This is a genomic window from Paenibacillus sp. J22P277 (assembly GCF_059383675.1).
The window spans coordinates 1-115,343 of the sequence record NZ_JBXENS010000014.1; the positions used below are offsets into that span (position 1 = coordinate 1).

The 115,343-nt window shown below is 45.4% G+C and carries 111 protein-coding genes, 1 rRNA gene, 4 pseudogenes and 1 riboswitch; of the genes and pseudogenes, 29 read left to right on the top strand and 87 right to left on the bottom strand.

Features of this window, described 5'->3' with window-relative positions; genetic code table 11:
• From AC50YL_RS34200 to AC50YL_RS34250, 11 genes are all read right to left on the bottom strand, one after another.
• A 16S ribosomal RNA gene (locus AC50YL_RS34200) occupies positions 1-60 on the bottom strand; the annotation flags it as partial.
• Between the two features lie 462 nt (positions 61-522).
• On the bottom strand, positions 523-840 hold the full coding sequence (locus tag AC50YL_RS34205; RefSeq protein WP_494837850.1) for a helix-turn-helix domain-containing protein: 318 nt from the start codon (positions 838-840) through the stop codon (positions 523-525).
• A 14-nt stretch (positions 841-854) separates the two neighbouring features.
• Positions 855-1,328: a hypothetical protein gene (locus tag AC50YL_RS34210; protein WP_494837851.1), complete on the bottom strand. Its 474-nt coding sequence runs from the start codon at positions 1,326-1,328 to the stop codon at positions 855-857.
• A gap of 71 nt (positions 1,329-1,399) precedes the next feature.
• Positions 1,400-1,522, bottom strand: coding sequence for a hypothetical protein (locus AC50YL_RS34215; protein WP_494837852.1), 123 nt, complete (start codon positions 1,520-1,522; stop codon positions 1,400-1,402).
• A 16-nt stretch (positions 1,523-1,538) separates the two neighbouring features.
• Positions 1,539-3,155: a zeta toxin family protein gene (locus AC50YL_RS34220; RefSeq protein WP_494837853.1), complete on the bottom strand. Its 1,617-nt coding sequence runs from the start codon at positions 3,153-3,155 to the stop codon at positions 1,539-1,541.
• Positions 3,148-3,327, bottom strand: a complete 180-nt coding sequence (locus AC50YL_RS34225) for an antitoxin VbhA family protein (RefSeq protein ID WP_494837854.1) — start codon at positions 3,325-3,327, stop codon at positions 3,148-3,150. Before AC50YL_RS34225 ends, AC50YL_RS34220 begins: the two co-directional genes overlap by 8 nt.
• Positions 3,328-3,672: 345 nt before the next feature.
• A complete protein-coding gene (locus AC50YL_RS34230) occupies positions 3,673-3,861 on the bottom strand; it encodes a Spo0E family sporulation regulatory protein-aspartic acid phosphatase (RefSeq protein ID WP_494837855.1) in 189 nt (62 codons plus the stop codon).
• A gap of 166 nt (positions 3,862-4,027) precedes the next feature.
• Positions 4,028-4,180, bottom strand: a complete 153-nt coding sequence (locus AC50YL_RS34235) for a hypothetical protein (RefSeq protein ID WP_494837856.1) — start codon at positions 4,178-4,180, stop codon at positions 4,028-4,030.
• Between the two features lie 48 nt (positions 4,181-4,228).
• Positions 4,229-4,972, bottom strand: coding sequence for an LPD29 domain-containing protein (locus AC50YL_RS34240; RefSeq protein ID WP_494837857.1), 744 nt, complete (start codon positions 4,970-4,972; stop codon positions 4,229-4,231).
• The gene (locus AC50YL_RS34245) at positions 4,969-5,238 is read right to left on the bottom strand and encodes a hypothetical protein (protein ID WP_494837858.1); all 270 of its coding nucleotides are present in this window, start codon (positions 5,236-5,238) and stop codon (positions 4,969-4,971) included. The genes AC50YL_RS34240 and AC50YL_RS34245 overlap by 4 nt, the downstream gene beginning before the upstream one ends.
• Positions 5,239-5,314: 76 nt before the next feature.
• Positions 5,315-5,509: a hypothetical protein gene (locus tag AC50YL_RS34250; protein ID WP_494837859.1), complete on the bottom strand. Its 195-nt coding sequence runs from the start codon at positions 5,507-5,509 to the stop codon at positions 5,315-5,317.
• A gap of 1,413 nt (positions 5,510-6,922) precedes the next feature.
• Between AC50YL_RS34250 and AC50YL_RS34255 the strand changes: the two are divergent.
• Positions 6,923-7,540: pseudogene (locus AC50YL_RS34255) on the top strand (glycosyltransferase).
• Between the two features lie 323 nt (positions 7,541-7,863).
• Here the strand turns inward: AC50YL_RS34255 and AC50YL_RS34260 are convergent.
• The 3 genes from AC50YL_RS34260 to AC50YL_RS34270 are packed head-to-tail and all read right to left on the bottom strand — an operon-like array spanning position 7,864 to position 9,620.
• Positions 7,864-8,565 (bottom strand): hypothetical protein, encoded by a 702-nt coding sequence (locus tag AC50YL_RS34260; protein ID WP_494837860.1) that lies wholly within the window; start codon positions 8,563-8,565, stop codon positions 7,864-7,866.
• Positions 8,550-8,876, bottom strand: a complete 327-nt coding sequence (locus tag AC50YL_RS34265) for a hypothetical protein (RefSeq protein ID WP_494837861.1) — start codon at positions 8,874-8,876, stop codon at positions 8,550-8,552. Before AC50YL_RS34265 ends, AC50YL_RS34260 begins: the two co-directional genes overlap by 16 nt.
• Positions 8,877-8,894: 18 nt before the next feature.
• A complete protein-coding gene (locus AC50YL_RS34270; protein WP_494837862.1) occupies positions 8,895-9,620 on the bottom strand; it encodes a restriction endonuclease in 726 nt (241 codons plus the stop codon).
• Between the two features lie 808 nt (positions 9,621-10,428).
• On the opposite strand from AC50YL_RS34270, the gene AC50YL_RS34275 reads away from it, so the two are divergent.
• The gene (locus tag AC50YL_RS34275; protein WP_494837863.1) at positions 10,429-10,923 is read left to right on the top strand and encodes a hypothetical protein; all 495 of its coding nucleotides are present in this window, start codon (positions 10,429-10,431) and stop codon (positions 10,921-10,923) included.
• Positions 10,924-11,300: 377 nt separating this feature from the next.
• Here AC50YL_RS34275 and AC50YL_RS34280 read toward each other — a convergent pair whose 3' ends face one another.
• The 4 genes and pseudogenes from AC50YL_RS34280 to AC50YL_RS34295 form a co-directional block, all read right to left on the bottom strand.
• Positions 11,301-11,573, bottom strand: coding sequence for a DUF7674 family protein (locus AC50YL_RS34280; protein WP_494837864.1), 273 nt, complete (start codon positions 11,571-11,573; stop codon positions 11,301-11,303).
• A gap of 85 nt (positions 11,574-11,658) precedes the next feature.
• Positions 11,659-11,806 (bottom strand): annotated as a pseudogene (locus AC50YL_RS34285) (DUF2199 domain-containing protein); the annotation flags it as partial.
• A 255-nt stretch (positions 11,807-12,061) separates the two neighbouring features.
• Positions 12,062-12,349 carry a hypothetical protein gene (locus AC50YL_RS34290; protein WP_494837865.1) on the bottom strand — a complete coding sequence of 96 codons (288 nt, stop codon included), beginning with the start codon at positions 12,347-12,349 and terminating at the stop codon, positions 12,062-12,064.
• Positions 12,350-12,425: 76 nt separating this feature from the next.
• Positions 12,426-12,668 carry a hypothetical protein gene (locus AC50YL_RS34295; RefSeq protein ID WP_494837866.1) on the bottom strand — a complete coding sequence of 81 codons (243 nt, stop codon included), beginning with the start codon at positions 12,666-12,668 and terminating at the stop codon, positions 12,426-12,428.
• A 42-nt stretch (positions 12,669-12,710) separates the two neighbouring features.
• Between AC50YL_RS34295 and AC50YL_RS34300 the strand changes: the two are divergent.
• A pseudogene (locus tag AC50YL_RS34300) lies at positions 12,711-12,911 on the top strand (IS110 family transposase); the annotation flags it as partial.
• A gap of 228 nt (positions 12,912-13,139) precedes the next feature.
• Here AC50YL_RS34300 and AC50YL_RS34305 read toward each other — a convergent pair.
• From AC50YL_RS34305 to AC50YL_RS34360, 12 genes are all read right to left on the bottom strand, one after another.
• The gene (locus AC50YL_RS34305; protein ID WP_494837867.1) at positions 13,140-13,544 is read right to left on the bottom strand and encodes a hypothetical protein; all 405 of its coding nucleotides are present in this window, start codon (positions 13,542-13,544) and stop codon (positions 13,140-13,142) included.
• Positions 13,545-13,790: 246 nt separating this feature from the next.
• Entirely contained in the window at positions 13,791-14,600 is an 810-nt protein-coding gene (locus AC50YL_RS34310) for a hypothetical protein (RefSeq protein ID WP_494837868.1), read from the bottom strand.
• Positions 14,578-15,138 (bottom strand): RNA polymerase sigma factor, encoded by a 561-nt coding sequence (locus tag AC50YL_RS34315; protein ID WP_494837869.1) that lies wholly within the window; start codon positions 15,136-15,138, stop codon positions 14,578-14,580. The genes AC50YL_RS34310 and AC50YL_RS34315 overlap by 23 nt, the downstream gene beginning before the upstream one ends.
• Positions 15,139-15,314: 176 nt before the next feature.
• The gene (locus AC50YL_RS34320; protein WP_494837870.1) at positions 15,315-15,866 is read right to left on the bottom strand and encodes a hypothetical protein; all 552 of its coding nucleotides are present in this window, start codon (positions 15,864-15,866) and stop codon (positions 15,315-15,317) included.
• 236 nt (positions 15,867-16,102) lie between these two features.
• Positions 16,103-16,867: a methyltransferase domain-containing protein gene (locus tag AC50YL_RS34325; RefSeq protein WP_494837871.1), complete on the bottom strand. Its 765-nt coding sequence runs from the start codon at positions 16,865-16,867 to the stop codon at positions 16,103-16,105.
• Between the two features lie 302 nt (positions 16,868-17,169).
• Positions 17,170-17,877, bottom strand: coding sequence for a hypothetical protein (locus tag AC50YL_RS34330; protein ID WP_494837872.1), 708 nt, complete (start codon positions 17,875-17,877; stop codon positions 17,170-17,172).
• Entirely contained in the window at positions 17,819-18,658 is an 840-nt protein-coding gene (locus AC50YL_RS34335; RefSeq protein ID WP_494837873.1) for a GNAT family N-acetyltransferase, read from the bottom strand. Before AC50YL_RS34335 ends, AC50YL_RS34330 begins: the two co-directional genes overlap by 59 nt.
• A gap of 125 nt (positions 18,659-18,783) precedes the next feature.
• Positions 18,784-19,209, bottom strand: coding sequence for a hypothetical protein (locus AC50YL_RS34340; protein ID WP_494837874.1), 426 nt, complete (start codon positions 19,207-19,209; stop codon positions 18,784-18,786).
• Positions 19,210-19,412: 203 nt separating this feature from the next.
• Positions 19,413-19,919 carry a GNAT family N-acetyltransferase gene (locus AC50YL_RS34345; RefSeq protein ID WP_494837875.1) on the bottom strand — a complete coding sequence of 169 codons (507 nt, stop codon included), beginning with the start codon at positions 19,917-19,919 and terminating at the stop codon, positions 19,413-19,415.
• A gap of 463 nt (positions 19,920-20,382) precedes the next feature.
• Positions 20,383-21,633: a DnaJ domain-containing protein gene (locus AC50YL_RS34350; protein ID WP_494837876.1), complete on the bottom strand. Its 1,251-nt coding sequence runs from the start codon at positions 21,631-21,633 to the stop codon at positions 20,383-20,385.
• 332 nt (positions 21,634-21,965) lie between these two features.
• Positions 21,966-22,529, bottom strand: coding sequence for a hypothetical protein (locus tag AC50YL_RS34355; protein ID WP_494837877.1), 564 nt, complete (start codon positions 22,527-22,529; stop codon positions 21,966-21,968).
• Positions 22,530-22,611: 82 nt separating this feature from the next.
• Complete coding sequence (locus AC50YL_RS34360) at positions 22,612-22,947, bottom strand: hypothetical protein (protein ID WP_494837878.1); 336 nt, start codon at positions 22,945-22,947, stop codon at positions 22,612-22,614.
• 617 nt (positions 22,948-23,564) lie between these two features.
• On the opposite strand from AC50YL_RS34360, the gene AC50YL_RS34365 reads away from it, so the two are divergent.
• Positions 23,565-24,089 (top strand): hypothetical protein, encoded by a 525-nt coding sequence (locus tag AC50YL_RS34365; protein ID WP_494837879.1) that lies wholly within the window; start codon positions 23,565-23,567, stop codon positions 24,087-24,089.
• An 87-nt stretch (positions 24,090-24,176) separates the two neighbouring features.
• Entirely contained in the window at positions 24,177-24,692 is a 516-nt protein-coding gene (locus AC50YL_RS34370) for a hypothetical protein (protein ID WP_494837880.1), read from the top strand.
• Between the two features lie 75 nt (positions 24,693-24,767).
• Here AC50YL_RS34370 and AC50YL_RS34375 read toward each other — a convergent pair whose 3' ends face one another.
• The gene (locus AC50YL_RS34375; RefSeq protein WP_494837881.1) at positions 24,768-26,291 is read right to left on the bottom strand and encodes a DNA cytosine methyltransferase; all 1,524 of its coding nucleotides are present in this window, start codon (positions 26,289-26,291) and stop codon (positions 24,768-24,770) included.
• A 23-nt stretch (positions 26,292-26,314) separates the two neighbouring features.
• Positions 26,315-26,527, bottom strand: a complete 213-nt coding sequence (locus AC50YL_RS34380; RefSeq protein WP_494837882.1) for a hypothetical protein — start codon at positions 26,525-26,527, stop codon at positions 26,315-26,317.
• Between the two features lie 841 nt (positions 26,528-27,368).
• Between AC50YL_RS34380 and AC50YL_RS34385 the strand changes: the two genes are divergently transcribed.
• The 4 genes from AC50YL_RS34385 (at position 27,369) to AC50YL_RS34400 (ending at position 33,183) form a co-directional block, all read left to right on the top strand.
• Positions 27,369-27,833 (top strand): DUF3888 domain-containing protein, encoded by a 465-nt coding sequence (locus tag AC50YL_RS34385; protein ID WP_494837883.1) that lies wholly within the window; start codon positions 27,369-27,371, stop codon positions 27,831-27,833.
• Between the two features lie 660 nt (positions 27,834-28,493).
• The gene (locus tag AC50YL_RS34390; protein WP_494837884.1) at positions 28,494-30,356 is read left to right on the top strand and encodes an RCC1 domain-containing protein; all 1,863 of its coding nucleotides are present in this window, start codon (positions 28,494-28,496) and stop codon (positions 30,354-30,356) included.
• 317 nt (positions 30,357-30,673) lie between these two features.
• Complete coding sequence (locus tag AC50YL_RS34395; protein ID WP_494837885.1) at positions 30,674-32,536, top strand: RCC1 domain-containing protein; 1,863 nt, start codon at positions 30,674-30,676, stop codon at positions 32,534-32,536.
• A gap of 314 nt (positions 32,537-32,850) precedes the next feature.
• Positions 32,851-33,183, top strand: coding sequence for a tetratricopeptide repeat protein (locus tag AC50YL_RS34400; protein WP_494837886.1), 333 nt, complete (start codon positions 32,851-32,853; stop codon positions 33,181-33,183).
• 407 nt (positions 33,184-33,590) lie between these two features.
• On the opposite strand, the gene AC50YL_RS34405 is transcribed toward AC50YL_RS34400, so the two are convergent.
• Positions 33,591-34,076: a hypothetical protein gene (locus AC50YL_RS34405; RefSeq protein WP_494837887.1), complete on the bottom strand. Its 486-nt coding sequence runs from the start codon at positions 34,074-34,076 to the stop codon at positions 33,591-33,593.
• A gap of 222 nt (positions 34,077-34,298) precedes the next feature.
• Between AC50YL_RS34405 and AC50YL_RS34410 the strand changes: the two genes are divergently transcribed.
• Entirely contained in the window at positions 34,299-34,595 is a 297-nt protein-coding gene (locus tag AC50YL_RS34410) for a hypothetical protein (RefSeq protein ID WP_494837888.1), read from the top strand.
• A 749-nt stretch (positions 34,596-35,344) separates the two neighbouring features.
• Here the strand turns inward: AC50YL_RS34410 and AC50YL_RS34415 are convergent.
• The 10 genes from AC50YL_RS34415 to AC50YL_RS34460 all read right to left on the bottom strand — a co-directional run bounded on the left by AC50YL_RS34415 (position 35,345) and on the right by AC50YL_RS34460 (position 43,610).
• On the bottom strand, positions 35,345-35,875 hold the full coding sequence (locus AC50YL_RS34415) for a hypothetical protein (RefSeq protein ID WP_494837889.1): 531 nt from the start codon (positions 35,873-35,875) through the stop codon (positions 35,345-35,347).
• Positions 35,876-36,041: 166 nt separating this feature from the next.
• Entirely contained in the window at positions 36,042-36,485 is a 444-nt protein-coding gene (locus AC50YL_RS34420) for a hypothetical protein (protein ID WP_494837890.1), read from the bottom strand.
• Between the two features lie 151 nt (positions 36,486-36,636).
• The gene (locus AC50YL_RS34425) at positions 36,637-36,957 is read right to left on the bottom strand and encodes a hypothetical protein (protein WP_494837891.1); all 321 of its coding nucleotides are present in this window, start codon (positions 36,955-36,957) and stop codon (positions 36,637-36,639) included.
• A gap of 88 nt (positions 36,958-37,045) precedes the next feature.
• The gene (locus tag AC50YL_RS34430) at positions 37,046-37,339 is read right to left on the bottom strand and encodes a barstar family protein (protein WP_494837892.1); all 294 of its coding nucleotides are present in this window, start codon (positions 37,337-37,339) and stop codon (positions 37,046-37,048) included.
• A gap of 155 nt (positions 37,340-37,494) precedes the next feature.
• Positions 37,495-38,274 (bottom strand): (S)-benzoin forming benzil reductase, encoded by a 780-nt coding sequence (locus AC50YL_RS34435; RefSeq protein WP_494837893.1) that lies wholly within the window; start codon positions 38,272-38,274, stop codon positions 37,495-37,497.
• Between the two features lie 953 nt (positions 38,275-39,227).
• The gene (locus AC50YL_RS34440) at positions 39,228-40,451 is read right to left on the bottom strand and encodes a S41 family peptidase (protein ID WP_494837894.1); all 1,224 of its coding nucleotides are present in this window, start codon (positions 40,449-40,451) and stop codon (positions 39,228-39,230) included.
• Positions 40,452-40,617: 166 nt separating this feature from the next.
• Positions 40,618-40,845 carry a DUF7660 family protein gene (locus AC50YL_RS34445; RefSeq protein ID WP_494837963.1) on the bottom strand — a complete coding sequence of 76 codons (228 nt, stop codon included), beginning with the start codon at positions 40,843-40,845 and terminating at the stop codon, positions 40,618-40,620.
• Between the two features lie 46 nt (positions 40,846-40,891).
• Positions 40,892-41,149 carry a CPCC family cysteine-rich protein gene (locus tag AC50YL_RS34450; protein WP_494837895.1) on the bottom strand — a complete coding sequence of 86 codons (258 nt, stop codon included), beginning with the start codon at positions 41,147-41,149 and terminating at the stop codon, positions 40,892-40,894.
• Between the two features lie 127 nt (positions 41,150-41,276).
• Positions 41,277-41,903, bottom strand: a complete 627-nt coding sequence (locus AC50YL_RS34455) for a hypothetical protein (protein ID WP_494837896.1) — start codon at positions 41,901-41,903, stop codon at positions 41,277-41,279.
• 1,191 nt (positions 41,904-43,094) lie between these two features.
• Positions 43,095-43,610, bottom strand: a complete 516-nt coding sequence (locus AC50YL_RS34460; RefSeq protein WP_494837897.1) for a GNAT family N-acetyltransferase — start codon at positions 43,608-43,610, stop codon at positions 43,095-43,097.
• 775 nt (positions 43,611-44,385) lie between these two features.
• Here AC50YL_RS34460 and AC50YL_RS34465 point away from each other — a divergent pair.
• Entirely contained in the window at positions 44,386-44,787 is a 402-nt protein-coding gene (locus AC50YL_RS34465; protein ID WP_494837898.1) for a hypothetical protein, read from the top strand.
• 153 nt (positions 44,788-44,940) lie between these two features.
• On the opposite strand, the gene AC50YL_RS34470 is transcribed toward AC50YL_RS34465, so the two are convergent.
• Positions 44,941-46,176, bottom strand: coding sequence for a hypothetical protein (locus tag AC50YL_RS34470; RefSeq protein WP_494837899.1), 1,236 nt, complete (start codon positions 46,174-46,176; stop codon positions 44,941-44,943).
• 988 nt (positions 46,177-47,164) lie between these two features.
• Here AC50YL_RS34470 and AC50YL_RS34475 point away from each other — a divergent pair.
• A complete protein-coding gene (locus AC50YL_RS34475; RefSeq protein WP_494837900.1) occupies positions 47,165-48,358 on the top strand; it encodes an RCC1 domain-containing protein in 1,194 nt (397 codons plus the stop codon).
• Between the two features lie 290 nt (positions 48,359-48,648).
• Here the strand turns inward: AC50YL_RS34475 and AC50YL_RS34480 are convergent, their stop codons facing one another.
• Together AC50YL_RS34480 and AC50YL_RS34485 are read right to left on the bottom strand one after the other, a co-directional pair.
• The gene (locus AC50YL_RS34480; protein ID WP_494837901.1) at positions 48,649-49,869 is read right to left on the bottom strand and encodes a DUF4179 domain-containing protein; all 1,221 of its coding nucleotides are present in this window, start codon (positions 49,867-49,869) and stop codon (positions 48,649-48,651) included.
• Complete coding sequence (locus tag AC50YL_RS34485) at positions 49,841-50,407, bottom strand: RNA polymerase sigma factor (RefSeq protein ID WP_494837902.1); 567 nt, start codon at positions 50,405-50,407, stop codon at positions 49,841-49,843. Before AC50YL_RS34485 ends, AC50YL_RS34480 begins: the two co-directional genes overlap by 29 nt.
• A gap of 431 nt (positions 50,408-50,838) precedes the next feature.
• On the opposite strand from AC50YL_RS34485, the gene AC50YL_RS34490 reads away from it, so the two are divergent.
• Both AC50YL_RS34490 and AC50YL_RS34495 read left to right on the top strand, forming a co-directional pair.
• Positions 50,839-51,630, top strand: coding sequence for a copper amine oxidase N-terminal domain-containing protein (locus AC50YL_RS34490; RefSeq protein ID WP_494837903.1), 792 nt, complete (start codon positions 50,839-50,841; stop codon positions 51,628-51,630).
• A gap of 173 nt (positions 51,631-51,803) precedes the next feature.
• On the top strand, positions 51,804-52,235 hold the full coding sequence (locus tag AC50YL_RS34495; protein WP_494837904.1) for a hypothetical protein: 432 nt from the start codon (positions 51,804-51,806) through the stop codon (positions 52,233-52,235).
• Positions 52,236-52,801: 566 nt separating this feature from the next.
• On the opposite strand, the gene AC50YL_RS34500 is transcribed toward AC50YL_RS34495, so the two are convergent.
• From AC50YL_RS34500 to AC50YL_RS34525, 6 genes are all read right to left on the bottom strand, one after another.
• Entirely contained in the window at positions 52,802-53,059 is a 258-nt protein-coding gene (locus tag AC50YL_RS34500) for a hypothetical protein (RefSeq protein ID WP_494837905.1), read from the bottom strand.
• 219 nt (positions 53,060-53,278) lie between these two features.
• Positions 53,279-53,530 carry a hypothetical protein gene (locus tag AC50YL_RS34505; RefSeq protein ID WP_494837906.1) on the bottom strand — a complete coding sequence of 84 codons (252 nt, stop codon included), beginning with the start codon at positions 53,528-53,530 and terminating at the stop codon, positions 53,279-53,281.
• Positions 53,531-53,619: 89 nt separating this feature from the next.
• Positions 53,620-53,820, bottom strand: a complete 201-nt coding sequence (locus tag AC50YL_RS34510; protein WP_494837907.1) for a hypothetical protein — start codon at positions 53,818-53,820, stop codon at positions 53,620-53,622.
• A gap of 91 nt (positions 53,821-53,911) precedes the next feature.
• On the bottom strand, positions 53,912-54,271 hold the full coding sequence (locus tag AC50YL_RS34515) for a hypothetical protein (protein ID WP_494837908.1): 360 nt from the start codon (positions 54,269-54,271) through the stop codon (positions 53,912-53,914).
• A gap of 1,261 nt (positions 54,272-55,532) precedes the next feature.
• Positions 55,533-56,234: a VanZ family protein gene (locus AC50YL_RS34520; protein WP_494837909.1), complete on the bottom strand. Its 702-nt coding sequence runs from the start codon at positions 56,232-56,234 to the stop codon at positions 55,533-55,535.
• Positions 56,231-56,560: a PadR family transcriptional regulator gene (locus AC50YL_RS34525; protein WP_494837910.1), complete on the bottom strand. Its 330-nt coding sequence runs from the start codon at positions 56,558-56,560 to the stop codon at positions 56,231-56,233. The genes AC50YL_RS34520 and AC50YL_RS34525 overlap by 4 nt, the downstream gene beginning before the upstream one ends.
• Positions 56,561-56,711: 151 nt before the next feature.
• Here AC50YL_RS34525 and AC50YL_RS34530 point away from each other — a divergent pair, with 151 nt between their 5' ends.
• The gene (locus tag AC50YL_RS34530) at positions 56,712-57,767 is read left to right on the top strand and encodes a DUF1835 domain-containing protein (RefSeq protein WP_494837911.1); all 1,056 of its coding nucleotides are present in this window, start codon (positions 56,712-56,714) and stop codon (positions 57,765-57,767) included.
• A gap of 183 nt (positions 57,768-57,950) precedes the next feature.
• On the opposite strand, the gene AC50YL_RS34535 is transcribed toward AC50YL_RS34530, so the two are convergent.
• Positions 57,951-58,724: a glycosyltransferase gene (locus AC50YL_RS34535; RefSeq protein ID WP_494837964.1), complete on the bottom strand. Its 774-nt coding sequence runs from the start codon at positions 58,722-58,724 to the stop codon at positions 57,951-57,953.
• A complete protein-coding gene (locus tag AC50YL_RS34540) occupies positions 58,714-58,875 on the bottom strand; it encodes a glycosyltransferase family 2 protein (protein WP_494837912.1) in 162 nt (53 codons plus the stop codon). The genes AC50YL_RS34535 and AC50YL_RS34540 overlap by 11 nt, the downstream gene beginning before the upstream one ends.
• A gap of 175 nt (positions 58,876-59,050) precedes the next feature.
• Between AC50YL_RS34540 and AC50YL_RS34545 the strand changes: the two genes are divergently transcribed.
• Both AC50YL_RS34545 and AC50YL_RS34550 read left to right on the top strand, forming a co-directional pair.
• Positions 59,051-59,485: a TlpA disulfide reductase family protein gene (locus tag AC50YL_RS34545; protein ID WP_494837913.1), complete on the top strand. Its 435-nt coding sequence runs from the start codon at positions 59,051-59,053 to the stop codon at positions 59,483-59,485.
• A 355-nt stretch (positions 59,486-59,840) separates the two neighbouring features.
• Positions 59,841-60,254 carry a hypothetical protein gene (locus AC50YL_RS34550; protein ID WP_494837914.1) on the top strand — a complete coding sequence of 138 codons (414 nt, stop codon included), beginning with the start codon at positions 59,841-59,843 and terminating at the stop codon, positions 60,252-60,254.
• Between the two features lie 342 nt (positions 60,255-60,596).
• Here AC50YL_RS34550 and AC50YL_RS34555 read toward each other — a convergent pair whose 3' ends face one another.
• The 28 genes from AC50YL_RS34555 to AC50YL_RS34690 form a co-directional block, all read right to left on the bottom strand.
• On the bottom strand, positions 60,597-62,123 hold the full coding sequence (locus AC50YL_RS34555) for a DNA cytosine methyltransferase (protein ID WP_494837915.1): 1,527 nt from the start codon (positions 62,121-62,123) through the stop codon (positions 60,597-60,599).
• A 24-nt stretch (positions 62,124-62,147) separates the two neighbouring features.
• A complete protein-coding gene (locus tag AC50YL_RS34560; RefSeq protein WP_494837916.1) occupies positions 62,148-62,363 on the bottom strand; it encodes a hypothetical protein in 216 nt (71 codons plus the stop codon).
• A 1,430-nt stretch (positions 62,364-63,793) separates the two neighbouring features.
• Positions 63,794-65,041: an exo-alpha-sialidase gene (locus tag AC50YL_RS34565; RefSeq protein ID WP_494837917.1), complete on the bottom strand. Its 1,248-nt coding sequence runs from the start codon at positions 65,039-65,041 to the stop codon at positions 63,794-63,796.
• 208 nt (positions 65,042-65,249) lie between these two features.
• Entirely contained in the window at positions 65,250-66,401 is a 1,152-nt protein-coding gene (locus tag AC50YL_RS34570; protein ID WP_494837918.1) for a glycosyltransferase family 2 protein, read from the bottom strand.
• A gap of 304 nt (positions 66,402-66,705) precedes the next feature.
• The gene (locus tag AC50YL_RS34575; RefSeq protein WP_494837965.1) at positions 66,706-67,206 is read right to left on the bottom strand and encodes a DoxX family membrane protein; all 501 of its coding nucleotides are present in this window, start codon (positions 67,204-67,206) and stop codon (positions 66,706-66,708) included.
• 1,288 nt (positions 67,207-68,494) lie between these two features.
• Positions 68,495-75,376, bottom strand: a complete 6,882-nt coding sequence (locus AC50YL_RS34580) for a hypothetical protein (RefSeq protein WP_494837919.1) — start codon at positions 75,374-75,376, stop codon at positions 68,495-68,497.
• Positions 75,377-75,378: 2 nt separating this feature from the next.
• Complete coding sequence (locus AC50YL_RS34585) at positions 75,379-76,320, bottom strand: copper amine oxidase N-terminal domain-containing protein (protein ID WP_494837920.1); 942 nt, start codon at positions 76,318-76,320, stop codon at positions 75,379-75,381.
• Positions 76,321-76,473: 153 nt separating this feature from the next.
• The gene (locus tag AC50YL_RS34590) at positions 76,474-76,968 is read right to left on the bottom strand and encodes a hypothetical protein (RefSeq protein WP_494837921.1); all 495 of its coding nucleotides are present in this window, start codon (positions 76,966-76,968) and stop codon (positions 76,474-76,476) included.
• A gap of 14 nt (positions 76,969-76,982) precedes the next feature.
• Positions 76,983-77,363, bottom strand: coding sequence for a hypothetical protein (locus AC50YL_RS34595; RefSeq protein WP_494837922.1), 381 nt, complete (start codon positions 77,361-77,363; stop codon positions 76,983-76,985).
• A 46-nt stretch (positions 77,364-77,409) separates the two neighbouring features.
• Positions 77,410-77,553, bottom strand: a complete 144-nt coding sequence (locus AC50YL_RS34600) for a hypothetical protein (RefSeq protein WP_494837923.1) — start codon at positions 77,551-77,553, stop codon at positions 77,410-77,412.
• Between the two features lie 16 nt (positions 77,554-77,569).
• Positions 77,570-77,767 (bottom strand): hypothetical protein, encoded by a 198-nt coding sequence (locus AC50YL_RS34605; protein ID WP_494837924.1) that lies wholly within the window; start codon positions 77,765-77,767, stop codon positions 77,570-77,572.
• Positions 77,768-77,782: 15 nt separating this feature from the next.
• Positions 77,783-78,631, bottom strand: coding sequence for a hypothetical protein (locus AC50YL_RS34610; RefSeq protein ID WP_494837925.1), 849 nt, complete (start codon positions 78,629-78,631; stop codon positions 77,783-77,785).
• A 16-nt stretch (positions 78,632-78,647) separates the two neighbouring features.
• Positions 78,648-79,688, bottom strand: a complete 1,041-nt coding sequence (locus tag AC50YL_RS34615; protein ID WP_494837926.1) for a hypothetical protein — start codon at positions 79,686-79,688, stop codon at positions 78,648-78,650.
• Positions 79,681-81,099 (bottom strand): ATPase, T2SS/T4P/T4SS family, encoded by a 1,419-nt coding sequence (locus AC50YL_RS34620; protein ID WP_494837927.1) that lies wholly within the window; start codon positions 81,097-81,099, stop codon positions 79,681-79,683. Before AC50YL_RS34620 ends, AC50YL_RS34615 begins: the two co-directional genes overlap by 8 nt.
• Positions 81,100-81,103: 4 nt before the next feature.
• Positions 81,104-82,168: a hypothetical protein gene (locus tag AC50YL_RS34625; protein ID WP_494837928.1), complete on the bottom strand. Its 1,065-nt coding sequence runs from the start codon at positions 82,166-82,168 to the stop codon at positions 81,104-81,106.
• 11 nt (positions 82,169-82,179) lie between these two features.
• Entirely contained in the window at positions 82,180-82,857 is a 678-nt protein-coding gene (locus AC50YL_RS34630; RefSeq protein WP_494837929.1) for an SAF domain-containing protein, read from the bottom strand.
• Positions 82,858-82,859: 2 nt separating this feature from the next.
• Positions 82,860-84,098, bottom strand: a complete 1,239-nt coding sequence (locus AC50YL_RS34635) for a hypothetical protein (protein WP_494837930.1) — start codon at positions 84,096-84,098, stop codon at positions 82,860-82,862.
• A 243-nt stretch (positions 84,099-84,341) separates the two neighbouring features.
• Positions 84,342-85,763 (bottom strand): bifunctional lytic transglycosylase/C40 family peptidase, encoded by a 1,422-nt coding sequence (locus tag AC50YL_RS34640; protein WP_494837931.1) that lies wholly within the window; start codon positions 85,761-85,763, stop codon positions 84,342-84,344.
• Positions 85,763-87,640, bottom strand: coding sequence for a VirB4 family type IV secretion system protein (locus AC50YL_RS34645; RefSeq protein WP_494837932.1), 1,878 nt, complete (start codon positions 87,638-87,640; stop codon positions 85,763-85,765). The genes AC50YL_RS34640 and AC50YL_RS34645 overlap by 1 nt, the downstream gene beginning before the upstream one ends.
• Positions 87,633-88,370 carry a TraC-like domain-containing protein gene (locus AC50YL_RS34650; protein WP_494837933.1) on the bottom strand — a complete coding sequence of 246 codons (738 nt, stop codon included), beginning with the start codon at positions 88,368-88,370 and terminating at the stop codon, positions 87,633-87,635. Before AC50YL_RS34650 ends, AC50YL_RS34645 begins: the two co-directional genes overlap by 8 nt.
• Positions 88,371-88,395: 25 nt before the next feature.
• Positions 88,396-88,695 (bottom strand): hypothetical protein, encoded by a 300-nt coding sequence (locus AC50YL_RS34655; protein WP_494837934.1) that lies wholly within the window; start codon positions 88,693-88,695, stop codon positions 88,396-88,398.
• Between the two features lie 5 nt (positions 88,696-88,700).
• The gene (locus AC50YL_RS34660) at positions 88,701-89,570 is read right to left on the bottom strand and encodes a conjugal transfer protein TrbL family protein (RefSeq protein ID WP_494837935.1); all 870 of its coding nucleotides are present in this window, start codon (positions 89,568-89,570) and stop codon (positions 88,701-88,703) included.
• A gap of 29 nt (positions 89,571-89,599) precedes the next feature.
• Entirely contained in the window at positions 89,600-89,941 is a 342-nt protein-coding gene (locus AC50YL_RS34665; RefSeq protein ID WP_494837936.1) for a hypothetical protein, read from the bottom strand.
• A gap of 27 nt (positions 89,942-89,968) precedes the next feature.
• The gene (locus tag AC50YL_RS34670; RefSeq protein WP_494837937.1) at positions 89,969-91,963 is read right to left on the bottom strand and encodes a VirD4-like conjugal transfer protein, CD1115 family; all 1,995 of its coding nucleotides are present in this window, start codon (positions 91,961-91,963) and stop codon (positions 89,969-89,971) included.
• A 32-nt stretch (positions 91,964-91,995) separates the two neighbouring features.
• Positions 91,996-92,358: a hypothetical protein gene (locus AC50YL_RS34675; RefSeq protein ID WP_494837938.1), complete on the bottom strand. Its 363-nt coding sequence runs from the start codon at positions 92,356-92,358 to the stop codon at positions 91,996-91,998.
• Positions 92,355-93,419: a ParM/StbA family protein gene (locus AC50YL_RS34680; protein ID WP_494837939.1), complete on the bottom strand. Its 1,065-nt coding sequence runs from the start codon at positions 93,417-93,419 to the stop codon at positions 92,355-92,357. Before AC50YL_RS34680 ends, AC50YL_RS34675 begins: the two co-directional genes overlap by 4 nt.
• Positions 93,420-93,439: 20 nt before the next feature.
• Positions 93,440-94,765 (bottom strand): MobP3 family relaxase, encoded by a 1,326-nt coding sequence (mobP3, locus tag AC50YL_RS34685; RefSeq protein ID WP_494837940.1) that lies wholly within the window; start codon positions 94,763-94,765, stop codon positions 93,440-93,442.
• The gene (locus AC50YL_RS34690; RefSeq protein ID WP_494837941.1) at positions 94,758-95,162 is read right to left on the bottom strand and encodes a hypothetical protein; all 405 of its coding nucleotides are present in this window, start codon (positions 95,160-95,162) and stop codon (positions 94,758-94,760) included. The genes mobP3 and AC50YL_RS34690 overlap by 8 nt, the downstream gene beginning before the upstream one ends.
• A 354-nt stretch (positions 95,163-95,516) precedes the next feature.
• Positions 95,517-95,610, bottom strand: a riboswitch (cyclic di-GMP riboswitch).
• 907 nt (positions 95,611-96,517) lie between these two features.
• Between AC50YL_RS34690 and AC50YL_RS34695 the strand changes: the two genes are divergently transcribed.
• The gene (locus tag AC50YL_RS34695; RefSeq protein ID WP_494837942.1) at positions 96,518-96,901 is read left to right on the top strand and encodes a DUF2750 domain-containing protein; all 384 of its coding nucleotides are present in this window, start codon (positions 96,518-96,520) and stop codon (positions 96,899-96,901) included.
• A gap of 1,683 nt (positions 96,902-98,584) precedes the next feature.
• On the opposite strand, the gene AC50YL_RS34700 is transcribed toward AC50YL_RS34695, so the two are convergent.
• The 4 genes from AC50YL_RS34700 to AC50YL_RS34715 form a co-directional block, all read right to left on the bottom strand.
• Entirely contained in the window at positions 98,585-99,925 is a 1,341-nt protein-coding gene (locus tag AC50YL_RS34700) for a hypothetical protein (RefSeq protein WP_494837943.1), read from the bottom strand.
• A 311-nt stretch (positions 99,926-100,236) separates the two neighbouring features.
• Positions 100,237-100,560: a hypothetical protein gene (locus AC50YL_RS34705; RefSeq protein WP_494837944.1), complete on the bottom strand. Its 324-nt coding sequence runs from the start codon at positions 100,558-100,560 to the stop codon at positions 100,237-100,239.
• Between the two features lie 195 nt (positions 100,561-100,755).
• Entirely contained in the window at positions 100,756-101,454 is a 699-nt protein-coding gene (locus AC50YL_RS34710; RefSeq protein WP_494837945.1) for a hypothetical protein, read from the bottom strand.
• Between the two features lies 1 nt (position 101,455).
• Positions 101,456-102,256, bottom strand: coding sequence for a ParA family protein (locus tag AC50YL_RS34715; protein ID WP_494837946.1), 801 nt, complete (start codon positions 102,254-102,256; stop codon positions 101,456-101,458).
• 2,463 nt (positions 102,257-104,719) lie between these two features.
• On the opposite strand from AC50YL_RS34715, the gene AC50YL_RS34720 reads away from it, so the two are divergent.
• From AC50YL_RS34720 to AC50YL_RS34745, 6 genes and pseudogenes are all read left to right on the top strand, one after another.
• On the top strand, positions 104,720-105,784 hold the full coding sequence (locus AC50YL_RS34720; protein ID WP_494837947.1) for a DUF4037 domain-containing protein: 1,065 nt from the start codon (positions 104,720-104,722) through the stop codon (positions 105,782-105,784).
• Between the two features lie 152 nt (positions 105,785-105,936).
• Positions 105,937-106,302: a hypothetical protein gene (locus tag AC50YL_RS34725; RefSeq protein WP_494837948.1), complete on the top strand. Its 366-nt coding sequence runs from the start codon at positions 105,937-105,939 to the stop codon at positions 106,300-106,302.
• A gap of 318 nt (positions 106,303-106,620) precedes the next feature.
• Positions 106,621-107,529, top strand: coding sequence for an SDR family NAD(P)-dependent oxidoreductase (locus AC50YL_RS34730; RefSeq protein ID WP_494837949.1), 909 nt, complete (start codon positions 106,621-106,623; stop codon positions 107,527-107,529).
• Between the two features lie 37 nt (positions 107,530-107,566).
• Positions 107,567-108,154: a TetR/AcrR family transcriptional regulator gene (locus tag AC50YL_RS34735; protein WP_494837950.1), complete on the top strand. Its 588-nt coding sequence runs from the start codon at positions 107,567-107,569 to the stop codon at positions 108,152-108,154.
• Positions 108,155-108,261: 107 nt separating this feature from the next.
• Complete coding sequence (locus tag AC50YL_RS34740; RefSeq protein ID WP_494837951.1) at positions 108,262-108,591, top strand: DUF4267 domain-containing protein; 330 nt, start codon at positions 108,262-108,264, stop codon at positions 108,589-108,591.
• Positions 108,592-108,711: 120 nt separating this feature from the next.
• A pseudogene (locus AC50YL_RS34745) lies at positions 108,712-109,020 on the top strand (phosphotransferase); the annotation flags it as partial.
• 216 nt (positions 109,021-109,236) lie between these two features.
• On the opposite strand, the gene AC50YL_RS34750 reads toward AC50YL_RS34745, so the two are convergent.
• Complete coding sequence (locus AC50YL_RS34750) at positions 109,237-110,952, bottom strand: ABC transporter ATP-binding protein (RefSeq protein ID WP_494837952.1); 1,716 nt, start codon at positions 110,950-110,952, stop codon at positions 109,237-109,239.
• Positions 110,953-111,417: 465 nt separating this feature from the next.
• Here AC50YL_RS34750 and AC50YL_RS34755 point away from each other — a divergent pair, with 465 nt between their 5' ends.
• From AC50YL_RS34755 to AC50YL_RS34775, 5 genes are all read left to right on the top strand, one after another.
• Positions 111,418-111,843: a hypothetical protein gene (locus tag AC50YL_RS34755; RefSeq protein WP_494837953.1), complete on the top strand. Its 426-nt coding sequence runs from the start codon at positions 111,418-111,420 to the stop codon at positions 111,841-111,843.
• Between the two features lie 216 nt (positions 111,844-112,059).
• Positions 112,060-112,869, top strand: a complete 810-nt coding sequence (locus tag AC50YL_RS34760) for a copper amine oxidase N-terminal domain-containing protein (RefSeq protein WP_494837954.1) — start codon at positions 112,060-112,062, stop codon at positions 112,867-112,869.
• Positions 112,870-113,039: 170 nt separating this feature from the next.
• Positions 113,040-113,426 (top strand): DUF6756 family protein, encoded by a 387-nt coding sequence (locus AC50YL_RS34765; RefSeq protein WP_494837955.1) that lies wholly within the window; start codon positions 113,040-113,042, stop codon positions 113,424-113,426.
• Between the two features lie 269 nt (positions 113,427-113,695).
• Positions 113,696-113,857: a hypothetical protein gene (locus AC50YL_RS34770; protein WP_494837956.1), complete on the top strand. Its 162-nt coding sequence runs from the start codon at positions 113,696-113,698 to the stop codon at positions 113,855-113,857.
• Between the two features lie 156 nt (positions 113,858-114,013).
• Complete coding sequence (locus tag AC50YL_RS34775) at positions 114,014-114,604, top strand: GNAT family N-acetyltransferase (RefSeq protein ID WP_494837957.1); 591 nt, start codon at positions 114,014-114,016, stop codon at positions 114,602-114,604.
• Positions 114,605-115,343: the final 739 nt, after the last annotated feature.

Sequence of the window (115,343 nt, forward strand, 5' to 3'; positions counted from 1 at the left end):
TTGCATGTATTAGGCACGCCGCCAGCGTTCGTCCTGAGCCAGGATCAAACTCTCCATAAAAGTGGCCGAAGCCATTTTCAGGATGTGCTTGTTAGCTCATCGCTGACTTACATTTATAACCTTTTGACAGGTCGCTCATTGTTCAGTTTTCAAGGAACAAATTTTTCTCTTTTTCTTCCGGCTCATGACCGGAACTGTATCTTATCACGATTATTTAATCGATTGCAAGCATTATTATAAAATATTTTTCGTTTTAATCGTCATACTCCGTTTATTATTGATTTATTAGCTTATTTTTTCTATTGATATTATAAATTACGAATAAAAAATCGCCATTTTATTTCGCGATTTTGAAAGCGGTCCTATAATGAATTTATAAGGCGATCCCAATAGAATAGATTACAATGGATGCATTTTTGAGTGCTTGTGGACTCAAGGTTCTGTTCGTGATGTGACGGTTTATGCATGCAGAAAGGGAAGAAGCGCGCTTTCTCGCTTCTTCCCTTTTATTATTATATGAGTTTAAACGAAACTCAGTTCGTGACCTGCAGCCTCTTCCCGGTAATCCGGCGTAAAGCCGGCCAAGCCAAGCGCATGAAACACTTTGCCGATCGTACCCAGCTTGACGCCATCATCGCCGGCTTCAATTTTCGAAATACGGGCTTGAATGGTTCCGGCTTTATCCGCAAGCTCTTGCTGGGTCCACCCCAATTGTAGACGTCGAGCCAGTACAAGGTCGCCAATGATAACGGGGAAGGAATTAAGATATTCCCGCACTTCTGGAATCTGATTCGACGCCTCCATGAAATCGTTAAAATCCTGGCCGGCTTTCTTTGTCATGGTCATTCACCCTTTCAAAGAGTAATGTACTTGCTCGGATCTTTCAAAAAGTCGGGCAGCATGGCTTCTGTTTCGGTGACGGCAAGATCAAAGTCCGGATCGGCGGTTGCTTGTTTCATCACCGATCGCGTAAAAACTAGAATTTGATCGCCTTGATGCGAATAAGGAAAGAATAGTGCGCGAAATGCGCCGGCTCGATCTCGCTTGTTTACCCGAAGCTCATGAATCGGCGGATGATGCTTTAACGCCTTAACAGGTGTCGTCAGCGTGAATGGCGCCCCCAAATCATCCACATCCATAAGTTGCTGATTCAGTGAATGCGGTATGCCATGACGACGCGTAAAATCCAAAGCTCGCACGATACGTGACAGAATCCAGATCGCATCCGCATCTTTTGCTTGCGCTAGAGCTCTTAATTGGTTTAACTCGTCCAGAACTGGCTTGTTCCCCGTCTGTAAATCAATCGCGAATTCGATGATGATTCCCATTAAATATATCACGCGCGATATAAAATGTCAATTCGCTATCGCCCGGTCCCCTCTCTGGCCAGTGCCTATTTCTATTGATCGGATTTCTTTTTATCCCTCGCGTCCTGCAGCTCTTTTTGTTCCTTCTCGAGTAATTCTTTATAGGCTTCCGCTTTCTTTTCTTCGAAGTCTTTCATCAATTTGTCCATCTTCATTGCGCGTTCCTCCTTCCTACATTTGAAAATCCATGCCCATTCCGCGGCTTGCTGCAGGGCCTATAATACCTTTGGCTGCTTGGTCAATCATCTGATCTTTCATGCCTTTGTTTAAATGCGGTGCCGGATCCATCTGGATGTTCAGCTTCTGCGGGTCGCCTTTTAGCTGGACCTGCAGCTGCTGGCCATCTCCTCGTTTTACGATTTTATGGTTCACGACTTCCCGGTTTAAGGTCGCCGCGTCGAGATCGACCGTATTTCGGATCGAAGGCATGCCGTCAACCTTTTTTAGGAGATCCCTCAAAAGCAAAACCTCATATTCGAGCTCCGCTTTCGCAAAAAACTCCGCTAAACGGTTATCATTCTGAACCAGAACGTTCCCGTTCGACTTCACGTAAAATTGCTGTGGATGCCTCTCGGTCGTATCATATAAATAGAAGGAATCGACTTTGTTTTCAATCTGCCTGAATGTGTTCGGCACGTTCTTGTGCGATGCTTGAATAACTTCCCGCGGTACTCGTCGCTGCTCGATTTCATAGCGGATATCAGCCCGCCGGTAGGCTTCTTCCAGGGAGACGTCAGCAATAACAACCGAAATGCTGTACGCATGTTCCCGTGCCGCCCGGATGAATCCTTCGTACTTCTCTGCGTTCTTCATCGTCCCGTCCAGGATCATGTTAACACGGCTATTCATACCGGCTTCATATAATCGGCTGGCAATATCACTGCTCTCGTCGTGCAGCTGCCGGGCCATGTTCTCGGGATCCTGTTTGATGAGCTTGTTATACTCCGGAAGCATAGTCTTAATTTTATCCGAATCGATCAGGAGCACCGATTCATTAGCATCCTTAAAGGATTGGATGAGCATTTGCGAAATCGAGGTTTTGCCGGCTGCGGAACCGCCGCCAAGATAAATCACTAAAGGCTGCTCAATCGCCGGTTGCACCGCGGCTAATAATTCATTGATGATACCCTGATGGACTTGCTGACGGTTGGCCATATACTCGCCATTCCGAAAAAATACGTCTTTGGTCGTTTCCAACGACGTTTGCGGAGCAAGGGGGGTGATTCCTTCCCGGATAAGCTTGGCCAATTCAGAGGTATCCGCCTTCGAACGAATCGAAGCATGTAAGACCTGTTCCGTATCTAAAGCGGACCAATCCAAATCATAACCCGCCTGTTGGGCGAGCTGCCGAGTAAACTCGCGCTGCGTGCGCCCATTGCCTTCACGAAACGGATGCAGCACATTTAATTCTGCCATATAATGCGCAGCTCGATCTGCAAACCGATCCGGATCCATGCCCTTCAAATGCCCTTCTCGCTGCAGCTGCCCGAATAGATCTTTAGCCGAGGATTCAATGAATTGCGTGGGCGCGAACGTAAAGAAGTCTTTGGCGATATCTTCTTCCCGGATCTTGCCGGCGAACGGATAGACATCCTGAAAAAGATAACGATGGATCTCCTTCAGGTGATCCGAGTCAAACGAACCTTGTACCGGCTTTAACTCGAGCTGAGACAAGCGCTCTTTCGTGACGAGAGCCTCATAGCGTTTTAACAACGCTTCATCTTGGATACCTGCTAAATTAATGAGGACGTCCGTTCCTGGATACTCGTACTTGGATTGCTCACTCATTTCGGGCAACCTCTAAAGCGCGTTTCAAGAATTCTTCGTGCGTAATTTCGCCCCGAAGTTTCTTCCGAATCAGCTCGTTGCCTTCCTCCGAAACGTGTAGTCCTTCTATTGCTAAACTGGCTTCTGCTCGTTTCATCGCACGTTCGATATCTGAAGCGCGTCGAATTTTCATAAGGCCCCTCCTGAATTCGGTGATCATCGTTACCTCCCTCCATTATAACATGAAATCCTTGGTATTACTGGGTATTCCCGTATCGCGAGTATCGCTGCTGGGCCAAAAACCTGAGCGAAAACCGCGGAATTCGCGGGGTCTCGGCCCCGCCGCCGACCAGCGCGGCGCGCTGGACCGCTCTTCCCCTGCAGGGGGCAGCCCGGCCAACGAAGTTGGTCGGGATTCGGTTTAGGGTCTGCGTCTGGAACCGCTCGTCAAGGTCGCTCCAGGTAATCCTCACTCGCTTGACGGCTGCACGCGGCGCATTTGGCTAACGGCACCTGGGATTCTAACCAAGCGGTTATATTAGTGTCGATCGCGGGACTTCTTTGGTTTCAATGCTGTCCGCTGCTTGCGCTGCTGCTCACAGGCGATGAGCTGATCGAGCCGCTGGGAAGCGGCTTGCACATCCTCATGTTGAAGATTGCCGGCATGCTTCCTTACGATCGCGTGGAGTTCGGCACGCGCGGTCTCAAGCTTCGTTGGCTTAATCATGTAGTGCCCTCCCTAGGTGGTTATATTCGTAAGCACTTGGAAATTTTGGGTCGATTCATTTTCTTCCCGACCGAACTGCTGAAAAACGTTCCGCATAAGCAAGGCTAGGAGCACAGCATAGCCATAACGATCAGCCTAGATAACAACATCTTTTGAAAGCCTCATCTTATAGGTCCCCTTGCTGTAAACCGAGTACCTTCGCTTCTTCTTCGGCTATGGCTGCCGTCTCGCGGATTAGATCCCGCCAGCACCAAACCGTCACCCCGATAACACCCACGAATAAGACGAAACCTACCATGCCATTCACCACATTAACCATTCTGTTTCAGCTCCTTCAGGAATGAAAAAAGAAAGTCGGCGAACCGGCTTAACCATAAACGCGATTGGCCGCAGCCTTAAACAGCTCGTCGATGCTCAGCGGGCTGGACAGCAGCTCCTGCAGTGAAATTTCCTGCCCGCTGATGGCTTGCAGGACATGAAGTTTGAGCTTCTGTTCCGGTGTGAGCGATGTCAGCAGCTTGTCCGCCTTCAACTTGGCGGCGACTTCCGGATCGCGGATGGGGAACGCAATGATATTGCCGGTGCGCGATGTTTCTGGCTCCGGGTTCGCGACCGCCGGATTCGGCTCCGGATCCGACTCGATAACGGCGGCCGCCGGCGCTGGCTCCGGCAGCTGCGACGGAAAGCCGTTCAGCTCGCCTGCCTCGATAAGCTCCCGTTCGGCTTGCTCCCATTCGTACACGCGATAATCACCGCACCGATCAGGAGTACCGGATTCACTGAGCTTGGCCAAGATCCGTGCGCGGCGTTCTTCTGTCATCGAGCGGCTGCCGTCGACGTACTTTGCGCCGCTAATGAGTTGACCCTCCCACTCGTAACCGGTCGTCACATACAGGTCCTGCATGCCGTCGAAGGTGCCGGACTTGAACCGATCCAGTATGGCATCAACCTGGGCGGACATCGGTCCATCCGTCCAGCGCACATAAACGCTCGAGCCCATGGAGTACGTGCTGGACGTAACGGAGAACTTCGACCCAGGGAACGCTTTTTTCAGCGTTGCCCGGATTTTTTTGGCCGTCTCTGCGGCGGATTCATATACACGATTACTCATCGTTCTTGCCTCCTAATGACCACGGAATTGGTCGCTCTGATGTAAGTGAATGTGCGGGTCTTGCCGTCCATCGGAAACCGGAATTTCCAGGTATACGTTTCCGCGGTTTCCTGGTCAACGTACCATTCCAGGGTGTCAATCTCGGCCGCGGTGTACTGCTCTTCAAGCTTCTTCTGCAGCACTTTGCGCGCCCGGTTGACCTGGGCTTTCGTCATCGTTTCAGGCGGCGTCGTTTCGGGTTTGAAGTAAAAGGATTTTGGAATCATGCTTCATCGCTCCTAAAGTAGAACGTAGACTTGCTGCAGCCGATCGGCTTAAAGGATTAGGGAACGTCCCAGAGACTCAAAAATTCATCATCACGTATGCGGCAGCCAGGTGCTCCAAGAAGTGATTCACATCACCGTTCCGAAAATCGATCTGCGCGATGACCGCCCGGATCTGCACCTGCTCATGCGCCGGCGTGTGGTTCACGATCACTTCCTGTAAGAACAAGCTGTCGATCGCGTGGACCAAATCGCGATGTTCGACAACGAACACGCGGTCCTCGAGTTGTTTTTCTTCAAAGAAAGCTTATAAGGCTTGTTTCGCTTCCATGTTTGTTCAGCTCCCGAATTGGAATGTGGGTTGCGGCCCCATCAGCTTGCCGCTTGGCAAACGAATACCAAAAAGCGATTTGGAAAATCGCGGCCCGATCGCCATCTAGGGGTCCCCACACGGCGCGCGAGCGACGTGCTGGGGGTAGATGGCTCGGTGCGTCAAGGGGTCGTGGAATATCGACCGGTCAGGGAGGCTATGCCGCGAAAGCCCCTTGACCGCCGGAGGGATTTGGTAGCGTCCAGCAGAGCGGCAGGCGTTGCCAAAAAAGGCCGCCGTTCTTGGCGCCAGCCGAGAACGTTCCTTCTGCAATTTCTTGTGTCCTTCGCAGTTTGGCGGAGCGAACGTGGAGTCAATCTGCGGCCCCATCCCTAGCAGGACATGATTGGAACATAGCGATAGCGGAGTAGAAATGATGGCCTGTGCTTGGCTTCGGAACGCAAAGGAGGGAAAGAGGAGTAATGGAACCTACCGGGTCTTGGCTAGGCCGGGTTTGCCTGGCGTAGAGCCGATAGATCGCTTGGTCCTCCTGACTAAACGAGCTGGGGGATTCAAGATGAAAAAAAGAATTAAAGAGCGCCCTGTAAGGTCAAATCGAGGAAAAAGAATAAGGGAATCACGGGTCCTTCGATATTAAACAAAAAAACCGCCCTAAGACGGTTTGGAAGGGGCACGCAAAGGAGGATAGGCGGGAATGGAACCAAACAGTTCATACTAAACGCGTTCTGTCTGATTTAGAGCCAGTCGTTCGCTTGGCTCACCCAACTAACGAGCTGGGAAACGACTTCAATTTGGAGGTTAAAGAATGCGTACTTGGGGGGTCATCAAAACGGGCATAACAGAGCCAAGAACCGGCTCTCATTCGCATCCTAGAGTTGAAAAGCGTAGACCTGAATGCTTAGTTCTGAATGCGCCGTGCCCTGCTCAAAAGTCCACTCATATTCTACAAAGAATGCCCATGGAAGACACTTATCTAAGGAGCTGAGGGACATTTGAGAATTGCGCTAATCTCGACAAATACAATTCCAGTCCCGCCGAAGGACTACGGGGGCACGCAGCGCGAGGTTCATTATCTGACGGAAGAATTGGTCAAACGGGGGCACGAGGTATTTCTGTTCGCCAAGAAAGGATCAACCTCGAACGCGACTCGAACGTTCGAATACGAATCAAATGATCCGCAAGAACAGCTCGACTTCATCATTAAAAACCTCCCGCGCGACGTGGCCGATTCCGACCATCGGACAATCGCATTCCAAAAGAATTAATAAGCGCGTTCAGATTCCGGTCTATGTCAGCGAGTTCATCCTGCGCAAATACGGGAAGCGCCGAGGCTACGCTGTCCACAACGGCATCCGCATGGACGATTACACGTTCAAGACTGTCAAACAGAAATACCTGCTCTTCCTGGGGAGGTTGATTAAGGAAAAAGGCGTCCACCTGGCCATCAAGGTCGCCAAGAAATCGGGCAGGCGGCTCATCATCGCCGGCACGCTGAACGACAAAAACTATTTCAACGCCAAAATCAAGCCGCATCTGGGCAAAAACATCCGCTATGTCGGAATCGTGGGCGGAAAACGCAAACGCAAACTTCTTGCTAATGCCAGCTGCGTCCTGTTCACCTCGACTTGAGATGAACCCTTCGGTCTTGTACTCATCGAAGCGATGGCAAGCGGCACGCCCGTGCTCGGCTTCAAGAAAGGTGGCGTCGCCGAAGTACTTCGAGGCATGCCGAAACTGCTATGCCGCACGAGCACCGGCATGGCGGCGAAGGTCGAGAACCGCAAGCTGCTGCCAAATGCCCGCAGGCTCCGGCGCTATGCCAGAACCCGCTATTCTGACATCATCTTGACGGACTCGGTGCTGAAGCTGTACCGAAAGGTTCTTGACAACAACTTGTACAAAATCAAGAAAAATACATTGTGGAAACGGCGCATGGCAGAGCTTCAGCCCGCGCCGATTGGAGATAACAACTAAGAAGCATCATCGAATCTCAATGAGATCCATCTTTATCGATAAGGCTCTCGAGAACTGCAATCGGAAATCCGCGGGGGAGAATGGCTGCTACCGGTCTATCAGAACTACAATCTACAGTGTATGACATTGCGAAAATCGATGACTCCTATTATGACAAGAAACAAGTGTATTACGATATGGTAAAAAGATTCGCCCATATTAGATCTGTGAGATGCAATCAGAGACATTTCCCCCCAACCTAGCTTCTAGCCCATAAAAAAGGAACTTGCAGCTGCAAGTTCCTTTTCCAGTTGAACCCTTACCCGGCAAAGCTCCTCCGTTTGCTACTTTCCGGAATGTGCCCAACCCATTATCTGAGTAAATGGCTCATAATCAGTGACAATACCAAGGATTGCACTTGCAGTCCCGAGTATAGCGATCAAAAAAGATAGAAATTTAACGAAGAAATTGTTGGATAAGCTACTATACGTTCCATATCGTATGAGACCTGACCAATACATGAGAGATATCGGGCTGGTAACCACGAATCTTACTCCTTCTCTAAGCCAAATGAGTGGGTTTTTTGACTGCCTTTTTAGGTCGTCTATGGCGTTACCCTGGGCACCAAAATAGGTTAATAGTGTATCATCCACCATACTAATGGTTTCCGCAAGCCACTTATATTCAAAACTTAATCCACCAAAGTCATGATTGATTTGCAGATATTGATTTTTAATGTCTGTAATCCCATTAAGCAGCACCGGATAATGGCTAAACATAATGTTAGAAAAAGGCGGGCGGTAGTTCCGAGCAATACCATAACCGCCCATCATATTTTGCATTTTCGAGAGGTTCAAGCGCAGCCAACCATACTTCTCGTTGTCAAAGGCTCCTCGTTGCTGTTGCATACTAGTACAAAAATCTCTGAAGGTTTTAATATATTCCAGCGTGAAATCGTTCTTCTTCGTCTCCTGAGAATATTCGTATAGCATGCTGAGTACACCAAGGAGCAAAACAATTCCGATTGCTGCTATTGACCACCACATTTAGGCCCCCCCAACTCCTCTTTCGGAGAATTTTCCCCGAACTGCAGTCTACGTACTTGGATTGCATGCCATCGTTTCGCAAGTACCTGGGCGATGGAGTAATCCTTCGGTACAAGTGAAAATCCACCTTGCTGTTTCGGACTCCTAGTTGCCGCCACATTGTAGAGCTGGTATTGACGCCTTTGCTCTGGGTAAGAAACCAATGCTTCCAGCTCCCGTGTTGGGACAAGCCCCATTTTTTTCAATTCATTGCGAGTAAAAAGATGATCGGGAACTTGCTCTGGCAAATAAGTGACGAGTTCACTGTACACTCAGTCCGCCTCTTTTCTTTAAATGGATTCTATATATCTACATTTCGGAAATGAACTGCAACCCATAAAAGGTCCCTGTTTACCATTCCGCGGAATCAATCTGCTATTGCATCGCTTGCACGTCCGTTCTCCTGGTGAGATCGGAGCTGCCTTCGCAACGGGGCCGGAGCCTACACCAGGATTCAGCTTCAAAATCAATTCGATGAGTGCTTCCCGATTTACAAGCCGGATCTGATTTGATTTGGCCAGTGCATACGCTTCATCCGTAAAATCCCGGTTCGCGATTACCCATCCTTCTGCAGCGTTGTAATGGGCAATCGACGCCTGGACCTCCTGAACAGCTTTCAAACCGACGGTTTTGCTGTGCCGTTTGGCTTGGACCACAATTTTGCGACCGGCTTTGATCATGACAAGATCGGCCCCAAAGTCCTTCGCTGCGCGTGTCACCGTAACTTCGTAGCCGTGCGCCTTCAGGACAAGCGACAGGTATTGTTCGAACTGAATGCCGTCCATCTTATCAATCTCAGTAATGCCGGACTGCTTCAAGCGATTTGTGTGCTGGGTATTGCGCCAGATTCGGAAGGCGACCACCAGGGCAAAGATGGCGCCGGAAGCAATGCCGGCTAAAACGAATGAACCGGTTTTATACGATACCCCTAGAAAAGCGACCACAATCGCCAACATAAATATGTTGGCCAACATATTTTCCAACTCACGCTGCTGCTTCTTTCTACGTCTTGACAAGTCTTACATCTCCTTTATTTCTTTGAATGATGGACTGACGTGTTCCTGTGAGGCAAATAAGTCTACAATTTCTTCCGAGATTCATCTGGATAAGCTTTAAGTTCAATTCCTACTCCAAAGACTGAGCAGCAGCTGTAATGCAAGACCCATAAACAAAATGGGTTAGAAAGTTACTGAGGTCTTCCTCAACGTTACAGAAGAAACATGCTCTACCCAGGTATTTCCGCATGGCGATCGTTTGAGTCTCGGCATCCATGAAGCACTCCAGCCCGTCCATAGTTTCGATTTGAAGCAAGCGGAGTAGCTCAATCGGAAGATTAATTCTGCCCAATCGATCTATTCCCCTAACAATCCCGTGACTTCTCACCTGACCACCCTGACTTTTTACCTAAATTATAGCATCTTATTGCACGTTCGGGTCCTGATTCATTTGAAATACGATGCGGTGTAAAGCTTACACCCGGGCAGATGACAGTCAAAACTGTCATTTCAGCTTTACTTCCAACAGTCGTTAAATCGAGGCATCGAGGCATCGATGGCTTCCTTTTGGGAAGGCTGCGCGGCAGCCGGTAACCTTCAAAAGCCAGCAATTAGCTGGGTTACCATGAAGGCACGAAAGGTATGGCATGATTACCTCTCCAATCCCGATCCGTTTTCTTTACGACAACCCTCACTTATCAGTGCGCTTGGCTCTTCTTCCAGTGGAAACCTGCTGTCAATTGAAGAACAACCTGATTCAACTTTTCTAATGAAGTGCTAATATGCTACCTTGATTAATATGGGTAAAATTAGTAGAGGAGTGTTCAGTTTGGGCGCACAATTTTCTTTACAAGAGGCCATTATTACAGCGTCAATAACATTGGTAGGAGGTTTACTGCTTTTCCTAACTTCGCAACTGTTTTTGAAGTTTGTCCTTGACCCACTATCAGATTTCAGGAAAATCAAATCTGAGATTTCCTCCGCTCTGATCTTTTACGCAAATAGATATATGAACCCAATAGATTTCAAAAATAATAAGGATAATGAGAAATTGGTCGATGAGATCATTGGAATTCAAATGTCGTTAAGAAAGCTGGCAGCGCAGTTAATTGGAGCATCTCAAGTAATTCCACTTTATTGGTTCTTCAATATGTTAGGATTAATCCCAAGCCAAGATGGCTTACAGGTGGTTAGTTCGAATCTAATTGGACTATCTAATTCTTTATGGACTTATGAACGAGACAACCAGCGCAATTCCACTGCCAATAGTGAACAATGGAATCGTGGGATTATTGAAATTTTGAAATTACGAGGCATGAAATAAAGGATACTGGCGAGCGATATTATTTTTTACAGAAAACAACAACAAAAATAAAAAGGCCATGGAAAATTTATTTTCCCGACCTCTATCCATGTATCTTATTCAGTTCCAGTTTCCTCAAGGGCTTGCTCTGCTTCATCCGGTTCAATGAGTCCAAGATCAAGAATATAGTTCAAGCTACCACTAACTTTGGATAGCCTGTCCGGATCAATCTCTTCATACACATTGTAGAAGGGAACCTTTATGAAAACTGACGATTTGGGCAAGTGAGATATACCGTTCATATCCGTCGTCCCTTTTCGGTATGTAGATGTTTGTTGGGTGCTCGTCTCGAAGCATTTGCTCGTACCATCTCTTCCCGACATCATGTTTATGAACACTCATGAAATTTCTATCGCGGCGAGGGTTCGAACATCTTTGTACTTACTTTGCATCATTATCTCTATAAAATCGAAAATCCGTTTTAACACGGAGCTTTGCCAATCATATTGAAGAAGTTCATCCATGGTTGGAACGACAACCAAACCAAAGACCACATATGGCAGGTAGTCATCGAACCACATATACGTATATTCAGCGTAGAGTGGCTTTAGTTCAGGTACTGTAATTAAGAGTTCTTCTATAACAGTAGTGTACACCATTTCATTTGCCACGCTCACAATCTCCTTACCGGCACAAACCTGTCGTCAAGCGGATCGGGCTGACAGCAACCTGCCGTCGTTGTATTCTCGTTCCCAGTTAGCTTAATGAATCATCGTTCTTGTTATTGATACATAGCTGCGCAGCTATTTGGAACACGTTCGATTGTAATTCCATCTCTTTGTTCTACCGCCAGCAGGTGGTCTGTCGCTTCCAACTCAATATATGGTTTAAGTCCATCTGCCCTGTGGAGGACCTGAAGATTCCCTCCTCCATAAATCCAGTATATCAATAATAGACCCGCGGCGGCCTCACTGTGCTCTTTTCCCAAAAGGATGGCTTTCGGTTGCCTATAATTTGGTGAAAAAGCAGCAATGGACGAAAAATATAAAATGGCGGTACGGGGATAGCCTCCCCACACCGCCATTTCTTTTATTTTCGTGGTTGTTACAGTAGCTATACTGTCCGCCAAATGATTAAACCACTTTTGGGACAGCATCTTTTACCTTTTGTTTTGAGTCCTTTTAATTTGAGCCAAACAGGCCAGCGGAATGATAATAAACATCAAAGAAAAAGGCATTGAGAATGAAGAAGTTCTGTTTTTGAAATCCGAAATGAGCAATACAGCTGCTCCAATAGTCATGAACACCAGGAAGTAAACTGACATTGAATTATTGGCTTTTTGTTTTTCTTTACGTTTAAACAAAAAGAATATTCCAATAACGGCTATGATGGCATAAAAAAGCATTAGTCCTTGGACACTTAATAATGCAGTTAATTGACCAGTCATAGAATCACTTCCCTTAATCTCAGATTTTAATTAGTTATACATCATTTTAGTATTGTATGGGATTATTTTCGGTAACCTAATAATATGTGAATGGTAACCAGTGTAAATTTAGTGTCACACCATATTGGTTGTTATGGGCATTCAAGCTATTTGCTACTAACGAGTTACCAAGAGCTAGGATAGCCCCAGCAGCAGCAGCCCATGCAACCGGACCTCCAACGATTCCTGCTATAATTCCAGCAATAACAGACTCAGTCGCTAAACCTTCTTTGTACTGACCTAGCTGATATGCTTGATCTTTTGTATCTTCTTGATTCATGGTAAGAGCCACTCCCCACCAGTAAGTGTTGGCGAAAGCCCCACTCGGCCACGGCTCGCGCTGTTCTTGGCCGTTCGTTGTGGCCTGAGGCTTTCAGTGAACAAAAAGGTGAAGGCATTTTACGATAAGAAACGAACCGAAGGCAAAGGACACAAAGTGGCGATAATCGCTAGTGCAAATAAGCTTCTTCATTGGATTTTCGCTCTTTTGAAAAATCAAACGACCTTCATAGATCTTACTTAGTGACACATTTATGAATCTTAAGAAAAACCTTCATCACACACTCGGAAGGTTGTTTAGGTTGCTATTTTTCTAGTATAACTGCTGCTCGAAGTGATGTTAATCACTCAATTCTTGACACCTATTGGCTGGTATAGATGAATAATTAACCAAGCAAATCTAATTTCGGCTCAGTCTTCATCTACGATAACTTTCCGATATGCCAACACCATGTACGTATTGAGCTGCCTATTAAAGCAAACTTGCGGCGGTGATAAGATTGGTTGTGTTTTTGTCGTTATACTCGCGGTCTCCTTTGCTCACTGTCAAGTAGACGCCGACCTCTTCATTATAGAAACTACTTGTGTCCTCTCGACTCTTGGCGATTTTCAGCGTATAATCGGTACCTGTTTTGGTGGTGAACGTCCACATGGCGCCTGTTGTGTTTTCTATAGCCACCCAGGCTGAGGTTCGTTCAAAGGCATACTGGCTCTGATTTCTATAAAATTCCCCGATGGCATAGGTGGAAGGCTTTCGCTGCACCAATACAACAGAATCACCTGTGGTCAGCATGACTTCAAGATACGTCTCATTCACTTGTGATAGCTGCTCTTTGTAATGCGAAAGCGCCTCTTCCTTGGTGGTTGACCAATACACGGGTTGCGTACTTATGGTCTTTTGGCACCCTCCTAAGATGAGCAGGATGCTTAGAAATAGAAGGGGGAAGCAAATACGAATAAGACTCACTCCTTTACATGCCTATTATACCGTAAATTGGAACTATCCTGCCCGTTATTTGAACGAAGGCAGCTGATCATTTTCACTGACCGGCTGCCTTCGTGTTTTGTTGAGCTATCGTTCTCCGTTAGCTTAATCCCTTTTAAAGTACCCTTAATTAATCAACTATTTTCCTACGTACGCCTTTGCAAGTTCAACCAAATCTTCCTTTGCTATATCTCCCTCAAATTCTATTGAAATGACTTTACGGTCGGCCGTTTTGTACTTTAATATCAGCAAATTATCGCTACCGTTAGCCGTAAACATGGCAAGTGTATCATCAGCCACTTCGACATTCTCCCACGGAGCTCCTTGAAAGGTCAAGGACATCGTTTTCTCCGAATTCCGTAAAGTTTCCGATATTTCAACGTCCAGATTTTGACTTACCACGATATCCTGTTGATTCCACTGGAATAAATCGTAAAACCCGCCCAACCACAATTCTTCTGCCGACTTCACACGATAGTTGGTATCTTGGGCGATGACACCGAACGATTTTACAAGTGTAAATTCGCTATCTTGCGGTCTCAATAGGGGGAACGCAAATTGTTTCTCAGCTTCTTCTAAAGATATAGTCTTCCAAATATCAGCCGATTTTGATAGAGCTGTTTCAAGCTTTTGCTTATAGGATGGTTCATTGCTATCAGCTTGTGTAGCCGTATCTTTGTCATTATCACCGATTTCAACTTGGACTCCATTCCAATTGGTTTTAAAGAGGGTAGCCGCGCTAACTGATGCAGTAGCAATAAACAACAATACAAACATCGCAATCCCGACATTGCTGATTCTAAATGCCCTTTTTTGCTGCCTATGAAGACGATTCTTCCCATGGAAGGAATATACTTTTTGCATCACCTCAGTGCTTACGTCGACTTCAGGTAGCCATGTCTCTTTCATTCTACGAATTAAACTATTAACATTCATATCGCTGTTCATATCGTGTGCCCTCCAATTGGACTCTATTTCTTTTTAATTTCACCTTAAGACGTTCGAATCGCTTTCGTACTGTAGTTGAACTGATGCCCAATATACGCGAAATTTCTTCAAAGGGTCGATCTTCTATGACTCGTAACGCTAAAATCTCCTTTTCCGCTGCTGATAAACCTTTGAGCCACTTCAGATGAATATCGTCTTGATCGGAAAAAGTCTGTTCCGCACTCTTCTCATTACCATCGTTTTGAAATAACGGCATCAGGAGATACCACTTCTTTTTTCTCTTCAGCAAGGTGCTACAATGATTCGTCGCAATCTTGTACAGCCATGCCAAAAATAAATCTTCACTGTCATGACGATAGCCCGCTAAATTCCGATATGCTTTAAAAAAGACCTCCTGCGTTGCATCTTCCGCTTCCTGCCGATCACCTAGCATAAAATAAGAGAAAGTATATATTTTCTGCTGAAACTTTCGAATAATTATTTTAAAAGTATCCTTGTCGCCGTTGAGTACCTGTTTGATAAGTTCCTTCATCTCCATGTTTGCAAACCTCCTTTCTCTCAAAACTTCTTTATGTCTTCACAATATATAACCATCGAGGCTAGTTTAATGTGACTGTCTATTTAGCTTAATGAAAAATGGAGCAGCTGCCGCCGGCAAACTGCTCCATTTTTCGTTGAACTATCGTTCCCCGTTAGCGTAATGAACAGGGAGTTCTAATTATTCCAAAACGCAACATCACCAGTCTCGTATAATACTTTTCCTTCCTTGTTTGTTGCTCGAATAGTAATAGGCATCTTCAATTCATTTTCAATTAACGAATACCATATTGAATATTCTCCATTTTTAATAATGTGCGCTGTCTCGTCACCTTCGCTTATCAAAAGAATCTGAGTTATTTCTGGATCTGCAACTACTCCATAAAGGATATGAATATTTGATTCTTGATTTTCTGATCCCTGCCAGCTCAAGACTTGATCAGTAAACATTGAACTTTTATTTATATAACCACTCAATTGATATCCACGAAGCTTTTTATGGAGTAATACAACGCATAATTCTGACTTATTGGTTTTATAAAATGCTAACGTCCGATCTCTATCTACATGGATATGTATTAATTCGCTATAACTCGAATCTGATTCTGAAATCACCTTTTTAATTTGATCATTTAGCGGCTTATTTTGCTGTATTAGCCATAACAAAAAGATGAGAGAAACGGCAAGAAAAACAATGACGAGTGAAATTAAAAATTTATTAATCTTCATTACACCTCTCCTAACAAAGACCACTATCTCAATTATATACTCTGAACGTCATCATTCCACCTTTTTCCTTTAATCGGCTTGTTTGGCTAAACTGCCCGTTACTTCAACGCCTGCCACGGTGATTTGTTCCTAGTCTTCGCAATATCGTTCGCCGATAGTTTAACAATCGGAGTTCAGTTAATTGTATTCCACAACAAAGGCTGCCATTAGGCAGCCTTTGTGATTTTGCGTTACACTTACTTTCTTGCTCTTATAATCATAAAATTTTGATCTTCATTTACTTCTTGTAAACAATATCCACCATAAACAGAAACATCTTTGAAACCGACCTTCTCAAGCATCATGATAAACTCATACTTAAAAAACCATCGCATTTTAGTTGTACTATACTGAGTATCAATTAAGAGACCATCTTTAAAAATTTCATATCGCTCTATCTTAACTTGTATCTGTTCAAGAAAATTAAAAGTTGATTTGGAACTTACGACTATATCCGATCCGTCGCTTCTTGTACCCCTAAAACCAGTTGCCCATTCAGCACCTTTATTTATGAACAGATCTTTTGGTACAAATAAAGGGATTAATGTCTGTCCACCTTGTTCAAGATGCTCGTATATACTCTTTAATGCATTCATTGCGTCTTCTCTGTCTGATAAGAGAATAAACGAAGCCGCTGGTATATAAATTGTCATATACTTTTTAGGGATATCAAGATGTTGCATGTATTGATCATACAAAACTGGAAACTGCCCACTTTTCTCAGCCTTAGCTTTGCATATATCTAACATGTCTTTAGAACAATCAACCCCATCAACATCAAGACCTGCGTCCAGATAGGGCAACATTAATCTTCCAGTACCACATCCAAGCTCCAAGGCAGCTCCTGGAACTTCTAAAATCATTTTTTTGAAGAACTCACTGTCATCGGACGAACTAGCCGTTCGCATATCGTAAGTTTCCGCTAGAATACCTTCATACGATTCAACATTATTAAACAACATATTTGTTGTTCCCTCCATGTTTTAAATGTGTTTTACACACACGGAAGGTTAATAATAAGAATTCTTTATTAGCCCTTCCGCACCTCGAAATTTAATGTATTTTCAAATTTAGTATTTGTATTCATTGCAATCACTCTCTTCCATATTTAGTAATTTCAATATAACTTACTGAGTAATATATGTCTACGATCAGACTAACTTAATTCCACTATTCTGCCCGTTACTTCAATGGACAACGGCAGCCGATCGCGTGGCCGGCTGCCGTTAAGTCTTCATTCAGCTATCGTGTCCCGTTAGCTGAATCACTTTGGTTTGTTTAGAAATACTTCGAGCATTGATTTAAAAGCCTGAATGTCATAATAAGCTTGGAGACCATTCTCTTTTCGTAAGTCATTTAAATCTGAGAGTTCATGAATAAGCTTTTCAGCAACGCTACGGACATTTTCCCTAGTGAATATATGCTCTTTATTAGTGGACTGCTTTGTAACCCAAATTACCCCATTTTTCTTGTGATAGATATCAATATAAAACCCACCACAACCAAATATGCCACAAGAGCATGTAAACATGGGATATTCCCCTTCATGTGTTAGGGAATTAAAGAATTCCGTTATAACAAATACCTCATCAGCATGTTCATTTATCCTGATTTCATTGACATAGAGATACACGTTTTCGAGTATTACTGGAGTCAGTACACGCTTGTATTTAGACACGTTCATATATTTCTTGCTTACTTCCACGTTCAATTCGACTGTTAGTTGATCATAAATTTGTTTTTTGAAGAGCCTCACAACCATTACCGCCCCTAATTTGATTTTTATATATTCTCGGAATTTACCGCGCAATCCTGCCCGTTCAATGAATAAAGGCAGCCGATCGCGTAGCCGGCTGCCGTCATGTCGTGGTGTGCTATCGTTCCCCGTTAGCTTAACGAACCTTTGGAATGAATTATTTAACGTAAGTATGATCAGCAAAACTAGCAATTTCAATAAAACCATTTTTTTCATAAAATCTTTTGGCCCCAACATTGGATTTAGCTACACGAAGGTAGATATTCTCTGCCTCTTGCAAATTCATACGGTTAATACAACTCTTTAGTATGATACTTCCATATCCGCAGTTTTGAAATTTGGGATCTACAACAAAATCACGAATATATTCTCCCTGTGTAACATAAGCTCCAATCAATTGCTCGCTCAACCAAAAAGATTGCACCTGTTCATCCAATTCATATCCATTGAATGTTCTCAGAAATTGTTCTGGATCTCTTTGGCAACTATCTGTTCTCCAACCATTTTCTTTATTTAATTCGTAATATGCACTATCAAATAATTGAATATATTCTCCGAGCATATCTGGCGTGAATCCTTTTTCCATAAACAATAACTGACCTGAGAGGGTTACTTCGTTGTTGTTGGAAAACTTCAACTGGAAACCTTCCATATCCGTTGTGAATCCAAGCTCTCTCACAAATTTTATTATTTCATTATTTTTCCCATTTACATTAAAACAGACCTCTCTTGTTTCAGTATCCTTTAAAAAAGGATTGATTTTCTTTTTAATTAATTCAAATAACGCGTCGCTCTTTTTGTATTTGATGAAAGAAGCATATGCAATTATACAATCATCATTCTCCACCAAACAATAGATACCATGAGTTTGTATGGACTCCTCATAAAAGATGACCGATACTGTTTTCTCTTGGATTGCATCTCTAACGTAGTATTCTGCACCGGTCGAGATAAGAGAAATCAAATGCAACATTTTTTCCTCAGTGAATTTTCCCAAAAACATCAACTCCTTTCAAAAAATACATCCTCAGTATCTGTGTTCACTTGCCGTTCATATTGACAGCCTCGACCAGGTGATTATTCCTCTATCGTACTTAGTTTAATCCACCTTGAGGCGCTATTTTATTCAAATTGCCATTTTATTTCTGTTGAGCCGATGTCTTTTTCAGCTATCACAGGTGTTTTTTGAGCATCGCCTAACTTTTCAATGCGTAATTGATATGGTTTAAGCATCTCTTCCCAATTGTTTGAAGTCGACGAGTTTGAAGCAGCATATCTGAGATAATCAGTAACAATTTGTTTTAATTGTTCATTGCCTATTTGACTCTGGTCATATTCAATTCCAACTTTATATAATTTCTCTTGGGGGTTGGCAGCGAACCCAGTTAAAACTATACCAGGTTGTTTATCAATTTGTTTTATACTTTCTGACAACCTTTGCCCGACTTCAGGAAAAGTATCCTTATTGCTTTCTCCTTGGCAGCCCGCAATAAATGTAACGGACGTAATTATAATAACTAATACAAATAGATATAAAGTGCGTTGCAAATTTTATCTACTCCTTTTCTTCATAGTAAAACGCTTAATGAATGTAAATTTATTCCTACCCTACCTATAATGACGATAAAAATCACCATTAGTTGCGGTAAACTGCCCGTTACTTCAATGGACAACGGCAGCCGATCATCTGACCGACTGCCGTTACGTCTCATTTCAACTATAGTCTCCCGCTTGGAGTTGAATGAAATCGGTTATATATTATCCCAACCAATGGCCATTTCAACCAAACTATCCGTCCCGATTGTAATATCTTTCTGTCCTAGAGGTTGACCACCTTGAGATTTGTAAAACCCTAGAGATGGATTATCCTTTAGTACCCATAGCATCATCGACGAGCAATCATTAGCTTTTAATGATTCAACAATTGCTTTGAAAAGTATTTTTCCTATTCCTAAGCCTTGATATTCTTTTAATAGGTAAATGGCATATAGCTCTCCGTCATGCAAGAATTCCTGGTTCCGATTTCTGCCACCGCTTGAAAACCCAACAATCTTGCCATCAATGTCTTCAGCAATAAATACTTTTTCATGATCTGCACGATTTTCAAAAGTCCAGATCCAGTTCTTTGTCCTGCTCTCTTCAGAAAGACCTGATAAATATGATTCAGACATAATGCCTGCATATGTTGTTTTCCAACCACTAACATGTACGAATGCAATTCTCTCTGCATCTTCAATGGATGCTTCCTTTACCTTCATTAGATCGCCCCCATCTTAAGGACTAAACTCACATCCACATTTTACCACATCTAACGAGACTAAACTGCCTGTTAGTTAAGTAAAGTCAGCCGAATCATTCATTCGGCTGACTTCAATCCACGTATGTATTCAATATACCGAATTACGGGACCCAATGATGTATGAATTCATGAAAAATGAACCCCAAATATGTACTGTTCTGCTCTTGTGGAGAACACATCATTCTTATGTCCTATTTCGGAACACAATGCAACTTCTTGTCTTTTGAAAAGGACAAGAAGTTGTATCCCTAAAAATAAAAAACCGCGGAAACCGCTTCTTAAGCATAGATTTTCTTGTTCTCTTACAATAAATTACAAGAACTTTATCCCATTACCCATCGATTCTCAACACAAAAATAACTATACGCTATGCGATGGTTATTTTTGTGTGCTATCGAGTATCGTATCGATTATATAATCACTCATTCGCAGGCTACTCCGTCTCCATCGCGATCTAACTTTCTGCTGTAGCCCGGATCACCGGCATATAGTGGCGCCTTTCCATTATCGCGAACGGCAGTACAGTTTTTGTAATAGACACTAGACGACGAATTGGTGTCCGATCTCGACGAAGTTGCTGCAGATGATTGCTTTGTTTCGATCGTAACATCAAAAAAATATTCGTATGTCGAACTATCAACCGTAATGCTTACCTTATTCTCGCCTTCAGCTGCGGTGAAAGTGATCCAAGTGATATTGGGATTTGTTGCAGTTGGTAGGCCATCAATCTTAAGGTCATTAAGCATTATTAAAGGATCCGCTTCAAAAGGGACGTCGAAATCAATATTGATCTTTTCGCCACTAAATGCTTCCACCCGGTCGCCAGGCGCTATAGTGAATTCCCCGTTGCCGCCACTATTCGGAAAGAAATAACTGGCGCCAATCGCGTCGGATTCTTTATATGTGAGGACTGGTCGATCATTCTGAAACATGATGGATTGTTGTTTAGGGGGTTCACCCACTTGGGTTTTGTCAGTATCTTGTGCTTGCCTTACTGGTGCTGCAGAGACTGCTTGAGTATCCACTGATTGTTCATTAGTCGCTGTATCCACCGCCGCAATCGAAGATCCGCCTTTATCCGACACAAACACTACTATGAATACCACCATACATGCGAGTAAAAAAACGGAGTATGCGATGCGAAGTGGCGTAAATTTGATATTGATTTCTTTATTCCTTTTTTGTGCTGGATGAGTGGAATGACTTTGTGCGGAAGTCGATGCAGTATCTTCAGTATTTGCTTCTGAGTTCTTTGTTGTCTTATTTCCTCCCATGTTCGTTGTGTGGGCATTATCCTTTTTCGGTTTCGAATAAGAAGCATTTTGCCTGTTTTCATTTTGCTTTTCTGTATGTTGAGATGAGGTGTTAGAATGGGATGTATTTGAGGAGCTGTTTTGTTCCGTTCCTTGATTGGATTGTTTCTTAAGCATGGAATCATATGTTGCACGGCTCACTTCATTAAAGAGCACATCATAAGCAGCTTTAATTTGTTTGATCTTTGCCGTTGCAACTTTAACATTGTCTATATTTCTATCTGGGTGCCAATGCATGGCCAATCTCCGATACGCTTCTCTAATCCCCTCTGGTGAAGCCGTTTGATGGATTTCGAGCACCTCGTATAATGTGCCACCTTTTAATCGTTTTTTGCAAACAGCGCATTTCGCGAATTCCATTTTTTCAGACAATACCCTGTTTTCAATTCCGCAATTGGTACATGTTACAATATCGAATCTCCCCACCAAAACACGCCCTCACCATGAATGATGAAATTACTATTATCCATATATTAACACGTTGGAGGTTTGAACCGTTTATTTAATTAGTGAGCTGCAATGATGTATTTTGTTGGCCAATAGCAACCTAGTTTTCCTCAAATGAGGAAAGTAATCGCACTTTTCTGCCCGTTACTTCAATGGTAAACGGCAGCCGATCGTGAGCCGGTTGACGTTGCCTCTCCATTCAACTATCGTCTCCCGTTAGTGCAGCGAACGTACTAACGCATATACTAGGATCGGCCATATTCATATAAGACAATTCCATTGAATTGGACATCCAGTCCCCGCGAGGCGATTTCCGCAGATTCCTCAAGCCCTTCCTTGCTCAGTGTAAACGAGAATTGCCTATCACCTTGACCGTTCGCGATCACGTCTATGTCGAGCTGACGACCGTCCTGGCGATAGATTTTCCATAATGGTGCTTTTGCGTAATAATGGTAACCGCCAACTTCTTCATACACCCTGTTAGACAGGAATGTTCCCGTAGATCGTTCCATCTTCGGCTGAATGGTGATTGTGAAAGTTACGCCTCCGTTCAATATCTCCGTCCGTTTAAGAATAAAGGACGTATTTGCCTTTTCCAGCAGCTTAACGTTCCACGTTCCCTCCTCGTTCATCCACTTTGGTTCCAATGATAATTGAATTGGAACAGGTTCTTGAGTAATTTTCAATGTATAGCCTTGCCGATTTACGACTTGCAAGTAAGTGTCTTTATTCGCATGATAATGGTTGAAAAGGAATATTATCAATGCGCAGCCTATCAGAACAACAATAAAATAAGCAGCTCTTTTCAATGCTATTTCTCCGTTCCTTATTTTCAAATCGTTCTATAGCCTCAGTTAACTTTAACAAAAAGGACTTCACAAACGTCTCCCGTTAGCTTAACGACGTACCGATGTCGTCAGCCAGTTTAAGTACTTTATTCCATTGAGTTGAGTTCCTTACCGCATTAATATTCCATTCATCACCTTCCTGTAATTCTAAAACCATGCTTCTTAAAGTTGAGCTTTTACTCATTACCTCGTTACTAATTAACCCAGCTTGGAATAGCTTTTGTAAGTTATCGGTATGTAAAAAGGATGTAACACCAATATCGAACTCTTCAAAGATGTAATATCCGATTTCCGAATCATTAGAACTAAGTAAATAAGTTCCACATTTCTTAATTGTATCTACAAATAGTTCATATAGTTCTTCTATCGAGATATTCACTATCAAACCAATCCACCTTGCTTTAGGCTACCTTACCCGTAATCGTAACGAAAAATGGAGAGGCTGTCGCCGGGCAAACTGCTCTAATCGTTCCCAGTTAGTTCAATTCACGTAATAGTTGACGTGTGTATTCAGCACAGACAGTCGCCATATTTATTTCTTCTTCTTTGCTTGTCTGTACTTATTTATAGACCACCCTGAAATTATTAGCATAAAATTGGAATCGTAATGTACTTTCCATCGTACAAAACGCACTCCCGGCGCGGCCATGATTGGAACGCAGCGGCAGCGTAGTGGAAATGATGGCCGCGTGCCCTGCATCGGAACGCAAAGAAGGTAAAGAGAAGCGATGGAAGCTACCGGTTCTTAATCGGGCGCCTTTGCCCGAATTAGAGCTGGTCGTTCGCTCGGTCCTCCCGACTGATCGAGCTGGGGATCCAGAGAATTCCGATCTTTCATGAAGTCGAAGTTGAAAAAGGAGAAGATGAATGAAAAACGAATATATAGATGGATTGCTACGTTTGAGGGAGCGAACGATGAGTATCGTTGTATGGAAGACATGAACGACATCGTACTCTTAAACAGGGAAAGATTTTATTGGAGGATGGAAGAGTAGAATGAAAGAATCAGTAAACAAAAAAGTATTGTATGCGTTACCCTTCTATCAGCAAGCTAAACCAAAGTGGACATTTCACGTATTGTTTTTATTAACAGTCTGCACGTTATTGGGGCTGATCTGGATGCCTGGTGCGGACCAGCTGAAAATAACGTTGAACGTCTTATGGTTAATAGCTGCTGTTTTTTTTGCATACATATGGATCGCTGGGGCTTTCTTGAATAAACCCTATTTAAAAATGACGAACGATGCGCTTGAATACAAAACATCTTTTGGAAGTAAAACGTTCAGCTGGAGCAGCATAAACAAAGTTGAACTCATTTCAGGTCGCTCCAGCAGTAAACTTGTAATTCGGGGGAATCAAGAAGGAAAACGGTCGTTTTGGAGAGAATTAGACCGGTTTATAATGGACAACTATTCAGTCGGGGACTATTCGTTTAGTATCTTAGGCTCGCTTTTTTCGAATATGGATTTAGATAAATTAGCGTTGACGATTGCTGAGCAAGCCAAAATGAATAAGTCTTAGTTGCTCACGGGAAACTTACGCCAAAGGAGTCGTGGAAGTGGAATCAAAGAAGCAGCTCATAGAGATCCTCTTGGTCGGAGGTGAACCATGAATCAAAAACAATTAATGATCACCATATTGTTTGTTATTGTGTGTACTGCCCTAGCGGGATGCAAGAATTCAAAACTTAATGAAAAAGAAGCGATTCAAATTGCGACTAAATACAAGGAAGTCGAGTTTAAAGTCGATGATTACCGTAAAAACCCATTTCCCGAAACCCTAAAAGCTGTTCAGCTAAAAGCAGATGAAATTAAACCCTTTGTAACTGAACAATTTTATAACAGTCACATGGCGAACCGAGTGATTGCCCTCCCTCAGCAAATAGCTCAGGCAAAAAAATCGAATATCAAAGCAGAGAAAATTCACTTTGAATCGAGTCAAGATTCTAAAACAGGAACCATCGATTTAAACTATGACATGGTCTTGGTTTTAACAAATGACCACGGCACTTCGAAGGAAATTAAAATAACAGGTGTATTAACGATGCTCAAGGTCAATGAAGAATGGAAAGTAAGCTATGACTTGAATCACAAGCTAAAAGAACTGTCCAGTTTGGCAAGTTAGAATACCTAATCAAAGGCCAGCGGATAGCTGGGCAACCTTTTTCGGACGCAGGACGAAAAAAAGCGCCCTGAGCGTTTAAGCGAGTCTCGGGCGCTGGTGAAGATTTAGCTTCATAATAGTCTGACGAATAACATTCGCGATCGCTTGCGTAAGCGCGATCGGCACGCCGTTCGCGACTTGTTGCTGCCGCGCACCAAGCGTCCCGTGAAAAACAAAGGCATCCGGAACGCCCTGAATCCGGGCACATTCACGAACGGACAGTGCTCGGTCCTCTTCTGGGTGGAGAAGCATTGCTTTTTTCGGATTGACAATCGTCACCGAAGGCATGTCCCAGCGCAGGCGCTTATATTGGTCACTGTGCTGGCCGGATGGCCGGATGGCCTGCGGGATGTCGAACACGTTTCCACCGGGTGGAACATTCTTAATGCGTTTAATCGTGATGGGTTTATGCTTCGAAACGTCCCGCTGATTAGGCGTCTGATTCGTCAGCCCGGCAAGCGCAGTTCGAACCGAGATGTGCCGATCGGCGTGCGTCGGTGCAGGCAAGTCGATCCGTCCGATTTTGGAGCCAATGAAAATAGCACGTTCGCGCGCTTGGGACGCACCATAATCGGCAGCGTTCAACTTTCCGTAGGCGATATTGAATGCAGACAGCTCATCCAGAATTTCGTCCTTAAACCGCCCGCCGCCGGCAGTCAGAAGCTGAGGGACATTTTCCAGCAGGAAAACTTGGCAATTGGCGTTCGCCTTCACAGCATCAATAAACGCGCGTACCAGTCGGTTATTCGGATTATCGAGAAACTGATTGTGCCGATTGGCGTTGCTGAAGCCTTGACACGGCGAGCCGCCGATCATCACCGGTGACGTGAACTTCGCGAAATCGACCTTCGTGATGTCCGCCTCATCGATGTGCTTGCCGATATTCGCGCGATAGGTTATGACCGCCTCAGGGTCCTTTTCGATCGCGTAGACAATCTCGAAACCGGCTTGAATAAAGCCCAGGTCAAGCAGACCAGCCCCGCTGAACAGACTATCCACATGAAGTGGAATGTGCAGGTTTTTAAGCGCCTGCTCGAGCTGCGTAACCGACGAACGGCGAAAGGACGAGGACGTCTGCTCGACTTCCGAGAAGTCAAAGTCAATTTGCTCATAGCCGCCGGCCGCGCGGGCCAGATCCTGTTTGGACAGGACAACCTCAAATTCCTTTTTGACCCGAAGCAGATCCGTAATGTCCCGGACCTTTTGCTTGGATGGCGTGAATTGCCTGACCAAACGCGCTGTCTTGGACAGCAGCGTTTGGTCCTGCTCGAGATAGCCGCTAACGACGATCTGCTCATTGAAAATCTCGACCTGCAGATAGTCGCAGCCTTGGAAGGCACCTAGTGCTTCCTTATGCCGGATGTCCAAAACCGGCTGCACCGCATCACGCTTCGAAACGGTGTTGCCCTCCTCACTCGGCAGAATAACGATCTTCCGATTGGCGTTGTCGATGACGTATTTAAAGTGCGTGCCGGGTTGGAAGACGCTTTCGCTCAACTGCCGGTCCTGCAGATAAATGCCGCGCGCGGAAAGCTTGGCGTTTCTCGATTTAATTAACATGGGCAACAGCTCCTTCTAGGGGATTAGGATGAGACCGTAACTAGGGTAGCGCCTTGAAATTCGCATGCCGGCCAGCAGATAACGTCCCATGTGCCGGGTTCCCAAAACACCAGCTCGTCCTCGTACCACTCCGCGTTGTAGCCATAGCCGCGAAACTGCAGGCGGTGCCTCTCCCCTTCTGAATCCTCCACCATGTAAATGTGGTCTTGCACCAGCCGCTTATAGTTTGTGATCATCTTGTATCGCGACCTCCTGGTTCATCAAATGTGGGCTGCGGCCCCATCAGCTTGCCGCTTGGCAAACGAATACCAAAAAGCGATTTGGAAAATCGCGGCCCAATCGCCATCTAGGGGTCCCCACGCGGCGCGCAAGCGGCGTGCTGGGGGTAGATGGCTCGGTGCGTCAAGGGGTCGTGGAATACCGACCGCCAGGGAGGCTATGCCGCGAAAGCCCCTTGACCGCCGGAGGGATTTGGTAGCGTCCAGCTGCGCGGCAGGCGTTGCCAAAACAAGGCCGCCGTTCTTGGCGCAAGCCGAGAACGCTCCTTCTTCCATCTCTTGAGCTCTTCGCAGTTTGACGAAGCAAACGCGGAGTCAATCTGCGGCACTCATCCTGGCAGGACATGATTGGAACATAGCGATAGTGGAGTGGAAATGATGACCTGTGCTTGGCTTCGGAACGCAAAGGAGGAAAAGCGGAGTAATGGAACCTACCGGGTCTTGGTCAGGCTGGGAGTTGCCTGACGTAGAGCCGGTGGTTCGCTTGGTCCTCCCGACTGAACAAGCTGGGGGATCCAAAAATGATTCAGGGGGTTAAATAAAATGCCTTCAGATAGGGAACAAACATAATCGACAATCAAAAGGAGGAAGAAGCGCAGAAGGAATGCAAGGGGTGACGAGTAATGCGAAGTAGACCCATAAGCATAGTCGACATGAAATTGGGTAAAAAAAAGTGCCAGTAAAGGGACGCATCTTGGAGCAGTTTTAGCCGCAGCTGCTCTTTTTCATGACCTCACCAGGTAGTTTAGTTAAACGGTACGTTGGGAATAATACCGCAAATGATTAGAGGAGATACGTATTGAAAAAACTGATTCTTCTGTCGATGCTGGTCTATGGAGTTACAAACGCAGTAAATTCCAGTCCTGCCCTTGCCTCGGAGCAATTGTTAAATGAACACATCAAACCTCAAGACTCAAAAGAGCTGATCTTTCAAGACATGCTCATGCTTTTCCTACTACCCCACATTGAGAAAAAAATAGATGAAATTTATGCAGACAAATTGAACTATTTACCAGAGGTATATCCTTACTTTGTGAATGTTACGAATGTTGAGCGTGTAAGTGGATTCCGAGGATTTCATTTTGTAATTACACTTGAGGTCGTCCCTACAGTGGGTCCACATATTTCTGTTGGCCAGGATAGGCTTACGTTCGAGATATCCCCCAAGAACCCAAATAATGTGAAGCTGTTAGAATGGAAGCACCTAAAAGATCCGAAGGAATCAGATTTCCCGCCAAACTGGAAAGATATTTTGAAAAAATAATAACGCTCAGAAGTACGCATTCTATTAGATTATTATGCTGATCATACCAATGAGCAAAACTCCTCCAATCACCGCTACTAACCACCACAACCTTTAAGAATTCTACTCCTCATTCGGAACACGTTCCCCGAGCTACAGTGCACGTGCCGTTTCACAAGCACCTCTTCCACCGTGTAATCCCTCAGTACAAGTGAGAATCCACCTTTCCTGATGGCCCCTAAGTGTAACTCCGGGTAAGAACGCTTCCAGATCCCCCGTGGGAACAAGCCTCCTGTTAACCGAGCCATCTTTGGTCTCACCATAAACGAACACGACCGGACTCCCCGCAGTTTCGCCTCCATCTGCTCATAGTTTGTCCACGGAAGATTGGGGAATCGACATTTCAGGCACTTGCTCCGCTAAACTTACAATTATAGGAAACCTCATTATGACACGACAGTTTGAATTGTATTATCGAAGTGGTCGATAGAGGATTAGAATATTAAATTTATATATTCTTTTTCAGTACGCAACGATTACAGGTTAAATGAAAATGGAGGAATAATAGAAAAAAGCGGAAAATATTTATAGTAGCTTTGTAGTAGTGCTATAAGCAGGTTCATCGTTTTCCGTAATATGGTAGATTTAGGTTAGTTGAATTAAAGAGGGGAGTGAAAATGGATGAAACGATGGTTGATGCTTTGGATTTGCAGCATGGTGCTGCTATTACCGCTGCTTCCTGAACAGGCAGCCGCCTCTGCGACAGGTGCCCCGGTAGAAGCAGAGCGTTCGAAATTGGGCGTAACGATGTTATCGGGAGGGTTCGGTCATACGCTGGCGCTGAAACAAGACGGCACGGTCTGGGCCTGGGGGATGAACTATTATGGCCAGCTCGGCGACGGAACGACGACAGACCGGTATACCCCGGTTGAAGTACAGGGCCTCCGTTCGGTGATTAGTATAGCTGGAGGTTGGTATCATAGTTTGGCACTCAAAAGCGACGGAACCGTCTGGGCGTGGGGAGATAATGAGAATCGCCAACTGGGCAATGGAAGTACAACAAGCAGCTCAGTCCCCGTTCAGGTTAATAAACTTAGCAACGTGGTTGCGATTGCGACCGGATCGGCGCATAGTCTGGCGCTCAAAAGCGATGGAACTGTCTGGGCGTGGGGATGGAACGAAGAGGGTCTACTTGGCGATGGAACGGGGACAGACCGGAAGACACCCATTCAAGTAACAGGGCTGGATTCGGTTGTCGCCATCTCTGCGGACAATACTCATAGTTTGGTACTTAAAAGCGATGGAACCGTCTGGGCATGGGGAAGTAATTATGCTGGCCAACTCGGCGATGGAACGGTGGGGTCTCACTATATGCCGGTTCAAGTCAAGGGTCTTAGTTCGGTAACCTCCATCGCTACGAGCGGAGGCAACAGTTGGGCGATCGAAAAGGATGGAACCGTTTGGGCGTGGGGAGACAACTATTTCGGACAACTGGGCGATGGAACTACGGTAGAGCGTCATAATCCCGTTCAAATACATGGTCTCTTTTCGGTGACCGCCATTGCAGAGAAATTGGGAGGAGCGCATAATTTGGCGCTCAAAAGCGATGGAACCGTTTGGGCGTGGGGATGGAATATATATGGCGAACTCGGCGATGGAAGCACAACAAGCCGATTATCCCCCATTAAAGTAACCACTCTCGATTCGGTGACCGCCATCACGGCGGGTGATGATCATAATTTGGCGATCAAAAGCGACGGAACCGTCTGGACATGGGGAGACAATACATATGGCCAGCTCGGCGACGGAACAACGACAAGGCGGTATAGACCCGTACAAGTGCAAGGACTTGACGATTCTAATCCCGACAATCCGGGAGCGCCGGCCTGGCCCGCGGGCGATGTGCTGACGGCTACCGATGTAACAGCTGACAGCGCAGTGCTGCATTGGCAGCCGGCGATAGATGAAACGGGAGTAGATAAGTACGTGGTATACCGGAACGGGACGCTGCTGGGTACCCTCAACGGGGATGTTAACAGCTATGCCGTAAAGGGGCTCTCACCGAGCACTTCCTACCGCTTTTCACTGGTCGCCTTCGATGGCGATGGCAACCCAAGTGTGAAACAAGAAGTGACGGTCACTACTGCTGACACACCGACTCCCAGCTCTTTTCAGCTATCCGATTCCAAAACGTATTCCGATGGCCAGTACACGTATAGGGTCTCGTTATACTACGGATACATTACGTCTCCTGACCAAGTATTGAGTGGATCGTGGACCTTCCCTAAAGGCGATCATGGGCAAGTGAATGTCTCCATGATTGCGCCAGAGGGCGAAAATTACGACCTAAGTATGGAGACTGCAAGCGACGGATACCACTTTCCGATCCCGACGAAGGAGCTGCCCGATAGTACCGAGTACAGTACTGCCGGGATCCCTGAAGGCTACACCGCATCGTGGAGCGTGAAAGGACATACGGGCCAAGACTACAGTCCGAATGAGAAGGTCTTCGTCTATGTGAGTATCCAATTTGACAATCAATGAAATGAATGCAAGACGATTGAGTAACCTGAATGCCCGTATAATGAAGGTCACCAGATCTTTCTGGTCGACCTCAATGGCCGTAATTTTGCTTTTGGGGGGTTTATACATAACACAACATTTTGGGGGTTTTGTAAATGCCCAAGAGCCCCCCCCCCCCCCCCCCCGTTATCCCAAGCAACCAAACTGCAACAAAAAGATTCTCTGCTGACTAAATAAGTGTGGTTTACACTCGAAATATCATTTGAAGATGTCCTGACGGGTGACGATAGTTTTATTCCCGTCACCGTTGAATGAATCAAAGATGGGAGTGAAGATGGATGAAACGATGGTTGATGCTTTGGATTTGCAGCATGGTGGTACTGCTGCCGCTGCTGCCCGTTCAAGCAGCTGCTGCTGAGACAGGGCCCACACGGGTAGCAGAGCCTTCGAAAGCGAGGGTTACAATGGTATCAGGAGGATTGCATCATACTCTGGCGTTAAAAGAGGACGGAACCGTCTGGGCGTGGGGTGAGAATCCTCAAGGCCAACTCGGTGACGGAACGACGACAGATCGATATACCCCAGTTGAAGTGCAGGGTCTTAGTTCGGTGGTAGGCATAGCTGCGGGATGGTTTCACAGCTTAGCACTTAATAGCGACGGAACCGTCTGGGCGTGGGGTGAGAGTTATTATGGTCAACTGGGCAATGGAAGCGGCGCGAGCCGTTCTTTCCCAGTTCAAGTAACTAACCTTAGTGACGTGGTTGCTATTTCTGTAGGAGCGGAACATAGTTTGGCGCTCAAACGGGATGGAACCGTCTGGGCGTGGGGGTATAACTCTTCCGGCGAACTCGGCGATGGAACTACGAAAGACCGGTATGCGCCGGTTCAAGTGAAGGGTCTTGATTCAGTTGTCGCCATCTCTGCGGATGTTAATCATAATTTGGTACTCAAAAGTGATGGAACTGTTTGGGCGTGGGGAAGCAATTCAACAGGTCAACTCGGTGACGGAACGACGAAAGACCGGTATACGACGGTTCAAGTACAGGGTCTTAGATCGGTAGCCTCCATCACTACGGGCGGAGACGGTAGTTGGGCCATCAAAAGCGATGGTACTGTTTGGGCGTGGGGATTGAATCATTTCGGTCAACTGGGCGATGAAACGACAACAGATCGACATACTCCCGTTCAAGTGAAGGATCTCGGTTCGGAAACTTCCATAGCAGAGAGCGTAGGAGGGGTTCATACTTTAGCTCTCAAAAGCGATGGAACCGTATGGGCGTGGGGTTGTAACACTTCTGGTCAACTTGGCGATGAAAGCACAACCACCCGTTTTTCTCCCATTCAAGTAACCGGACTCGAATCAGTGTCCTCTATCGCGTCGGGTGCGGAATTTAGTTTGGCGGTAAAAGAAGACGGAAGCGTCTGGACTTGGGGATCGAATGATTATGGCCAACTGGGTGATGGAACAACGACAGACCGATATACACCCGTACAGGTGCAAGGACTTGGCGAATCCAATCCGAACAATCCGGAAGCGCCGGCCTGGCCCGCGGGCGATGTGCTGACGGCTACCGATGTAACAGCTGACAGCGCAGTGCTGCATTGGCAGCCTGCGATGGACGAAACGGGAATAGATAAGTACGTGGTATACCGGAACGGTACGCTGCTGGGTACCCTGAACGGGGATGTCAACAGCTATGACGTAAAGGGGCTCTCACCGAGCACTTCCTACCGCTTCTCACTGGTCGCCTTCGATGGCGATGGCAACCCAAGTGTGAAACAAGAAATGACGGTCACTACGGCTGCCTCACCGACTCCCAGCTCTTTTCAGCTATCCGATTCCAAAACGTATTCAGATGGCCAGTACACCTATAGGGTCTCGTTATACTACGGGTACATTACGTCTCCTGGCCAAGTGTTGGGTGGATCTTGGACCTTCCCTAAAGGCAAACAGGGGGAAGTGAATGTCTCCATGGTTGCGCCGGAGGGCGAAAATTATGACCTGAGTATGGAGACTGCAAGCGACGGATACCACTTTCCGATCACGACGAAGCAGCTGCCCGATGGTACCGAGTACAGTACTGCCAGGATCCCCGAAGGCTATACCGCATCGTGGAGCGTGAAGGGACATACGAACCAAGATTACAGTCCGAATAAGAAGGTCTTCGTCTATGTGAGTATCCAATTTGACAATCAATGAAGATATTTCTTGGAAACTTAAAACTTAATAACTTTCAGGACGAGGCTTCCGGCATATCCAATCCGGCAGCCTCTTCTTTCATTTAATGCGAAAAATGGCAGCACTTAAGTTCCTTCATTAGTTATGCCAATTAAATCTTTACCTATTACTTACATGTACTGAAGAATATGCGTACATTGAAGTATGTGTGTGAAAAGTTCTATGTGATGGGATTTAATATGCTGTTACTGGTGATTATATGTACATAATTTACATATGCTGTTGTTGTAGAGAGATGATGTGGGATTATTGATGAACGGCTAAGGAAGGAGTGAATGACTCTGAATCCAGATTGGAAGTCAATCATAGAGACAGGTTGGGAATTCAAAAATGAGGAGTATCGATTAATCGAATATTTTGAAGGAATTCAAAGACAATATCCTTCAGCAAGAGCTAACTTTGAGTTGGCTAACGCATTAGACTATGCTGGTCGTGAATCCGAAGCTATTCCGTTGTATGAAGAAGCAATAAAAATAGGGCTGTCGACTGAATACCACGTTTACGCTTTAGTACAAATGGGGTCTTCCCTTCGAAATGTTGGTTTAGCAAACGAAGCCATCAAAATACTAACAGAAGCTGAAAAAACTTTTCAGAATTCGTGTCTGTAAGTTTGTTCCTTGGACTTTGTTTGTATAGTGATGGAAAAAACACAGAAGCCTTGAAGACAGTAATGACAGCATTGTTAAAACATGTTCATACTGAGGATATGCAACGTTACGCTGGTCTCACAAGTTACATAGAAGAAATGAAATAAAACTGTTCGCAGAGCTATCACTATTGATTCAAATACCCTTCTGTCGAGACTAATTATTTGGAATAAAAGCTGCTTCTATTGTTAAGAGTTGTTCGTTTAATCTGACCTTATTGAACGAAAGTGTCGTGCATGCCGGCAGCCTCGAATGATTATAAACTCAGCTGCTTCTGACTGCGATAACGTTGAAAACCCACTCGACGAACACTATGATGAAAGTGCCCTTTCGGTGGGTTACAATTTGCATATTACTTTTGACTGTTTTTAAGCATCAGCTTTTAATGGTCTTTTTTGAGATGTTGAATAAGAATCCAAACTAATGCTTTCTCGGGCCTTCTTTAACACCCCAGTCAGAATGGCTATTTCATTATCTCTTTTCGCTAGTAACGCCTTTAATTCCCTGTTCTCTTTTACCAGTTGCTCAATGAAATGCGATGCTTCAGTGATCACACCATTCGGACTTGAAGAGATTCTAGGGAGTGCTTCTACAGATCGTGTTCGCTTTTCACGTCTTACGTTACCTCTTCTTTCGCCTTTTCTTTCTTTTAGTTGTGCCAATTGCTCTAAATAATTCTTGCGGACCTCTTTATTCCACCGGAACCCACAGGCTGCAGCTGTTCGCTGAAGAAGTTGAGCTGCAGCTTGAAACCCCTCAAGTTGAGTACCGCCATTTTCCATTTGCGTTAGTATCGTTTGAGCAAGTAATTGATCTTGTTGATCGGTCCATTGTTTTTCACGAGTTACATGCATAACTACACCTCACTTTTTTATCTTAGTTCTTATCAAAAAGTTACTTATATATACTCTTTCCACGTCTCTTGTATGCAAATAAATCAACACTACCTCAACATCACTTGAATACTAAACCAAATCGTGATTGATCATCCCACTCATAATCGTTAAGAATTAATTAATTGTGATTTCTGCCTCATTTGCTATAATAATAGTAAATTCGGATTAGGAGTGATGAATATGCCTAACTCATATAATAAATTGACGGTTCAAGCTTTCTTGGAAAAAATCGAATCACTTAAAAAACAAGAAGAGCGCGGATTAAGAATTGAGAATCAATTCGCAACTGATAACCAGTCCTCTCTGATTCGGCAAGTAAGCATTGAGGTATATAGTGACATTCTTGAATTGACTAATGAACACTTTAAATTAACCGAAGAAGTTCCAAAACGCCGTGGTGGACGTAAACCTGGAACTAAGAATAAAACGAAAGTAACCTCAGGTGCCCAAGAAGCGGCTGCTACAACTGAAGAATAAGGTTAAAGATATATTGGAAACGAAACAGCGACAGTCAAGGACAAGAAAAGTCCTTGGCTGTCGCTGTTTTATTGCACTAACGTACCCGTTAGCTTAATCTTCAACAGTAAGTATTGAGTATTTTTCAAAAGATAAAACATCATCTATAGCTTCTCCATTCAAACTCTGCATGTAATGATATTTTGCAATAAGGCTTTCTTTATAGAATACGTTTAAAGTTGTTTGTATGAATTCAATCGGTGTAGCATCTCGAAAATGAAGAACCAGAGCTATTCGTTCCTCTGATAACTCAATTGAGGATATATCTTCGTTTCCGAATATTTCAGCATAATCTTCGGGGTCATCACCCCTCCAATTTTCTATCCAATGCCAAAAGCTCTTCTTTGCGTTCTCAAATGGTTTCCTTTCGGCTATAAACTTTCTTAGTTCAGTACTATTCAGATTTATCCCCCTAGTCGTCTTGAATTTTAAAGCCGCGCAGCGATTTCTTACTGGTTGTTAATTAATGAATGCCCACTAGATTGGCAGCCCTCATGATGTTGCACTATCTCGTACCCGTTAGCGTAAAAATGGCAGTAGTCTGTGGGCACAGAATCGCTCACTCAATCGCCATTTTCGAGTTCTGCTCTATTTAGGATGACTCCATATGAACTGTTCTCTTCAAACATCGCGTTCTATATACATCTTTATCGCTCCATATTGTGCATTTTACTAACGTTCCTCGTTAGTTCAATCAATTTAGGGACTTGTTAACCCCATTGGTAGAACTCTAGAACAAATACCTTTCCATTAATTACAAAATAAAACTGCTCCCAATCAAATTCGTTTTTTTCTTCTACTTCCGTTTCCAATCTATACACTTTTAGTTCTTTGCCATCAATGAACTGACCTATTAGAGCGATTAACTTGTTGCTAACTGAGTTAGAATTCTTATCAAATTCAGCGGGTATCTCTGGAAGTTCATTCCCATTATCATCGTAATAAACAACTCGAACTTTAAAGTTTTGCATTCGATAAAGGGAAAAGAACCATACTGCGCTCACCTCAAAAAGTGTTTCCTTCCAGTCATCTATGCCACGTAAGGGTAGGAATTTAATATTATCATGATTCTTCAAATTACTTTTATTATTATATTGTAAAACTATTTGCTCCAATGGCAGGTCACTTTCGATTTCACAGAACATATATTCATGTCCGTAACAAGCTCCAAAGTAAGTGTTGATTGTACCTAGACCTTCTAAGTATCCGCTAATTTTACTTACAAGTTTGTAGTCCACCATTTATCCCAACCTCGGCTTTAAAATCACTTCTTTCTGAAGTATAGCACTTACCAGTTATTCGCGTAATCTGCCCGTTAGTTGAGAAAACGGTAACCATAAGCCAGCTACCGTTTCTTTGTGCTTATTCAACTATCGTTCCCCGTTAGCTTAATGGTTTTATCAAATTTCAGCATAAATCACTTAGAAAAGCTATTGGATTTTCGCAAAATCTGTAAGCATTTGATTGCTTTATTATTAGCGCTATTGAATCTACTGAAGCATCATAAATGTTTTCACTCTTATATATTCTTGCTTTATTAATAACCATGAAATTAACAATTTCACTTAGTATTTCTAAACTTATATTTCTAACGTCAATTCTACATGAAATTTCCGAAATGATCTTTCCATCATAGATGATTTCCAAACAAGTCCCATCAATTTTTCCATACAGAATTATTTCATCAGACCAACTTTTTTCTTTATGTAGTGATTTAGAAATACTTAATAATGAATCACTGTTAAGTGGAGATTCGCCCCATAACAGCATTTCTTCCTCATTATCATTATCATTTTCAATTACGATATTGCTTTCATTAATAATAAAAAATCTAGTTTGCCATAGTGCCATTTTAAATCCCACCCAAAATTCATATTGAATCTGTATTCGGAAGAACGATTAAACTATCCTGCCGTTAGTTGAGAAAACGGCAGCCGTTGGTCGGCCACCGTCGTGTCAAAATGGAGCTATCGTCTCCCGTTAGCGTAACTAGGCATTGTTTTTATAGCTCGATCTTCTTCCAAACGCTCTTTTCAAGTATTTCATAAGAATTATTCATGCGCCTTATCGGTCTGATTAAATCATGCTGGCAACCTTCAACGGGATCATCGATTTGCACCCATCCATTTTCCGATGTTTGGAAATACGCTTCGCTAAAATGTTCTGCATCTTCTACATGGTCAAACCAAAAATCATTATGCGATGGCTCATCCTTCTGTGTCTGATAAACAAAGAGATATACTCCATTATCTTCGGTTTCATATATCATGACTTTTTTAATTTCATGGGAAGTGTTGGGTACAGTGAGTGCGTATTTTCTCAACTTCGTTTCATCTCCGTTTTAAGTTGGACGCTGCCCGTTAGCTGAACCGTCGGCAGCCTGGTGTCGTTGTGCTATCGTACCCGATAGCTTAAACTATGTAATGAACATCGCATGACCAACTCGGGTGTTTAATATTTAACTCTTCAAGACACTCTTTCAAAATTGTTGAGTCACGAGGTAAAGTTTTCTGTAAATTAGACCAACCAGTTATTTTTAAAACTTTAGGTAACTCAACCAATCCAGTTATCGAATCCCAAAAGGCATCCCAATTCATACCGTAAAATGAAGGGAAGCCAAGTGTCTCTTTTAATATCGTATGCAGTTCTTTACTGGTCTGAATTTTACTTAAATCAAGTTCAACTAACTCGTTTCTTTTCTCCATAAAAAACCACCTCGAATCCCGCAGATTCAATCGGCTTTATGATACCACATATTGGAACTATTCTGCCCGTTACTTCAATAAAAAACAGACCACCGTTATGATCTGCTCTGTTTAACTGTTGTACCGAGGGAGTTGAAAGACCCACCACTAATCAATCAAGCCTCGGATGGAGCTTCGAAATGTTTTTGAACTTTTGAATAGTCGTAAATATCAATAACTTCGCCATTTTTAAAATCTTTTTTAAATAAACACTCGATAATTTGTTTTGCGGTCTCTACTGGTGATGTTAACATTCCAGACTCTTTGACCATTTCAAATAACTCAACAGATGGGAAAGTTGCTTTGTCTTGGTTTCTTGCTTCTCTTTGCAGATTAGTGTCATTCATTCCAGGCCAAATAGAGACAATCCCAACTGGTGCTTTGGAGTGATTTTGTTCGAGCCCCACACATTGAGAAAATACATCCAACCCTGCTTTAGCAGCCGAATACAAACTCATTCCGGGATGATGATTCTTAACTGAAGCTGATGAAATGTTTATAATTCTTTTTTCTTTTTGATAATTTTCCGTACGTGCAATAAATAAAGAAGTGAGTAATATCGGTGCAATTAAGTTAACATTAATGTTCCCAGTTATATCTTTAACTTTGGCAATATTGATGAATGTAACGGGGGAAATCATCGAGGCATTATTGATTAGGTATACTCCCTCAGCGATGGACATGTCTATTGAACTAAAGATACGATCCAACAAACCTTCTATCTGATTAATATGTTGTAGATCGAATTCATGATACTCCATATTGTTATGTTTACTTAGTAACTTGTCATTTCTTTCCCGTGAGATACAAAACAAAAAGTGCTCAGATGAGATTAATTGTTCAGCAATTGCTTCTCCTATGCCCCTTGATGTACCCGTTATTATAAAATACTTCATTGTTGCGGATCTCCTTTGATAATCAGATACTAATATCAACTACTTTATATTTTGTCAAAGAATCGATTATGTCAAGTAACGAAAAGAGCATCTGCAGCCAGGCAAGCTGTTCTAAGATGTTTAACTATCCTGCCCGTTAACGTAACGGAGGTCCGCCAAGTTGGCAGCCCTAATGTTCAACTAACGCGATTTCGTTATTATGAAAAAGCCTATTGAGAGTTGAATTAAACCAATAATGTCCCACTCTAGCATATCGCCTTTGGAAATATCTAAATAACCAAATGTAATCCAAAGGATACCTATAAGTATCCATTGGATGCCAATCTTGCGACTCCTGCGAAAAGCGGTTAAAGAAACAATGACTAGGAACCATAAAAAAACTGGAGTCATCACTACAAAGTCCATATACCATACCTCGCCTATGATCAGTTTCATTAGGGTTGAATCCATCTTCTTGACTGAAATCATTCTAATGCTATCCCGTGGCGAAGTGTAGTCCTAACATTTATAGGACCTAGCCGGCTACTCATGTGTATGCGTTGAACTATCGTTTCCCGTTAGTTCAACGATGAGGATACGCTAATTGACCACATAGCCAAGGAAAAAAAGACGCCACTCCAAAACATCTCTGTGCCGTAACGTCTTTTATTTACTATTTTTTCAATGGCTTTCAGCAAAGTAACTACAAATAGAAAACTAAATAACGGTACCAGGTATACTGCGCTAAAAAGAAAAAATTCCATTAAAGTAACCTCCTCGACGCCAATACCGAATTAATCCAAGTATATAACAATCCTGCTGGTTAGCTCTCGCTCATTATAATTCAGCCCATTGCTTTATCCATTTCTCTCCTGTCTTATAAGACAATTGCCCCCAAGACCTGTTCGGCTGCTGTGTTGTATTGAGCTATAGTACCCATTTAGTATAATGCCGACCTAAGTGTTAGCCAATGGCTATTGCTGAAGTATTATTAATGCTTTCTCCAATGCAACATCCCGTTCTTGGTAGACATCCTCTCGTCGCATTCTCACCTCAAAGTCCGGGACAATACCGATCCCCTCGAAAAAATCACCGCTAGGCAAAAAGGAACGAATAGCACCAACCGTCACGATGATATTATTGTTATCGAAGTTTCTGAAGACTGGTTGTCCGGTCGATCCAAAAGTACGCTCTCCGACGATCGTCGCCCTGCCATTATCCAGAAAAGGCATAACAAAGTCTTCGGCGGCTGATCCAGAAAAACGATCCACTAATAATATCAACTTTCCTGCATACGGTAGAATTCCGGCAGCAGGATCGGTATAATCACTTCTACATTCAGCATAACTAAAGTCTGGCGCGAACCGTATCTCCGCTTGCTGATGTCGTTGACTCAAGAATTCAGGATGACGCGCTCGTTCAGTCCACCACCTATATGGATGATCCATGAGATGCTGCGTAAGTGCACTTGGAGTCGAGCCACCGCTATTACCTCTTATGTCTATAATAATTGCTGTAGCATCGCGAAACTTTTCTAGAAATGTCAATGCCGTCTCTTCAAACTTCGGATGGTTGAAGCTCGGGATCCGAATAAATGCGACCTCCTCACTCAGGAGCCACTTCCCTGTCGTGTCTCCTCGATTCAGAGCATCAAAGTCTAGAGGGGCGCGGTGAATGGTAACAGCCCGACACGTGCCTTGTTGATCTACTATTTTTACTTCGACCTGCTCTTCAGTGAGGAGATACGATAGATAGTAAGGAATTCGAATACTCATCGATCGCCAATCGGTAATGCCCGTAAAGTGACTAAGATTGTCCAACCAATTCGGTAGCGAAATCTCCCCAATCGACCTCACTAAGTCCCCCGGCTCCATTAAGCCGGAACGATCTTCTCTCACGCACCATTCTCCTTCTAACTCCTGCAGAGAAAAGTTAAACATTCCTCCAAATGGTAATGGCGCTGCTTGGTCGAAATAATTCGAATGACCATTACGAAGCTTTCCGAAATACTCCCACATAACCATCTGGAAGTCGACACGTCGTTTAGCTATCGCAGCTTTTCCAAAGAATTCCTCAGACACGTCTCCGAGTTCTTCCGACCGAATAGTCGCATTTTCCCAATGGACAAATGCTTTCTCGGTCAATCTTATGGTCTCTGATACTATCAAAAGCCGTTGTTCCAATGACATCTCGCTCATAAATTTCGCTCCTAGAATTTTGGATTACTGGAAAATTCGTCAATTTAGGTAAGTATCCTTCTTTTACTCGTTGCTGATCTGCAAAGAACAACAAAGGCAGCCGATTGGCTGCCTTCTTCTGTAATGTGTATTGAACTAACGTTACCCGTTAGCTCAATGACTTTTTTCACTCATATGCCTTACCAGCCAATAAAGAGGTTGCAAACAGATTCCAACTAAGCGTATTAGAATTAGTGTCAGAATCGTCTAACCATGCTGCCATAGCTTCTAAAAAGCCTTCTAGTGTTCGGTTCTCCCAACTCGCAACGTTATCAGTTAGATCATGTCGCAATGTATGAAGAAATGCGACCAACTCATCTTTACTGGATACATCATTTGGATTCAAGTTTTTCACATTCCCCTTTTTAACTATCGTACCCGTTAGTTTACTCCCCAACGTGTCATTCCTTATTATTTTCAGGCAACTCCTCTTCTACCGGTTCTCTAACTTGGTTGCGAAATTCTTTCCGACATACGCTATAGAGCTTATAATTTTCTCTGGCATGATTTAATGAAATGTGATTAGCACCAATACTTTTATCAGGTATCTCATGTGCAACAATATCGTATTGCCAATAGCAAACATCACAAATATCTACAATAACTTCATCTTCACTCTCTACAGTATAATAACCGCAACATGGACATTTTTGCCTCATCGTATTTAACCCTCCTATATAAAGGAGTGATTTAAGCTTTGGACCAAGCTATCCGGATAACCAAAGCTGATCATTCCTAATCGACTAATTTCGTGCTTGTTGAACTAACGTGCCCGTTAGCTCAAAGCTAAGTTCGCACGTTTAGAAAAAGCAGACCTGAATTATCAATTAGCGTATATTTATTATCAGGTATTTTGCCCTTTAAAGTCTGCCCAATTAGGATGGCCTGGAATTTTTGTAGGTTATCTTTAAAATTAAGATTAGCTAAGTTATATTGTTCATTTGGCCATCCTTCATCAACATTAAAAAGACCCTTGATATCCTCTTCTATAGCTAGTCCGCCAACAATAAAACCTAACATCCTATACATTGAGATCAAGAGAAGTATGAACTCATCTAACTCTTCACCTTTTATCCCAGGCTGATCCCACTCCAGAGCATCAACTGAAGCACCATAAAAACAAATAGAAAATGATAATAGATCGGAACTTATTTTCTCAACAAAAAGTAAAGCTCTCCGCTGTCGGGTAGTATGAACAGTTAAGTTAAGTGTTATATGATGAATCATTACACTGTTATGATCGTCTTCGTCATAAAGAAAGCCTTCGTAGTATTGTTGGAGGTATTCCGTAGGATTGTGAACTTCTATTCTAACGTCACAATTCTCCAGCTCAGAGACGACTTTTTCTATCTTGGTTGGTTCATTCATAATAAAACTAATTTCTAAAAATGGCCCTCCTTGTAACCAACTCATAAGTAATCACCCCACAAGCAATAGTACCACATATTGGAACTAAACTGCCCGTTAGCGTAGCGAAGGGCTGCCACACGGCAGCCCTTCAGCATTGTGCTATCTCGTGCCCGTTAGCTGAATGTTGCTCTGTGACAAGGTACTCTTTTACGTCGTTGGCCATGTTTCGCTTAGCGGTAGGCAGGCCAGAGAAAAATAAATAGATCGCCCCGCAAAGTAAGAAAGTAATAACAACAACGAGGATTGCTTTTTTATTCACGATGTTGATTCCACCCTTCTTTACACAAGCTGCTTTCTATTGGCAATCATTGATTTATCGCTTGTCTGATACTGCCGGCAGTCTTGCTATCGTTCCCAGTTAGTTGAATAATGAGCCCACTCGGTGCATAGGTCAGCTTGATCATTTCACCTTTTAGCAAAACCCCAAAGTATATCACCAAAAAAGAAACATAGAGAGGAGGGGATGGAAACAAAAATAAATGAAGGACTTACCAATATGAAAAGTAATGCAAAAAGTACATGAAGTGCTAAGGATGTCGCTATTGGTTGCTTAGATTTTGTTGCCAGATAACTGAACAATGTAGAAAATGGTACTCCAATTAGTATTGTAAGCGGAGCTACATATAAATAAAGAAATGGGATATTTGATAAAAACAAGTTTTTTGGAGTTGAAGCAAAGAAAGAAAATAAAATGGTAATGAATATGGACGATACAATAGCAACAATAATTTTTTTGAATATCAAGGAATTTCATCCCTCCAACGATGCAATACTAAAATTTAAGGAGAATGTAGTTTTATGAAAAAAAAAGATAGTAATGATGTTTGCATTAACCGGAATAGCTCTAACAGTTTTAGCCTTTTATTCCTACCCGCACTTATTAGACGTACCTTTTACCATAAAGTTACATTAACCTGCCCGTTAGTTCAACGTAGCGCGGCCGGTTATTTCTCGCTTGATGCTTCATTAATGCGAATTCCAAGCTGTTCGCGGGAATGAGATCAAGTTCTTGTCAATTTCGGTAATGGGATCAAGTTCTTGTCATTTGGTTTTGACAAGAACTTGATCCCATAAATACAAAAAGCCGCGATATTCGCGGCTTTTAATGAGATAATGTTCTTGTCACCCGACATTGGTTGGCGGCGGCGGCTAAAGAAAAGTTTTATCATGGGCAGGCGGCTAAAATTCAATACCTTATTCTGGCTTTACTTTAGTAAGAAATAAAGCTAAATCATCGTCCGCCCGAACGACGCTACCGGGAACAACAGGTAAGTTATTGTACATAAATCCTCTGCCGTCAGGAATGTAGCCACGTTTAATGTACATTCTTTGTGCAGTGCCATAATCAGCATAAAGTCCGAACCCAATACCAATGACATCATACGTATCAAAAGCATACCTTTCGATGGCATCTATTAATTTAGAACCCACACCATGTTTCCTATATGGCGGTATTACGTCAAAATTTTGGATTTCGGGAATCCCATTAACCATAAAAAATGCGTATTCTGGCTTGTAAACAAGATGTCCCCATCCAACAAATTCATCGTTGCATAGAGCCAAAAATGTTGTTCTTTCTTGGCTTGAATTTTCCCTCCAACATCTCTCGATATAATCCAGAGGTTTACTAACATCATGACCAGACAATCCATTAAAAACCAACTCGATGTCAGTTTGCATCATTTGCCGAATTTCAACAGGTACACACATTAAACGTCTTCCCCCTCTTATAAACTTCTTATTATCAAACAGACTAATAGTTTTCACAGATAACAGTTTAGGGAAAGATAGGTGGAGATCTCGCTCGAGAATCCGAACTATGCCCGACTACATTGTTCTCAATCCTTTCTAATATGGAAGATTATAGCACAAAAAAACTATATGAATGATTTTCTAGTTAATGAGATGATTAACGTATCCTGCCCGTTACTTCAATGGACAACGGCAGCCGATCGTGTTGCCGGCTGCCGTTGCGTCTCCATTCAACTATCGTACCCGTTAGCATATCGCGGCGTGGAAACGACGATCTGTGCCTGGCTTCGGAACGCAAAGGAGGAAAAGAGGAGCAATGGAACCTACCAGGTCTAAGCCAGACCGGGGTTGCCTGGCGTAGACCCGGTGGTTCGCTTGGTCCTCCCGACTGAACGAGCTGGGGGATCCAAAAGGAGTAAGACGAAACCTGCAGGTGGGAAATGAACATGAACGACAATCAAAGTGAAGCATAGGCACAGAAGGAACACTAAGTGCTCACGAGTGATGCGAGGAAGACCCATGCAGACAATCCAAGATGAGCATAAGCAAAAAAGAAAGAGAGCTGGTCAACGGCTCCCTGCCATCCGTCTCTGGAGAATAAACGGTGTAATTAAAGTTAAAACAGGCACAAGGCGTTAAGCCAACAAGCAGGCTGACGCAACAATTTCGTTCCACTAGCGTCAAATAATGGGAAGTAGCAAACATCCTGATGAATAAGGCGGAGGCCCGGATCATGAGCTCTTATGTAAAACGAATGATTATAGCACTTACAAGCTTGATTATACTTACAGGTTGTTTAGGATTCACACCGCTTAGTAAAGGCATAAGAGTAGATATAGCAGAAAAATTGATGTCAACGAGATATCAAGACGAAACCTGGATTCTTGTAGGGAGAGATAAAAGGGATGAACTGATAGAAGAATTCGAAGCGAAATATATGATGCCTTCTTCAATTGGTCCGGGAGGAATCGTAGGTGGAGAAAGAGCGTATCCTAATGCTACGGCTGGGGAACAAAAAGTAACTTTTTTAAGTCCAGAAGAAGCATTAATTAGAAGAGCAGCGCTTACCGGTAAAACAATAGCTGAAATAAGAAAAGAAGATGCAAAGGAACATCGTGTAGAAACTAAAGATTAGCTCTGCGCTTACGAGAACGAAATAGCTAATGAAAGACATTTGACAAAGGAGCTGCCGCGGCAACTCCTTTTCTTCTTCTCAAAATTAAATTCAAGGCTCTTGCCGGAGTTCGGCGGGGCCTTGTTGGTGCGGCAGACACGAGACGAGTAATACTTAACTGTGATTGTCAGCCGGTTGAATCCACTGAATGCCGGAATTCGTGTAGCCGGCGGCCTGTATGGCGTCCAGTCTGACGAACAAACGGCTGTTATACATCAGGCTGTTTGTCTTGTCCACAAACAGTTCTTGATGACTCGTCTTAATCGAATAGCTGTATTCGTCTCCCGGGAGATTGGTCAGCTTCCAGCCAAGCGCCTGGGCAATAGGCTGCACCGGCACGTAGAGCTTGAAGTCCAGACCGAAGAAGCTATACGGTACCGGAATCGTTTTGCCGTCCACCAACACATTTGCTTCAAATAGCTGACGGGATGACGTCTCCATCACTGGCAGCGCGTCGATATCCAGGTCGGCCGGAACTGCGGGCGCCTCCGGCTTGCCGCTGGGACTCGTTTGGGCGCTCTGATAACTCTCCCTCAGCGCATTAGCCTCGCCCTTGCCGGCAGGGCGAATTTTCCCTGTCCGAAAATCATAGATTTGCGGTGTGCGCGTCGGTTCATTGCGCGTGAACAACATCTCTTTTTGTCCACTGCTGTACGCTTCAAGCGAGCCGAGCATGAGCCGCTTCGCCAGACCGTTATCCGGGTTGATCCGGACAATTTCGTTCTGCCGGTCCGCTTTGCTGAAGCGCTGCTCCATCAGCGAGCCGTCCGGAAGCCAGAAATACTGCGGCATGGATGGAAGGTCGCCGATTTGGCGAATGACGCCGTTCTGGTTGTTTTTCAGCAGGACGGCAACCCTCTTCATATACCCATAGCCCTTGCTATATCCACCCTCTGCCGGAAACTTATCGAAATGGAAGATATACTTGAAGCCCCACTTCCCACTCGGCGAGTTCTGATACAGACTTCCCATTACCAACTCAGCCGCCTCCGGGTCATAGTAGGCATCGTCGAATCGCTTCAGCGACAGGACCTGTGAATAACTGGCGGCGTAAGGGCTCTGAATCGGCTGGGACAAACCGGCGATTTCATCAGGGAGCATCTCCCATTGCCCATCCTTCGTTTGTAGAAGCACGCGCCCCTTCCAAGTATCGTCGTTCATATTTTCCATCACATTAAAAAAGGTCTCGCCCGTGCCTGCATTTGTGTACACATAATGATATTGAACGTCCGTTACGGTAGGCGCTGCATAAGCGGCTGCTCCTGAGGCCAGCGTCGTGGCAGCTGCCGCAGCAAGCGCAGCGCGGACGATTATTCCGCGTCTGCGTGTTTGTATATTTCGCTGCATCATTACTCCTCCTCCTCGGTGCATTCTGTGTTTGAATGCGGCTGCCCGGTTGTCCGACAGTCCTTGTTCGCCTTATCGAACGTATAGACGCTGCCTGGATGAGCAAGGTTGCGACGAGGAACGGAATAATTCGGTGACCGGAATCATGTTCTATGTAATGTTCTATCCTATTAGGGGGCCGATAGGTCAATATCATGAGGGGTGCTAATCTGGTGGCCTTTCGTTACGTTAACGGGCAGATTACGCTAATACGAACGGGACACGATAACTGAACAAACATTTGTGGAAAAAAGTGTATAATACTATTGGGTATCCATTGATGTAAGCAGAGTGGTTGTATCAGTAATCTTCGTATCAGCGTATGTTGAGTTGATGAAAGGTGGTAAACATGTTGGCAAAGTATGTAGGAGGCTGGATAGTCATTACGTCATGCTATTTTCTAACGCTGTTTACCTGTTCGATATTGTATCGAACCATCTTTCAGCAGCCCATCGATCATAATTTGTATAGAGCTGGTATGTTTGTTGGGACACCTTTAATAATAGTTCCGTATCTAATTGCAGGCTTTTACGTAAAAAGGTTTTTTGTAAATAAACGGTCAGGTGCAGTATTAATAAGTCTGATTCCAGTTATTAGCGAACGCTTATTGATATTCTTCATCGGGTATCTATTAGTGCTTGGTGGCGGTGACGGATCGATGAATGGAATTTCAACGATGATGTTCATACGTGGTGAAGCAGCGTCGTATTACACGCTTTCATATATACTCTGTGGTGTGCTAAGCGTTCTGATTTGCGTTGTGACTGCAACATATAAACAAAACGTAGATCAGTTAAGCTAACGGGTACGATAACACAAAGAACACATCATGAGGCCACCGAGGGATTTATCGGGTGGCCTCATTAAGCTATTGGGGCAGTATTGTGAAGTTGAACAATTGATTACCCGACACGTCAATAATATAAATGACTGTTGCTAAAGGAGACTCGGAATGCGTCATAAAAAGGAGCGCAAATTAAATAGTGGAAATGGATCCGTGAATAGAGGTGTTCGCATCGGCATCGTTTTGGCACTCGTCTTGATGGTTGGATGCGAGGGAAATAGCAAGGATGAGGACACTTATCGCAACGCGCTGGACTTGATAGAGAATCATAGCTATCCGCAAGCAGTCGGTGTATTAGCTGAAATCGGGAATTATAAAAATAGCTTAAACTTAAGGTCACAGTTGTACAATATCATGAACGGGAGAACGATCGCGGCCGACGGCGATTATCATATTGCGGCGATCAAGAGCGATGGTACGGTCTCGGAACTCGATGCAGCGGGGAGTGCGACGGGGGCGAACAACTGGCGTTCGGTTATGACAATCTCTGCGTTCGACGGCTATTTAACCAGTATTAACGAAATTGGGGACGTTGTCACGACGGATCCCGTCACTATTGGAGAGCTTGAAAATAGTCAAGTGGTTTCGACTGGCACGATGATTCCGGTCATTAAGGCGACACAAGAGTGGAAACACGTGGCCGCGTACGAGGGCCACTATCCGATGAGTGCAGTCGCGCTGTTCGAGGATGGCACCGTGCGTGCCGCCAGCTCGCATATGGTTCCGAAAGAAGTTACATCTATAAACGATTGGAACAACATTGTAACCATTGCGGAATCTCGTTCCTACATAGCCGGTGTGAAGCGAGTCGGCACTGTGGTCATCGCTGGAGGTAACGACCTCATACTCGAGATGAAGACGGCGTTGGATGAAGCAAGACAATGGACGAACATCGCGACAATTTCCGCCGGAGAGCATAATATCGTCGGTTTGAGGCGGGACGGCACCGTCGTTGCCGCAGGAACAAATAGGTTCGGGGAATGCAACGTCGGGGAATGGAAAGACATCGTCGCAGTCGCCGCGGATTGGGATCACACCATCGGGTTAAAGCGGGACGGAACCGTCGTCTTCACAGGCGATAATTCCCACGGCCAAGGTAACGTAGACGACTGGCGAGAAATTGTGGAGATCGATGCCACGACGTTTTATACACTTGGATTGAAGCAGGATGGCACGCTCGTGATCGCAGGTAATCGAGATACGGTCGGCGGAGACCATACATCCGGTGCGCCAGACCTTTCAGGCTTCTTCGAGCTGCTTGTACCATCGGTGCAAGTCTCTGGAGAGACAACAACTTCATAAAACCAGTTAAAGCTAGCGACAATGATTAAGCTAGAGGGAAAGGATAACTCAATAAACAACTATGACCAAGCTGCCGGCAAGACAGGCGGCTTCATTACATTAACGGGCAGCATAATACAACATCCGTAATTTTTTCCCTCATTTCGCATCTAGCCAAACAACCTGTGCCTTCAACCATATTAGGTTGTTCGGAAAGTCAACGTGATGACTTTCCGAACAACCACTCTTTCTTAACTTGCAAATCATAGTCCGTTCACCAAGCAATTCTTAGAGATATGTTTTTTTTTGATCTACTGACTAACCGGCAGCGTAAACTCCAGCTCCGGAATGTACGTGACGACTACTTTCCCTTCCGCATCTAGCTTGAATAGATTGCTGCCCTTATTCTGATAGACATACTCATATGGTCTGATCGTAATCGTTTTCGGTAGCGAGGCGAAGGGCTCGAATCGCATATCCTCGGTTAGTACGTTCCCGTCGGAAGCGTGCCATCCATTGCCTGACACCGGCTGCAATCTATGCCCGTTCTCATCGAACAGATCGTAGCCAAGCGACCGGACGAGCGGCGTCGAAGAGATGGCCTGGCCTTCAGGCAGAACGATGCGAAGCGTCACATCAGTGGTGATTGGAGTGAGCTCGATCTTCTCTACTGTTACTCCCAAATCTCCATAGTCGCGGCTCACGGCAGGCGTCATTACCACATTGTCCTTCGTGTTCTTCTCCACCGGTATCTTCAGCTCGAACGGCTCGTCCACACCTGCGACCTCGGTGCGCAAAGTGAGCTCGAACTTATCAGGAAATGGTTTCCCACCCTGGTTCTTCACATCCGAGAATTGCAAAATGGCGGAATTACGATCCTGGCCCGGTTGGGTGTAGAAACCACCGATGTTTGCTCCTACAGATGACCCGTAAACACCGAGTGGTTCTCCGTTGATGTACAGTTCCGTTCCATTCAACGCACTTTGCAACGAAGCATCCATCTGCGGCCTGTCCCCTTCTGCTGAATGGCTCGTTAACCGTCCGTTCCCGTCTCCGTCCTCAGCCGTCACTTCGCGCTCAAGGCCGACAGACACACGCGTACCGTCATAAATCGTAGCCGGCACCCGCAAAGTAACGTTGCCATGTGTAACACTTACGTTTTGCATGGTAGCAAGCCCTTGTTCGTCTGCTGTCCTAAGCCCGAGATCGCCTGCGACGTGAAACAGGGAGGTGAGGCCGGGAATATGCTTGAGCGACGCTGCCATCGTGGGAGACACAAAGCCAGTACCTGCGATGGCAATTATGGCTATCACTACGGCGGCTGTAATGCCGGTCATTCTCTTCCTCGTCTGCATCCGTTTTCCCCCCTTTTGCCAAGGCGTGCCCGCTGCCTCTGAACCTAACCCTATTCCCGCACTCGCTGACAAGCGCTTCATCGTCCGCTCCACAAGATCCACTTCGACCTCCGTCTTGTGGATCATAGCCTGCAGGCGTGTGAAATCTCTATCCTCCGTGCTTGATGGCATACTCATATGTAGTTCCTCCCTGGGTTTGCTTAAGTTTCTTGCGAAGTCTTTCGTATTTTTTACGCACAGCGGCAGGCTTCAGGTCCATGATCGAAGCGATCTCCTCATAGGAATAGTTCTCCAAGGCGCGCAACAACAAGATTTTGTGTTCTTCGCTGTTCAGGCATGCGAGCAGCTCATGAATGTAATCCGTGTAACGCTCCTCGTGGTCCGCCTCGTCCTTCCCGCGGTAGCCCGCCCAAAACTTCAAGCTGCGGCTTCGTTTCTTCAAGAGGTTGATGCAATGATGGTGTGCAATTTTGTACAGCCAGGCAGAGAAAGACGACCCAGGCGTATAGCTACCAATATGGATGAACCCGCGAATGAATATCTCCTGTGCGGCATCTTCCGCTTCTTCTCGACCTCCAAGCAGATAGTAGCAGTAGAGAAATAGTTTGCGCTGAAAATGTTGAATAACAAGGGCATAGGCTTCGGTGTCGCCGCGTTGAACACGGTATACGACACTATTGATGTCTATCTCATTCACTTCTTGCTGCTTATTCATTTGTTTCGTTCATCCCCCTTTGATACTTATAACAAAACCTGATGTCGATTTGTGACAAGTCCCTTGTGAGAATTAAGTAGTAGACTGAAAAACATATTGAACCGTGAAAAATAAAGGTGCAGCTGTGGGGCATTAGGGTAAAACATTCAGGTGGCTCTCTGGAATTCTTTCCTTCGCAATAAGGAGAGGGTAATGTGTTGTTCATAAAAATTCATTATGCTAACGAGGAACATTAGTTGAATGCACCATAGAGCAGCTTGCCGCCGGCAACTGTTCCTTTTTCATTATGCTAACGGGCAAATTAGCGCAACAAATTCATTGTAATAGCGTATAGGGGATAAATGGGAAATTGTATGTGGAGCATTAATTTACACCATTCTGATTGCCACCAGCACTATAAAATTGTATTACTTGAAAGGATGAGATGAACGATGAAATTACGAGCACTACAGGCGTTTATTTTATGTTTCGCCTGCATTGCTGTCTTCACAGCAGCGAACACTGTACACGCGGAAGGACAAGGCGGTATCCCGATCCATCTAAAGATCGGTAACTACTATATTCTATATACCCAGCCCTCTCCTCCATTTGTCGATGCCAATAACCGTTTGCTTTTATCGCTGCGCGCTAATCAAGACTTGATGGGTGGAACTGTTTCTTATGAGAACTCGACTAAAACAGCTACCGTAGCTTTACTGAACCATACGTTTCAATTAACCATCGCTTCAAAACTCGCCACAGTTGACGGCAAAGTGATTACAATGGATACAGTACCGATGTTAAGAGGCGGCGCAATGTTTTTGCCGATCCAATTGTTTCTGGATTACTCGGATGTAAAATATAAATGGGATAATAAACTGCAGTTACTTCATATCACGGATGAACGTGTGGCAGTTGGGCAGCCATTTAAAGATTTTGAAGGCAATGATTTCACTTCCGGTCATGTAGACGGTGCGTTTGATCTAAGTTCCTTTAAATTGACTCCGCATTCGTTGTCTATAACTGCCCGGAATATATCTGGTGAAGATATTCCAGAAGGAAAATCTGACATTCATCCATTGGTCGTATTTAAAAACAAAAGTGGATTTTCTACCGATTCCTATTCCAGACCGATGTATCCGAATTTGCCTGAGGTAAAGAAATCTGCCTCAATTACTGTCACTCAAAGTTTTGATATTCAAAATGCCGCATATATCATTTCTGTAGGAAGAAGAGAGCCATAATAGCTATTCTTTCTTGCAATCTACTACGCTAACGGGTACGACGCAATTTGGAGCAATTTGCCGGCGGCAACTGCTCCATTTTTTCATTACGCGATTCTAGCTAATAGCTTAAAAACAAACGATCGGATTCCAATATAAGGTGCAATCAGCGATGTGTTTGAGGGAGGAAACTCATGAATGTAGCGATTAAAAATTTGAGGTATCTATTGCTAATCTTAGTTTCAATTATTCTTCTAACTGATTGTACAAAAAAAATATTAACTGATTACAGGGAGTCCTCAAGTGACAGTCTAATTTTACCAAATGACTATCGTGTATTTGGCTCACTTGGAGAAAATCATTTTATCGCAAAAAAAGAAAAAATTATTGTCTATAGTAATATATCAGACATAGGCTGGAATAAACTGCATGTGCTTTATAAACGCATTGTACCGCCTGATGGCTTCATGGAGATTGGCGTAATCAACACAAAAGATGGGAAAATTACCATCCTATCTTCTGATGAGGACATCATTAATCAATTAATTGAATTAGGGATTGGAAAAATAGAACTAAAAAATGTAGATGAACTGATAGAAATGAAACGCAAATCACTGGGCCGCTGATAGTCAAATTGCGATTCCAGCTTGACTGCGGCCTATTACATCGAGGCAGCGCGACAGCGATGGCTTCTTTTTGCAATAGCCGTGCGGCAGCTGGTAAAAATTCAAAAGCCAGCGGTTAGCTGGGTTACCATATAAGCACGAAAATCCGGCGCACGGACTTTTAGGGCTCGCCATGCTTACCTCTCGAATCCGATTCGCTCCTTTGGGATTGCAGGGCATAAATAAATGCATCAACAAAACCATTTTTTAACAGGCAACCACAGCAAAAATAAGAGGCCTTGGAAACCGATTTCCCTGGCCTCTGTATCCATTTATCCTATTCAGTTCCATCTCCTTAATGGCTTGCTCTGCTTCATCGGGTTCAATAAGTCCTAGGCGCAACGAACCGATAGCATCCTGTCTTCTTGAGAATAAAAGCACGGCTTTGCGCGAATTCACTATCGTGACTGAAGACATGTCCCAACGCTTATCTTGATCTGTGCGCTGGCAAGCCGGGCAGCTCGCTACCGGGATTCCGTCATAGCTCTCAATCGATCGTTGGGACACAATGCCCCGACCAAAATGGGTTACTTCAGTTGCTTCGCGATCATAACCATATAAAGATGGCCATCCTTATCCGGCGCGCAGCTGATTTCATAGGTCAGCTCATCATCGACTTTCGCGTTTTCGGTTTCGCCGTATTCATCCAAGTGATTTCGCATAGCGATCTCTTCAGCTTCCCTACTGTCAACAGCAACAACCGCATATCCGTAGACGCTTGGATCCTCCCCTTCCTCTTCGTCCCAAATGGCCACGTTGTACAAGCATTTCACGATCTCTCCCATAGAAATCCCTCCTATTTGTTGACCTTGCTCATGTAGAAACCATCATCCTGACAAGTGATACAGATTTACGCGGTCTCAAATCCTTCTTGGCCTTCCAGGTGATCCACTTTATCTAACTGTGCCTCGCAATTCGGGTATCTCTGCTCGAGTGCAAGGTTGCCGGAACGGCAGGCTTCCAATGTGTGCACTGGCCAAATGCAAATACAGTCCATTTCAATATCATGACAATCGCTCCTGTTCGCAGAGTCCTGCTTCATTGCTTGGTGCGGTCCAGATCAGGCGATCCATGACGCAGGTATACCGCGTGTTATTGACCAGTTCCCGCATTGCCGTACTATGCCCCCATGTCCGCTGCAGCTGAGCTTCATCAAAAGCCACGTCCCAGCGGCCATAGATCCCGACCAGCAAAATCGTGCCGTTCTTGTCCTTTGCGAAGACAACGTAAAACGTGCGCGGTCCTTTTTTGGGCAACTGGCTTCATCCTCTCGAATAGCATTAAGATGCTTTACTATCAACACCGTGAACATTCTGGTCCAAAGCCCTGCTGCCTTAAAATGAACCTACACACGGCTTAATCCTCGCCGGATAAAGCCATCTCTAAGCTCTTGCTGCAGCTCGTCGTATAGGGCTTCTAGTTGCTTGCGCGTCGTGCGCGCCAGCTGCTCCTTCATGACGGCTTCGGCTCTCTTTGCCACTTCCGTGCCGCTGACCATCAGCATTAGAACTGAAATGCTTCGAAGCATTTGCATTTTCGTTTTCAAGTTTCAATTCCCCCTCATCGTTTCGTTGGTGCAAACGTCTTCCCGGTCAGGCTGGCTGCCAGCGTCTTCAGACTCCGGCGCAGCCCCGTCGTCAAACAATCCAGGATGATCGGGTACCGGGTCCGCGAAATCCCCCCGTTGGAACAGGCGTGAAATAATCGCGGTACCGCCTACCGCTCCACAACTGGAACTCGTCCCAGGAACCGATCAAATACACGTAACCCAGGACCGTACCGCGTGCTGGGTCATAATAGAGAACCGTCGGCCGTCCTTCCGTAAACCCGCAAAAATCCTTCGAGATTAGCAGAAACTCTTGCATCGTCATGATGGGCATAATGCTCCATTCGTCGCCCGGCTCCGTTTGCTCGTCCCGGAACGCCTCCGCATCCCGAAAACCATGAACCACTAATTCCACAAGCCGATTGCTGTTCAAAACCGCGAATCTCATCATATTAGATCATCCTCCTACATGTAGTGGTGAATTGAGCTTCCCCCCATTCGGCAACGATTGCCGGTCTAGCCCGAGCGGCAATGAGTGGATTTCTTTAAGGTCTTGCCGGTGGTGCGCACAGGACGCCGCCGCTGGCGAACTGCGTGAAGAAGCTGATTTAGTTTTCAAGGAGCCAAACATTCGTATAACGAAGCCGTCAGAGCCATGATCACCGTATTCGGTTCTTGCCGTGCAAGGGTCTGCCCGCCAGGGCCGGCGATAGTAGATAAGCCGCCCTTGCACGGCAAGGTTCGATGCGGTTGGCTAGGATGACGGATTTCGTTATAACCCGAATGTGGGCCTTGAAACGTAACAGCTGCGGCTCGCCTGCGCCGGCTTCCCTCCCGCGCTGGCTGCCGTCCGCCCTTACTTCTTCGCTTTGCCCGCGGCTTTGCGGCATGCTGTCGCCAGACAGGATGCCGTGCTCCCGGCGTGGCCATGATTGAAACGCAGCGGCAGCGTAGTGGGAATGATGGCCGCGTGCCCTGCATCGGAACGCAAACGAGGTAAAGAGAAGCGATGGAACCTACCGGCTCTTAATCGGGCGCCTTTGCCCGAATTAGAGCCGGTCGTTCGCTCGGTCCTCCCGACTGATCGAGCTGCGGGATCCAAAGAGAATTCCGTTTTTTTGTGAAGTCGAAGCTGAAAAAGGACAAGATGAATGAAGAACGAATATATTGATGAATGGCTACGTCTGAGGGGGTAAACGTATCGTGGTAAGAGGCTGTACGATGGAAGATATGAACGTCTTCACTAAGTGGTAATAAAAGCAACTATGATTGGTGAAGGAACAGCCCAAGTTAAAGCATTTAAATCAAATGGCGATGTATTGGGCGTTTATACATTTATAGTTACAATTTAATCTGAAATAAACGCGGAGATAGTGGGGGAATCCAAAGTGGCGGTTGATATTGGGCTGCAATATTTGCTTGCTTGTCGTATTTTTTACTAACAGGAATAGCAATATTGAACGGTTCAGCTACCCCATTCATATAAACGGCTAAGGATAATTCAAACTTGTCAGGAAAAGGTTTACCTCCTTGATTATGCAGATCAGAAAATTCAACAATTGAAGAATCATCGTTGCGTATTCCATGCGATAACACAAATTTGTGGTAATCATTGCACTAACGGGAAACGATAGCACAACGAAAAGACCGCCTTAAAGATCGGCGGTCATGTAAAGCTAATAGTTAGATTCGATGTGCTTTTTTTAATTCAATTAGTCCAGTGAAGGACGGATCTTCCCTAACGTAATCCGCCAACCCGCAACGATCATTCTCCACACTGTGTATCCAATTGCACCGCCGAGAACGTTCAGGATGAGATCATCAACGTCGAAGAATCCGAGCCGTGCCCCGAGTTGGGTCAGCTCGATGACGAGACTGGCAATCAACGTCCAGGTGATGATTAATAAGAACCGCCGTACATGAACAAACAAGATCGGCAGTAGAAAACCTAGAGGAACGAAGAGCAAGACGTTGCCGAATAGATTAAAGAACCAAGTATCGAAATTGTAATGTTGGAAACCGTTGGCGTATTGCAGTATGCTGCGAAATGGAGTCAAGTTAGGATGAGGTGCCCATTGCAATATGTAACGGCGATCTTGAAGCCGCATCTGGTTCAAAAGCAGTTGGTAAACAACGACTATCGCATAAGCTGCGAAGACGCACCACGTCAAGGATTGCAGCCATTTGCGATTTGGTGATATCGCTTTGTTGATCAGTCCGCCTAACAAGCCCGATTCACCGAAATCGGCAATTGCCAGCTTAATCGCATGCGTATCTAGCGCGCCTTCTGCGACATAGCTCTTACGTAGTTGCTCCAGATGATCGAGGAACTCTTCGTACAGGTCATTCTTTGTTTCCGACGAAGCATCAACATTCTTAAGAATATGCGTTAAATATGTATCAAAGTCATTCATGCAAAGCCCGCCCTTCTGCACGATTGGATAAGTGAATGTACTTGATCCCAAGCTGCCAGTTTGTCGGTCAACTCCGCCCGTCCTATTTCCGTAAGCGTGTAGAATTTCCTCCGTCCGCTTACGTCGTTGTCGACCCAATAGGATCGAAGCAGTTCTTTGTTCTCAAGCCTTTTGAGTGCAGGATAGAGTGTCCCTTGGCTCATTTGATACGTATCTCGACTGAGAACTTTCAACTGCTGGACAATCTCGTAGCCGTAAGTATCCTTACGAGCTATAACGGAGAGCAGAAGTATGTCGATGCTGCCTTTCAAAATCTCTTTGTCCATGCCTTTCACCTCTTTTACATTGTATAACGACCTATGTCGTTATACAAGCGTCGGGATCATTTAATAGGCTAACTTCGTTCAACTAACGGGCAGTTTTAACTCCAACATATGGTAACATGCAGGAGAGATGGTCCCATAAGGAGGATAATACATGGATGAGTTCTACAAAAGTCTGCCTTACCAACTGAGTGAAAATGAATTACGGCAGTTATTTTATAATTTTTTAGCTACAGTAGATCGTTATCATCAAGACGGTGGGATTGAAGAAAAAAAATTAGCAGAGGGAGTTATTAACCTGCTTCAAGGACAAATAGATGCGAAGCGTAACCAAAAATTGCAGATAGATGCGCTCCAACGTTACGTCCATATTGTGTTTAGCCTCTCTGATGAAGGTTCGCTATTACTATCTCTCCATAAAGTCGGGAAACGGGAAGTGTGCCAGGTTTTGGCATTTAATGATGTGTTTTCAGTCGGGCCAATATCTGACTTGGATACAACAACTGGACAGGAGAAAAGGTTTCTTTGGATGATGGAACACGATAGTGATTACTCTTATAATCAACAGTCGAACCAAGAACATAAGCTTGAGAATATGATAACAGCAATAAGAAGCATTCCAGAAAATAAGCATATCGTCATTTGGTACGCGGACAATCCCCATGATCAAACAGGCTTACGTTTCGCAGTGCATTTGTTAAGAGAAAGAGAACAGCCGATTCATGTTGTAAATGTGACGGAGCTATTTAACGCTACAAGAATGCAAAACGTAGATGAGATTACTCCATACGCGAGTGGTTTAATCGACCGAGAACATTACCAGGCAATCGTTAGAAATTATTATGAAGGCATTCCTCTTAAACAAGACCAAAGAAGAAGGTACGAATCAGAATGGCTTATGCTCACGGGGCAAGATCATGTGCTTCGTTTGTGGGAAGAAGGTACAGTTAGAGGCAGTGATGAGAGTGCCCTAGATGCAGTGATTGTAAGGTCGGTGATAGAACTGGAACACAAACAAGATGAGCATGGATTTATTAAAGCAGGAAGTGTCCTAATAAGGTTTTATAAAATATCGCAACAACTCGTAGGATATTCGTTTCTAACCTATAGAATCTGGATCTTAATCAACCAAGGAATTCTGGCATTTAGAGGGCTACCGGGAGCTCCGCATCAGTTTTCCGTTAAATTAGGTACCCATAGGTTAAGCTAACGGGCACGAGATTGCTCAATGCTGAAGTGCTGCCGTGTGACAGCACTCCTTACGCTAACAGGCTATACTTGGTACTAAACGGTGGATGTTGAAGTTGCCCCACTTTCTTATAGGGAGGATCCAGCGGACATATTTCTAATGGGAGATAAAAAGCTGGCTCTTCAAAAGAAGAGTTTCCGTTTATTATGACAATAATTTTTTGAAGTCATTTTGTTGTCTAGCCTCAGATTTATTACTTTTGCTGCTTTGGTACAATTGGATCAATTCATCGAATGTGAAATTATATTTCCTCCCAAGTTCCGTCGCTCTCTTTCTAAATTCAGTTAACTTTAACTCGTTTGTGTCCTTGCAGAATGTATTAATCAAATTCGATGTAGCCGTATACACTTCCTCATTAAATGCCTCCGTCACCTCATTTATTAATCCATTGAAAACTTGAAGATACATACTCTGGATCAGCTGTACTTCTTGATCGATTTCTTTTTGATGTGTTTTGGAACCCATATTATCATGTACGCGATAATTAACTAAATCCTCGTGCAAATAATAAAATTCATAATGCGGTAGTAAGCGGAGCCACATTTCGTAGTCATGGGCGTAGCGAAGATTCTCATCAAAAAAACCAATACTTGAGAAGACATCAGACTTAATTAATACAGATGATCCATTGATTATGCAGCCTCTTATCAATGTTGCAGCTAAATACTTTTTATGGGGAAAGTTCATTCCATTTAAACCTTTTATTAAATTATTCTGGGGATCGATTAATACATAAGAAGTGTGACTAAAGCGTCCATTGTTCTTTAATAAGCTAGACATTTGTTTACTGATTTTTTCTGGATGGAAATAATCGTCGGAACTTAACCAAGCAATGTATTCTCCATTTGCATTAATTATACCTGTATTTAGTGCTGTTGCAGTTCCGCCATTTTCTTTTTCGATGTATTTAATGCAAATAAGGTTTTAACAGAGATTCATTCTTAGTTGATCCGTCATTAACCAAAACAATTTCAATGTTATCATACGTTTGATTAAGAACACTTTGGAGAGCTTGATTGACGAATGGGCAATTATAAAAAGGGATAACGACCGAAACTAAAGGCGCCACTGTGCACCCTCCTCACACAAATAAATTTCAACATGTTATATTATATGAATTGTCATTAGATGGTGTACGGGACACTAAACTAACGGGCAGCATAGTTCTAAAATATGGTATAATTGGTTGCGATATAGATACCTTGGACAGGCATAGAAGGACTACCATGCAATGAGGTGCTAAGTTGAAACTGAAAGTTATATTAATATTAAGTATTTTTAGTGCTTTAATTATCTTTATAATTGTCAATAATTTATCTAAAATCAACAATGTAAAACCAAATAGTGATCAGAAGGCTCCTGCTTTTGAATTAACTGCACTTGATGGTGAAACCTACAAAGTTAATGGGCAACGAAATAAAATGTTACTAATAAATTTCTGGGCTTCTTGGTGTTGGCCTTGTGAAAAGGAAGCTCCGGTATTACAAGAGATATACAAGAAGTATGGAGACCAGATAGAAATTTATTCTGTAAATTCTACAAAGTATGATAAAGAACGTGATGCACGTGAATTTGTAAAAAGTCAGAACTTAGAATTCCCGATTCTAATGGATCGCCAAGGAAAGGTTTCGGATCTATACAAGGTTCATACTTTTCCTCAAAACTTTATGGAATACTAAGAGAAATTACTTCACAGGTCACTCTGAAGACAATAGAAAAATTTATTGATAAATGGAGTAATTGATCGAATGACATTTCGATGAGAGGCTCATACAGCGTATAGGGTGGATAAAATGAATGTTATTTCTAAGAAACGAGATTAAGCTACCGGGTACGATTGTTGAACAAACAAAACTCGAAGGTATTCGGCTAGGATGTTCGACTGCCTTTGTTCAATTAACGGGCTAGTGAGTAGCATTATAAAGAGATGTCACAATTCGTGTATTAATTGGGAATACTTCAAGAGAGAACGATGTAGTCCTTTAAAAGGAGTGGTCTCTTGAATCGTTTTTCAAAATGGGTAATTGTGGTGTCATGTTTGATAATTGGTCCGTTCATCTTGTTGCTCTGCATATATCTGATTTCAGTTACAATAGATGTGAAAACCGCAGAGAAGAGTGCCAAGACTTTTTTTACAGAATTAGTAACTGGCGAATACTTAGAAGCCTCTGGTCATTTGCAGCTCCTAAAGAGAAATGGGCAAAGCAGTTAGATGAGATGCGTAAGGATGGTTTTTATCCCATTTCATTTCAAAATTTGGATGTTGATTTTGATGATGCCTGCGCATGTACTGGCCACGTGGATATGACATTCTTGGAAAACGGGAATGAAATTACATATGAGGACATTATCTTTACTCTCGGGAGTGGAAAGAAGATTAGCCAGGTGTGTATTTTTGAAGGGAATACGTACTCAAATGTTTGGGATAAAGTAAGTTGTCATTATTGACTTAATCAAAGTTCAAATAGTGAACAGCCTTAACAGCAGAGGTCAATCGGCGGGCAGCTTTCTCAATTACCGGGAAGGATGATACAACTATATGTTGACGCCGTGCTCTTTGCATCTGCCTGCAGCTTCTTATCCAGCCGGCAGGCTGGCGGAGCTATGCGATCGTGCTGAGTTTGACCACGATTTTCAACTTTAGAGGAAAATGTAGTTGGCTTTCATCTTGAGGCCATCGCGACCGCGATGGCTTCCTTTACGTGTTATTCTCTTGAACAATCAAAGGCCAGCGAATAGCTGGGCAACCTTTTCCGGACGCCGGACGGAAAAAACCAGCTCCCTGACCGCTTAATAAGCGAGTCTCGGGCGCTGGCGAAGATTCAGCCTCATAATCGCTTGACGAATGACATTCGCGATCGCATTCGTAAGAGCGATCGGTACGCCGTTCGCGACTTGTTGCTGCCGTGCACCTAGTGATCCGTGAAAAACAAAGGCATCCGGAACGCCCTGGATCCGGGCACATTCGCGAACGGACAGTGCTCGGTCCTCTTCCGGGTGGAGAAGCATTGCTTTTTTCGGATTGACAATCGTCACCGAAGGCATGTCCCAGCGCAGGCGCTTATATTGGTCACTGTGCTGGCCGGCTGGCCGAATAGCCTGCGGGATGTCGAACACGTTTCCGCCGGGTGGAACATTCTTAATGCGTTTAATCGTAATGGGTTTATGCTTCGAAACGTCCAGCTGATTGGGCGTCTGATTCGTCAGCCCAGCAAGCGCTTCTCGAACCGAGACGTGCCGACCGCCGTGCGTCGGTTCCGGTAAATCGATCCGTCCAATCTTGGAGCCAATGAAGATGGCTCGTTCACGGGCTTGGGGCGCGCCGTAATCAGCAGCGTTCAGCTTCCCGTAGGTGAGATCGAATGCAGACAGCTCATCCAGGATCTCTTCTTTAAACCGCCCGTCGCCGGCAGTCAGGATTTGAGGAACATTTTCCAGCAAGAAAATTTGGCAGTTGGCGTTCGCTTTCACGGCAGCGATAAATGCGCGCACCAGTCGGTTATTCGGATTATCGAGAAAACTGCTCTGCCGGTTGGCGTTGCTGAAGCCTTGGCACGGCGAGCCGCCGATCATCACCGGCGAAGTGAACTTGGCGAAATCGATCTTCGTGATATCTGCTTCATCAATGTGCTTCCCGATATTCGCGCGATAAGTCATGACCGCCTCGGGGTCCTTTTCGATCGCGTAGACAACGTCGAACCCGGATTGGATAAAGCCCAGGTCAAGCAATCCAGCCCCGCTGAACAGGCTATCCACGAGCAGTGGGAGGTGCAGGTTCTTAAGCGCCTGCTCAATATGCGTAAATGATGCACGGCGAAAGGACGTTGACGTCTGTTCGACCTCCGAGAAGTCAAAAGCAATTTGCTCATAGCCGCCGGCCACACGAGCCAGATCCTGTTTGGACAGGACAACCTCAAATTTCTTTTTGACCTGAAGCAAATCCGTGATGTCCCGGACCTTTTGCTTGGATGGCGTGAACTGCCTGACCAAACGCTCTGTTTGGGACAGCAGCGTCTCGGTCTGCTCGAGATAGCCGCTAACGACGATCTGCTCATTGAAAATCTCGACCTGTAGGTAATCGCAGCCTTGGAAGGCACCTAGTGCTTCCTTATTCCGGATGTCTAAAACCGGCCGCACCGCATCACGCTTCGAAACGGTGTTGCCCTCCTCACTCGGCAGAATAACGATCTTCCGATTGGCGTTGTCGATGACGTATGTATAACGCGTGCCGGGTTGGAAGACGGTTTCGCGCAACTGCCGGTCCTGCAGGTAAATGCCGCGCGTGGAAAGCTTGGCGTTTCTCGATTTAATTAACATGGGCAACTGCTCCTTCTAGGTGAATTAGGATGCGTCCGAAACAATAGTCGCGCCTTGAAATTCGCATGCCGGCCAGCAGATAACGTCCCGTGTGCCGGGTTCCCAAAACACCAGCTCGTCCTCGTACCACTCCGCGTTGTAGCCATAGCCGCGAAACTGCAGGCGGTGCCTCTCCCCTTCTGAATCCTCCACCATGTAAATGTGGTTTTGCACCAGCCGCTTATAGTTCGTGATTGTCATTCGTCTCCGACCTCCTGGTTTATGAAATAGACTTGCGGCCCATCAGCTTGCCGCTTGGCAAACGAATACCAAAGAGCGTTTTGAAAAAACGCGGCCCGATCGCCATCTAGGGGTCCCCACGCGGCGCGTAAGCGTCGTGCTGGGGGTAGATGGCTCGATGCGTCAAGGGGTCGTGGAATACCGACCGTCAGGGAGGCTATGCCGCGAAAGCCCCTTGACCACCGGAGGGATTTGGTAGCGTCAAGCAGAGCGGCAGGCGTTGCCAAAAAAAGGCCGCCGTTCTTGGCGCCAGCCGAGAACGTACCTCCTTTCATCTCTTGCGTCCCTTCGGAGTTTGACGAAGCAAACGCGGAGTCAATCTTCGGACCTCATCTTAGCAGGACATGATTGAAACAGAGCGATCGCGGAGTGGAAATGATGGCCTATGCCTGGCTTCGGAACGCAAACGAGGAATGGAGGAGCAATGGAACCTACCGGGCCTTGGCCGGGCCGAGTTTGCCTGGCGTAGAGCCGGTCGTTCGCTTGCTCCTCCCGACTGAACGAGCTGGGGGATCAAAAAGATACACAGAGAATGAGTATGGGATCTTTGATGAGCAAGCATATCTTCTCTCCGACTCGGCCGCTGCTCACCACAAATCACCTAACACTATTCCTCCTGCCGCCGAACAGCAGTAGCAACTAGACGTCATGAACGATAAGCAGGAGAGCCGAACGATCCGCCAAACGGACGAAAAACGAAAAAGACCCGTTAAACTCGCGGGACCTGCAGGTTCATGACCTAATTGTCCGGTGAAAATAAAATCTGAGGTTGAACAATAAAATAAAACGGGAGGTGCGCTATTGCGCAGATGAAAGGGCGGATTAGCAGAATAAGATTGGTAAAGAGTCGCGGAGTAAATTTAAGAAGAGAGGAGTGTCTGTACACGTGGAAACGTTCGGCAGAGGGTGTCTATGGCTCATTCTTGGCGTTCTCGGAATGGTGGTACTGGCCTTTATCACCCAGAGTACGATCAACATTCCCTGGTTCATATTCATCCCAATCGTGATCCTCGTCTTCTGGATGGCTTCAAAGAAAAACAAAAAATAAGAAGATCATCGAAGGAGAATAGTAGCAGCTACCGCCGGCAGAGTGAAGTAATGAAACCAACCAGGTCTTGCCCAGATCGAGGTTACCTGGCTTAGAGCCAGTCATCCTCTTGGTCCTCGCGATTAAACGAGCTGGGGGATTAATGGCCAGGGTTATATAGTGGTCAAACCGATAATCTAACTCGCTTTGGAACGAAAGCGACAGCGCTCTACTTGCAGAAAAAGGCTATCCGAATGGTCCGAATAGCCACCACGAAGCCGGTTTCATTGGCTTCGGAATATAAAGAAGGAACAACAAAAGAACAACCGAGAATGAAAACCTAAATATAATCGAAGGTTACTAATCAAGTAATAACGACATCGGAATAGCCCGCGAATATATTCTGGGTACCCACCGGTTGTGTAGATAGCCAAACACCAATATACCCGCCGGGCGGTACGCTCGCGATCGAGATATAATCGCCGATTAAAGGAACAGGAACCATGGAGTTGCCGTTCGGGTTGAACGATTGGTTCGTGATGCGCGTATTCGTGAAGCTTGCCCCGCCGTTGATGGATCTGGCGACGTACACGTCCAGATCGAAGCCGTTGATCTGATTGCTGTAATAGATGACGTTGACGACGCCCGTGAGCGGATCGACGTCGATATCCGGGAAGAAGTTCTGCGTGCCGGCCGGCGCACCCGTAATGCTGACCGGACTCGACCACATGCCCGTACTCGGCGAGCGCTTCGACATGAAAATATCGGCATAGCCCTGCCGGTTATCCTGCCAGATCGTGTATAGCGTGTCGGTAAATGGGCCGACGGAACGGTCCGCGGAGATGGCGGCGAACGTGAGCACCCGGAAGTTATAGCCAACGACGGGCAGCGGCGAAGGCACGGGAACGACGTTCGAGACCACGGCAGCCGGCGAGAATGTCGTGCCCCCGTCAAAAGACGGCCGAACGACCAACTCGAAGATCGGATTGACGGTAACCCAGGCGGCATAGACGGTCCCGACCAAATCGACCGTGATATCCGGACGCTCGACCTGGTTGGATTCGCTCGACAGCAGAATCGGCTGATCCCAGGTCGTGGAACCGTTTCGTATGCGTTGGATGAAGGCCGTGGAGTTCCCGCCGTTCGCGACGTTGAATTGATGGTTGTAGCTGATGTACGTATTACCGAGGTACGGGCTCGATTGCGAGGTATCGACATAGACGTTGGTTTCGTCGTTGTTGATATACGTTCCGTACCCCGGCGCGACGATGACGGGAGGGCTGAACGTCGCTCCGTTATCCGTCGATGTGTAGGCTACGGTCGTGCCGGATTCCCCGCCCGGAAATACATGTGCGGTGACGACAAAGATGTTTGGAAATCCGTACGAGACGACGGGCGCCTCCGCTCCCGTGAAGCCCGCGGGCAGAGGCAGCAGGCTGTTCGCCCAACTGAAGCCGCCGTCCAACGAACGGTAAAGCCCAATCAGCGGCACGCCCGTCGTCGTATCGACCGCGACGGAAACCATGATGCCGGTAATCAGCAGGTTGACGGCGACGCTCGGCTCGAACTTCGGATTGCCGTTCGGCGTGACTTGAAAGTTGAAATTAGTCATTATTCCCCTCCTTTGTATCCTCACTTCTATGTAGTCTATACACGCTTCTAAATAACGGTTTGTATAGTTGTCCGTACTATGCGGGAAAAGTACTGTTTAGATTACAATCCATCAGCACCGCTAAAAAACAATCCTCAGAAGGGCATCTCGCATAAATAGTGATCAAGCTCTTGTCAATTACAAATAACAAGAACTTGATCCCATTCCCCTACTCCACCAGTTTTTCGGCTCTCACCAACAACTCTTGCAGGACACCCGCGACTTGGCTTCGCTTATTCAACGAGAGCTGCCGGATGCGTCTGATCGATTGCTTATAGGCTTCAACGTTTTGTGGGCGATAAAACTGCTTCGCGGCAAGTCTTAATGTCCGACGAAGTAAAAGTGCCGATGAACGCGTAGATTTCATCCGCATACCTCTGCGAAGAGTACGCAACGTATTTTTATACTTCTCGAGATCCTCCGATGGCGGGCAGAGAATGAATAAGTTGACGGCAGAATCATTGAATCCGTGGCAATCAAACATGATTCGTAAGTTCTCCAAATTGACCTGATTGCCGCGAAAGGAAGTCGGGTGTTCCTGATGGTAGCCGACGACTTCTTTAATCGGTAGAAAAGAAAGCTTCAGGCGATGGAGCCGGTAGCCGAGTTCCCAATCTTCGAGTCCATAGAGTACAAACCGCTCATTAAAGCCTTTGACGCGGGTCAAATACCTGCGCCTAACCGCCACGCAGCGCGTGACGAACAGCATCCATGGCGCCACGTCGGTTCGGGCGAATTGATCGATCACGGCCGGAGGAATTCGCCGCGGAATGAGGACTCTCGACAGTTTGTCGGTTTGATGGATTAAATCTGTGGGGGTAACGAGTGGCAATACTTCAGTGGCATTTTCAAATTCTGGTTTCCATATACCCGTAGGTCCGATCGTGCTATGAAATTGCAACTGTTCCTCGGGGGAGAAGTCAGGGTGGTAGTGCGTATAGGCATCATCCATGGAGTGCGGAGTCCCTGACAGGACGGCATTCGGGTGTTTGCGGTGATAACGGCTTATCGTACTTAGAAAATGAGGCAGCACCAGGAAATCAACATCACAGAAAATGACATAACGGCCTTTCGCCTGACGTAATCCTAGGTTTCTGACAGCCGAACGGCCGCGCTGCTCAGGCTGGGTGACATAGATGAGACGATAAGAAGCCTGAAATTGCTGGACCATCTGCTGGGTTCCATCGGTAGAACCGTCATCAGCAACGATGACTTCCATAAGATGCTTTGGATAGGATTGTATCTCAAACGCAACGAGCGTAAGCAGCAGTTGCTGGACGCGGTTAAAGGTAGGAATAATGATGCTATAACGGGCAACCACAGGAATCGCTTCCTTTCTGAATAGCATACAAGACACTATATGCATCCCATTCAGCTTGGCATAGACATCAGTTTATAATGCTTCATTAGTAGGAAGGTTGTACAAACTTCCCGTTAACGTTACAAAGGGCTGCCAGATTGGCAGCCCTCATAATTGAACGATCGTACCCGTTAGTCATAATGAACGAGGCGGCCCCATTCGCTTAACGTAGGTGGGCAGATTTGCGCAACATTGTTGTCTTCGAAGAAAATTCAGATTTCCACTTGAAAAATCACACTTGATTAATCTCGTTGAGGCGAATTCTTCAACTTGTTGTCGTCGTGGAACGAAACCATTTTCGTAATCGAGAACGCGCCGCATAGTCAACACCTAATTTCCCTGCGTTAGCGCCTGCTGCGAGTATTATGAATCCAAGCAGCACCATCCATGGGTTATTGCTGACAGAACCTGCAAACATGTACATAAAGTTCATCAATACACCGAAAAAGGCCGCCGTTATAGTCAAACAGCCAAGGGTTAAACCCACCCCAACCAAAAATTCTCCCCATGGGACGATTAGGTTGAACATTTGGATATTTGGTAATGCAACATGTTTTAAGAATGTCACATAGTCCGGATAGATCAATTTATTTATTGCGGAATCCAGTACAGGCTTTGCTATCGCTCCATTAATAAAACCGCTGGCGTCAAATGCTTTCGCGGCGGTGAGCTTGCCCCAACCTGACGTCATCCACCTCCATCCGGCATACAAACGAATTAGCGTCAACAGCATTGCAGCGTACCTGTTCTCCCTTATCCATTTCATCAAAATTAATCCACCTCTATTCTATTATTGTGCTATATTTTTCTCTCTATCATAGATAACGACGCATTCACAAAATCGGTTTGTCCAGATAAATTCCAATTTTTATAGAACGCCAGGTTTGCAGGTCGAAACCTTGAAGCTCTGACCACGCCCGGGGCTCCTCCGTTCTGTACCACTCGCTTGAACGCGAGCCGAAGGTTGTTCCCTTCGAGCATTCGCTTCAGCAGATCGTTTTGGTCTTTGCGAGCGGAGGGGCGATTTGTGCCGGCGAAGAACTCGGCGCTTCTGCATGCCCTGGCTGCTTCACCGGTATGAAACACCGAATATGGTTGGTGCCCGTTGAAAGCTTCAAAAGAAATACGTTGATATGTATGTATCCAAGCTCCGATTTTTAAAAAATAACCGCTGCCTAATAATTTGGCAGCGTTATTTTTTATTTCGGATATGGGGTTAAGGATATAAGTTCTTGTCTTTTATGGATGTAAGTTATTGTCTTTTACGGATGTAAGTTATTGTATTTTATGGATATAGGTACAAATCGTGATGACAGCCATGAAGTCGTGCATGCTTAACCTCTCTTCAAGTTCATTTCTCTATTCTCTCATTCTCCTCTCAAAGACAAGACAACGTTGGGTCCAAAATGGTTATTTCATAGATTCCTTCCTTCCGCTTGCTGCTAGAGCAAGCCCAATCCAGGTATAGGTTCGTCAGCAAGATTAAATATAGGTGCTGCTTTTCATCTTCTATTCTAGCCATTATTCTCACGCAAATAGCGGAAAAGGTGATTATTCCAAACGAGTACGTAAGGCAGAGTCACAACCATCGAAAATAACCTTTTCGCTTTCCAGATTTACGCTCAGCCAAATTCAGTAACACTTATCGTCCATGAGTATACTGTGAAACGGATGCGGAAAAGACCTTCCAGAGACCATTAATTGTGTGAAGCTGCTGTTCCATAGGAATCTCAGACAACAAACAAAATCAGCTCATTGAAAAAATTACCGCTCAGCTTTTTTCATCGGCATCTACATCATCAGTAAACGCATGTCGCACTGCGTTCTTATACTTTCATTCCCACAGCTTTGAGACTATTTATCTAAAGTTCAATGTAATCTGTAATAGAGAATTTAACTAATTGATGTCTTTTTATGCTAATGGTGGAATGGAAATATCATCTTGATCATTAGACGCGCCTCCGTACAGCAGCTGCTGCAGCGTGTCATGGCCAGTTCAGATATAAAGAAGCGCCCCGCAAGCTCGAATGCTGCAGGGCGAGAGAAACGAACGCTTATTTGATACGATGTTCACGCATAAAGTCGTAGATGTTGCCTGAGATCGAGACCGTGACGACATCTGTCTTCACGACACCATTGGAATACGTGGCCGTGAACGTAAAGGTCAGCGGTCCATCTTTCAATTTCTCAAAGCTTTCATCCCAAAGCGATCCATTCCAGTTTACGGATAATGTATCGCCAGTCAGCATGGTTTGGAAGCCATTCATTTTCACCTTCACCGAAACTGCCTTAGTCGCGGTTCCCGTGTTTGTCGTTTGAGCGGTAAGCACAAACTTCTCACCGGCCCAAAAGACGCTGTATGCGCGCGGACTGTTTTCGGATCCGGAATGCTTCACGTTGTAGCCCTTCCGGTACTCGTCCCATAGGTCGGTGTGTTTTACCTGGCCGGCAACCGACAGCGGCAAGACTTGAATCGTCTTGGTCACGACAACCGGCGGTGCCTTGCCATCCGAAACGGTGAGCTGCACCGTATAGGTGCCGACAAGCGGCGTCACAAACGTTGGTCCTGTGGTCGAGTACGGATTCGTGAGCGAATACGGATACGTGGTCTGCACGCCATTCGGATCCTTTACGACATACGAAACGGTTAGTGGATCCTTATCCGGATCGTCGATCGTTTGCGTGATCTTAACCGTATCGCCCTCATAGACCGGTTTCGGCGACCAATCAAAGTCCGCGGTCGGCGGCCGATTCGTCTCGATGTAGAAGTAATGCGGATCGCTGTAGTCGCTCCAGTCGTACCCATCGAAAACGCGGACAACAACGTACATGTTCACGTGCTCGGGAAGATCCACGCCGGGAACCCAATCTACGGCGCCAGACGCTTTTATGCCCGAATCAAGCCGCAGCACGCCGCCGTACTTATAGATTTTCATCTGGAACTGCGCCTGCTCATCGCCGTCCGCATCCCAATAATTCCATTTGAAGTCTGGCCGCAGAACAGTCATTTTTGTCGGATTCGCTTGGTCCGTACTCTCCGGTACCGTAACCGCCGCGGCCGGCTTCTGATTCAAGATATTGAGCTGCAGGCTGTATTCCGCGGTCGCGCCATCAGAGTCCGAAACGACTTGGCGCACGTTGAACGTTCCCATACTGCTGAAGCTCTTCGTCCAATTCGTTCGCGAATCACTTGCGAACGTCTCCGTTCCGCCGGCTGTCGTATTCGAGATATAGTATTCATGCGGCAGCTTCGTGCGATCGCCGTCCTCAATGTCATGGGCGGTCGAATCGAACGTGACCGGTACGCCGCGGAACGTGTTCACGTGATCGGTCGTAAATCCTGGAACCGGCGGATTGTTTGGCGGCGCCAGGTCTTCAACCTGCAGCATCACCACGTACCAATCCGACCACGCGCCATATTCGTCTTTGACTGCCAGACCAACTTCGTACGTGCCGACTTCCTGCGGGGCTGTGAGCTTCGCCTCCTTGTATACGCCGCTCGGCGTCACGTAATAGAATTTTTTCTGGAGGATCCCCTTCGTCGCCTTGTAATCGATCCCGGTACCTTCGGTCGAATAATCGGTGCTGCTGAAATACCGGTCCGGATCATAGCTGTAATCGGTCCATACGATCTTATTTTGAGCGTCACTCGCTAAAGTGAATTTTGCGATCGGACGGCGATGGACGGTAATTTTTTTCGTAAACTCATTCGAGTCCTTCCGGTACTCGTCAAACGTGTTGTTCGGCGCGGGATGATCCGGATTTGGATCGTCCTTCGCCTTCAGTTTGACAACAAAGTCTCCGACCTTATCAAACTTCAGCTGTGCCTCATGAAACGTCTTCCCGTTCAACGCGGAAACGCCTTGGTTATGAATGAAGCGAACCGTGTGCTGCACGGTCCAATCATAGACGCCGCCGGCGGGCGGATCGTTCTCCGGGTCGCTGAAAACGATGTTGTCGTATTTCACCTCGGCCGTTGCGGATCCTGCGTCCCAAATTGCATACTGATCCGACCACGCGTCGTTACTCGTCATCGGCTTATACGCAAGTCCGCTGAACGTGACGAACGGCTTGTTCGAGAAATAGCCGAAGCGTCCGGAAGCATACGTGCCGTCATCCGCTTCGAAGATCGGCGTGTTGTCCAGGAACACCGCGAAATGGCTGCCGCTCGCCTGCAGCTTGACGGCGTACGTCTTCTGACTGAGCAGCGGATAGTCCTGCGTCGCAATGATCGTGCGCGCGCCGGCGACGTATTTGACGAGCTCGATCTTCTTCGCATCGGTCTCGAGCGCATAACCGTTCTGCCGATCCTTCATCCGGAACGAATATCCGAGCCATTCGTTGTCGTAATCCGCATCGTCCAGCTTGAAGTTGAATTTCGTTTCCTCATCGGACAAGGAGAACGGCGAGTAGAATTGGCCGCTCGTGAACGGCTTCACGATGAGTGTATTGGTCGTAGGCGGGCCAACCGAAACGGTCAAGCTCATGGTATTCGCATACGTCCCCGAATCCGAACTCGAAGTCGGCCGGCCTTGCGATAACGTCACGTACACGCCATCCATGTAATAGGCGCCGTAGATCGGCGATGAAGAATAATTGCATCCGGTCAGTACGCTGCCTGCTGTATTACCTGCCGCATCGAATATCTTGCTCCGACCATAGGTGGAGTACATGGTACCGCCCCCCGCATCGCAGGTCGCGCCGTTAGTTCGATCCAAACTGGTGCGATAACCGTCGGCCGTTTGGCCAAGTCTGCTCTTCGGGGTGAGGTTCCCTGAGAAATCAGTTGAATATTGAGCAGGGGCTCCAAAATCACTTCCGCCGTAGTGATACATGCTCATATCATCACCATTCAGCGAATCCGCTTTGCGCTTGACCGATCCGGATTCTGCGTTCAGCACATAAACGCGCTCGTACATCATCGGAAGAACGTCGCCCGGCCGGGTATGATCGTAATAGACCCTCGCGTAAAGCTCGCTTTTGCCCGGATTAAAGAAGAAGCCCGCATAGATCTCCGGATAGGACCACGCCGAATTGAAAGAATTTTGCGGTGTGGGGCTGATTTGCTGTCCTTGAACTACTGCGTCATTTCGGATAGAATCTCCGATGTACTGCCGCCAGGCTAACGTATAATTCGCATTGTACTTCGTAACGTTCAGGTCGTAATAACCCGAATTGTAGGTCTGGTTGTAATAGGCCTCGTATCGGTACGTGTTCCCGGCTGCATCGGTCATGGAAGCAAGCGACGTATATTGCGGATTATCCATCGTTTTAATATTCGGATTCACCGGTGCCGGCGCGGTCCAGGTCGGCAGTTCAATAAGCGCCATATCGCGCGTTAATTTGTAATGCCTCTCATTCCCATTCGAGACCGTGTTACATAAAATCACGCTGCTACCTTGAACGCCGCAGAAATTCATGTTCCAAATATCCGTGTTCTGTTGGCCAAGATCGATCGTTGGATTGGCGAACGTGCTGGAAAGCTCTTGCCCTGTCCGGGCATCAAACACGCCGATATCCGATACATTCTGACCATTTCCATATGACCAATTGCGCTTAATGTACAGATAGTGATCCGCGAGCTCGTAATCCGGCACATTCGTTACGATGACGGGAATGTTCTTCTTCATCGTGCCGGCGTACAAAAAATCGACGTTCCTTGAACTAAAACTGGAGTTGGTCAACACGTAGGCATTGGGATTGCCTTTTGTATACGCTTGCGAGACGGAACCCCAATCACCAAACACATCTTTAATTGGCGAAAGCTTTTGTGGATCGAGTGCGAAAAACTCATCATCGTAATAATACGTCCAGTGTCCCGTCGTGGAATTGTAACTGCTGGTCGTATAATGGGAGTCGTAAATCAACAACTTCTTCGTCGATCGGATTTTCGGAGGATTGTTATACCAGGTCATCAGACCGTCGCCTTTCTTATTCAAGACGTTGGTCACGACGTTGGATTGCAGAGTGGACCTCCAGGGGTTCAGCTCATTGGATCCAAACCCGTTGTTCGTGAGCGGATACGCTTGATACGAAACCTGCTCTCGACTGAAACGGGTTTGATCATAGACATAAACCTCATTTTTCTGCAACCCGAAATTCCGTCCTTCCCCGCTGATCAAGCTGCCGGAGCTGGTCCGCCACAAATTCGTGTTGTTGTAGACGAGATTGTTCGTGCCGGGCACATAGATCGGCCAATCAATCATATCTTCCGGCTGGATCCGCGTGTACGGATCGAGATCCGGCTGCGGGTTCTTCCCTTCCAGATCGAACGACACTTCCGGCGCGTTGTTCACAACATTCAGCGTCAGTGTGGACGGCGGATCGGAATTAGTGTCATCCCATTGGCCGTATTCCTCGGTGACCTTCAAGTAGAACAAATATTTGCCGACTCTGGTCGGCGTAAACTGCAGCTTCGACGGCGTGCCAGCTGCCGCTTTCCATGCATCATCGGCAAACCCGTTGTTGTTGGCATCGTATTTGTACTGGTATTCCGCGGTTACGATTGCATCCGCGTCCGGGCTGGTCGACTTGTTCAGCAGATCGAGCAGCGTGCCGCGGACCGACAGCGGAGGAACGACCAGCTTTGCGACCGGCGGCAAGTCCGGCTTGACGATAATCGTACAGGTAGCCGGCGCAAGCGACTTTAGACCGTTCTCGTCATAGACGAACAGCGACACCTGCACGGAAATGTCCGTGGTTCCCGGATTCGGATAACTGGACTGCTTATTTATCCATTCATCGTGGCTATGATCGATTTTCAAGTAGGCGATCGGGCTATAGCTGCGCGCGCTGCTGATGGCGCCAGCGGGAATCGGATGATTCGCAATGACGGACGGCGGACAGTCGATGACCGGTATCGGATTCTTCGGCACGACTTCGATATAGGTACATGCAGTTGCCGTTGCCCCGAACTCGTCCCGCATCTGCGCGCAGATGTTTTGAAATCCGAGCGAGTCCATCGTTAAGTTATGCTGGCCGTCCATAAGCTCCACGCTTTTGGACGGGATCGACTGCACGAAGGCCGAACCGGCCGAATAGTCGAAGCCCATGAAATACAGGTCGTCACCGTCCGGATCGTTTGGCGTCGGGACGGTGGGATCGTTAATGTAGATCAAATCCAATACCGTTCCTTCTACGACTTGATGCAGCGGAATTTTTGGCTGGCTCGGATTCACAAAACCAATCTGGAACGTCGGTGGATTATTGACGGTCGGTCCCGTTACCGTAAGCGGCTTGGGCCCGATCCAATCCGATGTACCGCAGCTCGTCACGATCTGCATATAGACATCATGAATGCCGACGCCAATTACCCAAGGATAGGAGCTATAAGAGAATGTTGAATCTGTCGTTTGTCCGTTGACCGGGCTTCCGGTCCACGAGCCATTTCGTTCGATTTTATAATGGTGGGAAATATACGTACAACCATTCAGCTCAAAATCTCTTGGATGTAATGTGAAGGAATCCTTGTACGGTATCGTGCTGGGCACAACATCAAAATCCCCGGTGAAGCTCTTCGCTTTTTCATAAAAAAACGAGACGTATGCCTTTGGTGTGGCAGCATTGACGGTCACAGATTGACTTGTCTTGGTGGTCACCGTGTTCGAATAGGCCACGTATGACAAGTTACTGCCTTGAACAGTTCCATACGTGCTGTCATAGGAGTATCCCTTGCTAAATGGCAGCGAGGCGACCGGGACGGTCTGCTGCTTCGCAAGCGTGTAGGAGCCGGTCGATCCTGTTCGAACCATATGCCGGATGTTAATCCCTCCTGCCGTTGCTGACGAGTCCACGTCGTAGAAATAATACAGATAGACGGGATTCGGAAATCCGGCCTTCGTATACGTTCCAAGATTGTAGTTGCCGGCATTAACGGATCCGCTCGGTTCATTGCCGGATGTAGATTTTTTATAGCCGGAGTACGTATAACCAGGCCCGGATGGAACATCATGTGAAAACGTATACGATGTACCTTCTTTCAGCGGCTCTTCCCTGTCATTCAGGCCAGCAACTCCATCCAAGCTGTTTAAAGACATATCGAAGTGTTTTATGATCACTTTTCCATCGTTTGAGATTTTATCGTAGTAGTAGTTCACTTTGTACTGATCAAAATCTCCGTTGTAAGTAAACGATGGTGTCCCTATCATGAATGAAGAATTCTGTGGATCGCTGCCGTCAACGCTCTTCTTATATTTCCCCGCATACGTGTATCCAGGAATTACAGGCGGGGCAGGTGGGTAGGATTGACCAACGACCATGTCTCCCGATTTACCCGGTGATAAGCCGTCCAAAGATTCTCCGGTTGTAGACACGTTATGTGTTTCATAGTGACCATCCAGTTCAAACTCGAATACGATCGGAAAATAATAGCGTCGAGCTTGGACTAATGGATCGTAGGTTTCATTCTCGTGCTCTCTCGCAATAACATCCCAGTATCTTCCCGAACTTGTTTCTAATTTTCCGGGCAAGTTGACTTTGAAACTAACGTCACTTCCCTTTATGTTAAGATTGGATGTCACTGGGGAACCAGTAGTGTTCCCGAAGTAATAACTATAGTTCGTGTAATCATCAGTAGAACGCGATTCCTTGAAATAAGTTTGATGGGTGTTACTTCCAACATCAAAATTATACACTTTGACATTTTTAACTGACCTACCTGGGAAGCTAAAAGAATATTGCCAAGATAAATCGTTTGCCGGGACTGTCTGACCAGGTGAATAAGTTGTCCATTCACCTTTAGAGTTTGTCCATATTTCGTAACTCATGAAACCGACGGCATATCGCTTAGCACCTACCGGATAAGGTTTAATATAGGCATTTCCAAAATCTAATTCGTCTGCATCAGCAATATTACTAGGTATTATTGGAAGCAGAAATTGAAACAAAATGGTAAGCATGAGTAAAAGAGAAATTCTTTGTTTGCGTATCCTCCCCATACTTACCTCCAAGGATTTTTAAACAGAATCTTGGCATCGGAGTCAGCGAGAATATCAATATAATCAATTTTTTTGATCGTTAGTTTTTCGTAATCCTTTATGCCGAGAGTCCAGAAATCATCTTTGTCCACAACGGGATTATAATGAATACGTAAATCTTTTCCGATACTTTCTCGATAGTTACTAGTTTCTCCTCGAAATTTAACTCGTTCTCCAGTTTGCAAGAATAGGAATGTTCGGCCCATTACTCCTTTATCTGTCGTACTTGCTCTTGTGAAAGTCTTCCCTTTCGAATCCCGCGCAAGATCCATACGATAATAAATATCACCTGAAATAATCAAAGGAAAATCCTGTTGTGTAATGATTCGTGCAGTAGTAAACGGCTTACCCTCGTTCAGCAAATTCTTAATGAAATAAGGGTCTTTGGCGTAATAGTGTGCATACGGCTTAATATCTACAGGCTTGATCGCATCCTCTAACTTCGGCACGTCCTTATTGCCAATCCAGACGAAGTGATTCACCGAGTCCCACTCCACTGCCACGCCCAGCCCTTCACTTACAACACGCAGCGGAACGAGCGTCCGTCCCTTTACCACTTTCACCGGCACGGCCAGCTTAGTCGTCTTCCCATTTATCGTGGCCGTCGACGCGCCAATCGTAAGCGCGAGGGTACTCTTCCCTTTCACAATGCGGATATCCTTACCGGTCAACGTCAACTTGCCGCCAAGCTTGTCCGATACCACGCGCAATGGCACAAGCGTGGTTCCATTCACACTCTCAGGACGCACGTCACTTGGCAATTGACGCGCATTATAGAGCAGTTGAATCGACAGGCTGGTCGTCATTTTGCTTGCTTCCGCTGCTGATACCGAAGCACCGCTAATCGCACTGCCGGCCATCATCGTCGCGGCGATCACCGCAGCCGTTAAAGTCATCTTTTTCATATTCTTTTCCTCCTCGGAAAAAATTTGTTTTGCGGCTGTACCAACTTGCCGCTTGGCAATTGAAAACCATAAAGCGATTTGGAAAGTCGCGGCCCGATCACCATCTAGGGCCGCCGTTCCGGGCAAGCCGGGAACGTACTTAGCCCTTTCCTATTACATATCGAGCTTGTACTCTTGAATGCTAGGAACCTTGATCACGTCTCCGCTTCCAAGGACGTTGATTAATTTAGGGTAGTCAGTTTGAATAACGGCAAAAATGGCCGGTCCATTGAGGTACTTCGTCACATTGTACCTTGCATCTTGAAAAAGGTACGGGAACGTCGTGTTGGAATCATCGAATATTTGAAACTCTACAACCTCGACTTTCGTGCGTAGCGGACTTCCCTCGAAAGGCTTCAGCGTGTTGTCCAGCCCAAGATTCATGCGAAGGGTCTTTTCAAAAATAGCACGGGCAGCGATCGGATCAAAGATGATTCGGCCTTCAGCCAGTTCGTCTTTGATCGGCTGAAGCAGGGCGTCATGCGTGGAAAGATTGTCCGCGTTCTTCATCGTCGTCTGCGTGATATTCCATGCATAACTTTGCTCCTGGTAGAGCCATGAGAAGACGAAGACAACAAACAAGAAGACGACCTTGATGATATGATCCATAGGAAAGCCGCCCCTTAATTCAGGTGTTCGCTCATGACAGCGACATGGGCGTAATAGTTTTGATCGGTTTGGGATCCGGTGCCGAACCAAAACGGGAAGGACGGCGGCCGCGGCCCTTTCAGCTTAATATCGATTTCGGTTCCCCGGTCCACCGGTATGGTGGAATAGGTTAGCTCGATTTCATCTTCAGAAAATCCGATTCGCTGCAGCTTTTCAACGAGATCCTGCTTTAAACTCAGTGTAACGTAACCATCAACCGCGGCTTGCTGGGCTATATTAAAGGCATAGGACTTGAACAAATCGTCGATCAAATAGTCCCTGTAAGAAAATATCGGCTGCAGGATCATCAAAATGGTGACCCACATGAAAATCGCAACCATGGCGGTATACTTCACCGAAATGCCCCCTTAAAGGGAGGCCGTTCGAAAACGGCCGTTTCCATTAATAATTTTGAATGACGCTGCGATGAATATTGACGGCATCCTCGGTATCCCCGATGTAGCCGGTGACCCAGAGAATGACCATTGTTGCGATTACAAACGCAAACGCGGTCCATAAGGCTATCGCAATCGTTTTATCCTTCATGATTTACCTTCCCTCACTACAGGGTATACATGACCGAAACAACCGGAGATGGGGCTCCTTCACCCGTTACAGTCGGTGCTGGAACAACAGGTCTCGTGTCGTCGGTGTCACCCAGAATGTCTTGTATCATAGGTTTAAAGACGAAGTAACCAATTGCAACAATAACGAAGCCGAATGTAATCCAAAGTGCGTATGCGAGTGTTTTATCTTTCATGTGAATACCAACCTCTCAATTTAGAATGGTTTGTTGTCGAATAATAGCTAAATACATGAATACAAAAGCAATGATCATAATGAAAGTCAGAATGGAAGGCACTGCATTTAAAACCCGCGCGACGTCCCCGACAATCATCCCCCTTTTCTCGTATTGATCCGAAGATAGCTTCGTTAAATACTGCCCTTGCGATTTCAAGTAAATCGTTGCATCAGCCCCGGACATACTTTCTGTCGTTAAGATAATGGAGCGAATCTGTCCAATGAAGGCATGATTCGTTGGGTACTGCTTCACCCACCAATCCAACGCATTCTGAATATCTTGGTCAATGACACGTTCGCACAACTCCTGCAGCTGTTCTTGGATGTATGTAAAGTGGCTGGACACCCTTCGGCAAAACACATAAAATTGCACCGGATTTGCGCGTAATCGGTTATTCTCGTACAACTTCATGAACCCGATTAATTCACTATCCGTTCGGGTTAGCATTCGTCGGCGCAATTGCTTCATCAACATATGGGCCGGCATGAACGGCAGTGGTTCCGTTATGAAGATCGCCAGTCCCATGAGGAAGACGGGGAGCAAACTAAACGCTTGGTTCGTTAGGAACCGATAGCCCCCATCCAGGAGGATAAACGCGGCGGCGGCACCGTAACGGGCCAGGTTTACGCTCTTACTTGATAGTTTCACGCCGCTGTCTTTAAATACTTCATTCATCCGGGTGCTCTCGAATCGGCCTGCAAAGGACTTCTTATTAAATCGATCCGTGACTCGTTCCCGCAAAGTCGGATTCTTATGGCATGCAATCAGCACCGCCAAGTAGAACAGCCCGAAAATGGCAATCAACTGCAGCGCATGAACCATAGCTCCTCCACTCCTTTCAGTAGTCTAATCTCGGCCGCGATAACGCAATGGAGAACACGACGCTGAACAGGAAAGAAATAATGATCATCAGCAACAGCGTCAAACCGAACGTCGTTTCCAGTTGGAACTTGAAATAAACGGCCGGGCGCATGAAGAAAATGAGTGAACCGGTTAGGACGAAAAAAGTGAACAGGTTGACAACGACACCGATCTGCACCGCATCGCGGGCATTTGCCTTAACCCCGATGATCGTTTCTTCCTGGCGCTCCATGGATTCATGCAAAAAAAGGAAATCGCTCTTCATGTTGGCACTTCCTTCGCGTTCTGCGTAGACGAGGTTATTGATAAACTGAGCCGCAAAGGTGGTCCCGATCATGTTGGCGAAACGCCGGGTTTCTTTAAGCAGCTGTTCTTCATCGCGATACGAGAGGAATACCGTGGACATTTCTAGCAGCGGCTGCTTCAGCACGTTCGATTCCGACATCAGTTTTGCGGTTTGGGAGATGGCCCGATCGACGCTGAGATTCGCAAACTTGGCCATAATTAGCGCCGCCTCTTTCAAGTCATAACTGCTTTTCGCGCTGGCCATCATGTACTTGTAGCGAAGAGTCAGATAGGGCACGAAGAATGATATCAGACTTAATATAATGGCAACTCGCATATCGGCAACCGCGCTGGCTTGGTTTTGCACGCTGATATTGAACGGATTATTGGTCAGCTGCCCTGGAACCTGGCCGATCGTAAAATAAGCGATGATGAATGTCGCGGCAACAAGCAAGAACGTTCCCAGAAGAAAGCGGAAATAGGAAGTGTCCTGTACATAGTCGCTTTTTGTGAGCATCATCATTTGTTCTAAGTGGCGCTGAACGCCTGGCGTGCTAGCGCTCTTCCCGGTCTTATCCTTGATCAGCCGTTGCTTAAACTCCATCCGCCGGCTACGTGATGAGCTGTATTGCTTCACCATGCCCCACGTTGCCGGTTGAATAAAGAGCCATATCCCCATATACACGGTCACCTGGAACAGCACATGCACAATAAACGAAAGAAAGCTATTCATGCAGCACCATCCTCGATCGTTTAGAAATCACCCGCGGATCGCGGATTCGCCGTAACGCGGACAGCCTCGATAGACATTGCATAAAAGCATCGAACGCTTTGTTCTCCTTCATGCGTTCGTGCATCGCTTCAGAAACTTCATCGTTGTAGCTCCATTCATCCGTGACCTTATTCCAACGCATCAAATCGTTCGCGTAGACTTCTCGGTTCACTTCGTCATACACAATTTCGCTCAACCGTGTGACGCGCTTTTCACCATTCGGGAGCTTATTCATAATGGCCACCATCCGGCAGGACTGCAGCGCAGACATCAAGTGCCCTTTTAGGCTGCCGCCGATGATACTGTATACGGCAAGAGCGCCCTGGTACGGAATATCTTCCGCATCGTCGGTATGAAACGTGCCGATGATGTTGTCATAGCCTTTGGATCCGGCCCAAATGTAAAACTCCCATTCGTTATGCCGCATTTCGGTCATGAACACGACGTCCGGATCCATCCGGAGTGACTCGATGCCGACTTCCATCAACTCCTCATGCCGGGCCATAACCGGAATAATTCGATGCCCTTGAATGACGTAAGGCAGGATGCTTTCCGGATGCCGCTCGATCATGATGACCCCAAGTGCCTTGTCGGTCGATTTTTTCATCTGCTCGCCTACAAACGAGTTTGCAAACGTTGTTTTTCCCGAACCGACGGGACCGGCGACGATCATGTTTTCGTTCATTCGATTCAGCGCGTGCCAGAGCGGCAATGACTCGCTTGGAATGGCTCGCGTTCTAACCTGATCTTCAAAGCTCAGGTACTCCACGATCTGCCGGCGCATACTGATTGTCGGAAACTCTTCCCACGTCCGCGGATACACCCACATGGCAATCCGGATAAATCGTCCTGGCCAAAGCGGATCATTCATCTTAAATTCTTCTGCCGGGTTGTCCCGGTTCGCCCTTGCGCGTTCATCCGCGCTGAGCAAGGTGCGTTTCAGCTGCTCGGCCCGATTCAGGTTCCGGAGACGATGCCCATAATCAACGAACCGGCCCTTATGGTTGAAAAAGATGTTCTGGCCGATAATCTGAAGGCCGCTGGAATTGTTGAACTGCTTTTTTGTCAGCCATTGATACGCCGGCCCGAAACCTTTCCATTCGTGGAATAAACCCTCAACCGTCGAACTGTACGCTTCGGGGACGTTTCCGCGGAACGGATGCGTTCGGAGGTACTTATCGATCTCGTGATAAAAGTACGCCACGGCTTCCGGATCGCCAATCAGTGCACGCTCGTTCAATTCGTAATATTTCGCGTCCTTAATGGCTTTGCCTTCGCCATAAAAATACTCATCCATATCTGACATAAACGCATAGAAGTTTTCCTTCGACGGTGCGGCACGCTTCAAAATTTCTTTCTTCAGTGAAAACATGCTTTTACTTCCTTCCTTTGTCGGGTTTGAGCCCCATGCCCGTCATCTGATGCCGAACATGCGCATCCACTTGTTGCAGTTCGCGTCTTCCAATTGGCAGCGTGCGTTCATGTTGAACCGGGAAGACCGGAAAGTCCGCAATAATTTCTAACCCCTTGAATCGCTCAACATCGCGCGCGGAAATCCCAAGCGTTGCATTCGGGCTTGAGCGGTTAAATATGCCGAAGAAATCCGAGTACGACAGTTCTAAATGCTCGATCGTCTCCAAAATCGCCTGTAGCCTGTGTTCATGTTCGTGATGCGTAACCATGATCCGATTGCCGGACCATTGCATACCCACGTACCAAGCTGCGCTTTCGGCAATGCTGCCGAAGTCCGCAACAACGACATCAAAGGCTTCCTGGGCTTTTTCGAGCAGGTATTCCATGTCCTCCACCCGATAATCGAAGGCGGATAAGTAGTCAAAATTCCCAGGCAAGAACCGCACGCCGTCCATTTCATACAAGTCGTTAAAATCCGACAGCTGCACGATTTTAGCTGATAACCGCGGCCGCCAGGTGTCGAGGCTGGAAGCTGGTTTTCGTTCCCAACCCGGATCGAACAGATCGAGGCCAAGATGTCCCACTTTGAGGCCGGCTGCGGCGAATCGTTTCGCAAACAACATGGATACAGTCGTCGTACCAACGCCGGTACCAGATCCAAAAAAGCCGACGATACGGGAACTTTTCATCTCGCTAATCTTAAAGAGCTCCTGAATTTTGGTGGTGATCGTTTCGGCCGTCGCCCTGGCTGCGAAGTACGTAATGTCGAGCGAAGCGCACTTGGTCGCATTCATGGCGGTTCGCCTAACATTTTCCTCACTATCGAGGTAGGCGATCGCTGCCGTTTCGTTGCCTTTCCGCAGCTTTGTGAGGTCATCCAAGGAAATGATTTCACCCGACAACAGCAGCAAATCGTGGTCTACTTCTTGTGGTCTTGGCAACTGCGTCATGGAGACGACATCCAGCTGCTTTTCCTTTATGCGATTAACCGTCATTGAGTCGATCCCATACGCATAGATCGTTTTCATCTGTCTGCCCCCTACTGGATCCGAACGATCCAGACCTTGTAACCGGCCTCTAATTTATCTTTCAGGGCTTCGCCTTCACTGTCCGACAAAATGACTTCCGGGTACGAGACGCGGCCCGTAGATGTCAGACGGCTATTGGTATTGCCTTTTTCCGTATCGGTGACGTCATTGTTGTCTTCAGTTCGAACGTAGGCGACTTTTGCCTGGCTAATAAATGGCCCATTCTGCTCGGCCAGCGTTTCATTACCAGCCGGATCACGCTGGCTTGCCGGCACAATGAGTTCGATTTTGACGATATCGTTCGCGCGGAGCGTACCATTAATGCCGTAAATCGCTTCCTTCGGAATCGCGTAAACTCCCTCCCCTTTTCCGGGGTTAATTTCTTTCAGATCGACCAAGCTTTTCGTGATGACCATGCCGTTTGTGAGGTCAACATTCGTCCGTTTGCCTTCCAGATCAAGTATGGATGTGAATGCACCATCTGGCACTTGGCCGCTTGGCACTTTGGCCAAAAACAGTTCGTTGTTGGTTAAGGTCGAGCTGGCCGGTATTCCTTCTGATCCTGCCCTCACCTTCACGATGGACTTGCTGAAGACTTGCGGCTGCAGATAGAGCGAGTATGCGAGCTGACCACCTAATCCAATGATTAGAAGTGCCGCGGCAATGGCGTACTGAACACGTAATTTCATGTTTATCGCCCTTTCTTAAATAAAGAGAATTTAGATTTCTTGGCCGGTAAAACAGCAGCTAGAATGGTCTCGCATAAGACGTTGTCCGGTTCCACGGGGTTCGATTGCAGTGCATGATGATGAAAGGTCATTTGGAGCTGCTTTCGTTCCTTGGCATTAAATAAGGTTGAAATCTCCTTAAACGATTGCTGGGTAGCGAAGTTCACTAAGAACTGCAGCGGCCGATTCCAATTGCGTTTAAAAAAACGATCCATAGCGCCTAACGCAGCATCACAGTCCCATTCCGAGGAACCCATGGTCAGTACGTGGAGATCTGCGCGAGCGAACTCATTGAAGTGACTTGTAAACAAGGCTTCTTCTTTCCCCCGGAGATTAACGACCTGGCCGAAATCGATCACGATGTAGTTGTACTGGCTCATGAACGTTTGCAGCAAGGTTGTTTGTTCTGCTGCCGGATAACAATCGATTCCTTCGTAGCTGAACTGGCTTTCACCCGAATTCGCCGGCTTCAACGACTCAAGCGACGGCTGCGAGTCGTGCAGCAGTTCGACAAGTGCCACGGACTGCCCCAGGTCTGTTAAATACTTAGCCAACTGCAGCCCGGCGTAGGTGGATCCGGTTCGCCGGTCTACACCACCGACCGCCACAATTTTTGTGCCGACGATCCGATCCTGATAAACAATGACTTCTCGGATTTCCTGCGGCTTCGCTTCTCGGGCTTTAGCCGGCCGTGCGGCTGCCTTCTCTCCGGATGTGGCCACTTCAATATCCGTGAGATCCCAACGAGCCGCGTTAGCGTAACGATGAGACTGCTCGAGTTGACGGCGAATAAACACACGGTACGGAACTTGCTGAGCTTCATCGTCTGATTCTTTATCGCCGTCTCCGATTTCGTCGTCCTCTTCTTCTTCCTTGGGGAACGGCTGGTTCAATATGTCGTACACGTTCAATTTCAGCAGCGCGTTCATCGTTGGATCTCCCGGCTCCCGTTCAGGTGCCAGCAAGATAATGCGTGTTTCTCTGCGGAAGCGAATCTGCCGAATGCCTTTAATGAGCGACATGTCATCGGTACTGGTTGCGTCAATGATGAGGACATTTAATTGGACCGATGCGGCCGCCTGACAGAGTTGAACGAACAGGTCCCCTCCGAACATGCCGATCTGTGAAAACAGAATGTCCTTGTCTTGTAATGCGGCTTGGACCTCGCCGACGACATTCGGGCTGGATATAAAACCGTACATGTCTTTGCTCTCCTTCTTTGCTAGTCACGTTCCATTTTTATAGCGACCGTAAACCTGTACATACACCTGTATGTACAGGTTTACAGCCTACTGAAGTAATATTTGGCTTCTCCCTTTTCGAGCTGCTACCGGTCGAATATCTCCGATTAGCAAATTGAAGCACTCGAGCGGATTCGCCGATTAGTGAAGAAGCCGCTCAGTTGAAATCCGTTTTAGGTCTGCTTCTTCAAGATCGTAAATAGCTTACTTCTTCGTAATGCGATGGTAGCCTTTGAAAATGTATTTCACGCCGCTGTCGTCCGTATAATTGCTCCATGCGGAAATGCTGGATTCGGTTACGCCCTTGCTATTTGCGTTAATGAATTTATCATTGCCGATATACATGCCGACATGAGAAATTGTACGATCACCGCCCGTATAGAAGAAAACAAGATCACCGGGTTGTGCGGCACTCGGCAGCACTGGGGTCGTCATGTAATACTGATCCTGGGCCGTGCCAGCGATATTGACGCCGAATTTTGCAAATACAAATTCCATGAGTCCGGAGCAGTCGACGAAACCTTTTTCCGGATCGCGTGCACCCATTAAATACGGTGTTCCCAGGAAACGGCGCATTTCCTGATACACCTGGTTGACATCAAAGACTTGATTGCCGCCGGTAAGAAAGGCTGAGAAATATTTCATCACATGGTCGACGTAATCCACGTCACCGTAACTGTCCCAGCCGTTTAGCACTGCTTGCTCCTGTGAGAAAGTGACGGCTATTTCCTTACTATATCCGCCCCTGCTTGTAGCATAATCCACGAATCCGATACCGAAGTTATATGCTTGAAGTGCTACCTTTTCGTCGCCTCCTGCCTTGACCAGTAACTGCGAGAAGTACATAACGCCTTGCGCAATACTGGCATCCGGGTCCGTAAAGGTATTCCGCGGTAATCCTGCTGATTCGGACGATTGCATAACATCCGCCACACGACCGCCAGATTCCTGTTTAATGAGGGCTAAGAGCAGCGAAACCTTCTCTTCGATTCCGTACATTTTCGCGTATTTCCGGACGACCGGTTCAAGCGCCAGCACATCCATCGTGAGGCCGCCACCCTGTGCTTGTAGCGCGACTTCTGTCAAATCAATTGTCATATATCGCTTGACGTCCTCGATTTGATCCCGCGTAATGATGTGATCGGCTACCAGCATATTCAAGACCTCATCCCAGACCCGCGCATAATAGACGGTTTTGTAATACGAGCAGTCATAGTCCTCTTTCACCGTCACTTCTTTGCCATTGACGGTCTTTTTAACATCACGCTGACACGTCTGCTCAACTTTCACTCTCTCTTCACGGATGAAGTATTTCTTATAGGTGTAGGCATGTGCCTGGCTCGATTTTGAAAAGTCTTGTTCAAACACGACCGCATCCACGGCCATGATCTGCTGCCAGTTCACCGTAACGCCCGTTTCTTGTCGGATCTGCGTCGTAGCCTGGGAGTAGTAATTGAAATCCTGACTGCTTTTACCGAGCGGAACGAATTTGAAAAACATGACCGGTGCAGCGAATACCATGGCAACAACGATGACGAATGCGAAGCATGCGGCCATGATTGCCTTGATTAACTTGTCGGGGTCCCCTGCCAAGTGAATCCCGATTTTCGCTAACCAGACGGGCATTACCGACCGCCGCCCTTTCCGAACATCTCCAATTCGAATGGCGTGACCTGACTCTTTAAGTGGATCCGCTTATTTCCAGCTACGAACAAGGCCTCGCCGCGCTTTCCCTCCTGCAGGGTCTGCGTTTCTTTCTCCGACAAGCTCATAAGGGATGTCAGTGCTTCGATGTCTTTATCCCCTTGGCCCATGATGATCTTATAGACCGGGTTATCAATTAAAGCTTGGCCGTAGCGCCGAACGGCTGGATCCAGGAAATCGACCATGTTATGCGTAATGACCATGAGCCCGCCCTCATATTTCCGGATCCGTTTGGATGTGTTCCGAAGGAATTGCAGCGCCTGGGGAGCTTCCGGATCGACGAGCAAGTAGGCTTCATCGACTGCCAAAATGACTTTCTGTGACCGGTCTTCGGCAATCTTGTTCCATGCCCAGGACAGAATGTTGAAGAATTGTGCCCGCTGGATCTCGATATCCGACTCAAGCAGCTGGTTAATGTCCAGGCAGACGAAGTTGGAGTCCGCTTTGATCGTCGTTTCCCCGGACCATAGTGCTTGATCGGCCCCCTTTGCAGCTGCGCGAAGCAGCATGGCCAAAACCCTCCATTCCGGATCCGCATCCGGATTGCTCGGGTCCAGCTTTGACTTCTCATCCAAACGAGCATACAAGTCGCCAATGGTCGGCCAATCTCCATTTTGGATCGACGACGGATCCGTATCCCATACAATTCTTTTATCCTTATAGACTTCTTCCAGCGCTACTTCGAGCAGCCCCTGCTGGATCTTCGTAATATCCTTGAGGTAGAGGCGGAAAAAGGTACGAAGCGTCTGGAAATGCAAGGCAAGCGGTCCCTGACTGGTAAGTTCGGGCGCATATAGTTCATCCGCATTGTCATCGTCCATATCCTCTTCATCACGGTCATTCGGTACAAACCGCACTTGCAGCGGATTGATCCGGCCTTTCAAGCCTCCGCCGCAATCAATCCAATCGCCGCTGAGGTTTTTACACAAGTCCTTGTATTCGCGTTCCGGATCCAGGATGATGATCTTCGCGCCTCTGGCAAATTCATTCATCAGAATTTTTTTAATCAGCGTGGATTTACCTACCCCTGGGCGTCCCATAACGGTCATATTGGTGTTCGTCCGACTATCGACACGCCTCCAAAAGTCGATCAGCACAATGCCCCCGGACTTGTCTGTTCCTAGCAATACGCCATCCCCGTCATTAATGCCGGAGTACACGAATGGGTAGGAAGCTGCCATCGTTTCCACCGGCATGTTCCGCGCGCCAAGAGCAGCAATGCCTGGATCTAGGATTTTGAATGGCCCTGTGGATCGAAACCCTTCTTCTTGCTTGAACTGCGGGATACGGCCGCGCATACCAGCCGCAGCCAGCATGGATTCCACTCGCTTTTTCCTCTGCTGCAGCTCGTCTTGATCCGCTGCTGAAATGACCATGTTCACGGTCAGGAAGAAGACGCTTTGCTGCTCGCTATCGATCTTTTTCATAAGCAGCTTTGCATCATCGAATTGCTGCTGTGTGCGCTGCATGGATAACGGATTTCCGCCCTGCTGCAGCTTTCCGCCGAGCTCTCCCATCGTCACGTTAATTTGTTGAACCAACGCGTACGAATCGGTCGGCTGTGCATGTATGGAAACAACAACGCCAGGCAGCGTCGCAACGCGGGAAAGCCACGCGGCGGCAACGCGCGGCGGATAGTCCGTCACGGTAATGACCGCTTGGACCATGTCGCCAAATTCAATACTCTTGGAATGAAATTTTAGAGCGGCCGGGCTAATCGTATCTAAAAGTGCCGTCATTGTTGGTGCTTGATGGACAACCTGGCGTTTCCTTTTCGGTTTTGCGACGGCTTCACTCATGATCAACATCCTCCTGCACGTGCTCATTGTCATACCGGAATAGCGCCGGCAATGTCACTTGCGTCAGCGGCGCACGCTCGTACGCCGCTTGGCTCGCGTTCGTAAAAACAAAAAGTAAATCACGCAGCTCATCATCGTTGCATACATGAGCAACCAGGTCTGCGCCGGTTAAGCTCGAGGCTAGCTCCGTAGCTTTGTGAATTAAGATCCCTTCGTCTTGCTGTGGCTTCTTGCCAACCGATTGATCCAGCAGGATGTAAAATTGACGTTCGACGGCTTCACCGCTCGTCGCCATCGCCGCAGCATGCGTCATATATCCGGACAACAACCGGCTTCGAATGCGATCGCTGGCATGATTGTCCGTTGTCATCCCTTTCATTTCGTCCATTCTGGCAATGAAGGCATCTAAGTCGACGGGCCGGGAAATTGAAATGATTTGAAACGAGTAGTCCATGCCGTTCATGACTTCTTCCAGCGATTTGATTTTTCGTAATTTCTCATTATCCGACAACAATTCAAAATTGACCGGCTGGATTCGGATGGCTGTGATAATCGCGCCATCGCGGCGATGAATAAAACCGTTGTAAACGTCTTTGACCGGCATCCAAGATTGTGAACTCGATGACTTTGCTGCAGGTGCTGGGGAGGTTGGGGCGGCAGCTGCAGCTATTGCAGCCTTTCCCCCGCCTCCCTTCTCAGCAGCCCGCCGGTTCAGTAGTTTCTTGATCAATGTGTCCTGCCCCTTTCAACTCCGCCTACCGCCCGTCGCCGTGCCGATAGAAATACAAATTTTGTTTACCATGAAAATGTTTCATCGTCTTAAAGAATGTAATGCCGCTCATGCCGGATCGATCTTTCGTGCCGGCGAAGAAACCAACGGTACCGCAGAAGGCTGCAAGGAGGAAGCAAGCGATGGAGCCGGTCACTAAAAACAACAGGTAGGAGAGTAACACACCGAGGCCGAGGCCCCCGGCAAGGTAGAAGAGTTCCAGGAAGCCGAACCCGTTGAAAAACTCAAACCGGGTCCGGACGTTCTTCGGAATGAGGAATTCCATCCGACTTAAACTCCTTTCGTAAACATCTTCCGCATCATGACCATGGAGCTTGCCGACTGCGCTGCCCCGCCGGCCGCTTTACCTACACCCGTTGAATGGATGTACGTTTTAACGATGGACGGCGACTTATAGGTCACCCATAGGAATCCGCAAAACAGGAATAACGTAAATAAAGAACTGCCTTCAAAGTTGAATTCCGTGAGTGTGAAAAAGCTGATTTTAATGAGCAGCATTTGTATAGCCTGGGCCATGCAGATGGACAGCAGCTCTTTGAACCACCCGGAGAAAGATTGACTGGACGGATTCGTCAAACCAAGTGCCATGAAACTGCCGACAACGGCAGCGACGGCCAATTCCGCCGCACGAATGAATGTTTGAATCAGAATGACAATAAAGACCAGAATGGCAAAGACGACGGCCAAAAACGTAAAGAAGATAAACGTACCGCTGCTATTCACCATGTCTAGCAATTGCTCCATGGGGGTCTTTACGCTTTCATAGTCCACACCCGGAAGCTTAGCAATATCGCCGGCAACGTCCGTTCCGAACTGATACATCTGTTTGACCAACCAGGGCATACCGCCAATTACGGCAGCAGCTGTTACGCTTCGTGCGAGCAGGCCACCCGGATCTGCATCCGGGTCACCATTCATCCGCATCACATAGGTCATCCACGCTTCGTAGGCAACTTTTGTGGCCAGAATCGTACCTGCAAGACCTTGACTGTACAAGATGGCTTTATCCACCACTGCGAGACCAAGTACGTCACCAGCCATTGCGTTAATTGCGGTCAAAAACTGCAGGAACATATTGATTGCTTGTTCAACGATCTTTTTGAAAAAGTTTTCAATTGCGTCTTGGACAAGCCACGACATAGTCTATTCCCTCTCTATCTTGGTTTGCATTAGTAGTAGCCCAGAACCAATGTGACGATGCCGCTGGCGCTTTCCGCAACAATGGCACCGATAAGGACGTTTTTCATGGCCTTGTTATGCGCAGCGATGGAGCCCGCATCACCATCGGCCATGAGTTTTCTTAGCGCGTGGTAGCCCATCCAGAACGCAGCCGCAACCGGAACAAGAATGAGCACCCATTTCAACGCATCCGTTGCTAAGCTCTTACTACCGGTTACAATCGTCGGATCAGCGGCAGCGAATACAGCCGGCGCCGCAACCATCATCAGGATGAATAATATAGCGATCAGATAGGACGTACGGTTGAACAAGGCTTTTTTCATTTGCGACATTGGTGAATCCTCCATTATGATTAGTGGCTATTCATTATCCGTTACGAAAACAAACTTTTCTTCCAAAGACGTCTTTGGATCGACGCTGTCCTCCGTAGCCTCTTTTGAAACAGTTACAGCTGGATGATTCGTCTCGGAATTGTCATCATCCGCTACGAAAACAAATGATTCTTCCGTTAATTTTTCGTAATCTTCCGAATCTTCCGAATACTCTTTTTGCGTAACTGCAGTTATTTCGGCTTCTTCTTCTTGATCGTCGTTAAGATCCGGTATAAAAATCGGTATCCGTTCGACAAACCTCTCTTCTTCACCTCCTATTTCGTCAAAATCTGCATTCGCGGCCCAAAGAGACAGATCCGGCAATGGAACGCGGGCGGGGAAATGCCGCAACCATAACACGATCGCTTCATGATCTGGAAATCGCTCCAGTTCTTCCGGTTTTAACAGTCTTCTTCCGGTTATCCCAGAATTTTGACCTTTGGATACGTGCTTGCCTCCGTCCGTAACGCTTGAACCGGTGGTTTCTATGGTGTAATCGCCCAACTTCTTGCTGATTTCCTCGGCTGTCTTCGTGCTGGACGTGAGCAAGTAAAGCCATACATGACAGTTTCCTTTAATGGTCTCCGCTGCTCCCTGGTAAAGCTCATCGAGCTGTTGAAAGTCTTGGACGATCAGATGCCATCGGATGCCCCGGCCTCCAGAAACGGTAAGCTTCGTCGGAAAATCCTTGAACGGCGGCATGTTACCAAACTCATCCAAAATCATGTTCACACGTACCGGCAGCCGTCCATGATGCTTGTTGGCCAGTTTCACCAGGGCTTGATAGGTTTGTTCAACATATATAGCAGCAAGTGCATGCCGTGTCGTGTCCTCGTCCGGAATGATTAAGAATACCGCCGTCTTTTCTCTTCCCACGTCTGCCAGCTCGTGATCCTGGGCACCGGTCAAAAACTGAATTGCCGGATCCGCAAAGTTCTTCAAGAGCGTGGCCACGCTGGAATAAAAACTGCCTCGCATTCGTTCTGGCGCAAGGCGAGCCGCAATAAAAGCCGAACGCGCCGGATGGTCTTTCGGCAATTTCTTCATATAATCATTGAGAGGCACATAGTCGATGATTTGATTCCCCATCCTGGCCTTCTGGACCTCTCCTAACTCCCCGAGCATCGTGTAGACGCTCGTCATGTGCTTCTGCGCGTCCGCGTCTGCTTCCATGGCTACGGCCATTGTTAAGGCTTGGAGAACGGATTCCGCCCCGTTATTCCACGTTTGGTCGCCTTTTTTGGTTCCTGGCGTTTGATGGACGAACATGTGCGCCATACTGGATGCCAGCTGCACGGCCTCAGCCTCTTTGCCGGCCTTTAACGCTTGGACAACCGGATGCATCGGGTTCCACCGGTTCCCCCTGCCAGGCTCTCGTAAATCCAGAAACACGATTTTGTAGCCCATCATTTGAAGCAAGAAGCGTTTTGATTTCGCAAGAATCTCGCCCTTCGGATCGGTCAAAATCATGCTCTCGCCACTGAACGCAAGCCGCCATAGGGTCGGGAATACCCATCGCCTCGTTTTTCCGGAACGTGTAGTCCCGATAATGAGCGTATGTAAGTCCTGGTCAATGATCCACGCATACCCCTTGCGCAGCATCGTACCGACGACGATGCCTCCTTTCTGTACATATTCGCCGAACTTCCAAACCATGGCCTTCTTGTCCATTTCCCGATCCGTCATCCAACGAGACGTTCCATACTCGCCCGATCCGACAGCATCCGGTCCGCCTACCCCTTCTCGAACCTTATTTCGTTTGCCCGGAAGATCAATCCAAAACGCATAGATCAAGGGAATAGCCATGACACCTTGTAGGCAAAGCCATAACTGCCAATTCTCTTTATTGGAGAAGAGCAGCTTTAACGCTTCCACCAAATTAAACTCCTGCATCCACTGATTCGGCGCATGCATGGCATTCAATCTGAAATAATGCGGGAACCGAACGACGGACGGCAGAAACAAGATATCTAGCAAAACCAAGAGAAGGACACCGATCCATTTCCCTTTTACTTTCAGCCGTCTTCACCTCCTTCACCTAAATTCAAGAAGCTATTGAGTGTATGTTGCATACTTTCTTGATACTCGCGTTCCTCGTTCGTGATATCGGGTTCCAACGACTTCGTTTCTAACGCTGCTGTAGCTTCCTGGAAGAGCACCTTCGAAGGGATGGCTCCATCTCTTCCTTTCATGCCATGCAGCAAATATTTGATCTCTTCAATATCCTCTTTGAGGGGGACGACATGGTGGACATAATGTTCAATGGCTTGCCGAATAAATTCGGACTTATTTCTAGCATCTAGGTAGAACCTTTCGGCTTCAGGAGAGAATTCAACTTTGGCCGATAGTCGGTGTTGCTGCCGATAGACCAAACTCATCCTCTCCCTTTTCCGATTCCTTTCATGGCGAGTGCTTGCGCGGCCAGATAACCCTTTGCATTTGCAAATTGCGGATTTTCAATTTTCGCCGCAATATCGAACCTTTCCGAAAAATGTCCGTAGAGGTCATCGCCGCCTCCGCCGCCAATCATGATCGCCGCCAGCGTATTAATGTCATCTCCCCAACGTTGTTTGAGTTGTGAGCTGATATCGAAAGCCAGGGTTTCATAGGCGATTTTTTTATATGGCTTCAAGTCGACCGTTTTCCCTTTCGCCGTGAGCATACCGTTAAGCCCTTTCCATGTTAGTGCTTTCTCGACTTCCTTCAGATCCGGTTCATAACCTAACAGCGGCTTTTTGGCCATCTGCTGGATTTCTTGCTGCGCTGTATTCATACCAATGTCTAGGCTGCCGGAGTATGGTTCGGAACGCGGCGTCAGACCGCGCTTACCAATCGTCATAAACAGGTAATCGGTCGTTCTGAAGCCCACTTCGATCACGGCGATCGGTTTATTCAGCATGTGAACGTCCTTCACTTGTCCATAAATATCGTAGAGCGCTGCATAGTACGCACCTGCACCTTGAGGGAACACGAAGACACTTGCAACACGAATTTCTTTCGCTCTGCTTTTTTGCTCACCGTCAACGGTTACTTTCAGTGTTAAGCCGGTCAGTTTTTTCTGAAGGTCAGCATGTTGTGCGGCATAGACCGACATCGGAAGGCCGACTGCCAGCTCTACTGATTCTTCTTTCTCGTTCAACAAGCCCATCGCAGTTGAAATAAGAACGTCTAAATTCCGATTTTTCGCGTGTTCATTCTCCCACGTACGTTGACCTCCGGCGGCCAAGGCAGCATCGCCCACATAATACGAAAGCGCGTCTTCCTCCGGTCTCTCTGGGTTGCTAATCGTCACCACATAATCGTCACTAGAGTCGTTACCGAACGCACCCGTTACAGAACTATTCCGCTTCACGCCTACAACCGACGGAAAAATAACTTCTTTCCCGGCTTCGTTTACGCCTTTCGTGTAGCCAAAACCAATATCTACTGAAATTCGCATTGATGTTCCATCCCTTCAATTTAGCGTTCATATTCTTGGCCGCGCTGCTGTTGCCGTTCAATTTGCTTTTGTCGTTTTGCCATGCGCTGCCGCTCAATCTCACCTTGGGCTTGGGTCTGTGTTCTCACCTGTTCCACTGCCCTCCAGGCCGATTTCCATACAGCCTTGGCTGTGTTTCCTTGTTCATTCTGAATATCTTGTTGTTTTTTTTTGGTCGTCCGTATCCGTACAACCTCTTCTTTGTTGATCTGTGCCGCGCCTTGGACGACGACATTTGCAACGCGATCCCGCAGATCAGCAAACGCTTTATTTTTGGCCTTTTCGATTTTCTCCGCGTTTGTAGTATGAAGTCGGGTCATGTCCTCGACCGAATTCAAATAGCGGGTTAATGATTCCTTGAAATCCGGTTGCTGCAACATCGCATCGGCAACGTGCCGGGCCTTAACCTTGGCTTCCTCTGGCATGAATTTCAACACCGCCCGGCCGTGACCAGGCATGAGCTTTGAAAGCTCATCCATGCCTTTGACAATGACTTTCAGTTCGTCCGGGTAGGGTTTTGGTGCGATCCCCGTCTTCCCCGCGCCAGCAGCATATAAGTCCAACTCAACGCTTTTCAGCTCACCGCGGACTTCATCAACCAGAGCTACGGCTTTCTTCGTGTCACCCTTTGATAGGTCACGGATCAAGTCACGCATAGCCGTCTTTTCTTGGGTCAGACGTGTGCGTTCCTCAGCGTAAATTTCCCGTATGAAGACGTTCTTGACATCCTTTCTTTCGCCTTCGGAAATCCTTCCCTTTGTACGCTTGGGCTCCTTCTCCCACATCACTAAGTGCACATGCGGATGTCCCTTTTCCTGATGAAAAGCGGCTACCCATCGAAGGTTACTTTCACCGATCCCCATCTTGGCTGCGGCTTCCGGAACCGCCGCACGCATCACCGTTTCCCAGCTTTTCCGAGAATCGAAATCTAACAATCTAGCATCTTCCTCTTTCAAAGACAGAACCGAACGCCACACAACCCCTTGATGTTCTTGTAGTTCATTTTGCACATCGGCCAAATCCAGCTTTTCGCCCGATGCCCCGAATAAGCCATGACTCCCCGGACGTTCATGCGCGTATTTTACGTGGCCTGTAGCTGTTCCGAAGTCCTTGGCTACCGCCTCTGAAACCGGATGCTGGACATCTTTAAGTTCAAGGCCCATATCAACGCCGGTTCGCTTTCCAATGTAGTTGATATGCGCCGCATTTTTCGCCTGATTCTTCGCGCCAGGCGCGTAAAATGACAACTTGAACATAAACGGTGATTGAAAGCGTGTATGCTCATCTGTGAGTGAAAGATTAGCCATTGCCACTTCCTTGATCGGTTAACTGATCGTTGGACGTTTTCACAAAAGCAACCGCTTGTTTGCGTGCCGCCTCATGCAGCGCTCGTCCATTCTTTCCTAAATCCTCAAAGACTTGCTGATTCATGTACATCCCTGTCGCAGCTGCGATTGCCGTTTTGGCATTGATCTTAGCCAGCCGTTCTTCGACGGGCTTTAAGGCATCCCCCATGGCCTGGCGGACAGCAAGCAATACGGGATCCATGCTGTCCTGAACCAACTCCTGAGCAACTGCCCTCTCCAGCAGTCGACGACATAATTCGGCTTTGGCTTCGCGGCGCATTTCGACCAACGCATTTAACTTCTTGTCTAAATCTTCATCGAGCCGGATTCGCATCGGATTCATTAGCTTTTGCTTCATCGTTTCACCCTTTCTTCGTGTTGTAGTCGCAAAAAATAAAGCAGGACCAATCGTTTGCAAAATTCTGTAGTCCGAAGTTGGCGAAAAGGTACAACACCGTGCCCCGTTTCGTAGTCACTACTTATGCGTATTCTCCCCGGCTTTGCCGGGGATGTGTAGACTCTGCGCGACACGCGCCTTATCCTGCCTTAATAAATAATCCCTTTGTTTTTCTCGTGCTGCTGGGAATCATACAGCGAATTTTTTGATTCCCACTCCTTACTCCTGTCATCACTCCACGCTCCTCGTCATAATGAAAAAGCAGCATCCTTCTCTAAGGAGCCGCTTCAGATCCCGGCCTTAACCAGGGAAACATTCGGCGGCCAGGCTGTCATTCATTCGCTGCTGGCGAACCTTAGACCCTGTGGCTTTGCGTCCTTGCCTTTCAGCAAGTTTGCTATTGTCGTTGTTTATACAGTTTTTTGGTAACTAGGACAAAAGACTATTTTTGTGCATTCATTATTAAAATGATTCTTTTTCTCATTGCATAAACGCAGGTCATTTCAAAAAACTAAGACTAAAGGACTATCTAAAATATATACTACATAAAAAATGTTACTTTAACCTTTTTAAGTCATAATAATCTGCCGACAACCTATTTATACCAATCTTTGTGTGCACCTTAGATCGCTCTGTTAGTCATAATACTACCTGTCACATATTTTTCCAAGTACAAATATTTAAAACTTTTAAAAGTTCACATTTTATATACCATGAGGTTGATATCGTAATAGGTGAAAATGCCACCTTCGGCCTTGATATTTGCACATCTAATGTCCTAGTCCAATTGGATCATAAATTCCCAAGCTCCGCAGCTCCCCCTAACTGCTTGCTGATTGTTGTACTTCATAATTCCTTATATCCGCCATCGTTGATGATTTCTGTCTTAAAATGAAACGTTCAATTTATTACCGAAATTCATAATAGATTCATCTTGTATTCAATGGGATCCATTCACTGTAGTCAGACTATTAATAGGAACAATGCCCCCATTCAAAGTGAATAGTGTGCAGAGTCATAATTTCAGTTTTAAAATGCTCAATAAATCCCTATAAGTCATAACAAAAAATATGGTCAAAATTGATGTATATAATAGAAGGAACGAAATCAACGCGATTAAAAATATGACCATATACAAGTTATGAATTTCTCAATATTAGCGTACATCATGAGTTCGTCTAAATACCTCGCGATCAAAGCTCGCGTTGTTCATTGAAAATAAAGTAATAGACTTAGTCGATGCGTTGGACCAACGGTCAGTTTAATGTGTTGTGATATGATAGAACTAGTGATTGTTCTATCCAGGAGGAGTATCGATGCACCAGATAAAACCGCAAGAATTCGAGGCTGTTATTAAACTCCCCTCGAATATTAGGTATGAATACTTTATAAAGAGGGTCGTTGATTCAGAAGAAGTCTGGGGGTTATATGATGACGGATGGGCAATGTCTTCAGATGACAACGGGAGATTGCTTATTCCATTCTGGCCTAAGAAAGAATTTGCAGAGTACTGCGCTTATGAGGATTGGTCAAATTATAAAGCACAGGGGATCCCATTAGACGAATTTATTAATGACTGGTTACCCAATATGGCTGAGGACCAGCATATGCCATCAATCTTTTGGAACCGAGATGATTCTGCAGTTCTTGAGATTTCAGTACTGCTAAATGATTTAGAGCAGGAACTTGAAAAGTATTGAACCATCGTCACGCTAACGATTACGACAATGCAATGCACAATATCGATAAAGATGTACATCGAACGGAATCTCACCAGAGATAAGGAATGGGAACAAAAATTAAGATCGTGGACTCGGACTCGGGGGATCTTACTTTGAAGGTTAAGAAGGTCTGTTATTTATTGCTGGAGGGAATCCGTGAATTATAAATTTTCGATTGTTGACGATGACACTGATCAGGTATTGGGTTTCTGTAATGCGATAGAGTCAGTACAACAAAAGTCGAGAAACGATGAGAAATGCTATTCGCAACTGATGTTACATAGCTTTACACTTTCAGATGTTTGCAGGGCCATGCCTAAAATAGTTTTTTCAAACTTCTATCTTAATTTCCTGAGCAAGGACAATACGGTTCTAGGTGGATATTATTTCAGTTCGGATCAACTCGTGAAAATAAATCCATTATAATTATTGGAAGAGACACCTGTTACTATAGGGGGGTATTTTGGGGAAGAACCTTTACCTTTAGCAAGTCAGGTTTGGGATCAACTACGTGAGAACCCTAACACCTATGGGCAATGGAAAAACTGTTCATTGGAAGAGAAACGAGCATGGTTACAAGTTGTCCGTTTAAGGGGCCTAAGGGATGATACAATGGGAAAGGATCAAGTAGTAGGAATTGATGGTAAGTGTATTCAAGATGAAGTGACGTGGTACCTGGTCTTTGGTGAAGCTATCAATGGTCCCTTTGGCTATTATGGTGCGAATTTGGATAGTCTTAGTGATTGTTAATGTGGAGGGTTTGGTTTGGTCCCTCCCTTTACGTTAGAGTGAATGGACTTTCATTATTCATTTGAGAGTAACCGGGAAAATCATGCTCGATTTATTTCCTTGTTATTTCAAATCCTTACTAGCCGAGGATGCAAAATACTGATTTCTAATTAAGCTAACGGTTACGATGGCTCAATTATGACACGAAGGCAGCTCGGAGAACGATCTGCTGCTTTCGTTACGTTAAGGACCATTGGCGGAGAACATTCAACTCATTAGTCCAGAGTTCGCAGAATGAGCAAACAATCCAATTCATTTATAATTGCTTCATCAGCAGATCCTCATTATTCATTAAGATCTGCAGGACAATACATCGTATAGTTGCCAGGCAATACCGCGATACCGACGAAGTAACTTTTCCACGACTTAAGTATTGTCCGCGGCATCAGCTGCAATATCATTGCGGAACTTGTGCAAGCTGTAATCGTGGAATACCGTTAAACGAACGAGATTGCCGTCGCGTTGATTTTTGGTGAGGAAAGCATCTATGGGTCCATCTAGTCTCGTATTAATAAGTTCATCGTAATAGAGAAATTGGACGGTCGTAATAAGCCGGGTAAGTATGCATTACCAATCGCGAGCACCTTGCCGGTTTGTATTCGTTCCATTGGCCGACAGTCATCGTGGACTCCATGATCGTTTAGCCGGATTACGGCAGCGGTTAGGTTGCGGCCTCAAAAATGATTGAGCGTGCCTTGCCCTGCATACGTGCCTTCGGGGAATAGCGCTCTCACTTGCAGGAAGGTCAAAGATACCGTTATTCGTCTAAAGGTTGGACATTCGTCAGTTTCAAGCGGCACCGCTTTGATAAGTCCCCTAAAAGGAATTGTACCGCACCTATCCTTGCGATTATTTTGAAGGCATCCACTCTTCTCACCTGATCGGATAGTTCTGAAACATCTCCTCTCCAGTTACGAAAAGCTCTGTTGTTTTATTCTCTTCTATCTTATTGACGCATTCATGTCCCATCGTACGCATTAAACTGTCATAAATTAAATGGTGCTGATGAGTGAATTGTTCATAATTCACATACATGAATTGTAGTATTTGTTCTTCAATGAATTCATAGCCTTCACGAATTGCTGTTATGACGTAGTCTCGAAGATCTTCCAGCGAAGCTTTTGGTTCTGAATACAAGTATGTACTTTCTAGATAGGGAATACAGCGCTTAGCCTCATCCAGTTGAATAGAAGCTTTTTGACGGAAATTGAATTGATTATTGTTTTCTTTATCGACGGCTGCGTTATGAGTGATGGTTAGTTCTTGGATATTTGGTATCTGGGTCGATTGTTGTTTTGCCTGCTGAAGCGTTCTTTGTTCTACGTAATTGGAATAGTCCTCCATTTGAATGGCACCAAGTGCATTATAAAACACTTCTCGTGAACTCTTATAAGCAAAGGCACACATTTCATCCATACTCATTTCAATGTATTGCTTATGAGTTCTTTCTTTGTAAACCTGAAAAATACGTTTGATGACGTTTGATCCAAGAGTGAGTAGATCAGCCTTAGTTAAGATGTTCTGTTTTATAGACTTGTACGCCTGCGTGATCTTCTGCCAAATGTATCGCAGCTTTGTATTAAAAATGCCGGCATAGAGTTCGTTGATTTCTTTGGGAACATATTTAACAAATTTTTTTAAAGTGCGGTTTTCGACATTAGATTGAATAACCATTTCTTGTTGGTCAAGAGTCGGTAAAGAGTAGGTAGAGCTGCTAGAATCGGTGAAATCCATTGCGGCACTAGGCTTTTCAGTACTTCCAGCTTTCTGATTTGCTTTCTCTCTAGCTTTCCATCCTAGATTAAGATAATCGTTGATATGGTTGAAATAAGGATGGTTAGTGAAAAAGTGAATTGAGCAGCCGAGGCCATTCTGTTTTTTTGAACACCGGTTAGCTTTGTAAAGAATGCCTTCTTCACGTAAGATCTTCAGCGCTTCGTAAATGGTTGAACGCGCGATACCATACTTCTCTGAAATATGGTCCGGACTTGCATAAACGAAACCACGGTCAATTGCCAAGAAACAAATATAGTCAATGGCTTGTCTCGTTTTTTCTTTAAGATTGAACCATTTATCTCCAAAGACCTCCTCAATCGACTGAATCATTTTAAATTTGAATTCTTTTAAAGCGTCGGGGTTGACTGCTGGTATGTAGGTTTTTAGCTGCTTGATATAATTAAATTCAGCGGAGGTGATTTTACGGTTTTTTGGCATGTCAATTAATCAGACTAAAAGTAATCAAAAGGGGGAGGGTGGAGATTTAGGCAAGATTAGGGTCGTTATTTGGCGTAATAACATGCAGATTATAACACTTATATGCATGCCAAATAGAACCGCTTATCATTGCAATTTCATCGAAATATGCTATAATTAATTTATAGCTGAATAGAGCTGATGAGTCATCAGACTCGTAGCCTTTTCAGATGAATTATGTTGGGCCGCGAAACCCATAAGCTTTACCCTTTTGATACCCTCATTGCGCTACCAACGCATTGGGGGTGCTTTTTTGTCTGATATCCTCCTCTCTAGTTTTCTAGTGCCATAGCTTTATGGATTAATCCACTAAAATCGTATTTTTGTGCAGTCTTCGTTCGATTCACTTTCAGGAAGTTCTTTTTTTTCATCTCTGAAATGATCGATTTAAACTGACGTTCCTGAACGCCCAGCATAGCAGCTAATTCCTCTTGTGTTGGCATTTCTTTATCTTCTGTGCTGACGAAGGTTATCAAGACAAATAGCGTGAATTCATTTGGCTTTATCCCTAATTTACTAAAATTTTTTAGGATAGCCTTCTCTATTTTGACGGTTGTATCTAGTTGTTCTGGGGCATATTGAATCAAAAAAGACATGTGGCTAACCCTCTTTATGTGCAGTTTACAACACTAGTTATTCACAACTAATTCGGATTATATCATCCGAAACTTGATATGTAAACAATGGAAAGTGTCCTTTACTGCACCTGAATTAAAAAACCTTATAGTTATACACAAAAACCCTTCTCTTTTAGGCTAAGAGAAGGGTTTATCCACACTTATGAGTTATTTTTAATCTTCGAAAAAGTTAGCTACCACTTTTTTGTTTGTCATTTTCAACTGTTGTATGACCAGATCAAGATCTTGGTTTAAAAGTCTTGCCCAGCGGGGATCCTGCTCTAATTCTGCGAAGGCTTCTTCCAAGAGATTATTAATAAATTCTCCTTTGATCCTGCCGCCGTGGGCACGATCGAACATCTCAAGTTTAGCAAGGTTTTCATATGTCATATGCAGCGTTGTTCGTTTGTGCGTATCTTCTTTCGTTTGTTTATTCTGAATCAGGTGCCGGACATTACCACTGACTTTATTGAGCAGGCCGCTGCTTACAGGAACTGCTTGTTGAGATTTCGGCGCAGCTGGTTCTTCTGTTTGCACGATATGTTCTACTGCCTTTGCTTGTTTTTTTGGAGTGTCGACAATTATATTCTCGATGGCGGGAGGCACCTCATTATCGGAGATCGCTGTTTCTAAGGTCACTTTTTCTGTTGTTTCGACAGGGGGTTCTACTTCAATCTCCGGTTGTAAAGCTTCTTTATTTTCTTCTCGTACTGCTTCAGGTGTTACTGGTACAGCTGTTTCCTCTTCCTCTGTTGTAATCGCAACTTCGGGAATGGTAGCCAATGTTTCAATCAGTTTACCTTTATTTTCGTTGCGGGGAGATTCGGATGTACTTCCCGACAGTTTCTTCCATCGTTCCATTTTCGTACTCATCTTATCCCACCCTTGTGATGATTTCATCAATCAGTGCGTTGTACATGCCCTGTACTTCCCTATCTGATGCCGTGTTGTCTTTAATGCCTTCAAACGTGTATTCAAGTATCCGTGCTTTTCTTTTGATTGTGGTATCAAATACGAGGCTCCCATACTCTTCTCTTGTTTCACTAAGCACGTGCTGAGCCATAGAGTACCTGGAATCAATCATAGCCGTTAGAATGCCTAACAGACGCGTATTTGGGTTAACGCCGTCTACAACGTGTTCCAGGGTCTCTAAATATCGTTCAAGAGCTGATTTGCAGAATGGCTCAGACTGCAGGACAACAATTGCAAAGTCAGAAGCAGCCATACCATTAATCGTTTGTTCCCCCAGATTTGGCGGTAGATCGATAAAGATAAAGTCGTAATCGTCTTTTACGACCTCCAGTGTTTTGCGTAAAAGCTTTGATGGTGCAAAACGATCCGTATTACCTTCTTTTTTTAAAATTTCTAAGTAGTCAGTAAAAATCCACGTACCGATTTTCGCTAGAAAATCTTCTGCCGGAAGGATATGTAGTTTTTCATTTATTTCGTAGATATATGGACGTGGGTCACGTTGTTTGCATGCTTCAAATGCAGTTTTTTTTTCAAAATCATAGGGATCTTTTTGGGTAAGGAACTGCGTCAGGTTACCCTGCGAATCAAAATCGACCGCCAGAACCTTGTAACCTCGTTTAGCCATAAGGTATGCAATCATACCTGTACTGGTTGTCTTTCCGCAGCCGCCTTTCTGGATGCCGAAACTTATTGTTTTCCCCATTGGTTTTCCCTACCTTTCATACCGTATTTCTCTTTATGCATTATACTCTACCATTATATTCTGCGTCAATGAATCCTGCTTATATTACAGACACAGTCTTTTTACTTATGTTTTTTATAAAAATTAAGTCTTACTATTTCCTCGCTGTATTCTTGATTAATTGGTATCCTTCTTATTTATTATCAATTTTTAATATTACCGAATAGATTCATTATTATTGAATACGGATTCTTTTAGATATAATTATAATTTGTAAGATATATATCAGGTTCATATATTTAATAAAAATACGCATGATTGATTATTAATAATTAAATTACATTATCATATTAAATAATCATAAGAAAGATACTAATTAATATTAAAAAAATATAATATAAAATACAATTAATACACGTTCATTTAATAGATTTATATACTTAAGATTTCAAATAAAAATATATATTTCATTAAACATTTTAATCATTAATAAGAAAAAAAATTATTATAATTCAATGCATACGTTACATATCACTTAAAAAGATACAAATATAAAATTAATATGTAATATTACTTCACTCGAAAACGGATCCTTTATTAGAAATATACCTAAAACCCATAATACATATAGATATTAAAAGATAATTAATACCTAAAGATACTAATAAGAAATCATACAACATTATAACAATACGCGTTAATTATGTTAAACACGCATGAACATTTATAGTTGGTATATCCATCAATTAAAATAAATGATTCAAAACCTTGATAATTATTCTTGAATACAAACAATGAATATAAATAATGAATATAAGTCATGAATATAAGTCATGAATAATAAATTGGCGAATCCAGGAGAGTTCATCAGACAGTGAATGTGGCAGCCGAAGTCCAAGCGAAGTGGAGTGAAACAAAGTTAAGTATCAAGTTCAAAGAGATGAATATATAAACATGAACATTGAATATTAACTATGAATATAAATATCGGATATAAGATATGTAAAAATGCGATGTTATTAGTCTTTGAACCAAATTTATTAATTTTCCTTTGATAAGGATATTAAAATAGCATCCAATCATCTGAAAGGAAATGTGACTATCAACTTTTTAGGTTCTCATACTCCAGGGGAGGTGGGTCGCTAACATTGTTTGTGTTGATTGGTGAGCTCTCTATAATTGGAAATTATTTATGAATCGAAGTCTGCAGCTGTGATGAAGTAGATATACTGAATCATAATTGTTTGGACCTGAAGCTCCATAGGTATTGTTGCTCTTGGCAGCGGAGAACGAAATCAACATTAGAAGAAAGAGAGGGTATTGCCTAGTATACGAATAGTCAATTGATATGATAGCCAGAATAATCACCTCCTTTTAATGAAAATATAAGGAGTATGATTTAATTACCTTCAAATGCAATGTTCATGAATACAGTTATTGAATATGAATATTGAATATAACTACTGAATATAAACTGATTCTAAAGATTGGTTTACTTAAGAACAATGGCTGCCAAAGATACTCCAAACTCATAAAAATTTAATTCCAATATCCCTCAATGAATAATTGTTGAGGATGAAGATGGTAGATCGTTAAATGTATGTGTGAACTAAGTTTCAATTGAAAATGCCTAGACCTAAAGCAGAATATAAAAAGGTGTTTTAGATTAATAACAAAACAGTTCATATCCTTAAAATTTTACAATATAAATTATTTTACAGGTAGTACATTAATGCTGTAATCAGCAGTCAATTAAATAAGAATGATAAATTTCGCATTGCTGGTAGCTACTAGGTCTTGAGTGCTCTCCAGACACCATAGACCGGATTTACCACGTCCCGTAAGGCGCTAAATTGTTGCTGTAATCTCCTTTTCAGCCATATCCAAGACCTCTTTAGACGTATGGTGTTAGGCCAGAAACCGAAGGGAAACTATTGAAAAAAGGTCACCAAACACAAGCGCCGGTTCACGGCGGCTTTCCTTCACTAAAGTATCAACCAGTAAAAGAGGAGATCATAAATTGTTGTTACTTGGGAGCGTGGGCTTGCAAGCAAGCCCACGTGTCATTTGACAAGAGCATTGGCCGAATGAATCCGCGTAAATCGCGCGCTGTCGGTTGACATGAACATGATTCCCAGAAAAGCTGCGTAAAACGCAGCTTTTTTATTTATGACATAAGTTCTTGTCATTGGTTCGTGACAAGAACTGCATGTCATTCCCTGCGGGAACAGCTCCAAGACGAACGGGCGATTATGGAATGTAAAATAGTGTTTTGGTTTTTCATGCATGGAGCCTCTAATGTAGCGATATTGGTGAGAGGAGATGTTGACTTTGCTAGCGGGATATTTAACAAATTACGAAGGCAGCCATCTTAAGTAAAGCGACAACTGCCGGCAGGATAGCGCAACAATTCGTTTGATAAGTCGTATATACAAATATTCCAATTACCCCCAAGCCTTCACATATTGAAAGGAGCTTCAAAGCATGAGCGACGCTACCTCAGGTATGCAGTTAAGCCAAATGTTTTACGAAAATTATATCGTGCCTCGGCTTTCGTCTGCTTTCCCTCCATTATTGTATGCGTCAGCGCTAGTCGGCCCAGGCAGCGAAGTTCTAGGTTATGATACTCCGATGTCTCGCGACCATGATTGGGGACCCCGTGTGCTGATATTTATCCCTGATACCGACGTGTCTCAGAGGGAAGCCATTTTGGCGACACTCCATGCGTCAGCGCCTGTTGCATTTAATGGACATCCGCTCAATGTCGACCAAACGATTGTTACCACTGTCACCGCTTATTTCGGCCGAAGATTAGGACTCAATTGCACTAATTTCAAGGGATTGGAACTGCTCGACTGGTTAACTATCCCTTCCCAGACGTTGTCAGAGCTTACGGGTGGAGCGGTCTTCCGGGATGATTTCGGGGAGCTGACAGCCGCACGTGAGCACCTAAGTTATTATCCAAAGGATGTTTGGTTTTTTCTGATGGCAGCGATTTGGAACCGTATTGGACAGGAAGAGCATCTTATGCCCCGGGCAGGGTATGTCGGGGATGAACTGGGGTCTGCGCTTATTGCATCTCGACTCATAAGGGACGTAATGAGTTTGTGCTTCTTAATCGAACGACATTATGCCCCTTATCCTAAATGGTTCGGAACCGCCTTCCGGCAACTTGCGCGTTCAAGTGGGATATTACCTTATCTGCAAGCAGCACAAAACGCAAAAGATTGGCAAGCGCGTGAGCAGGCACTGGCGAATGCCTATCAAGTCCTTGCACAGCTGCATAACGATCTGCAGCTGACCGAACCAATTGAAGCGAAGGTGAATCTCTTCTTCGATCGGCCTTTTTCGGTAATCGGTGGGATTCGTTTTGCAGAAGCATTGGTGTCTAAGATTGAAGATTCATGTTTGCGTAAGCTAGCTGCTTATAAGTTTGGCGGCATCGACCAAATCAGCGACAACACTGATTTTCGCGCCCTACAAGAACGTTTTGAATTACCTTCTGGCGAGACAAACCCATTTCGTGCATTCTTCGAACGCTTGCTGTAGATTACGCTAACGGGTAACGATAGCTGAATGGACAGAACGGCAGCCGGCCATACGATCGGCTGCCGTTGTCCGTTGAAGTAACGGGCAGTTTAACATAATTCCGTGAAACAAATAAAAACGTTCACACGTCTATCTTTACGAGGTGAGTAAACTTGAAGAGATTAACAATTATGGTTTCGGTATGCATAAGCTTCTTGTTTTTATTTGGATGTAGCTCACAACAGAAATATGAGTCTCAAAGTTCTTCTTCTGCATCCTGGGCTTATGAGTTTGTTATTTACAATAGTGATATTTATCGAATTACCTCTGACAAAGTAACGAATGTAGGGAAAGAGATCGGAACTGTTACAAACTATTCAATTAATGAAGGTACCTATTCGGGAAATTTCTCAAATACGTACCCTGTTGGAACGAAGTATTTTGAAATTACAGGTGTAGATACAAATAAATCAATTGCAATAAAGTTTGAAAATAGCTATATAAGAGCAGATACCCAAGGAAAATATGGCGAAAAATAATATGTGTTTCTTAAACTAACGGGTACTATAGCTCAATACACACTCACGACGAGGCTGCCGGCATATACGGCGGCTTTCTCACGGTTAACGGACTTTTAACTTGGGGGCGCCTTTCGTTCATAACGAAATCGGCGCCTTTACTATGCTGCTATTCCTTAGTTGGCTTCTGTAGCTGCTGGATGCAGAAGAGCCGGTGCGCGAGAGGAGATACTAGGCTTGGAGTTCAGCTACAAGCATCCTTCCTGTTGACAGATGAATGAATGAATTATATAATTTAATTAAATGAACTGTTCAATTAATTAATTGGAGGCATTCAAAATGAGCGGAATTCTACAGGCGAACGGCAACCTAAGAGGGAAATACGTAGTGATTACTGGCGCGACGAGCGGAATTGGATTGGCGGCCGCAGAAGAGTTAGCTGCAAGAGGAGCGAATTTGGGTATCGTTGCACGTAATGCAGCCAAAGCGAAAGAGGTGGCGAATAAGATCCGGGCTTCCTTCGGCAATCAGATCACGGTAGACGTGTTCATCGCCGACATGTCGTCCCAGCGCTCGATCCGCCATGCGGCAAACGAAATTTTAGCGAAATGCCCAAGGATTGATATTCTAATCAATAATGCAGGTGCTATGTTCGTTGATTATAAACTCACGGAGGACGGAATCGAGATGACGCTGGCGGTCAACCATATCGCGCCATTCTTGTTCACGACGCTGCTCCTTGATAGACTTACGATGAGTAATTATGCCCGCGTTATTACGACGTCGTCGCACGGCCATAAGATGGCCATGAAAGGCATCGATTTCGAAGACTTGAGCGGTAAGCGTTATTTTAGTTTTTTGGGAAAACTGAAGGGCGGTCCTAATTTTCGATACGGCGAGACAAAGCTGGCGAACATCTTGTTTACCGCCGAGCTGGCGCAGCGTCTGAAAGACACCAATGTGGCCGCGTACTGCTTTGATCCTGGACTCGTCGCGACCAACTTCAATCGGGACAACGGATGGATGGCCCGGATGACGACTGCCGCCATGATGAAATTCGCCCGAACGCCCGAGAAAGGTGCGGAGACGCTAGTATGGCTGGCGGATACCGACGCGAAGAACCTGGAAAGCGGACGTTATTACGCGGATAAGCAATTCGGGAAGCATTCCCCACAAGCTGGGAGCATGGCAGCAGCGAGACAACTTTGGGACGTAAGCGAATTGCAAATTCGCTTATCGGAAGCATAATCATCGCAGCAACACACAGAAGGAAAGAAGGTAGACTATGGCAAGAAAAGCGCAATCCGAACAAGCACTTGATGAACGCAAAAATCAGATCAAAAGAGCCGCGCTAAAAGTTTTCGCAGAGAAGGGGCTCGCTGGAACGAAGATGATCTCGATCGCTGAGGAAGCCGATATCAGCCAAGGTTTAACATATAAATATTTCGATTCCAAAGACGAAATCTTCTCGCTTCTTGTGGAAGAGGCAATCGAAGAATCCCAAGATGCCATTAGGAATATCGGGCAATTAGCAGGTTCGCCACTTGATCAGCTGAGGGCATTCACGCTTCGGCTGCTAGACGAGAACCACAAGCTTTATTTCTTGCTTATTCAGCAGGCGCAAAAGTCGGAAGGAGTACCACAAAGGGCTAAGGAAGCAATCGAGCGATATTCCCCCCGGGAAACAATCGAGTTGATGATACCTATCTTAGTCCGGGGGCAGCAGGAAGGACAATTCGCGGAGGGCGATCCCTATAGGAGATTGATTCTGTTTCTTTCGGTTGTAACCGGTCTGATGCTTCAAGATGCAAAGGCAATCGGAATCGACTGGACACAGGAGGTTGACCGTCTGCTGGGCATTTTGACGAAATGAAGATTGCGCCTGTTCATGATGTCCACACTTCATCTCCCAAATATAACTCTGAGCTCTGAACCGATACCGATAATGAATTAATGGAGGTAGAGAATGAGTAAACTTTATTGGGGACCAAAGTCAGTCACATTTTGCTCGTGGGTGTTGTTACGTTGTTAATGCTGTATTTAGGCATAAGAGGTTTTGTCCAGCCAGAAGCTGCGATACGAGAGTACGGTTTACCGCTTCACGACGCCGCGGATAACGATCTCGTTTACATCAAAGCAAATCGTGACCTTTTTATTGGTATCTTTCTACTCGTCTTGATGATACTTCGTATGAGAAAAGCATTACTTGTTGCGATGTTTACTTCCATTCTAATGCCAACGATTGATGCAATATTGCAACAGATAAAACGCCTTCTTGGATCCATATTGTTTCCGCTGTATATGGAGTAGTTGTTGGTTGTCTATTATACCGAGAAGAACATCGAGCTCACACATTAAGGAATTCATAACGAAATTGGTGCGATCGAGTCCCAGCGAGTTTGCGGTGTAACTGCTCCGGTTTTCGTTACGCTTGGCGATCTTCATTTCAAAAATATGCTTGTGAATGAGAACGGGATCGTTTCCGGCATCATTGATTGGGACGATCTGAGCGTAGGCCATCCGGCTTGCGATTTGAGCGTTGCTTACAGCTTTTTACCACCATACGCTCGCGGCGTGTTTTTCAAAACTTACGGAGGAGCGGACGAGGAAACGAAGCTGCAAGCGAGGCTGATCGCGGTTTACATCCCCGTACTGATCTTGATGCAAGCGGTCGATGACAGGAATGAAGCGATTGCGGCAGAGGCGAAATCCAACATCATGCGGGCACTGTCGGATTAGGCTCATTATTTCGTTGCAGCTATGGGCTATGGCTATCGGCACCATTTTGTCGTTTAAAGGCCGCGATAAGGTACGATTCGCCTTCGGGGTTATTCTGTTTACTAAATGAATACTAATCTCAAGTGGATTCCATAATGAGTTAATTAAAAGAAAGGAGCAGATTGCCACGGCAGCTGCTCCTTTGCTTTATTAAGCTAACGGATTTTACGGCAGGACTTAACCGCCGAACTGCGCCTCGTGCAGCCTGGCGTAAACGCCGCGCCGTGCAAGCAGCTCGTCGTGGTTGCCTTCCTCGGAGATACCGTCTTCCGTTACGACGACGATGCGGTCGGCATGGCGGATAGTGGCCAGTCGGTGTGCAATGATCAATGTCGTCCGGCTCCGTGAAAGCTCTTCAAGTGACTGCTGTATGATTTGCTCCGTCTCGGTGTCAAGTGCTGACGTCGCCTCGTCGAGAATTAGGATCGGCGGGTTCTTCAAAAACATGCGCGCTATCGCCAGGCGCTGGCGCTGGCCTCCGGACAGTTTGAGTCCGCGCTCTCCAATAACGGTGTCGAGACCGTTCGGAAGCACCTCTAGGTATGCCTCCAAATGGGAGCGCCGTGCAGATTCTAAAATATCGGCTTCGGAGGCGTCGAGTCGCCCGTAGGCAATATTCTCACGTATCGTCCCATTGAATAGAAACACGTCCTGCTGCACGAAGCCGATTTGGCTGCGCAGCGAGCGTTGCGTCATGCAGCGAATGTCTAGCCCGTCGATCAGGAGCGCCCCGGCTTCGATCTCGTAGAAGCGCGGTATGAGTGAGCATAGCGTTGACTTGCCGGCGCCTGAGGGACCGACGATCGCGATCGTTTCCCCGGCACGAACTTGCAAATCAACATGCCGTAGTACCTTCGAATGTCCCTCATATCCGAACGTCACATTGCGAAATTCGATATCCCCGCGCAATCTCTGTACATCGACAGCCGCCGGATCAACGCTAACGTCCGGCTCCGTGTCGAGCAGCTCGCACGCACGCTTGAAGCCGACCATCCCTTTCGGGTACATATCCATCAAGGCATTGATTCGTTCGATCGGCTTCAAAAAGATGTTTACGTATAGAAGGAACCCGATAAGCTCCCCGTAGCTTAATTTGCCCTCATAAGTAAACCATGCACCTAGAATGAGTGAAAGCAAGGAAATAAGCCGAGTCATCAGGTACATGCCCGATGCATAGTACGACATCACCAAATTAGATCGCAGCTTTGCAAGACGTAATCGCTTATTGTTTTCGCGGAATGTTTCGATCTCGTACGCTTCGTTGCCGAACGCCTTGACGACGCGAATGCCGGAAACGCTGTCCTCGACGCGGGCGCTAATGTCGGCGATACGGGAATTCACGCTCCCAGCGACATCGTGCAGCTTCTTGCTAAAATATAAGATGAGCCAGATGAGAACCGGCACGGTAATAATCGTGATGAGAGCAAGCTCCCAATTAACCATCAGCATAATGCCTAACGCCCCGACGAACGTCATGAGCACGATAAACATCTCCTCCGGTCCGTGATGCGCCAACTCCCCGATTTCCCACAAATCGTTCGTCAGCCGTGAAATAAGCAAGCCTGTTTTCGAATTATCGAAAAAGCGGAATGACAACTTCTGCATGTGCTCGAACATACGCTGGCGCATGTCGGTTTCGATGTTGATGCCCAGTTTATGTCCGAAGTAGCCAACAATAAAATTTAGCCCCGTCGTTATCAGGTACAAGCTGAGCAAACCAATGCAGATCAGCACGATCATCGGCCAGTTGCGGCTCGGCAACTGCGTATCGATCATCCATTGCACTGCGAGCGGAAATGCGAGCTCGAACAGCGCGGCGACTACGGCGCAAATAAAATCCATATAGAATAACCGCTTATACGGCGAATAATAGGCAAAAAAACGGCGAATCAAGACCTCACCTCCTAATGACTTACAAGGACCTAACCGACGTCGATAGACAAAAGCACACCTAAAGAAACCTGCCTTAACGGACAAGTTTACTCATCCCGTGTACCAACGCTATTCAAGACACTTCGGTTTAGTTGAGAGTGAGGAGCAGCATACTGCAGATTCTCCTTTTTAACCGATTCTTACTAATTGATGGTATCACCAAGGATTTGTCCATGTGAATAGACTAAGAAAAAGTAAAGTCCACAACTTATGAATTTACATGATGGAGGCGAACCGTAATATAAAGGCTAGATCATTACGCTAACGGGTACGATAGTTCAAAGAAACTTGGAGCAGCTGCCGCGGCAGCTTGCTCCTCTTTTCATTGATGTAACGGGCAGTTTAACGCAACGATTAACTTATTTCAAGCGTCCTATTTTATGCGAAATAAGTTAAAGGTGGTAAAAATAAACTAAGGTGATTAATATGAAAAAATTGATGTTTTGTTTATGTTCTATAGCAATATTGTTAATATTCGTTGCATGTGAAAAAGTGAATAATACAGTTGACATTATTACAGACCGAAATTTGTATATGAGCGAGCTTTCTATCGCAAGAGGAATTAATATGACACCAAATTTTCAATCCAATAAAACCTATCTTAACTTAGAGTATGATTGGTCTACTGAAGAAGGAGAGTTCTTAAGTAATTCTGCTTCTCTCGGAAAAAATGTTAAAAATCAAGGTGAATCTGTGTTATGGAGTACAGTTAAAGATGGAAAGGTTGAAGACATTAAAAAAACCATTACAATAAGCTTAACTGTAATAGATGGGAATAATCAGAAGGTGTTATGCAATACATTGTTAACAATTACCCCCAACAAAGGGGTTTATAAAGTGAACAATAAATAGAAAACAGGTTTTCTCATGTCATTTACGACGAGGAACGATAGCTTAACGACTCCAGGTTGCCGGCATGATCGGCAGCCTATTCAGCTACGGGCAGAATACTTCCATAACTATACAAATATGCTTAGTGCTATTATGCGCAACGCAACAAATTACAACACGCTACGTCAAATGTATAGTAAAGGAAAAATTCTAAATATATTATAGGAGTGAAACAAAATGGCATACACTAAAAGTTTTCTTGCAGCCGTGGTTTTCCTGTTAATCTTTTTAGCCTTCAATCCAAAGGTATCAGAAGCGAGTGCGAGTTCAACATTCTTAAATATCGATGGTTATTACTTACTTTCTAGCGCCCCTCTAGCACCATATATTGATGATAATAATCGCATGATGGTGCCTATGCGGACATTCTCGAAGTTGTTCGGAGGAACAGCAACCTATGATGTGGCGAGTAAAACGGCGACAATCACTGAAGCTAACCGTTCCCTAAAGTTAACAGTGAATTCTAAAATTATTGAAATAAATGACCAAAAATTCAAACTAGATACGGTACCCGTGTTAAAAAACAACAGTTTCTTTTTGCCGCTCAAATCAGTTGCAGACGCATTCCAGATTCGTACATCCGTCCTAGACATGGGGTATGGAACAGAGAACACTATCACAATTGAAGATGATCGATTTCTGGAGCGAGGTGTGCTGAAAGAGATCAATGAAATGAGAAGCAATGATGAAGAACAATACAAGAATTATGGTGTGTTTCCAACATCCTTTACTTTTGATAAGAACAAGCAGCAGCAAATCGAAATGCATATAAAGTCGAGAAACATCTTGGGAGGGGAAATTAACTTTAAAGATGTTAAAAGCGGCGTATGGGTAGTTTCAAACAATGAGATACAACAAGTTTTAAGTGATGTTACTGAGGATTTAAAGGTTGGAAAAGGCGGAATCGTGGAGCAGCGATACACGACAAATAACAAAAACACTAGTGAAGTCGAATACGTTTTTTACTTCCCTAGAATTCGGGCATAGGTTGCGCATTATTTATGGATTAACATTCTTCATTGAACTAACGGGAGACGATAGTTCAATCATGACATGACGGCGGCCGGTCCAGAGCGATCGGCTGCCGTCTTTGCCCTAACGGGCAGGAGAATTTGCTCATATTACGAATACTTTAGACAGAAGATGAGGTGTATGGAGTGAGTTTTCGTACTTTACGACAAGAAATTGAAGAAGCTCGCAAACAATTAGGCATATTGGAAAGAGATTTCCGAGAAGTTCAGAAAGACCAATGGGAGTCGATTTTAATAAATACAATGAATCAATTCGTTCAATATCCCCATTCACTGCATTGGGCCTGGACAAGGCTTAAAGTGGAAGCTTTTAGGCTGGATAACCTTGAAGTTAAGCCTTATGCATTGTTAGATAAACTAATTCCGTTTGATGAACTGATTTGGTTTGTAGTTGAAGAAGACGAATACAAAATTAAACACTGGGTTTATGAGGGGACAATAAGAGCAGTACAAAAAATAATTCAGAATACCAAAAGATATGAGTTTTACATTGTTGTGCGAAAATCATCATGAAGTTTTAATTGGTACAGGTGACATGATACATAAATTAAAGAATATTCAATTAAGCTAACGGAGAACGGTAGTTCAATAACCGCCTGTGTTCCTTCATTTTATATAACGAATGAAACACCATTTACAACGTGAATGTACTAAAGAATATGCGCACATATAAGTTAAAGGTGTTATGGACTAGCGCACGGCTACTTTTTTGAGAAGTCCATTGAACTAATTGGAAGAATAATGGAATAAAATTTATGATAAAATGGTCTGGAGGTGTATTTATGCAAAAGGCAATTGTAGTTCATTATTTTAACGAGAAAAAGAATAACTTAAGTGATTTAAATCAGCTTTTACAAGAGGAATGGAAGGTTGTATCTCAGAGTGCTATGTCAGGTGGTGAGGGTCTAACAGTTTATTCACTTGTTATATTAGAAAAAAATTAGGAACAATGCTTCCGGATTCATTGAAAAAACGGGAAATGATAGCATAATCATGTCGCGACGGCAGCCGGCCTCAGATCGATCGGCTGCCGTCGTTATGCTAACGGGCAGGAATACGCAACTTAGATAAGTTTTTAAGAAACTTGGAGGTGTAATATTGTGAAACCTATTCTCCTAGACGTCCCAGAGCATTTTGAAACGGAACGACTCTTGATACGTGCTCCTTTATTTGGTGACGGGCTTATGATTAACGAAGCAATCAGGGAGTCATTTAAGGCTTTAAATGAATGGATGAATTGGGCTGACCACGTTCCAGAAGTCGAAGAGACTGAAGCAAACGTTCGTAAAAATCGCGCGAATTTCCTACTTCGTGATAATTTCATATTTTACATGCTGGACAAAGTAACAGGAGCATTTGTTGGAACGTGTGCACTAGTTAGGATAGACTGGAATGTGCGTAAATTCGAAATTGGATATTGGATTAGGAAATCTTCATCAGGACACGGTTATATGACCGAAGCAGTTAATGGATTGACTGATTTTGCATTTAATTATCTTGATGCTAATCGCATTGAGATACTCTGTGATACCAAAAATACTGCAAGCCGTATGGTTGCTGATCGATGTGGATACCATCTCGAAGCTGTATTAATTAAAAACTTCATCAATCCTGTTGGTGAGCTTAGAGACAATTGTATTTATGCTAAGGTTCGCTTGGAAGATGGGAAGTATGGTTATCCAAATACATGAGTTGATTCCGCTAACGGGCACGATAGCTCAAAAAAACACGAAGGCAGCCTGTCAGTGAAAATGATCAGCTGCCTTCGCTCAACTAACGGGCAGGTTTGTTCAATCATTTCGTCGAAGAATACTCCCATGAAAAATATTGAGGTGGACCTGAAATGGGATGGAGACCTGATCCTTCAACACCGCTACTAAATCGAATAATGTTTATGATTGTTGATTTACAATATTAGCATAAATCACGTACGCGAGAGATGTTTGTATTTAGGTTATTCTTTAGAAAGCATAGAAGATGCAGTAGGAGAGGCGTTAATTCGTTTGTCGACACCTGAAGACTACCCCGAAGATTAAACTAATGGGAAACATTAGTCCAATAAAGATACTGTGGATACTTTAGATAGGGTGAGGAAAATTAATTACCAACATTTAGAGATTCTGGTGGAACGCTTTATGAGAAAGGAATTCGGGATAGCCGAACTGCAAAGTAGATTGAATACTGCACTAATGCCCGATAAGCAAATACACGATTATTCATCTAGACTTCAAGAACTGGATAATGACTTAGAACTTATTTTGTACACACAGTTAGAGACGCAGCATTTCCTATTGGCAAAGAAAGTACTTGATGATTTTCTTGGTTTTCTAAAGAAGAACTATTGAACTAACGGGCACGATAGCTCAATCATGACACGACGGTGCCGACCTCACAACGATCGGCTGCCGTCGTTGCGCTAACTGGTAGGAT

Bases quoted from the DNA above. Each gene is read 5' to 3' on its own strand.
- AC50YL_RS34205 (WP_494837850.1), bottom strand. From the start codon at position 840: ATGACAAAGAAAGCCGGCCAGGATTTTAACGATTTCATGGAGGCGTCG.
- AC50YL_RS34210 (WP_494837851.1), bottom strand. From the start codon at position 1,328: ATGGGAATCATCATCGAATTCGCGATTGATTTACAGACGGGGAACAAG.
- AC50YL_RS34215 (WP_494837852.1), bottom strand. From the start codon at position 1,522: ATGAAGATGGACAAATTGATGAAAGACTTCGAAGAAAAGAAAGCGGAA.
- AC50YL_RS34220 (WP_494837853.1), bottom strand. From the start codon at position 3,155: ATGAGTGAGCAATCCAAGTACGAGTATCCAGGAACGGACGTCCTCATT.
- AC50YL_RS34225 (WP_494837854.1), bottom strand. From the start codon at position 3,327: ATGAAAATTCGACGCGCTTCAGATATCGAACGTGCGATGAAACGAGCA.
- AC50YL_RS34230 (WP_494837855.1), bottom strand. From the start codon at position 3,861: ATGATTAAGCCAACGAAGCTTGAGACCGCGCGTGCCGAACTCCACGCG.
- AC50YL_RS34235 (WP_494837856.1), bottom strand. From the start codon at position 4,180: ATGGTTAATGTGGTGAATGGCATGGTAGGTTTCGTCTTATTCGTGGGT.
- AC50YL_RS34240 (WP_494837857.1), bottom strand. From the start codon at position 4,972: ATGAGTAATCGTGTATATGAATCCGCCGCAGAGACGGCCAAAAAAATC.
- AC50YL_RS34245 (WP_494837858.1), bottom strand. From the start codon at position 5,238: ATGATTCCAAAATCCTTTTACTTCAAACCCGAAACGACGCCGCCTGAA.
- AC50YL_RS34260 (WP_494837860.1), bottom strand. From the start codon at position 8,565: ATGTGGTGGTCAATAGCAGCAATCGGAATTGTTTTGCTCCTTGGTGTA.
- AC50YL_RS34290 (WP_494837865.1), bottom strand. From the start codon at position 12,349: ATGACTGGTCAATTAACTGCATTATTAAGTGTCCAAGGACTAATGCTT.
- AC50YL_RS34295 (WP_494837866.1), bottom strand. From the start codon at position 12,668: ATGAATCAAGAAGATACAAAAGATCAAGCATATCAGCTAGGTCAGTAC.
- AC50YL_RS34310 (WP_494837868.1), bottom strand. From the start codon at position 14,600: ATGAACAGCGATATGAATGTTAATAGTTTAATTCGTAGAATGAAAGAG.
- AC50YL_RS34315 (WP_494837869.1), bottom strand. From the start codon at position 15,138: ATGGAGATGAAGGAACTTATCAAACAGGTACTCAACGGCGACAAGGAT.
- AC50YL_RS34320 (WP_494837870.1), bottom strand. From the start codon at position 15,866: ATGAAGATTAATAAATTTTTAATTTCACTCGTCATTGTTTTTCTTGCC.
- AC50YL_RS34325 (WP_494837871.1), bottom strand. From the start codon at position 16,867: ATGTTGTTTAATAATGTTGAATCGTATGAAGGTATTCTAGCGGAAACT.
- AC50YL_RS34330 (WP_494837872.1), bottom strand. From the start codon at position 17,877: ATGAAAAAAATGGTTTTATTGAAATTGCTAGTTTTGCTGATCATACTT.
- AC50YL_RS34345 (WP_494837875.1), bottom strand. From the start codon at position 19,919: ATGAAGGTAAAGGAAGCATCCATTGAAGATGCAGAGAGAATTGCATTC.
- AC50YL_RS34350 (WP_494837876.1), bottom strand. From the start codon at position 21,633: ATGGAATTCGCGAAATGCGCTGTTTGCAAAAAACGATTAAAAGGTGGC.
- AC50YL_RS34365 (WP_494837879.1), top strand. From the start codon at position 23,565: ATGAAAGAATCAGTAAACAAAAAAGTATTGTATGCGTTACCCTTCTAT.
- AC50YL_RS34370 (WP_494837880.1), top strand. From the start codon at position 24,177: ATGAATCAAAAACAATTAATGATCACCATATTGTTTGTTATTGTGTGT.
- AC50YL_RS34375 (WP_494837881.1), bottom strand. From the start codon at position 26,291: ATGTTAATTAAATCGAGAAACGCCAAGCTTTCCGCGCGCGGCATTTAT.
- AC50YL_RS34380 (WP_494837882.1), bottom strand. From the start codon at position 26,527: ATGATCACAAACTATAAGCGGCTGGTGCAAGACCACATTTACATGGTG.
- AC50YL_RS34390 (WP_494837884.1), top strand. From the start codon at position 28,494: ATGAAACGATGGTTGATGCTTTGGATTTGCAGCATGGTGCTGCTATTA.
- AC50YL_RS34395 (WP_494837885.1), top strand. From the start codon at position 30,674: ATGAAACGATGGTTGATGCTTTGGATTTGCAGCATGGTGGTACTGCTG.
- AC50YL_RS34400 (WP_494837886.1), top strand. From the start codon at position 32,851: ATGACTCTGAATCCAGATTGGAAGTCAATCATAGAGACAGGTTGGGAA.
- AC50YL_RS34405 (WP_494837887.1), bottom strand. From the start codon at position 34,076: ATGCATGTAACTCGTGAAAAACAATGGACCGATCAACAAGATCAATTA.
- AC50YL_RS34410 (WP_494837888.1), top strand. From the start codon at position 34,299: ATGCCTAACTCATATAATAAATTGACGGTTCAAGCTTTCTTGGAAAAA.
- AC50YL_RS34415 (WP_494837889.1), bottom strand. From the start codon at position 35,875: ATGGTGGACTACAAACTTGTAAGTAAAATTAGCGGATACTTAGAAGGT.
- AC50YL_RS34420 (WP_494837890.1), bottom strand. From the start codon at position 36,485: ATGGCACTATGGCAAACTAGATTTTTTATTATTAATGAAAGCAATATC.
- AC50YL_RS34430 (WP_494837892.1), bottom strand. From the start codon at position 37,339: ATGGAGAAAAGAAACGAGTTAGTTGAACTTGATTTAAGTAAAATTCAG.
- AC50YL_RS34435 (WP_494837893.1), bottom strand. From the start codon at position 38,274: ATGAAGTATTTTATAATAACGGGTACATCAAGGGGCATAGGAGAAGCA.
- AC50YL_RS34440 (WP_494837894.1), bottom strand. From the start codon at position 40,451: ATGAGCGAGATGTCATTGGAACAACGGCTTTTGATAGTATCAGAGACC.
- AC50YL_RS34450 (WP_494837895.1), bottom strand. From the start codon at position 41,149: ATGAGGCAAAAATGTCCATGTTGCGGTTATTATACTGTAGAGAGTGAA.
- AC50YL_RS34455 (WP_494837896.1), bottom strand. From the start codon at position 41,903: ATGAGTTGGTTACAAGGAGGGCCATTTTTAGAAATTAGTTTTATTATG.
- AC50YL_RS34460 (WP_494837897.1), bottom strand. From the start codon at position 43,610: ATGTGTGTACCTGTTGAAATTCGGCAAATGATGCAAACTGACATCGAG.
- AC50YL_RS34465 (WP_494837898.1), top strand. From the start codon at position 44,386: ATGAGCTCTTATGTAAAACGAATGATTATAGCACTTACAAGCTTGATT.
- AC50YL_RS34470 (WP_494837899.1), bottom strand. From the start codon at position 46,176: ATGATGCAGCGAAATATACAAACACGCAGACGCGGAATAATCGTCCGC.
- AC50YL_RS34475 (WP_494837900.1), top strand. From the start codon at position 47,165: ATGCGTCATAAAAAGGAGCGCAAATTAAATAGTGGAAATGGATCCGTG.
- AC50YL_RS34480 (WP_494837901.1), bottom strand. From the start codon at position 49,869: ATGAGTATGCCATCAAGCACGGAGGATAGAGATTTCACACGCCTGCAG.
- AC50YL_RS34485 (WP_494837902.1), bottom strand. From the start codon at position 50,407: ATGAATAAGCAGCAAGAAGTGAATGAGATAGACATCAATAGTGTCGTA.
- AC50YL_RS34490 (WP_494837903.1), top strand. From the start codon at position 50,839: ATGAAATTACGAGCACTACAGGCGTTTATTTTATGTTTCGCCTGCATT.
- AC50YL_RS34495 (WP_494837904.1), top strand. From the start codon at position 51,804: ATGAATGTAGCGATTAAAAATTTGAGGTATCTATTGCTAATCTTAGTT.
- AC50YL_RS34500 (WP_494837905.1), bottom strand. From the start codon at position 53,059: ATGGGAGAGATCGTGAAATGCTTGTACAACGTGGCCATTTGGGACGAA.
- AC50YL_RS34515 (WP_494837908.1), bottom strand. From the start codon at position 54,271: ATGATGAGATTCGCGGTTTTGAACAGCAATCGGCTTGTGGAATTAGTG.
- AC50YL_RS34520 (WP_494837909.1), bottom strand. From the start codon at position 56,234: ATGAATGACTTTGATACATATTTAACGCATATTCTTAAGAATGTTGAT.
- AC50YL_RS34525 (WP_494837910.1), bottom strand. From the start codon at position 56,560: ATGGACAAAGAGATTTTGAAAGGCAGCATCGACATACTTCTGCTCTCC.
- AC50YL_RS34530 (WP_494837911.1), top strand. From the start codon at position 56,712: ATGGATGAGTTCTACAAAAGTCTGCCTTACCAACTGAGTGAAAATGAA.
- AC50YL_RS34550 (WP_494837914.1), top strand. From the start codon at position 59,841: ATGTTTGATAATTGGTCCGTTCATCTTGTTGCTCTGCATATATCTGAT.
- AC50YL_RS34555 (WP_494837915.1), bottom strand. From the start codon at position 62,123: ATGTTAATTAAATCGAGAAACGCCAAGCTTTCCACGCGCGGCATTTAC.
- AC50YL_RS34560 (WP_494837916.1), bottom strand. From the start codon at position 62,363: ATGACAATCACGAACTATAAGCGGCTGGTGCAAAACCACATTTACATG.
- AC50YL_RS34565 (WP_494837917.1), bottom strand. From the start codon at position 65,041: ATGACTAATTTCAACTTTCAAGTCACGCCGAACGGCAATCCGAAGTTC.
- AC50YL_RS34575 (WP_494837965.1), bottom strand. From the start codon at position 67,206: ATGAAATGGATAAGGGAGAACAGGTACGCTGCAATGCTGTTGACGCTA.
- AC50YL_RS34580 (WP_494837919.1), bottom strand. From the start codon at position 75,376: ATGGGGAGGATACGCAAACAAAGAATTTCTCTTTTACTCATGCTTACC.
- AC50YL_RS34585 (WP_494837920.1), bottom strand. From the start codon at position 76,320: ATGAAAAAGATGACTTTAACGGCTGCGGTGATCGCCGCGACGATGATG.
- AC50YL_RS34590 (WP_494837921.1), bottom strand. From the start codon at position 76,968: ATGGATCATATCATCAAGGTCGTCTTCTTGTTTGTTGTCTTCGTCTTC.
- AC50YL_RS34600 (WP_494837923.1), bottom strand. From the start codon at position 77,553: ATGAAGGATAAAACGATTGCGATAGCCTTATGGACCGCGTTTGCGTTT.
- AC50YL_RS34605 (WP_494837924.1), bottom strand. From the start codon at position 77,767: ATGAAAGATAAAACACTCGCATACGCACTTTGGATTACATTCGGCTTC.
- AC50YL_RS34610 (WP_494837925.1), bottom strand. From the start codon at position 78,631: ATGGTTCATGCGCTGCAGTTGATTGCCATTTTCGGGCTGTTCTACTTG.
- AC50YL_RS34615 (WP_494837926.1), bottom strand. From the start codon at position 79,688: ATGAATAGCTTTCTTTCGTTTATTGTGCATGTGCTGTTCCAGGTGACC.
- AC50YL_RS34620 (WP_494837927.1), bottom strand. From the start codon at position 81,099: ATGTTTTCACTGAAGAAAGAAATTTTGAAGCGTGCCGCACCGTCGAAG.
- AC50YL_RS34625 (WP_494837928.1), bottom strand. From the start codon at position 82,168: ATGAAAACGATCTATGCGTATGGGATCGACTCAATGACGGTTAATCGC.
- AC50YL_RS34630 (WP_494837929.1), bottom strand. From the start codon at position 82,857: ATGAAATTACGTGTTCAGTACGCCATTGCCGCGGCACTTCTAATCATT.
- AC50YL_RS34635 (WP_494837930.1), bottom strand. From the start codon at position 84,098: ATGTACGGTTTTATATCCAGCCCGAATGTCGTCGGCGAGGTCCAAGCC.
- AC50YL_RS34640 (WP_494837931.1), bottom strand. From the start codon at position 85,763: ATGCCCGTCTGGTTAGCGAAAATCGGGATTCACTTGGCAGGGGACCCC.
- AC50YL_RS34645 (WP_494837932.1), bottom strand. From the start codon at position 87,640: ATGAGTGAAGCCGTCGCAAAACCGAAAAGGAAACGCCAGGTTGTCCAT.
- AC50YL_RS34655 (WP_494837934.1), bottom strand. From the start codon at position 88,695: ATGGAATTCCTCATTCCGAAGAACGTCCGGACCCGGTTTGAGTTTTTC.
- AC50YL_RS34660 (WP_494837935.1), bottom strand. From the start codon at position 89,570: ATGTCGTGGCTTGTCCAAGACGCAATTGAAAACTTTTTCAAAAAGATC.
- AC50YL_RS34665 (WP_494837936.1), bottom strand. From the start codon at position 89,941: ATGTCGCAAATGAAAAAAGCCTTGTTCAACCGTACGTCCTATCTGATC.
- AC50YL_RS34675 (WP_494837938.1), bottom strand. From the start codon at position 92,358: ATGAGTTTGGTCTATCGGCAGCAACACCGACTATCGGCCAAAGTTGAA.
- AC50YL_RS34680 (WP_494837939.1), bottom strand. From the start codon at position 93,419: ATGCGAATTTCAGTAGATATTGGTTTTGGCTACACGAAAGGCGTAAAC.
- mobP3 (WP_494837940.1), bottom strand. From the start codon at position 94,765: ATGGCTAATCTTTCACTCACAGATGAGCATACACGCTTTCAATCACCG.
- AC50YL_RS34690 (WP_494837941.1), bottom strand. From the start codon at position 95,162: ATGAAGCAAAAGCTAATGAATCCGATGCGAATCCGGCTCGATGAAGAT.
- AC50YL_RS34695 (WP_494837942.1), top strand. From the start codon at position 96,518: ATGCACCAGATAAAACCGCAAGAATTCGAGGCTGTTATTAAACTCCCC.
- AC50YL_RS34700 (WP_494837943.1), bottom strand. From the start codon at position 99,925: ATGCCAAAAAACCGTAAAATCACCTCCGCTGAATTTAATTATATCAAG.
- AC50YL_RS34705 (WP_494837944.1), bottom strand. From the start codon at position 100,560: ATGTCTTTTTTGATTCAATATGCCCCAGAACAACTAGATACAACCGTC.
- AC50YL_RS34710 (WP_494837945.1), bottom strand. From the start codon at position 101,454: ATGAGTACGAAAATGGAACGATGGAAGAAACTGTCGGGAAGTACATCC.
- AC50YL_RS34715 (WP_494837946.1), bottom strand. From the start codon at position 102,256: ATGGGGAAAACAATAAGTTTCGGCATCCAGAAAGGCGGCTGCGGAAAG.
- AC50YL_RS34720 (WP_494837947.1), top strand. From the start codon at position 104,720: ATGAGCGACGCTACCTCAGGTATGCAGTTAAGCCAAATGTTTTACGAA.
- AC50YL_RS34730 (WP_494837949.1), top strand. From the start codon at position 106,621: ATGAGCGGAATTCTACAGGCGAACGGCAACCTAAGAGGGAAATACGTA.
- AC50YL_RS34735 (WP_494837950.1), top strand. From the start codon at position 107,567: ATGGCAAGAAAAGCGCAATCCGAACAAGCACTTGATGAACGCAAAAAT.
- AC50YL_RS34755 (WP_494837953.1), top strand. From the start codon at position 111,418: ATGAAAAAATTGATGTTTTGTTTATGTTCTATAGCAATATTGTTAATA.
- AC50YL_RS34760 (WP_494837954.1), top strand. From the start codon at position 112,060: ATGGCATACACTAAAAGTTTTCTTGCAGCCGTGGTTTTCCTGTTAATC.
- AC50YL_RS34770 (WP_494837956.1), top strand. From the start codon at position 113,696: ATGCAAAAGGCAATTGTAGTTCATTATTTTAACGAGAAAAAGAATAAC.